Origin of the sequence: Citrobacter sp. 50677481 (assembly GCF_001463265.1) — a bacterium.
Classification (GTDB): Bacteria; Pseudomonadota; Gammaproteobacteria; order Enterobacterales; family Enterobacteriaceae; genus Citrobacter_A; species Citrobacter_A sedlakii.
In genome coordinates this window covers 286,414-398,448 of sequence record NZ_LNHZ01000027.1, presented here as the reverse complement: position 1 = coordinate 398,448, position 112,035 = coordinate 286,414, and the positions used below count along the sequence as shown (strand labels likewise).

The 112,035-nt window shown below is 54.4% G+C and carries 115 protein-coding genes, 2 tRNA genes, 1 other RNA gene, 1 pseudogene and 1 other annotated feature (1 of these 120 only partly in view); of the genes and pseudogenes, 48 read left to right on the top strand and 71 right to left on the bottom strand.

The window, feature by feature from the left end; translation table 11 throughout:
* From APU02_RS07670 to rnt, 3 genes are all read left to right on the top strand, one after another.
* A protein-coding gene (locus tag APU02_RS07670; RefSeq protein ID WP_042282773.1) for an alkene reductase crosses the window boundary here: on the top strand, positions 1 to 718 show its 3' portion. The gene continues 380 nt to the left of window position 1, outside the view; only the last 718 of its 1,098 coding nucleotides appear in the window; the start codon falls outside the window, past its left edge; it ends in the stop codon at positions 716 to 718.
* Between the two features lie 97 nt (positions 719 to 815).
* Positions 816 to 1,223 (top strand): lactoylglutathione lyase, encoded by a 408-nt coding sequence (gloA, locus tag APU02_RS07665; protein WP_042282771.1) that lies wholly within the window; start codon positions 816 to 818, stop codon positions 1,221 to 1,223.
* Between the two features lie 102 nt (positions 1,224 to 1,325).
* Complete coding sequence (gene rnt, locus APU02_RS07660; RefSeq protein ID WP_042282769.1) at positions 1,326 to 1,970, top strand: ribonuclease T; 645 nt, start codon at positions 1,326 to 1,328, stop codon at positions 1,968 to 1,970.
* A 106-nt stretch (positions 1,971 to 2,076) separates the two neighbouring features.
* Here the strand turns inward: rnt and grxD are convergent, their stop codons facing one another.
* Positions 2,077 to 2,424 carry a monothiol glutaredoxin 4 gene (gene grxD / locus APU02_RS07655; protein WP_042282768.1) on the bottom strand — a complete coding sequence of 116 codons (348 nt, stop codon included), beginning with the start codon at positions 2,422 to 2,424 and terminating at the stop codon, positions 2,077 to 2,079.
* Positions 2,425 to 2,758: 334 nt separating this feature from the next.
* On the opposite strand from grxD, the gene APU02_RS07650 reads away from it, so the two are divergent.
* A complete protein-coding gene (locus APU02_RS07650; RefSeq protein ID WP_060569698.1) occupies positions 2,759 to 3,589 on the top strand; it encodes a C40 family peptidase in 831 nt (276 codons plus the stop codon).
* Positions 3,590 to 3,714: 125 nt separating this feature from the next.
* Positions 3,715 to 4,296: a superoxide dismutase [Fe] gene (sodB, locus tag APU02_RS07645; protein WP_060569697.1), complete on the top strand. Its 582-nt coding sequence runs from the start codon at positions 3,715 to 3,717 to the stop codon at positions 4,294 to 4,296.
* 54 nt (positions 4,297 to 4,350) lie between these two features.
* Here the strand turns inward: sodB and APU02_RS07640 are convergent, their stop codons facing one another.
* Together APU02_RS07640 and APU02_RS26130 are read right to left on the bottom strand one after the other, a co-directional pair.
* Complete coding sequence (locus APU02_RS07640; RefSeq protein ID WP_042282763.1) at positions 4,351 to 5,517, bottom strand: MFS transporter; 1,167 nt, start codon at positions 5,515 to 5,517, stop codon at positions 4,351 to 4,353.
* Positions 5,518 to 5,685: 168 nt separating this feature from the next.
* Positions 5,686 to 5,775, bottom strand: a complete 90-nt coding sequence (locus APU02_RS26130) for a YnhF family membrane protein (protein ID WP_086512609.1) — start codon at positions 5,773 to 5,775, stop codon at positions 5,686 to 5,688.
* A gap of 294 nt (positions 5,776 to 6,069) precedes the next feature.
* Here APU02_RS26130 and purR point away from each other — a divergent pair, with 294 nt between their 5' ends.
* Positions 6,070 to 7,095, top strand: a complete 1,026-nt coding sequence (gene purR / locus APU02_RS07635; RefSeq protein WP_042282761.1) for an HTH-type transcriptional repressor PurR — start codon at positions 6,070 to 6,072, stop codon at positions 7,093 to 7,095.
* Here the strand turns inward: purR and punR are convergent.
* On the bottom strand, positions 7,092 to 8,024 hold the full coding sequence (punR, locus tag APU02_RS07630) for a DNA-binding transcriptional activator PunR (RefSeq protein WP_042282759.1): 933 nt from the start codon (positions 8,022 to 8,024) through the stop codon (positions 7,092 to 7,094). The two genes, purR and punR, sit on opposite strands and share 4 nt — an antisense overlap.
* Positions 8,025 to 8,147: 123 nt before the next feature.
* Here punR and punC point away from each other — a divergent pair, with 123 nt between their 5' ends.
* Together punC and cfa are read left to right on the top strand one after the other, a co-directional pair.
* Positions 8,148 to 9,353 carry a purine nucleoside transporter PunC gene (gene punC, locus APU02_RS07625; protein WP_060569803.1) on the top strand — a complete coding sequence of 402 codons (1,206 nt, stop codon included), beginning with the start codon at positions 8,148 to 8,150 and terminating at the stop codon, positions 9,351 to 9,353.
* A gap of 290 nt (positions 9,354 to 9,643) precedes the next feature.
* Positions 9,644 to 10,792: a cyclopropane fatty acyl phospholipid synthase gene (gene cfa, locus APU02_RS07620; RefSeq protein WP_060569696.1), complete on the top strand. Its 1,149-nt coding sequence runs from the start codon at positions 9,644 to 9,646 to the stop codon at positions 10,790 to 10,792.
* A 37-nt stretch (positions 10,793 to 10,829) separates the two neighbouring features.
* Here the strand turns inward: cfa and APU02_RS07615 are convergent, their stop codons facing one another.
* Positions 10,830 to 11,471: a riboflavin synthase gene (locus APU02_RS07615; RefSeq protein ID WP_042284678.1), complete on the bottom strand. Its 642-nt coding sequence runs from the start codon at positions 11,469 to 11,471 to the stop codon at positions 10,830 to 10,832.
* Between the two features lie 216 nt (positions 11,472 to 11,687).
* Between APU02_RS07615 and mdtK the strand changes: the two genes are divergently transcribed.
* From mdtK to APU02_RS07600, 3 genes are all read left to right on the top strand, one after another.
* A complete protein-coding gene (gene mdtK / locus APU02_RS07610; RefSeq protein WP_042282755.1) occupies positions 11,688 to 13,061 on the top strand; it encodes an MdtK family multidrug efflux MATE transporter in 1,374 nt (457 codons plus the stop codon).
* 151 nt (positions 13,062 to 13,212) lie between these two features.
* Positions 13,213 to 13,289: transfer RNA gene (locus tag APU02_RS07605), tRNA-Val, on the top strand.
* Positions 13,290 to 13,303: 14 nt separating this feature from the next.
* A tRNA-Val gene (locus tag APU02_RS07600) sits at positions 13,304 to 13,380 on the top strand.
* A 157-nt stretch (positions 13,381 to 13,537) separates the two neighbouring features.
* Here APU02_RS07600 and APU02_RS07595 read toward each other — a convergent pair.
* On the bottom strand, positions 13,538 to 14,008 hold the full coding sequence (locus APU02_RS07595; RefSeq protein WP_082636794.1) for an Hsp20 family protein: 471 nt from the start codon (positions 14,006 to 14,008) through the stop codon (positions 13,538 to 13,540).
* Between the two features lie 228 nt (positions 14,009 to 14,236).
* The gene (locus APU02_RS07590) at positions 14,237 to 14,980 is read right to left on the bottom strand and encodes a sulfite exporter TauE/SafE family protein (RefSeq protein ID WP_060569802.1); all 744 of its coding nucleotides are present in this window, start codon (positions 14,978 to 14,980) and stop codon (positions 14,237 to 14,239) included.
* A 107-nt stretch (positions 14,981 to 15,087) separates the two neighbouring features.
* Here APU02_RS07590 and APU02_RS07585 point away from each other — a divergent pair, with 107 nt between their 5' ends.
* The 4 genes from APU02_RS07585 (at position 15,088) to APU02_RS07570 (ending at position 18,745) form a co-directional block, all read left to right on the top strand.
* Positions 15,088 to 15,972 carry a LysR substrate-binding domain-containing protein gene (locus tag APU02_RS07585; RefSeq protein ID WP_060569694.1) on the top strand — a complete coding sequence of 295 codons (885 nt, stop codon included), beginning with the start codon at positions 15,088 to 15,090 and terminating at the stop codon, positions 15,970 to 15,972.
* A 166-nt stretch (positions 15,973 to 16,138) separates the two neighbouring features.
* Positions 16,139 to 17,257 carry a mechanosensitive ion channel family protein gene (locus APU02_RS07580; protein WP_060569693.1) on the top strand — a complete coding sequence of 373 codons (1,119 nt, stop codon included), beginning with the start codon at positions 16,139 to 16,141 and terminating at the stop codon, positions 17,255 to 17,257.
* 32 nt (positions 17,258 to 17,289) lie between these two features.
* Positions 17,290 to 17,595, top strand: a complete 306-nt coding sequence (locus APU02_RS07575) for a monooxygenase (protein ID WP_060569692.1) — start codon at positions 17,290 to 17,292, stop codon at positions 17,593 to 17,595.
* A gap of 160 nt (positions 17,596 to 17,755) precedes the next feature.
* Positions 17,756 to 18,745: an SDR family oxidoreductase gene (locus APU02_RS07570; RefSeq protein WP_042282747.1), complete on the top strand. Its 990-nt coding sequence runs from the start codon at positions 17,756 to 17,758 to the stop codon at positions 18,743 to 18,745.
* Here the strand turns inward: APU02_RS07570 and APU02_RS07565 are convergent.
* On the bottom strand, positions 18,742 to 20,370 hold the full coding sequence (locus APU02_RS07565; protein WP_060569691.1) for an alpha-amylase family protein: 1,629 nt from the start codon (positions 20,368 to 20,370) through the stop codon (positions 18,742 to 18,744). The genes APU02_RS07570 and APU02_RS07565 overlap by 4 nt on opposite strands.
* Positions 20,371 to 20,417: 47 nt before the next feature.
* The gene (locus tag APU02_RS07560; protein ID WP_042282742.1) at positions 20,418 to 21,209 is read right to left on the bottom strand and encodes an MBL fold metallo-hydrolase; all 792 of its coding nucleotides are present in this window, start codon (positions 21,207 to 21,209) and stop codon (positions 20,418 to 20,420) included.
* A 44-nt stretch (positions 21,210 to 21,253) separates the two neighbouring features.
* Here APU02_RS07560 and APU02_RS26565 point away from each other — a divergent pair, with 44 nt between their 5' ends.
* A complete protein-coding gene (locus APU02_RS26565) occupies positions 21,254 to 21,409 on the top strand; it encodes a hypothetical protein (RefSeq protein WP_157845135.1) in 156 nt (51 codons plus the stop codon).
* A gap of 83 nt (positions 21,410 to 21,492) precedes the next feature.
* Positions 21,493 to 21,633, top strand: a complete 141-nt coding sequence (locus APU02_RS26125; protein ID WP_120714875.1) for a hypothetical protein — start codon at positions 21,493 to 21,495, stop codon at positions 21,631 to 21,633.
* 123 nt (positions 21,634 to 21,756) lie between these two features.
* On the opposite strand, the gene ydhT is transcribed toward APU02_RS26125, so the two are convergent.
* The 11 genes from ydhT to APU02_RS07505 all read right to left on the bottom strand — a co-directional run bounded on the left by ydhT (position 21,757) and on the right by APU02_RS07505 (position 31,173).
* Positions 21,757 to 22,566 (bottom strand): protein YdhT, encoded by an 810-nt coding sequence (gene ydhT / locus APU02_RS07555; protein ID WP_060569690.1) that lies wholly within the window; start codon positions 22,564 to 22,566, stop codon positions 21,757 to 21,759.
* 3 nt (positions 22,567 to 22,569) lie between these two features.
* Positions 22,570 to 23,355 (bottom strand): thiosulfate reductase cytochrome B subunit, encoded by a 786-nt coding sequence (phsC, locus tag APU02_RS07550; protein ID WP_060569689.1) that lies wholly within the window; start codon positions 23,353 to 23,355, stop codon positions 22,570 to 22,572.
* Positions 23,352 to 24,020 (bottom strand): 4Fe-4S dicluster domain-containing protein, encoded by a 669-nt coding sequence (locus APU02_RS07545; RefSeq protein ID WP_072014927.1) that lies wholly within the window; start codon positions 24,018 to 24,020, stop codon positions 23,352 to 23,354. The genes phsC and APU02_RS07545 overlap by 4 nt, the downstream gene beginning before the upstream one ends.
* A 49-nt stretch (positions 24,021 to 24,069) precedes the next feature.
* A complete protein-coding gene (locus tag APU02_RS07540; protein ID WP_060569688.1) occupies positions 24,070 to 24,717 on the bottom strand; it encodes a YdhW family putative oxidoreductase system protein in 648 nt (215 codons plus the stop codon).
* 10 nt (positions 24,718 to 24,727) lie between these two features.
* Positions 24,728 to 26,830, bottom strand: coding sequence for an aldehyde ferredoxin oxidoreductase (locus APU02_RS07535; protein WP_042282735.1), 2,103 nt, complete (start codon positions 26,828 to 26,830; stop codon positions 24,728 to 24,730).
* 20 nt (positions 26,831 to 26,850) lie between these two features.
* A complete protein-coding gene (locus tag APU02_RS07530; RefSeq protein ID WP_060569687.1) occupies positions 26,851 to 27,477 on the bottom strand; it encodes a ferredoxin-like protein in 627 nt (208 codons plus the stop codon).
* 464 nt (positions 27,478 to 27,941) lie between these two features.
* Positions 27,942 to 28,151, bottom strand: a complete 210-nt coding sequence (gene fumD, locus APU02_RS07525) for a fumarate hydratase FumD (protein ID WP_042282732.1) — start codon at positions 28,149 to 28,151, stop codon at positions 27,942 to 27,944.
* A 158-nt stretch (positions 28,152 to 28,309) separates the two neighbouring features.
* On the bottom strand, positions 28,310 to 29,122 hold the full coding sequence (locus APU02_RS07520) for a MetQ/NlpA family ABC transporter substrate-binding protein (RefSeq protein WP_060569686.1): 813 nt from the start codon (positions 29,120 to 29,122) through the stop codon (positions 28,310 to 28,312).
* 19 nt (positions 29,123 to 29,141) lie between these two features.
* A complete protein-coding gene (locus tag APU02_RS07515; RefSeq protein ID WP_060569685.1) occupies positions 29,142 to 29,810 on the bottom strand; it encodes a methionine ABC transporter permease in 669 nt (222 codons plus the stop codon).
* Positions 29,803 to 30,825 carry an ATP-binding cassette domain-containing protein gene (locus APU02_RS07510; protein ID WP_060569684.1) on the bottom strand — a complete coding sequence of 341 codons (1,023 nt, stop codon included), beginning with the start codon at positions 30,823 to 30,825 and terminating at the stop codon, positions 29,803 to 29,805. Before APU02_RS07510 ends, APU02_RS07515 begins: the two co-directional genes overlap by 8 nt.
* Before the next feature lie 144 nt (positions 30,826 to 30,969).
* On the bottom strand, positions 30,970 to 31,173 hold the full coding sequence (locus tag APU02_RS07505) for a hypothetical protein (protein ID WP_131729035.1): 204 nt from the start codon (positions 31,171 to 31,173) through the stop codon (positions 30,970 to 30,972).
* Between APU02_RS07505 and APU02_RS27075 the strand changes: the two genes are divergently transcribed.
* The 3 genes from APU02_RS27075 (at position 31,147) to lpp (ending at position 33,307) form a co-directional block, all read left to right on the top strand.
* A complete protein-coding gene (locus APU02_RS27075; protein WP_248316086.1) occupies positions 31,147 to 31,341 on the top strand; it encodes a hypothetical protein in 195 nt (64 codons plus the stop codon). The genes APU02_RS07505 and APU02_RS27075 overlap by 27 nt on opposite strands.
* Positions 31,342 to 31,348: 7 nt before the next feature.
* The gene (pykF, locus tag APU02_RS07500; protein ID WP_042282731.1) at positions 31,349 to 32,761 is read left to right on the top strand and encodes a pyruvate kinase PykF; all 1,413 of its coding nucleotides are present in this window, start codon (positions 31,349 to 31,351) and stop codon (positions 32,759 to 32,761) included.
* A 309-nt stretch (positions 32,762 to 33,070) separates the two neighbouring features.
* Positions 33,071 to 33,307 (top strand): murein lipoprotein Lpp, encoded by a 237-nt coding sequence (lpp, locus tag APU02_RS07495; RefSeq protein ID WP_001082307.1) that lies wholly within the window; start codon positions 33,071 to 33,073, stop codon positions 33,305 to 33,307.
* 68 nt (positions 33,308 to 33,375) lie between these two features.
* Here lpp and APU02_RS07490 read toward each other — a convergent pair whose 3' ends face one another.
* The 8 genes and pseudogenes from APU02_RS07490 to APU02_RS07455 form a co-directional block, all read right to left on the bottom strand.
* Positions 33,376 to 34,371 carry a L,D-transpeptidase family protein gene (locus tag APU02_RS07490; RefSeq protein WP_060569683.1) on the bottom strand — a complete coding sequence of 332 codons (996 nt, stop codon included), beginning with the start codon at positions 34,369 to 34,371 and terminating at the stop codon, positions 33,376 to 33,378.
* A gap of 131 nt (positions 34,372 to 34,502) precedes the next feature.
* Positions 34,503 to 34,919, bottom strand: coding sequence for a cysteine desulfuration protein SufE (gene sufE, locus APU02_RS07485; protein ID WP_060569682.1), 417 nt, complete (start codon positions 34,917 to 34,919; stop codon positions 34,503 to 34,505).
* 12 nt (positions 34,920 to 34,931) lie between these two features.
* The gene (gene sufS, locus APU02_RS07480) at positions 34,932 to 36,152 is read right to left on the bottom strand and encodes a cysteine desulfurase SufS (RefSeq protein WP_060569681.1); all 1,221 of its coding nucleotides are present in this window, start codon (positions 36,150 to 36,152) and stop codon (positions 34,932 to 34,934) included.
* Positions 36,149 to 37,419 (bottom strand): annotated as a pseudogene (gene sufD / locus APU02_RS07475) (Fe-S cluster assembly protein SufD). The gene sufS and the pseudogene sufD overlap by 4 nt, the downstream one beginning before the upstream one ends.
* On the bottom strand, positions 37,394 to 38,140 hold the full coding sequence (gene sufC, locus APU02_RS07470; protein ID WP_060569680.1) for a Fe-S cluster assembly ATPase SufC: 747 nt from the start codon (positions 38,138 to 38,140) through the stop codon (positions 37,394 to 37,396). The pseudogene sufD and the gene sufC overlap by 26 nt, the downstream one beginning before the upstream one ends.
* 9 nt (positions 38,141 to 38,149) lie before the next feature.
* Positions 38,150 to 39,637, bottom strand: coding sequence for a Fe-S cluster assembly protein SufB (sufB, locus tag APU02_RS07465; protein WP_060569679.1), 1,488 nt, complete (start codon positions 39,635 to 39,637; stop codon positions 38,150 to 38,152).
* A gap of 8 nt (positions 39,638 to 39,645) precedes the next feature.
* Entirely contained in the window at positions 39,646 to 40,014 is a 369-nt protein-coding gene (gene sufA / locus APU02_RS07460) for a Fe-S cluster assembly scaffold SufA (RefSeq protein ID WP_042282717.1), read from the bottom strand.
* Between the two features lie 463 nt (positions 40,015 to 40,477).
* Positions 40,478 to 41,359 (bottom strand): LysR family transcriptional regulator, encoded by an 882-nt coding sequence (locus APU02_RS07455; RefSeq protein ID WP_060569678.1) that lies wholly within the window; start codon positions 41,357 to 41,359, stop codon positions 40,478 to 40,480.
* A 122-nt stretch (positions 41,360 to 41,481) separates the two neighbouring features.
* Between APU02_RS07455 and APU02_RS07450 the strand changes: the two genes are divergently transcribed.
* A complete protein-coding gene (locus tag APU02_RS07450; protein ID WP_060569677.1) occupies positions 41,482 to 42,330 on the top strand; it encodes a Vmh family MBL fold metallo-hydrolase in 849 nt (282 codons plus the stop codon).
* Between the two features lie 72 nt (positions 42,331 to 42,402).
* On the opposite strand, the gene APU02_RS07445 is transcribed toward APU02_RS07450, so the two are convergent.
* The 3 genes from APU02_RS07445 to APU02_RS07435 all read right to left on the bottom strand — a co-directional run bounded on the left by APU02_RS07445 (position 42,403) and on the right by APU02_RS07435 (position 46,154).
* Complete coding sequence (locus tag APU02_RS07445) at positions 42,403 to 42,591, bottom strand: YdiH family protein (RefSeq protein ID WP_042282711.1); 189 nt, start codon at positions 42,589 to 42,591, stop codon at positions 42,403 to 42,405.
* 99 nt (positions 42,592 to 42,690) lie between these two features.
* Positions 42,691 to 43,101: a 1,4-dihydroxy-2-naphthoyl-CoA hydrolase gene (gene menI / locus APU02_RS07440; protein ID WP_060569676.1), complete on the bottom strand. Its 411-nt coding sequence runs from the start codon at positions 43,099 to 43,101 to the stop codon at positions 42,691 to 42,693.
* Positions 43,098 to 46,154 (bottom strand): FAD-binding and (Fe-S)-binding domain-containing protein, encoded by a 3,057-nt coding sequence (locus APU02_RS07435; protein ID WP_060569675.1) that lies wholly within the window; start codon positions 46,152 to 46,154, stop codon positions 43,098 to 43,100. The genes menI and APU02_RS07435 overlap by 4 nt, the downstream gene beginning before the upstream one ends.
* 213 nt (positions 46,155 to 46,367) lie before the next feature.
* On the opposite strand from APU02_RS07435, the gene ydiK reads away from it, so the two are divergent.
* Together ydiK and rprA are read left to right on the top strand one after the other, a co-directional pair.
* Positions 46,368 to 47,480 (top strand): AI-2E family transporter YdiK, encoded by a 1,113-nt coding sequence (ydiK, locus tag APU02_RS07430; protein WP_042282704.1) that lies wholly within the window; start codon positions 46,368 to 46,370, stop codon positions 47,478 to 47,480.
* 186 nt (positions 47,481 to 47,666) lie between these two features.
* Positions 47,667 to 47,774, top strand: an RNA gene (gene rprA, locus APU02_RS07425) — antisense sRNA RprA.
* Here the strand turns inward: rprA and APU02_RS07420 are convergent.
* Positions 47,771 to 50,140 carry a glycoside hydrolase family 3 N-terminal domain-containing protein gene (locus APU02_RS07420; RefSeq protein ID WP_060569674.1) on the bottom strand — a complete coding sequence of 790 codons (2,370 nt, stop codon included), beginning with the start codon at positions 50,138 to 50,140 and terminating at the stop codon, positions 47,771 to 47,773. The genes rprA and APU02_RS07420 overlap by 4 nt on opposite strands.
* Before the next feature lie 6 nt (positions 50,141 to 50,146).
* Entirely contained in the window at positions 50,147 to 50,365 is a 219-nt protein-coding gene (locus APU02_RS07415; RefSeq protein ID WP_060569673.1) for a hypothetical protein, read from the bottom strand.
* 291 nt (positions 50,366 to 50,656) lie between these two features.
* Between APU02_RS07415 and aroD the strand changes: the two genes are divergently transcribed.
* Positions 50,657 to 51,415: a type I 3-dehydroquinate dehydratase gene (aroD, locus tag APU02_RS07410; protein WP_060569672.1), complete on the top strand. Its 759-nt coding sequence runs from the start codon at positions 50,657 to 50,659 to the stop codon at positions 51,413 to 51,415.
* Between the two features lie 51 nt (positions 51,416 to 51,466).
* Here aroD and ppsA read toward each other — a convergent pair whose 3' ends face one another.
* On the bottom strand, positions 51,467 to 53,845 hold the full coding sequence (gene ppsA, locus APU02_RS07405) for a phosphoenolpyruvate synthase (protein WP_060569671.1): 2,379 nt from the start codon (positions 53,843 to 53,845) through the stop codon (positions 51,467 to 51,469).
* Positions 53,846 to 54,180: 335 nt separating this feature from the next.
* On the opposite strand from ppsA, the gene ppsR reads away from it, so the two are divergent.
* The 3 genes from ppsR to hemP all read left to right on the top strand — a co-directional run bounded on the left by ppsR (position 54,181) and on the right by hemP (position 56,547).
* On the top strand, positions 54,181 to 55,014 hold the full coding sequence (gene ppsR, locus APU02_RS07400; protein ID WP_060569670.1) for a posphoenolpyruvate synthetase regulatory kinase/phosphorylase PpsR: 834 nt from the start codon (positions 54,181 to 54,183) through the stop codon (positions 55,012 to 55,014).
* A 155-nt stretch (positions 55,015 to 55,169) separates the two neighbouring features.
* Positions 55,170 to 56,216 (top strand): 3-deoxy-7-phosphoheptulonate synthase AroH, encoded by a 1,047-nt coding sequence (aroH, locus tag APU02_RS07395; protein WP_042287430.1) that lies wholly within the window; start codon positions 55,170 to 55,172, stop codon positions 56,214 to 56,216.
* A gap of 139 nt (positions 56,217 to 56,355) precedes the next feature.
* Positions 56,356 to 56,547 carry a hemin uptake protein HemP gene (gene hemP, locus APU02_RS07390; protein ID WP_042287433.1) on the top strand — a complete coding sequence of 64 codons (192 nt, stop codon included), beginning with the start codon at positions 56,356 to 56,358 and terminating at the stop codon, positions 56,545 to 56,547.
* A 44-nt stretch (positions 56,548 to 56,591) separates the two neighbouring features.
* Here hemP and selO read toward each other — a convergent pair whose 3' ends face one another.
* The 14 genes from selO to thrS form a co-directional block, all read right to left on the bottom strand.
* On the bottom strand, positions 56,592 to 58,034 hold the full coding sequence (gene selO, locus APU02_RS07385) for a protein adenylyltransferase SelO (protein ID WP_060569669.1): 1,443 nt from the start codon (positions 58,032 to 58,034) through the stop codon (positions 56,592 to 56,594).
* 61 nt (positions 58,035 to 58,095) lie between these two features.
* On the bottom strand, positions 58,096 to 58,809 hold the full coding sequence (locus tag APU02_RS07380; RefSeq protein WP_042287437.1) for an EAL domain-containing protein: 714 nt from the start codon (positions 58,807 to 58,809) through the stop codon (positions 58,096 to 58,098).
* Positions 58,810 to 59,032: 223 nt separating this feature from the next.
* Positions 59,033 to 59,497: an NlpC/P60 family protein gene (locus APU02_RS07375; protein ID WP_042287438.1), complete on the bottom strand. Its 465-nt coding sequence runs from the start codon at positions 59,495 to 59,497 to the stop codon at positions 59,033 to 59,035.
* A 78-nt stretch (positions 59,498 to 59,575) separates the two neighbouring features.
* The gene (gene btuD, locus APU02_RS07370; RefSeq protein ID WP_060569668.1) at positions 59,576 to 60,325 is read right to left on the bottom strand and encodes a vitamin B12 ABC transporter ATP-binding protein BtuD; all 750 of its coding nucleotides are present in this window, start codon (positions 60,323 to 60,325) and stop codon (positions 59,576 to 59,578) included.
* Entirely contained in the window at positions 60,325 to 60,876 is a 552-nt protein-coding gene (locus APU02_RS07365) for a glutathione peroxidase (RefSeq protein ID WP_042287441.1), read from the bottom strand. The genes btuD and APU02_RS07365 overlap by 1 nt, the downstream gene beginning before the upstream one ends.
* Before the next feature lie 62 nt (positions 60,877 to 60,938).
* Positions 60,939 to 61,919 (bottom strand): vitamin B12 ABC transporter permease BtuC, encoded by a 981-nt coding sequence (gene btuC / locus APU02_RS07360; RefSeq protein ID WP_042287445.1) that lies wholly within the window; start codon positions 61,917 to 61,919, stop codon positions 60,939 to 60,941.
* Between the two features lie 108 nt (positions 61,920 to 62,027).
* Positions 62,028 to 62,327, bottom strand: coding sequence for an integration host factor subunit alpha (ihfA, locus tag APU02_RS07355; protein WP_001229265.1), 300 nt, complete (start codon positions 62,325 to 62,327; stop codon positions 62,028 to 62,030).
* A gap of 4 nt (positions 62,328 to 62,331) precedes the next feature.
* A complete protein-coding gene (pheT, locus tag APU02_RS07350; protein WP_060569667.1) occupies positions 62,332 to 64,719 on the bottom strand; it encodes a phenylalanine--tRNA ligase subunit beta in 2,388 nt (795 codons plus the stop codon).
* Between the two features lie 15 nt (positions 64,720 to 64,734).
* On the bottom strand, positions 64,735 to 65,718 hold the full coding sequence (gene pheS, locus APU02_RS07345; RefSeq protein WP_060569666.1) for a phenylalanine--tRNA ligase subunit alpha: 984 nt from the start codon (positions 65,716 to 65,718) through the stop codon (positions 64,735 to 64,737).
* A 230-nt stretch (positions 65,719 to 65,948) separates the two neighbouring features.
* Positions 65,949 to 66,072: a sequence feature (Phe leader region), on the bottom strand.
* Positions 66,023 to 66,067 (bottom strand): pheST operon leader peptide PheM, encoded by a 45-nt coding sequence (gene pheM / locus APU02_RS26560; protein ID WP_001386830.1) that lies wholly within the window; start codon positions 66,065 to 66,067, stop codon positions 66,023 to 66,025. Its footprint overlaps the feature before it by 45 nt.
* A 120-nt stretch (positions 66,073 to 66,192) precedes the next feature.
* Positions 66,193 to 66,549 (bottom strand): 50S ribosomal protein L20, encoded by a 357-nt coding sequence (gene rplT / locus APU02_RS07340; RefSeq protein WP_000124849.1) that lies wholly within the window; start codon positions 66,547 to 66,549, stop codon positions 66,193 to 66,195.
* Between the two features lie 117 nt (positions 66,550 to 66,666).
* Complete coding sequence (gene rpmI / locus APU02_RS07335; protein ID WP_001124225.1) at positions 66,667 to 66,864, bottom strand: 50S ribosomal protein L35; 198 nt, start codon at positions 66,862 to 66,864, stop codon at positions 66,667 to 66,669.
* Between the two features lie 98 nt (positions 66,865 to 66,962).
* Positions 66,963 to 67,505 carry a translation initiation factor IF-3 gene (gene infC, locus APU02_RS07330; protein WP_042287453.1) on the bottom strand — a complete coding sequence of 181 codons (543 nt, stop codon included), beginning with the start codon at positions 67,503 to 67,505 and terminating at the stop codon, positions 66,963 to 66,965.
* A 3-nt stretch (positions 67,506 to 67,508) separates the two neighbouring features.
* On the bottom strand, positions 67,509 to 69,437 hold the full coding sequence (gene thrS / locus APU02_RS07325) for a threonine--tRNA ligase (RefSeq protein WP_042287456.1): 1,929 nt from the start codon (positions 69,435 to 69,437) through the stop codon (positions 67,509 to 67,511).
* A gap of 302 nt (positions 69,438 to 69,739) precedes the next feature.
* Here thrS and yniD point away from each other — a divergent pair, with 302 nt between their 5' ends.
* Positions 69,740 to 69,850 carry a small membrane protein YniD gene (gene yniD / locus APU02_RS26115; RefSeq protein ID WP_120714873.1) on the top strand — a complete coding sequence of 37 codons (111 nt, stop codon included), beginning with the start codon at positions 69,740 to 69,742 and terminating at the stop codon, positions 69,848 to 69,850.
* A gap of 144 nt (positions 69,851 to 69,994) precedes the next feature.
* Here yniD and APU02_RS07320 read toward each other — a convergent pair whose 3' ends face one another.
* Both APU02_RS07320 and APU02_RS07315 read right to left on the bottom strand, forming a co-directional pair.
* A complete protein-coding gene (locus APU02_RS07320) occupies positions 69,995 to 70,228 on the bottom strand; it encodes a hypothetical protein (protein ID WP_060569665.1) in 234 nt (77 codons plus the stop codon).
* Between the two features lie 264 nt (positions 70,229 to 70,492).
* On the bottom strand, positions 70,493 to 71,251 hold the full coding sequence (locus APU02_RS07315) for a YdiY family protein (RefSeq protein WP_042287461.1): 759 nt from the start codon (positions 71,249 to 71,251) through the stop codon (positions 70,493 to 70,495).
* Between the two features lie 287 nt (positions 71,252 to 71,538).
* On the opposite strand from APU02_RS07315, the gene pfkB reads away from it, so the two are divergent.
* The 3 genes from pfkB to APU02_RS07300 all read left to right on the top strand — a co-directional run bounded on the left by pfkB (position 71,539) and on the right by APU02_RS07300 (position 73,826).
* A complete protein-coding gene (pfkB, locus tag APU02_RS07310) occupies positions 71,539 to 72,471 on the top strand; it encodes a 6-phosphofructokinase II (protein WP_042287463.1) in 933 nt (310 codons plus the stop codon).
* Between the two features lie 97 nt (positions 72,472 to 72,568).
* Positions 72,569 to 72,877, top strand: a complete 309-nt coding sequence (ghoS, locus tag APU02_RS07305; RefSeq protein ID WP_060569664.1) for a type V toxin-antitoxin system endoribonuclease antitoxin GhoS — start codon at positions 72,569 to 72,571, stop codon at positions 72,875 to 72,877.
* 88 nt (positions 72,878 to 72,965) lie between these two features.
* A complete protein-coding gene (locus APU02_RS07300) occupies positions 72,966 to 73,826 on the top strand; it encodes a fructosamine kinase family protein (RefSeq protein WP_060569663.1) in 861 nt (286 codons plus the stop codon).
* 67 nt (positions 73,827 to 73,893) lie between these two features.
* On the opposite strand, the gene APU02_RS07295 is transcribed toward APU02_RS07300, so the two are convergent.
* Positions 73,894 to 74,430 (bottom strand): YniB family protein, encoded by a 537-nt coding sequence (locus APU02_RS07295; RefSeq protein ID WP_060569662.1) that lies wholly within the window; start codon positions 74,428 to 74,430, stop codon positions 73,894 to 73,896.
* Positions 74,431 to 74,556: 126 nt separating this feature from the next.
* Between APU02_RS07295 and hxpB the strand changes: the two genes are divergently transcribed.
* The 4 genes from hxpB to tcyP all read left to right on the top strand — a co-directional run bounded on the left by hxpB (position 74,557) and on the right by tcyP (position 78,346).
* On the top strand, positions 74,557 to 75,225 hold the full coding sequence (gene hxpB, locus APU02_RS07290; RefSeq protein ID WP_060569661.1) for a hexitol phosphatase HxpB: 669 nt from the start codon (positions 74,557 to 74,559) through the stop codon (positions 75,223 to 75,225).
* 150 nt (positions 75,226 to 75,375) lie between these two features.
* Positions 75,376 to 76,137 (top strand): 2-dehydro-3-deoxy-D-gluconate 5-dehydrogenase KduD, encoded by a 762-nt coding sequence (gene kduD / locus APU02_RS07285; RefSeq protein WP_060569660.1) that lies wholly within the window; start codon positions 75,376 to 75,378, stop codon positions 76,135 to 76,137.
* 95 nt (positions 76,138 to 76,232) lie between these two features.
* Complete coding sequence (locus APU02_RS07280) at positions 76,233 to 76,820, top strand: metal-dependent hydrolase (RefSeq protein WP_042287473.1); 588 nt, start codon at positions 76,233 to 76,235, stop codon at positions 76,818 to 76,820.
* Between the two features lie 134 nt (positions 76,821 to 76,954).
* Complete coding sequence (gene tcyP, locus APU02_RS07275) at positions 76,955 to 78,346, top strand: cystine/sulfocysteine:cation symporter (RefSeq protein ID WP_042287476.1); 1,392 nt, start codon at positions 76,955 to 76,957, stop codon at positions 78,344 to 78,346.
* Between the two features lie 62 nt (positions 78,347 to 78,408).
* Here tcyP and cedA read toward each other — a convergent pair whose 3' ends face one another.
* Positions 78,409 to 78,663 (bottom strand): cell division activator CedA, encoded by a 255-nt coding sequence (gene cedA, locus APU02_RS07270; protein ID WP_072014981.1) that lies wholly within the window; start codon positions 78,661 to 78,663, stop codon positions 78,409 to 78,411.
* A 201-nt stretch (positions 78,664 to 78,864) separates the two neighbouring features.
* On the opposite strand from cedA, the gene katE reads away from it, so the two are divergent.
* Positions 78,865 to 81,123 carry a catalase HPII gene (gene katE, locus APU02_RS07265; protein WP_060569659.1) on the top strand — a complete coding sequence of 753 codons (2,259 nt, stop codon included), beginning with the start codon at positions 78,865 to 78,867 and terminating at the stop codon, positions 81,121 to 81,123.
* 50 nt (positions 81,124 to 81,173) lie between these two features.
* Here the strand turns inward: katE and chbG are convergent, their stop codons facing one another.
* The 7 genes from chbG to osmE form a co-directional block, all read right to left on the bottom strand.
* Positions 81,174 to 81,932 carry a chitin disaccharide deacetylase gene (gene chbG / locus APU02_RS07260; RefSeq protein WP_060569658.1) on the bottom strand — a complete coding sequence of 253 codons (759 nt, stop codon included), beginning with the start codon at positions 81,930 to 81,932 and terminating at the stop codon, positions 81,174 to 81,176.
* An 11-nt stretch (positions 81,933 to 81,943) separates the two neighbouring features.
* Entirely contained in the window at positions 81,944 to 83,299 is a 1,356-nt protein-coding gene (locus APU02_RS07255; RefSeq protein WP_042287485.1) for a 6-phospho-beta-glucosidase, read from the bottom strand.
* A gap of 121 nt (positions 83,300 to 83,420) precedes the next feature.
* The gene (gene chbR / locus APU02_RS07250) at positions 83,421 to 84,269 is read right to left on the bottom strand and encodes a transcriptional regulator ChbR (RefSeq protein ID WP_082636792.1); all 849 of its coding nucleotides are present in this window, start codon (positions 84,267 to 84,269) and stop codon (positions 83,421 to 83,423) included.
* A gap of 7 nt (positions 84,270 to 84,276) precedes the next feature.
* A complete protein-coding gene (gene chbA / locus APU02_RS07245; protein WP_042287495.1) occupies positions 84,277 to 84,627 on the bottom strand; it encodes a PTS N,N'-diacetylchitobiose transporter subunit IIA in 351 nt (116 codons plus the stop codon).
* Between the two features lie 52 nt (positions 84,628 to 84,679).
* The gene (gene chbC, locus APU02_RS07240; RefSeq protein WP_060569656.1) at positions 84,680 to 86,038 is read right to left on the bottom strand and encodes a PTS N,N'-diacetylchitobiose transporter subunit IIC; all 1,359 of its coding nucleotides are present in this window, start codon (positions 86,036 to 86,038) and stop codon (positions 84,680 to 84,682) included.
* Between the two features lie 82 nt (positions 86,039 to 86,120).
* The gene (chbB, locus tag APU02_RS07235; RefSeq protein ID WP_042287501.1) at positions 86,121 to 86,441 is read right to left on the bottom strand and encodes a PTS N,N'-diacetylchitobiose transporter subunit IIB; all 321 of its coding nucleotides are present in this window, start codon (positions 86,439 to 86,441) and stop codon (positions 86,121 to 86,123) included.
* 298 nt (positions 86,442 to 86,739) lie between these two features.
* Entirely contained in the window at positions 86,740 to 87,081 is a 342-nt protein-coding gene (gene osmE, locus APU02_RS07230; protein ID WP_042287504.1) for an osmotically-inducible lipoprotein OsmE, read from the bottom strand.
* Positions 87,082 to 87,301: 220 nt separating this feature from the next.
* Between osmE and nadE the strand changes: the two genes are divergently transcribed.
* Positions 87,302 to 88,129: an ammonia-dependent NAD(+) synthetase gene (gene nadE, locus APU02_RS07225; protein ID WP_042287506.1), complete on the top strand. Its 828-nt coding sequence runs from the start codon at positions 87,302 to 87,304 to the stop codon at positions 88,127 to 88,129.
* A gap of 120 nt (positions 88,130 to 88,249) precedes the next feature.
* The gene (gene cho, locus APU02_RS07220; RefSeq protein ID WP_060569801.1) at positions 88,250 to 89,137 is read left to right on the top strand and encodes an excinuclease Cho; all 888 of its coding nucleotides are present in this window, start codon (positions 88,250 to 88,252) and stop codon (positions 89,135 to 89,137) included.
* 113 nt (positions 89,138 to 89,250) lie between these two features.
* Here cho and spy read toward each other — a convergent pair whose 3' ends face one another.
* From spy to APU02_RS07190, 6 genes are all read right to left on the bottom strand, one after another.
* On the bottom strand, positions 89,251 to 89,736 hold the full coding sequence (gene spy / locus APU02_RS07215; protein ID WP_042287508.1) for an ATP-independent periplasmic protein-refolding chaperone Spy: 486 nt from the start codon (positions 89,734 to 89,736) through the stop codon (positions 89,251 to 89,253).
* Between the two features lie 349 nt (positions 89,737 to 90,085).
* Entirely contained in the window at positions 90,086 to 91,054 is a 969-nt protein-coding gene (astE, locus tag APU02_RS07210; RefSeq protein WP_060569655.1) for a succinylglutamate desuccinylase, read from the bottom strand.
* Positions 91,047 to 92,390, bottom strand: coding sequence for an N-succinylarginine dihydrolase (gene astB, locus APU02_RS07205; RefSeq protein WP_060569654.1), 1,344 nt, complete (start codon positions 92,388 to 92,390; stop codon positions 91,047 to 91,049). Before astB ends, astE begins: the two co-directional genes overlap by 8 nt.
* A complete protein-coding gene (gene astD, locus APU02_RS07200; protein ID WP_060569653.1) occupies positions 92,387 to 93,865 on the bottom strand; it encodes a succinylglutamate-semialdehyde dehydrogenase in 1,479 nt (492 codons plus the stop codon). Before astD ends, astB begins: the two co-directional genes overlap by 4 nt.
* Complete coding sequence (gene astA / locus APU02_RS07195) at positions 93,862 to 94,896, bottom strand: arginine N-succinyltransferase (RefSeq protein ID WP_060569652.1); 1,035 nt, start codon at positions 94,894 to 94,896, stop codon at positions 93,862 to 93,864. Before astA ends, astD begins: the two co-directional genes overlap by 4 nt.
* Complete coding sequence (locus tag APU02_RS07190; RefSeq protein WP_060569651.1) at positions 94,893 to 96,113, bottom strand: aspartate aminotransferase family protein; 1,221 nt, start codon at positions 96,111 to 96,113, stop codon at positions 94,893 to 94,895. The genes astA and APU02_RS07190 overlap by 4 nt, the downstream gene beginning before the upstream one ends.
* Positions 96,114 to 96,315: 202 nt before the next feature.
* Here APU02_RS07190 and APU02_RS26555 point away from each other — a divergent pair, with 202 nt between their 5' ends.
* From APU02_RS26555 to APU02_RS07160, 7 genes are all read left to right on the top strand, one after another.
* Positions 96,316 to 96,453 (top strand): hypothetical protein, encoded by a 138-nt coding sequence (locus APU02_RS26555; RefSeq protein ID WP_157845134.1) that lies wholly within the window; start codon positions 96,316 to 96,318, stop codon positions 96,451 to 96,453.
* Between the two features lie 103 nt (positions 96,454 to 96,556).
* Positions 96,557 to 97,363, top strand: a complete 807-nt coding sequence (xthA, locus tag APU02_RS07185; RefSeq protein WP_042287522.1) for an exodeoxyribonuclease III — start codon at positions 96,557 to 96,559, stop codon at positions 97,361 to 97,363.
* Between the two features lie 9 nt (positions 97,364 to 97,372).
* On the top strand, positions 97,373 to 98,047 hold the full coding sequence (locus APU02_RS07180; protein ID WP_060569650.1) for a VTT domain-containing protein: 675 nt from the start codon (positions 97,373 to 97,375) through the stop codon (positions 98,045 to 98,047).
* Positions 98,048 to 98,049: 2 nt separating this feature from the next.
* The gene (locus APU02_RS07175) at positions 98,050 to 99,213 is read left to right on the top strand and encodes an ABC transporter substrate-binding protein (RefSeq protein WP_060569649.1); all 1,164 of its coding nucleotides are present in this window, start codon (positions 98,050 to 98,052) and stop codon (positions 99,211 to 99,213) included.
* Positions 99,186 to 100,721, top strand: a complete 1,536-nt coding sequence (locus tag APU02_RS07170; protein WP_060569648.1) for a hypothetical protein — start codon at positions 99,186 to 99,188, stop codon at positions 100,719 to 100,721. The genes APU02_RS07175 and APU02_RS07170 overlap by 28 nt, the downstream gene beginning before the upstream one ends.
* Complete coding sequence (locus tag APU02_RS07165) at positions 100,721 to 101,353, top strand: ATP-binding cassette domain-containing protein (RefSeq protein WP_060569647.1); 633 nt, start codon at positions 100,721 to 100,723, stop codon at positions 101,351 to 101,353. The genes APU02_RS07170 and APU02_RS07165 overlap by 1 nt, the downstream gene beginning before the upstream one ends.
* A gap of 87 nt (positions 101,354 to 101,440) precedes the next feature.
* Positions 101,441 to 102,748 carry a rhodanese-like domain-containing protein gene (locus APU02_RS07160; RefSeq protein WP_060569646.1) on the top strand — a complete coding sequence of 436 codons (1,308 nt, stop codon included), beginning with the start codon at positions 101,441 to 101,443 and terminating at the stop codon, positions 102,746 to 102,748.
* Between the two features lie 42 nt (positions 102,749 to 102,790).
* Here APU02_RS07160 and APU02_RS07155 read toward each other — a convergent pair whose 3' ends face one another.
* Entirely contained in the window at positions 102,791 to 103,414 is a 624-nt protein-coding gene (locus tag APU02_RS07155) for a CDP-alcohol phosphatidyltransferase family protein (protein WP_042287538.1), read from the bottom strand.
* Entirely contained in the window at positions 103,407 to 103,976 is a 570-nt protein-coding gene (locus APU02_RS07150; protein ID WP_060569645.1) for a carboxymuconolactone decarboxylase family protein, read from the bottom strand. The genes APU02_RS07155 and APU02_RS07150 overlap by 8 nt, the downstream gene beginning before the upstream one ends.
* Before the next feature lie 75 nt (positions 103,977 to 104,051).
* Between APU02_RS07150 and APU02_RS07145 the strand changes: the two genes are divergently transcribed.
* Positions 104,052 to 104,468 carry a pyrimidine (deoxy)nucleoside triphosphate diphosphatase gene (locus tag APU02_RS07145; RefSeq protein ID WP_042287735.1) on the top strand — a complete coding sequence of 139 codons (417 nt, stop codon included), beginning with the start codon at positions 104,052 to 104,054 and terminating at the stop codon, positions 104,466 to 104,468.
* On the opposite strand, the gene APU02_RS07140 is transcribed toward APU02_RS07145, so the two are convergent.
* A complete protein-coding gene (locus APU02_RS07140) occupies positions 104,428 to 104,673 on the bottom strand; it encodes a YnjH family protein (protein WP_120714880.1) in 246 nt (81 codons plus the stop codon). The genes APU02_RS07145 and APU02_RS07140 overlap by 41 nt on opposite strands.
* A gap of 259 nt (positions 104,674 to 104,932) precedes the next feature.
* Here APU02_RS07140 and gdhA point away from each other — a divergent pair, with 259 nt between their 5' ends.
* Entirely contained in the window at positions 104,933 to 106,276 is a 1,344-nt protein-coding gene (gene gdhA, locus APU02_RS07135) for an NADP-specific glutamate dehydrogenase (protein WP_060569643.1), read from the top strand.
* A gap of 15 nt (positions 106,277 to 106,291) precedes the next feature.
* Here gdhA and topB read toward each other — a convergent pair whose 3' ends face one another.
* The 3 genes from topB to APU02_RS07120 form a co-directional block, all read right to left on the bottom strand.
* Positions 106,292 to 108,244 carry a DNA topoisomerase III gene (topB, locus tag APU02_RS07130; RefSeq protein WP_060569642.1) on the bottom strand — a complete coding sequence of 651 codons (1,953 nt, stop codon included), beginning with the start codon at positions 108,242 to 108,244 and terminating at the stop codon, positions 106,292 to 106,294.
* 4 nt (positions 108,245 to 108,248) lie between these two features.
* Positions 108,249 to 109,292, bottom strand: a complete 1,044-nt coding sequence (gene selD / locus APU02_RS07125; RefSeq protein WP_042287550.1) for a selenide, water dikinase SelD — start codon at positions 109,290 to 109,292, stop codon at positions 108,249 to 108,251.
* Between the two features lie 116 nt (positions 109,293 to 109,408).
* A complete protein-coding gene (locus APU02_RS07120) occupies positions 109,409 to 109,960 on the bottom strand; it encodes an NAD(P)H nitroreductase (protein ID WP_042287553.1) in 552 nt (183 codons plus the stop codon).
* Positions 109,961 to 110,125: 165 nt separating this feature from the next.
* On the opposite strand from APU02_RS07120, the gene sppA reads away from it, so the two are divergent.
* Entirely contained in the window at positions 110,126 to 111,982 is a 1,857-nt protein-coding gene (sppA, locus tag APU02_RS07115; protein WP_042287555.1) for a signal peptide peptidase SppA, read from the top strand.
* Positions 111,983 to 112,035: the final 53 nt, after the last annotated feature.

Here is a 112,035-nt window from a genome sequence, read left to right as displayed (position 1 = left end):
CGCCGGGACGCGCACCTCTCTACGTGACGAAAACGGCAATGCGATCCGCGTTGACACCTCCATGCCGCGCGCGCTGGAAACCCATGAAATCCCGGGTATCGTGAATGATTTCCGCCAGGCCATCGCCAATGCCCGCGAAGCCGGTTTCGATCTCGTTGAGTTGCACTCCGCCCACGGATATCTGCTGCATCAGTTCCTTTCACCTTCGTCTAACCACCGTACCGACCAGTACGGCGGCAGCGTTGAAAATCGCGCGCGTCTGGTTCTTGAGGTAGTGGATGCGGGGATTCAGGAATGGGGCGCTGACCGTATTGGTATTCGCATTTCCCCTATCGGTACCTTCCAGAACGTGGACAATGGCCCCAACGAAGAAGCAGATGCGCTGTATCTGATCGAAGAACTGGGTAAACGTGGCATCGCTTATCTGCATATGTCCGAGCCGGACTGGGCAGGCGGCGCATCTTATACTGAAGCCTTCCGCGAAAAAGTACGCGCGCGTTTCCAGGGGCCCATCGTTGGCGCTGGCGCATACACCCGTGAAAAAGCGGAAACCCTCATTGAAAAAGGCCTGATCGACGCGGTTGCGTTCGGTCGCGATTACATTGCCAACCCGGATCTGGTCACACGACTGCAACGTAAAGCCGAGCTAAACCCGCAGCGCAGCGAGAGTTTCTACGGTGGCGGCGCGGAAGGTTATACCGATTACCCGACGCTGTGATCCCGCCTGCGGCATTCCTCCATTGATAGCGGCGCGAAAACGCCGCTATACTAAAACAACATTTTGAATGTATTGACCATTTTTAAGGGGATAAACAATGCGTTTACTTCATACCATGCTGCGCGTCGGCGATTTGCAGCGTTCTATCGACTTTTACACTAACGTTTTAGGCATGAAACTGCTGCGTACCAGCGAAAACCCGGAGTACAAATATTCTCTGGCATTTGTCGGCTACGGTGAAGAGAGTGACGAAGCGGTGATCGAACTGACGTATAACTGGGGTGTCGATCGCTATGAACTGGGGACCGCCTATGGTCACATTGCGCTGAGCGTTGATAACGCAGCGGAAGCCTGCGAGCGGATTCGCCAGAACGGCGGTAATGTCACGCGCGAAGCGGGTCCGGTAAAAGGCGGCACCACCGTGATTGCGTTTGTTGAAGATCCGGACGGTTACAAAATCGAATTGATCGAAGAAAAAGACGCCGGTCGCGGTCTGGGTAATTAATCCCTTCCGGGCGCGGCTTCTCTGCGCCCGCAGTTTTACTGCAATGAGCGCCTTTTTTTGGCATACTACGCGCTGCATTTTTTCTGTATTTAAGAGACCCCGATGTCCGATAACGCTCAACTTACCGGTCTGTGCGACCGTTTTCGCGGTTTTTACCCTGTCGTCATTGATGTTGAAACGGCCGGGTTTAATGCCAGAACCGATGCGCTGCTTGAAATTGCCGCCATCACGTTGAAAATGGATGAACAGGGCTGGCTGATGCCGGACACTACGCTGCATTTCCATGTCGAACCGTTCGAAGGCGCGAATTTGCAGCCCGAAGCGCTGGCGTTTAACGGCATCGACCCCAGCAACCCGCTGCGTGGCGCGGTGAGTGAATATGACGCCCTGCACGCCATTTTTAAAATGGTGCGGAAAGGAATTAAAGACAGCGGCTGTAACCGCGCGATCATGGTGGCACATAACGCTACGTTCGATCACAGCTTTATGATGGCGGCGGCCGAGCGCGCCTCGCTAAAGCGCAACCCTTTTCATCCGTTTGTCACTTTCGACACTGCCGCCCTCAGCGGACTGGCGCTAGGCCAAACGGTTCTGTCGAAAGCCTGTCTGGCGGCAGGTATGGAGTTTGACGGCACGCAGGCTCATTCGGCGCTTTACGACACGGAACGTACGGCAGTGCTGTTTTGTGAAATCGTCAACCGCTGGAAACGTCTGGGCGGCTGGCCGCTGGCCATGCCCGAGGCTTAACGCCGAACGTAAAAAAGCGACCTTTCGGTCGCTTTTTTAGTGAGTGCCGGATGACCGCGCGTTGGCGCCTTCTCCAGCCTGTCACCTCAATCCCGCAGGCGTCACCTTACTCGGTATCTGATTCTTCAGACTTGTACTTCGCCGCGGTCTCTTTGATCAGTTGCTGCAATTCGCCACGCTGATACATTTCGATCAGGATGTCGCAGCCGCCAACCAGTTCGCCATCAACCCACAACTGCGGGAAGGTTGGCCAGTTAGCATACTTCGGCAGTTCGGCGCGGATATCCGGGTTCTGCAAAATATCGACATAAGCAAAACGCTCACCACAGGCAGAAAGCGCCTGCACAGCCTGGGCAGAGAACCCGCAGCTTGGCAGTTTTGGCGAACCTTTCATATACAGCAGGATTGGGTTTTCAGCGATCTGGCGCTGAATTTTTTCGATAGTGGTGCTCATTGTCTTGCTTCCTTAACTTCTTTTACGGCAGTCGTCTGACATTGTAACGGCTCAGGCCGACATCGGAAAATAACATTTTCATTACGCTTTACTATTTTATCGTCTGAAGCCTTAAGTTGCATTGCAAATCACTGTTCAGGCCGCCCTTTTCACCCAATTGTCTATTGAATAAGCAAATTTACCTTTGGTTGCTGCTTTTTTTGGCACTTATGCGCGGAACACTTTTTTTAACAATAAAAGCTATTAACTTTCTTCAATTCTATAGATTAGAATCATCAGGTTTTGTAAATCACATGCAGGCATGATTGCGCCTGCCTTAACCGAGGAATGCTCAGTGGCGCGGATTAACCGACTCTCCATCACGCTCTGTGCTTTACTGTTTACAACGATTTCCTTTATGTCCGTGGCCCAGGCTTCCCGGCAGGCCAGGACAACGTCTGACATTTCTCACAGCAAGAAAACCGCAGACAAGAAAAAAAACACCGCAACAGCGAAAAAGACCACGAAAAATTCCCAACGCACCGCAAAAAAAACAACCGCTAAAAACGCAGTGAAAACGGCATCGGCCAGCAAAAAACGTGTAACCCCCTCCAGCAAAACCTCCCGAACGACCAGTCGCCGCACAAAATCTGGCGTTTCGAAGACAGCCGTCGTGAGCTGGACGGAAAAATGCACGCCACGAAAAGGCCGCAAGCCACACTGCGTGAAGGTGAAAAGCGCAGCGGCCAGCACCCTTGCGGACGCGCATAAGTTAAAAGTCCAAAAAGCCACCAGTACAGCAATGAATAAACTGATGAGCCAGATTGGTAAACCCTACCGCTGGGGCGGTACATCGCCGCGTACTGGCTTCGACTGTAGCGGTCTGGTCTATTACGCCTATAAGGATTTGGTTAAATTCCGCATACCCCGCACGGCAAACGAGATGTATCACCTGCGTGATGCGGCGCCGATCGAACGGGGTGAGCTGAAAAATGGCGATCTGGTGTTCTTCCGTACCCAGGGTCGCGGCACAGCCGATCACGTTGGCGTCTACGTCGGTAACGGCAAATTTATTCAGTCGCCACGCAGCGGTCAGGAAATCCAAATCACCTCTCTCAGCGAAGACTACTGGCAGCGCCATTATGTCGGCGCCCGCCGGGTGATGACGCCGAAAACCATTCGCTAAAACTTTACCCTGTTGTTACACAACAGGGTAAGTTCTTCTTTTGCCACACCTTTCAATTTGCTACCCTATCCTTACGTACAATAAGGTTATTGTGCGAATCAATATTAATAATAAGGAGAGAAGCAATGTCGTTCGAATTACCTGCATTACCGTATGCCAAAGATGCGCTTGCGCCGCATATTTCCGCTGAAACGCTGGAATACCACTATGGCAAACACCATCAGACCTATGTGACAAACCTGAATAACCTGATCAAAGGCACCGCATTTGAAGGCAAATCGCTGGAAGAGATTGTGCGGAGCTCTGAGGGGGGCGTGTTTAACAACGCCGCTCAGGTCTGGAACCACACCTTCTACTGGAATTGCCTGGCGCCGAATGCCGGTGGGGAACCCACGGGTGAACTGGCTGACGCTATCGCCGCCGCGTTTGGCAGCTTCGCCGACTTCAGGGCCCAGTTTACCGATGCCGCGATCAAGAACTTCGGCTCCGGCTGGACCTGGCTGGTTAAAGACAAAGACGGCAAGCTGGCTATCGTGTCCACGTCTAACGCGGGGACGCCGCTCACCACAGACGCCACGCCGTTAATGACCGTCGACGTATGGGAACACGCCTATTACATTGACTATCGTAACGCGCGTCCGGGTTATCTGGAAAACTTCTGGGCGCTGGTTAACTGGGCGTTTGTGGCGAAAAACTTTGCCGCATAACTGAAAAATGCCCGACAGCACATTCGTGCGTCGGGCATTAAAGAGTTTGCCGTCTTAGCTGGCGACGCACTCTGTCTGCGGCTGTTTTCTGGCGGAAATAAACACCAGCAGTAGCGCCAGCCCCGCCACGATCGCCCCCATAACCGGAACAAAAGCGTAGCCCAGACCGCCGGAAATGACCGCCCCGCCCGCGGCAGCGCCCAGCGCATTACCCAGGTTGAAAGCGCCAATATTCACTGACGAAGAAAGGCCCGGCGCCTCGTGCGCCACACGCATCACCCGCATTTGCAGTGGAGGCACCACCGCGAAGGTCGCCGCTCCCCAGACCACCATAGCGATCGCTGCCCCCAGCGCATTTTGCGCCAGAAAGGGGATCGCCAGCATAATCACCATCAGAAGCAACAGAAAACCTTTCAGGGTGCCATTCACCGAACGGTCAGCCAGTTTTCCGCCAAAATAATTACCGATGGAAAACCCAACGCCAATCAGCACCAGCATACCGGTGACAAACGCTGGCGAGGCATGCGTAATGCTGTGCAATACGGGCGCGATGTAGGTATACAGCGTAAACATCGCCCCAGCCCCCAGAACAGTGGTTAATAACGCCGTCAACACCTGCGGACGCATCAGCACCGCCAGCTCCTTTTTTACCTCCGGACGCGTTCCAGCGCTCCCCTTCGGCAAGGAGAAGAACAAGCTCGCCATCGCGATAACGCCCAGCCCGGCGGTCGCCATAAACGACATTCGCCAGCCGATAGTTTCACCGAGCCAGGTGGCAGCCGGAACACCGCCGATGTTGGCGATTGTCAGTCCCATAAACATTGTTGCCACCGCGCTGGCCTGCTTATGCTTTGGCACCACGCTTGCCGCCACGACGGAGCCCAGCCCAAAAAAGGCGCCGTGGTTCAGACTGGTCAGAACGCGAGAGAGCATCAGGGTGGTGTAATCAGGAGAGATAGCGGAAAGCACATTGCCCACGGTGAAAATGGCCATCAGAAAGATCAGCGCATTGCGACGTCCGCGATGTGAAAGCAGTAGCGTCATTAACGGCGCGCCGACCATCACCCCAATGGCATAAGCGCTGATCAGCATTCCTGCGGCGGGAATCGTCACATCAACGCCGCGAGCGATGACCGGCAATAATCCCATGGGAGAAAATTCAGTGGTGCCGATCCCGAACGCGCCTATGGCCAACGCCAGTAAAGGGTAATTTATTTTCATACGGTAATGACTCCGCCTGTTCGCGCTTAAACGCGGTGGACAAGAAAAGCCAAAAGCATGACATCAATCACAAAAAAAGAGAAGTTAACAAATTTACAAAAGACTTTTGCATTTTTGATAACAATTGGCGAAGGGAATGTGAGGGAGCGACACTCCCTCAGCGGTAAATCAGTGCAGTGCTGCGGTTAAACCACCTGCCACGATCAGAGCCAGAACAATAAACGTGGTCACTAATGAAAATTTCAGATCGGTGCTCATCAACTTTTCTCCTTTTTATTCCCACACAAAAAGTGATATAGCGCATTTTTACACACTTGAAAGCAAAAATCTCCCACGATTTAGGGTGATATCTGTTTTTAACACTTCCCCTTTTCGTTAAGATCAGCCAAAATTCGACGCTTACTTGTTTAGCGTACCGGCCATTGACCCCTTCCTGACGTTCCGTGTCGTTTTCCCGGCGTGCCGCAACCCTGATGTTGCGATCAGGGTGTGTAAAGGCAAACGTTTACTTAGCGTATTTTACTGTTCAGGTTGGGTCTGGAGTGAGATGTAATGGCAACAATTAAAGATGTAGCGAAACGAGCAAACGTTTCCACTACAACCGTATCACACGTTATTAACAAAACGCGTTTTGTTGCAGAAGAAACGCGTAACGCGGTGTGGGCGGCAATCAAAGAATTGCACTATTCCCCCAGCGCCGTCGCCCGAAGCCTGAAGGTCAACCATACCAAGTCCATCGGCCTGTTGGCGACCAGCAGCGAAGCCGCCTACTTTGCCGAAATTATAGAAGCCGTTGAAAAAAACTGTTTCCAGAAGGGTTATACCCTCATCCTCGGCAACGCGTGGAATAACCTGGAAAAACAGCGCGCCTATCTGTCAATGATGGCGCAAAAACGCGTGGATGGCCTGTTGGTCATGTGTTCTGAATATCCGGAACCTCTGCTTTCTATGCTCGAAGAATACCGTCATATTCCCATGGTAGTGATGGACTGGGGCGAAGCCAAAGCCGATTTCACGGACACGGTGATCGATAACGCCTTTGAAGGCGGCTATATGGCAGGCCGATACCTGGTGGAGCGCGGACATCGTGAAATCGGCGTGATTCCCGGTCCGTTGGAGCGGAACACCGGCGCAGGCCGTCTGGCTGGCTTTATGAAAGCGATGGAAGAAGCGCTGATCAACGTGCCGGAAAACTGGATTGTGCAGGGCGATTTTGAGCCGGAGTCCGGCTACCGCGCAATGCAGCAAATCCTGTCGCAGTCACACCGTCCGACAGCGGTATTCTGCGGCGGCGACATCATGGCGATGGGCGCGCTCTGTGCTGCCGATGAAATGGGTCTGCGCGTCCCGCAGGATGTCTCGCTGATCGGTTATGACAACGTGCGAAACGCGCGCTTCTTTACGCCAGCGTTAACCACTATTCATCAGCCGAAGGATTCTCTGGGTGAAACGGCGTTTAATATGCTGTTAGACCGTATCGTCAATAAGCGCGAGGAATCCCAGTCGATCGAAGTCCACCCGCGACTGATTGAACGTCGCTCTGTTGCGGACGGCCCGTTCCGCGACTACCGCCGTTAAGTCGCGCCTGCGGGAGTCTCATCAGGCTCCCGCAGCCACTCTCTGTTCAGTGTTTCACTGTCTCCCAGATACTCCAGCAGCCACGCCAGCGCCGGCGAGGTATCGTTTTGTTGCCAGGTAAGACAGCAGGCGGCATCCGGGAAAGGATTTTCCAGCTCCAGCGCAACCCACTGCCCCGTGTTAAGACGAGGTTTGGCAAAATGCGTCGGCACCATGCCAATACACAATCCAGCACTGATACAGGTTGCGGAAGAGTCCCAGTCCGGCACGACCATACGGCGTTGATTATCCAGTAACCATGTGACGCGTTTGGGCAGGTTTCGGGAGGTATCCTCCAGCACCAGCGACGGCCAGTTTCGCAGCGTGTCGTCGCTCAACGGCCCCATTATGCTCGCCAGCGGATGGGAACGCGCCACCACGCAACTCCAGCTCAACATTCCCATATCGCGAAAGGCATAGCGACCGCCCACCGGAATAGCGCGCGTCGCGCCAATGGCCAACTCCACCCGACCATCGGACAACGCGTCCCAGACGCCGTTGAAAACTTCCTGAAAAACCAGCAGCTCTACATCATCAAAATGACGGTAAAAGTCGACGACCATCTGGCGGGTCCGTTCCGGACGCACGATATTATCCACCGCAACAGGCAACTGCCCGCGCCAGCCATTGGCGATTTGCTGACACTGTTGCCGGGTGTCCTGCATTTTTTTGATAACAGAACGCCCTTCTTTTAAAAACCAGGCCCCGGCGGGCGTCAGCACCACGTCACGGTGGCGGCGTTCAAACAGTGGGACCGCCAACCACTCTTCCAGTTGCCGTACCGTGTAGCTGACCGCAGAAGGCACCCGGTGCAATTCCTGAGCCGCTGAACTGAAGCTGCCGTTACGCGCAACGGCGTCGACGACTTCCAGCGCATATTCTGACCACATAATCTGCCTGCAAAATTTTTGAATGCAATAACCAAATATTACCGTTTCACAAGGAGAAAGACACTCCCTACACTCTGCGCGAAGATTATTCATTAAAATAAGAGAACAACTATGCAAGCAGCGATGCAACCTGGAAAAGGGTTTTTAGTCTGGCTGGCGGGACTGAGCGTACTGGGCTTTCTGGCCACCGACATGTATCTCCCCGCTTTCGCCGCCATTCAATCCGGCCTGCAAACGCCCGCGTCGGCGGTCAGCGCCAGCCTCAGCCTGTTTTTAGCAGGTTTTGCCGTCGCGCAACTGCTGTGGGGACCGCTTTCAGACCGCTATGGACGCAAACCGATCCTGCTGTCAGGTTTAGCCATTTTTGCCCTCGGCAGCCTGGGGATGCTGTGGGTAGAAAGCGCCGCCGCACTGCTGGTTTTACGCTTTGTGCAGGCGGTAGGCGTCTGCGCCGCAACGGTGATCTGGCAGGCGCTGGTAACGGACTATTATCCTTCGCAGAAAATTAACCGCATTTTTGCGACCATAATGCCGTTAGTGGGCCTTTCCCCTGCGCTGGCGCCCTTGCTAGGTAGTTGGATCCTGACCCATTTTTCCTGGCAGGCGATTTTCGCCACCCTGTTCGCGATTACCCTGGTGTTGATGCTGCCCGCTCTGCGTCTGAAACCGACTCAAAACGCCCGTAAGGATGGCCAGGATAAGCTGACGTTCGCGACGCTGCTGCGTACCCGGGCTTATCGTGGCAATGTGCTGATCTACGCGGCCTGCTCTGCCAGCTTCTTTGCCTGGCTCACCGGTTCGCCGTTTATCCTGAGCGAAATGGGCTATAGTCCGGCGGTCATTGGCCTGAGCTATGTGCCGCAGACCATCGCCTTTCTGGTTGGCGGTTATGGGTGTCGCGCAGCGCTGCAAAAATGGCAGGGGCAGCAGCTTCTTCCCTGGCTGCTGGTCCTCTACGCGCTAAGCGTTGTCGCCACCTGGGGCGTGGGTTTTCTGAATCACGTCTCGCTGACGGAAGTGCTGATCCCATTCTGCGTCATGGCGATTGCGAACGGCGCGATCTACCCGATAGTCGTGGCCCAGGCGTTACGTCCGTTTCCCCAGGCGACGGGGCGCGCTGCGGCATTGCAGAATACGCTTCAGTTGGGATTATGCTTCCTGGCAAGTCTGGTGGTTTCGTGGTTAATCAGCACCCCACTTCTCACCACCACCAGCGTTATGCTGGCCACCGTTGTGCTGGCGGCATTGGGTTACAAAATGCAGGCGCAGGCGGGTATTGTGGAACGTCAGCAGGACAATACGGAGATGGCCCACGGCGAATCCCATTGATAACGCTAATATATTTGATTCGTTAGGAAGCTAACAATTTTTGGTTGTATCATCGGTTTTTGAGGCCTATACTAAATTTCGGTTGTTAAAAATACGATAATAATTATGTGTTAACGGGAACCGGAGCGTTCCCGCTTCACCATGGATGGCCTTTTCGGCAAGGGTTTCTCCCTTCCTCTGTTCTACGTCGGATTATAGACTCGCGGAATATTTCCGTGAGATTTCTCACAAAGCCAAAAAGCGTCTACGCTGTTTTAAGGTTCTGATCACCGACCAGTGATGGAGAAGCTATGAGTTCATCGTGTATAGAAGAAGTTAACGTACCGGATGACGACTGGTACCGTATCACCAACGAATTATTAAGCCGCGCAGGCATAGCCATCAACGGTCCAGCCCCCGCTGATATCCGCGTCAATAACCCCCGTTTTTTTAAACGCGTATTACAGCAGGGCTCGCTCGGTTTGGGCGAAAGCTATATGGATGGCTGGTGGGAATGCGATCGTCTGGACATGTTTTTTAGCAAAGTCCTTCGCGCCGGACTGGAAAATCAACTCCCCCATCATTTCAAAGATACTCTCCGCATCGCTGGCGCTCGCCTGTTTAATTTACAAAGCAAAAAACGCGCCTGGATTGTCGGCAAAGAGCACTACGATCTGGGTAATGATCTGTTTAGTCGAATGCTCGATCCGTATATGCAATATTCCTGCGGATACTGGAAAGAGGCCGGAACGCTTGAGGCGGCGCAACAAGCCAAACTCCAACTGATTTGTGAAAAGCTGCAATTACGTCCCGGCATGCGCGTGCTGGATATCGGCTGCGGTTGGGGCGGTCTGGCGCAATATATGGCGACCCACTTCGGCGTCAGCGTGGTCGGCGTGACGATTTCCGCTGAGCAGCAAAAAATGGCGCAGGCGCGCTGTACCGGACTCGATGTCACCATCCTGCTTGAGGACTATCGTGATTTACGCGATCAGTTTGACCGCATTGTCTCGGTTGGGATGTTTGAACACGTCGGCCCGAAAAATTACAACACCTATTTCGAGGTGGTGGATCGGAATTTAAAACCGGACGGCATTTTTCTGCTGCATACCATCGGTTCGAAAAAAACCGACAATAACGTCGACCCGTGGATCAATAAGTATATTTTCCCGAACGGTTGTCTGCCTTCGGTTCGCCAGATCGCGAACGCCAGTGAGTCGCGCTTTGTGATGGAAGACTGGCATAACTTTGGCGCGGACTATGACACAACCCTCATGGCATGGTATGAGCGATTCCTCGCGGCATGGCCTGATATTGCCGATAACTACAGCGAGCGCTTCAAACGGATGTTCAGCTATTATCTGAATGCCTGTGCGGGCGCGTTCCGCGCGCGGGATATTCAGCTGTGGCAGGTCGTGTTCTCACGCGGCGTAGAAAACGGTTTGCGGGTGGCCCGTTAAGTACCAAGCCCCTGTTCTGATACAGGGGCTTTACGGGTTACGCTTCGCTTGTCGACCGGACTGTCGCCGCTTCCCGCGCCGCCAGTACCCGTTCTACCGTATCAACCACCGCCTGGGTTTGCGGGTCAATTTCGATATTCACCCGCGCGCCCAACTTTTTCTTGCCAAGCGTTGTGCGCTCAATCGTTTCCGGAATCAGGTGAACGCAAAAGCGCGTCGCGGTCACTTCGCCTACCGTCAGACTGATCCCGTCAATGCCAATAAATCCTTTGTAGAGGATATATTTCATTAAGGTCGGATCCTGAACTTTAAACCAAATCTGGCGATTATTTTCTGAGGTCAAAATCTTAGAAACCTCTGCCGTGGTCATGATATGACCCGACATCAAATGACCGCCAATTTCATCGCTGAATTTCGCCGCACGTTCAACGTTTACCCGATCCCCCGCTTTCAGCTCGCCAAGATTGGTAATACGCAACGTCTCTTTCATCAGATCAAAACTGATGTGGCTGCCGTTAATGTCGGTCACGGTCAGACAACAGCCGTTATGCGCGACCGACGCGCCCGTCTCCAGCCCGTCCAGCATGTATTCAGGTAATTCCACGACATGGGTGCGAAAGTTTGGTTTTTCATCAACAGACACCACTCTGGCGGTGCCTTGCACAATACCCGTAAACATAACTGCAACTCCCAAATTCAGTTCAACCATTTCTGCCTGCCACAATAGCAGTTGGAAAATCAGGTTGCCAGCGAAGCGCCCCCCGCGCCTGTTTTTTCACTGGAGAAATATCCATTCCTCGCTACAATAGACTGAAATTTCCCCGCATCTTCTTCTTGCTGCCCTTGCTGGCGACTTTTTTAGTCTCTCTTATAACAACAAAATATAGGTGTTCACGTGCAGAAGTATATTAGCGAAGCGCGTCAGTTATTGGCTCTGGCAATACCGGTGATTCTTGCGCAAATCGCCCAAACCGCAATGGGTTTTGTGGATACCGTCATGGCGGGAGGCTACAGCGCTACCGACATGGCGGCAGTGGCGATTGGTACCTCCATCTGGTTGCCGGCCATTTTATTTGGCCATGGACTGCTGCTGGCGCTAACGCCGGTTATCGCGCAGCTTAACGGCTCAGGCCGACGCGAGCGCATCGCCCATCAGGTCCGTCAGGGTTTCTGGCTGGCAGGCTTTGTCTCGGTTGCCATTATGATTGTGCTGTGGAACGCCGGATACATTATCCGCGCCATGCATAACATCGATCCTGCGCTGGCGGATAAAGCCGTCGGCTATCTCCGCGCGCTGCTGTGGGGCGCACCGGGGTATCTGTTCTTTCAGGTGGCGCGTAACCAGTGCGAAGGTCTGGCAAAAACCAAACCGGGGATGGTGATGGGTTTTATCGGCCTGCTGGTCAACATTCCGGTGAACTATGTGTTTATTTATGGCCATTTCGGGATGCCCGAACTGGGCGGCGTCGGTTGTGGCGTGGCGACAGCGGCCGTTTATTGGGTGATGTTTGTCGCCATGATTTCGTGGGTTAAACACGCTCGCTCCATGCGTGACATTCGGAACGCCGAACGCTTCAGTAAACCCGATGGCGTAGTGATGAAACGCCTGGTACAACTGGGATTGCCCATCGCGTTGGCCTTATTTTTCGAAGTGACGTTGTTTGCGGTCGTGGCGCTGCTGGTGTCCCCCCTGGGCATTGTCGACGTGGCAGGCCATCAGATTGCGCTCAACTTCAGTTCGCTGATGTTCGTGCTACCGATGTCGCTTGCGGCAGCGGTTACCATTCGTGTGGGCTATCGTCTGGGGCAAGGTTCGACACTGGATGCGCAAACCGCAGCGCGTACCGGGATCGGTGTGGGCGTTTGCATGGCCTGCATCACCGCCATTTTCACCGTATCGCTGCGTGAGCAGATCGCCCTGCTGTATAACGATAATCCTGAGGTGGTGACACTGGCTGCCCAACTGATGCTGCTGGCGGCAATCTACCAGATTTCTGACTCTATTCAGGTGATCGGCAGCGGCATCCTGCGTGGTTACAAAGACACGCGTTCGATTTTTTATATCACGTTTGTCGCTTACTGGGTTCTGGGTCTACCCAGCGGTTACATCCTTGCGCTGACCGATCTGGTGGTGGACCGTATGGGTCCTGCGGGATTCTGGATGGGCTTTATTATCGGTCTGACGTCAGCCGCCATTATGATGATGTTGCGTATGCGCTTCCTGCAGCGTCAGCCCTCGACGGTTATTCTTCAGCGCGCTGCGCGTTAAATCTGCAATAGCCGCCTTCTGGCGGCTATTCTCTCGTCACTTTGCGCACTTCCTCCGCAATCGAGCGAAAACCGAAAGAAAATAACCCTTTCCCTCTTGCCTCATTCCATCTCTGCCGCTAATATTCGTCCCCGTTGTCACCTACAACGTTGCGTTCATAGCTCAGTTGGTTAGAGCACCACCTTGACATGGTGGGGGTCGTTGGTTCGAGTCCAATTGAACGCACCATCTTTCTGTACAGTGCGTCCGTAGCTCAGTTGGTTAGAGCACCACCTTGACATGGTGGGGGTCGGTGGTTCGAGTCCACTCGGACGCACCATTCAGCTATCTCTCTGTTATTCCCGTTACTTTCTCTCTTTTTCTTTCTTTACGCTCACTCTGTTTTTCTCCTCACGCTTCCGTGTCGCGTTAGCATCAGACCGCATTGATGAAAAACGCCCGACATGCGCCGGGCGTAAAACAACGTCAGTTAACGATTACGGCTTATGTTCAAGCACCGGGTTCGCGTTTATGGCAATACGCTGAGGTTTCTCCTCTTCCGGTATATCCTGTAGCAACGCGATTGTCAGCAAACCGTTTTCCAGCGACGCGCCGGTGACGTTGACATGCTCCGGCAGACTGTAGCTGGCGCGGAAGTCGCTGCGGCTGATCCCCCGGTGGATCCATCCTTCTTCGCCGCGTTCTGTTTTCTCCTCCTCACGTTTACCGCTGATATTCAGCTGACCGCCGACGGTTTCAATTTCCAGCTCGCTCTCTTTCCAGCCCGGCACGCTGAGGGTGAGCTCATAGCGGTTATCCTCCAGCCGCCGGATATTGTACGAAGGCGTGGAGGGCAACGGCGTGCTGCCGGTTAGTTGGCTGAAAAGGCGATCGATGCGGTTAAAGCGGTCCGCAAACAGAGAGTCGGAGAGATCGTGTAATACGGGAAACGTTCTGAGCGTCATCATGTACCTCCTGAACAGTAAAGAAAATATTCAAAAAGTTCATGTCTTACGGGCAGGTGTTGTTTACCCTCACCCGTTTTTCATATATGTCCGTAGCGTCGATTTTCAATACGTCAAAGCGGAATTTTGCGATCTCCATCACGCTACCGGTTTCTTACTCGCCACTTCGCTGAAAAGCAGACTCTCCGTCGAATAAACCGTCAGATTTACTGGAATATCCGTTTTGGCGGATCACGCAAGTAACGGACGTGAGATCATCTCCAGCCCCAGCACTGTCAGAAACAGCAAGAAACATAGCCTGAACAGCCGCAGGCCGATCCGTGCCCGAATTTTTTGTCCCAGCCACATCCCAAGGAGAGCGGGGATAATCGCCATCCCCGACAGGGACAGTTGCCTGACATGAAAAGCATCATGCAGATACAGTCCTGCAGCTAGCGCAATCGTCGAGACGGTAAACGAGAGGCCCAACGCCTGAACCAACTCATCACGCCCGAAACGCAGCGACTGAAGCCATGGCACGGCGGGCATGACAAAGACACCGGTGGCGCCGGTGACAAAGCCAGTGACCAGTCCCATGACAGGCGACAACCGACGTTCTAACCGCGCTGAGACATGCATTTCAGGACGGCATAGCGCATAGCTGGCGTAAATGATAAGCGCGACGCCCAGGCCAACGCCTGCCCACAGCGCCGGGATACTTACCAGCAGAAACGACCCCACAACCGTGCCGATGACGATAAACATCATCATCAGCCAGAGACGCCGGAATACCTCTTGTAAGGTAGGCCCCGAAAACAATTGCCAGAGATTCGTCACCAGCGAAGGGATAACCAGAAGCGCCGCCGCTTCAGCCAGCGGCATAACCGTACCTAGCAGACCCATCGCCACCGTCGGCAACCCCATGCCAGTCACACCTTTGACCCAGCCTGCGGCAATAAATATCAGGAAACAATACAAATAAAGGGGTTCATTCATCTTGCTGGCCCACATTGTTGAACAGAGCGGCATTGGAACATCTGGCCGGAGCCGCCACAATGCGGTATTTTCCTCGGCAACTACGGAAAAACCGAAGGCGGAAATAAATGCGTTTTGATCTGGCCGACCTGCAATTGTTTATCTGTATCGTGGATGCTGGCAGCATCACCGGCGGAGCCTCTGCAGCCAACCTGGCACTGGCGTCCGCCAGCGAACGACTCCGAAAAATGGAAGGAGACTCTGGAATGCCCTTGTTGCTGCGTCATCCGCGCGGGATCTCATTAACGACAGCAGGAGAGGCAGTGGAACGCCATGCCCGCATCATCCTTGAGCAACATCGGCGGTTGCGCGAGGAAATGGTCGCCCTTGCCGCGGGTCATCAGGAGACGCTTCGGCTTTATGCTAACAGCTCAGCGCTGACCACATTTCTGCCGGGTAAACTCGCCGCCTGGCTGGCCTCCCATCCGGGGATACATATCGAAACCGAAGAACGCGCCAGCACCGATATTGTCAGCAGCTTACTGTCAGGTGAGGCAGATGTCGGCATTGTTTCAGACGCCGTGGCCGCCGGCATGCTCAAACGGGAGCCCGTCGCGGAGGATCCGCTCGTGCTGATCGTCCCGCTAACGCATCCGCTTGCGGGTAAGGAGGCGCTTTTTTTCGTGGATATTATTGCGGCGCCAATGGTGGCGCTTTATTCCACTCGTGCCCTGCAACGCCATATTGAACAAAACGCAGCACATGCTGGCCTGGCGCTTAATATCCGCATTCGGTTGAATCACTATGAGGGATTATGCGAGATGGTGGCACACGGCACCGGCGTGGCGATTCTTCCCGCCGTCATCGCCGCGCGTTATCAGAGCCGCTATCCTTTTGCGATCGTTGCGCTACGTGATGGCTGGGCGTTGCGCAGGCTGTGTCTGTGCTACCGAAACGACGTCGTCTTTAGCCCCGCCATACGATCCTTATTCGACTGTCTGAGACAGCACTAACGGCAGTTTCATAACAGCCGCCGCGTCCTGCTTCCCCCGCGGGCGGTGTTCAGCAGGCTTACCATCTTTCAGTAAATTCTGTTAACAGGCGAATTGCCCGGGGATCCGTGCCACCCGGTCTATGCTGTCTATACTTTACCGTTAACGTTTTGTTATGGGAGGTAAGATGGAGTATCTGGCACGGCTTAACGTCGTTACTGTACTAATGTCAGCGACATTCTGGATCAATCTTGGCATCGTTTTCGTTGTCACCTTAATCACCTACTGGCTCATCAACTGGCTGCTGAATTTCATTTACAGAACCATTGAGCGTCGCGATCACAAGGAGATTAAGCATCCGGGATTACGGGTGATCGTGTTTGACATGTTAAAGCGAACCAGCAAATTGCTGATTTTCTTTGCCGCATTCCTGTTCAGTTTGCGCTTCGTCACCCTCCCCGATCGGCTGTTTGCAAGCCTGAGCCACGCATGGTTTCTCGTGATTGCCATTCAAATCGCCATCTGGCTGGATCAGGGGGTACAGTCGTGGATGCGCCATCTGCTACACGCGCCCGGTACGCATAAAAATCCGGTCACCCTGGTTATTCTTGGGATGATTCTGCGCGTGGTTGTCTGGTCCATGATGCTGCTGTCGATTCTGGCAAACGCTGGGGTGGATATTACCGCGCTGGTAGCAAGTCTCGGGGTTGGCGGTATCGCCATCGCGCTGGCGGTGCAGACCGTTCTCAGCGACGTCTTCGCCTCGCTATCGATTGGTTTTGATAAGCCTTTCGAGATTGGCGACTTCGTGGTGTTCAATGACGTCGCAGGGACAATTGAGCATATTGGTCTGAAAACAACGCGTATCCGCAGCCTCAGCGGCGAGCAGATTGTTTGCGCCAACGCGCAACTGCTGCAGCAAACCATTCATAACTACAAGCGCATGCAAACGCGCCGCATTGTTTTTACCTTTGGCGTCGCCACCTCCACGCCGCCTGAAAAGCTGCGCCTGATTGGCGATACGGTTAAAAAAATCATTGAAGATGTCGGCGAAACGAAATTCGACCGCGCGCATTTTCTCGCCTTTAATCAGGATCGCCTGACCTTTGAAGTCGTGCATATTGTAAACACAGCCGACTACAACAAATATATGGATATACAGCAGGAGATTAATATTCGTATTATTGAAGCGCTGAATGAGCTAGAGGTGGAGCTGGCGTTGCCAAGTCTGGTGGTACGATCGCCGGTACAGGTCGCAGGCTCGGACAATCCTCTTCACGTTGAGCATTTGCAGGCTGAGAAATAGCGTTATGATGGTCTTTTCAAAAGGAGAGTACGATGGCCAAATTATTACAGCTTCACTTTGCGTTTAACGGCCCGTTCGGGCAGGAAATGACGGAACAACTGCGCGGACTGGCCGAATCCATTAACCAGGAACCCGGCTTTATCTGGAAAGTATGGACTGAAAGTGAACAAAATAAAGAGGCTGGCGGCATCTACCTTTTTGAAAGCGAAGAGACCGCCCTCGCGTATCTGGAAAAGCATAGCGCGCGTTTAAAGAATCTTGGTGTCAATGAAGTCATCGCCAAAGTCTTTGATGTTAACGTGCCGCTAAGCCAGTTAAACCACAGCTACGTGGCGTAAATGACGCATCAAGAGGGGGCTATGCCCCCTTTCTTCTCTTTCCTGTGCATTTTCCTTTCCGTCCTTTAAACCTCGCATCAGATAGACAGACAGCCAACCAGGCACTACATGTTAAGTCATGTCTGTCGCCACTGGCGCGTTTTGCGGATGAGAGGTGTGTATGTCTGTTGTGGTTATTACCGGAGGTAGCGCCGGAGCAGGAAAAGCAATCTCTGTGCGTTTCGCACAGGCTGGATATGACGTTGCGGTGATAGCCAGAGATGACGAAGGTCTTCAGGAAACCTGTGAGGAGTGCGAAAAATATGGCGTGAAAACGCTGGGTATTAGCGTCGATGTCTCCAAAGCCAATGCCACTCACGACGCAGCGGAAATGATTGAAAGTCGGCTGGGCGCCATTGATGTGTGGGTTAACAGCGCCATGACAACGGTACTGTCACCGTTTCGGGAAATCACCCCCGCAGAGTTTCAGCGCGTCACCGAAGTGACCTATCTGGGCTTCGTTAATGGTACCCGCGCGGCGCTGGCGATGATGGCGCCGCGAGACAGAGGCATTATCATCCAGGTCGGTTCCGCGTTAGCCTACCGCTCGATTCCCCTTCAGTCTGCTTACTGTGGCGCCAAAGCGGCCATCCGCGGCTTTACTGACGCCGTACGCACCGAACTGATGCATGAGCACAGCAAGGTGCATATCACGATGGTACAAATGCCGGGAATGAATACCCCGCAGTTTGGCTGGTCGCGCAACAAAATGGACGCCGCGATGCAACCTGTGCCACCGGTGTACCAGCCCGAAGTCGCCGCAGAAGCGGTATTTAGCGTGGTGAAACGTCCGGTTCGCGAACTGTGGGTTGGGAAAAGTACCGTACAGTCAATCGTCGGCCAGTTTTTCTTTCCCCGCTGGCTCGACCGGCTGATGGTAAAGAAAGCCTGGGAAGGCCAGCTTACCGATGATCCCAGTCCCCATGACAGTGCGGACATTCTCTACACGCCCCGACGGGGTAATCATCCCACTCACGGTGAATTCAGCGAAGGCGCAAAAACACGCGCGTTCACCCTGTCATCTGACTTCCCCGGTAAGCTCGCCGCAGGCGCCGCGCTGACCACCCTTGCGCTGGTGATCGGGCTGATAGCGCGGCGTAAAAAACGCTAATCGCGCCGACGGGAAAACCAGCGGTAGCCGTAGCCGTTCAGGAGGAGCGGCACGGCCTTCCCGCCCCGAAGCGTATCGTCATACCCCTTGTCTGCCAGGCAGGCTTCCCAGTAGCCGTCCGCAATGTTTTTTAGCGCTGCCTTAACCGGCTTTTCACTGAAATTGGCCAGCGCCAGAACATCACGCTGCTCGCCATGGTAAAGAATGGCGAACACGGCCTCCTGTTTGAGCGGAATAATCTTCCACGGCGCCTGACAAATTTCATGCAGTTCCGCCCGAATATTCACCATATGACGCACCCGGTGCAACAAAGAATGGCGGCTTAGCTGCGACCGCTCTACGTTGACTTTTTTATAGCGCCACGGGCCGGACGAAATCGGTTGTCTGAATAAGCGCGACGTATCCGCAGTGGAAAATCCGCCATTTTTATCTGCCGACCACTGCATCGGCGTTCTGACCGAATAGCGCTCTTTCAGGCTAAGATCGTCACCCATTCCGATTTCATCACCGTAGCGAATCACCGGTACACCAGGCAGCGACAACAGCACCGCGTGACAAAACGCCAGCCGTTCGATATTCCCTGACAGCATCGGCGCCAGCCGTCTGCGTAACCCTCGCTGGTAAACATACATATCCTCGTCAGGGGCAAACGCGTCCAGCACCTTTTGCTTATTTACCTCGCCGATCCCCTCGAGATCCAGCTCATCGTGATTTCGCAGCCAGTTTGCAAAGCAGCAGCCATCCGGTGGCACAATCATCTTACTGAGCGCCCCGGCAAGCGGCAGTGCTTTTTTCTCCGCCAGGCTGACATAAAAATATTTATTCACCCAAAAGTTCAGCGCAATATGCAGCCGATCGTTTTTGCCGAAGTAGTTGCGATACTCCTGCGGGGCAACATCAACTTCGCCCAGCAGGATCGCTTCCGGATTCACGCTTTCTATCAGCCCGCGCAACTGCTCAAGGATCCAGTACCCCTTTTTGTCGTTACCGCCTCCGGCCTGTTTGGTTAAGTGAGAGGCCGCGTCGAGGCGAAAACCAGACACGCCAATCTTCAGCCAGAAGCGCACGATATTTTCGATTTCGTGGATAACCGCCTTTGAGGTGAGATTGAGATCGGGCTCATGACGATAGAACATATGCCGGTAGAATTGTTGAGCCTGTTCATCCCAGCGCCAGACGGATTCCTCCACCCCTGGAAACATGGGCGGATCGTCTTTTTCCGGGGGGGTATCGGCCCACAAGTAAAAGTCCCGATAGAACGAATCGGGACTGCGTCTGGCCTCCTGAAACCACATGTGTTCAGAAGAGGTATGCTGAATCACCAGTTCGATGATCACATGCAGGCCCAGCGCCCGGGCCTGTTCGATAAACTCAATCACATCAGCAATCACCCCAAAACGAGGATCCGGTTGCAGATGGTCTGCGATATCGTAGCCTTCATCGCGAAACGGCGTAAGGTAAAACGGCGTGATCCAGATGGCTGTCGCGCCAAGACTGCGGATGTAATGCAGCTTTTCAGCGATCCCGGCAATATCGCCGAAGCCATCGCCATTCGCATCATAAAAGAGTGAAGTATCGACTTGATAGATCACCGCCTGGCTGTACCACTTCTGTTTTTTCTTCATAAGCTCGCTCCCAACGCGTGCTGGCAATGTTGCAAAAACGTCTGGTGTTATTGCAGACAGGAGAGATATTTCTCCGCCGAGCGCAGCACAATCTCATGCGCATGAGCCGTAATGTCCTGACCTTCAAACGCGCCGTACAGCTGTTCAAATGAAACATCTTGCAGTCGCCGGGCAATCGCCGCGACACAAGCTGCGGACAGCGGCAGCATGTTGGGGTAGCTCCACATAAAGGAGACGGCGTTCGCGCCGGGTGTGACCTGAAGAATATCGCCTGCAAGGATCGTTCCGGCGCCCTCCCGCCAGTGCAGGACGGTGCCGCCTGCAAAATGGCCGCCGAGCCGCAGCAGCGTCACGGACGGCAGCACGTCGAGAGTGTCGCCTTCCCATCGCTGTATAAACGGGCTGTCGCGCATGATCCAACGCCGATCGTCGGCATGAAGATAAACCGGGGCGTTAAACTCTGCCGCCCAGTCCTGCATGGTGGTGTAGTAATGCGGATGCGAAATGGCGATGGCGCGCAGACCGCCCAGGGCGGCAATCAACGTCCGGGTCGCCGGATCGAGATTGGCGATACAATCCCAAAGGATATTCCCCGCGGGCGTTCTGAGCAGAAACGCCCGCTGGTTTATCGCAAATGAGGGAACCGTTTTGAGGGTAAAAAGCGACGGTGTGACCTGACGCCATTTGTTGGCGTGGCTGGACACCAGCGCGTCAAAATCCGTCCACTCCTGCCCTGATACCGGCACATACTGCCGTTCATCATCACAAACAGGACAGCGCGCTACGTTACGCTGGCTGTCGTCATACGATGTGCCGCAGGCTTTACACAGTATAATCATCTTCACTCCCGTTCCGGTTTGAACAAAAGTAAGTATGGCAGAGGATGCGCGAAGGAATAGCAATCGTCCGGTATCGTTACGTCTGCACTTTACACCGTGGCGGCATTACCGCTTACCCGGAAATCGGTGCGGCGATGGCGAAAACCGTCTCGTCCCCGGCAGGCCGCGTTCGCCGCCGTCTCTATTTCTTCGATCGATAACATCGCAGATTTTGCACATGCAACCCCCGGCATTCTTGTCCTATACTGGTCGCACCTCAAAAATGAAATCATGCAGGTGAGTAATGGAAATTGATCTCGACAATCTGGTGTTTGACGGACTGGATGAAGCACAAACGCGCAACGCGGAACGTCTGGAAGATGCGGACAAAAAAGCAGAATCGGTGATCGCCGATGATGACTGCGGCGATGCGTGCAAAATCTGACATAAAAAACGACGTAATATCAGGGTCGGAAAACGCCCGAAAGTAACACGGTTGCGTCGGATAGCAGCGTAACGTGCTATCCGACCAACATCCTGCTGCATCAGCATATCTGTGAGGAGTGACTCAGCACTCGACAAACTGATGCGTATCGTCGAGACGGTATTTCACCCCTGCCCGAATTCCTTTTTCACCTTCCACGGCCACCGCAAAACGCATTCGCTCACCGTCATGATAAGCCAACGCCGCACACCCGCCTGGCCCAAGCACGATGGCGTCGACCATGCCTGTACTGGCTATCACGGCGTTGTCGCCGTTGCAGATAATGTGTACATTGTCGCCGCTGTTGGCAATTCTGGCGCTGGCGCCGAAGCTGACGATCTGCGTGAGATCGCCATTGCTGGCAATATGGCTTCTCTCTCCCACCGCGCTAACCCGAACGCGCATCCCGCTACTGGCGATACGCGTGCCGTTACCTGCGCTGCTAATTCGCGTGGAGTTTCCCGCGGCTGCGATTCTGGCGCGATCGCCCGAACTGCTGATATGACTGTTATAGCCCATGCTGCCAAGCCGCACACAGTCGCCCGCACTGGCGATCTGCGCCGCGTAACCCACACTGGCGATTTTCATGTTATCGTCCGCGCATCCCAGACGGGCGTTATCCGCGGCGTTGGCAATCTGCCGACCACTCGTTACGATGTCAGGCAGCATCGGTGAGGACATGGCGAAAATATCCTGCCGGACAAAGTTTTCTTCGTCTATCCAGCGTGACCAGGCGTACTCCACCAGGCTGTTTGCCCAGTCGATATACCCGTCACGGCTTAACGCACGATGTACGTCAGCATAACTGCCGCCTTCCGGAAAACGCCGCAGGAACCAGCGGTACATCACTTTTCCAACCCGCCAGTTGCGTAAATCCTCTCGCGTCACAATCATCGGTTAATGCCGGTGATAGCCATCGACCATGCAACGGAATGTCTCCCCGGGCGTTCGTCCCGTGGTGCACAGATACAGATGTCCAAAGATAAAAAACAGGCTAACGATGGCCAGCGCGAAATGCGCCTGAAGCAGCCAATAGCGTACGCCGGGAAGGACATCCCCTGTGGCCTGTGGATACAGCGAAAGAAGACCGCTCAGTAACAGCAGCGGCAGCAAGCCGTACATCACCCCGACATAGGCAGCCTGCTGTAACGGGTTAAACTTCGACCGTGGCGTAGCCGGAAACGGGTGCGCATCTCCTTGTAAAATGCCGTACAGATAAAAACGGGTTTGTTTCTTCGCTCTCGCCAACCAGCCATGCGGCTGAATGAGATAATGATGACCATTGCCGCCCAGGGCGTTAATCAACACAAAGCCCACCCAGCATGCCAGTAGCATAAATCCACAGATTTCATGTACCGCCAACACGCTTTTAGTCACCAACGGACTGACCAGCGAAAAGTGGTTAATGAGCCCACTGGCAAGCAAAAGGATAAACAATAACGCGTTAGACCAGTGCCACAAGCGCACCGCTTTTGAATACAAATAAACTTTCTCGCCATGCGCGGCCGCGACCTTGCGAACGGCGCGAAAACGAAGCCAGGCGTGCAGCCCCAGCACCAGCCACATCACTACCAGCAACACGCCCGCTATAACCAGCCAGACTGGCCAGTACTCCGGGGAAAACAGCGGCACGTAGCTCGCCAGTTGGGCGTGAAATTGTTCGGCACTCTGCGACGCGTTCATACATTTTCCTTCTTAATCAAATGTTGACCGAACCGACGATAAAGATGAGGCTCGCCTGCGCCAGGAAGCTGATACTGATAATATTTATTGTCCTGCAGCCAGCGCTGGATTTCAGGGCTATCTTCGCGTCCAAAGAGCAGTGCATGTTCCGGACAAGACGAGACGCAGATGGGCGGGAACCCTTTCGCCAGTCGCGACTCTGCGCAAAAATCGCATTTATCCGCCACTTTGGTGTGAGGATTCAGATAGCGCACCTGGTAGGGACAGGCGCCAATACAATAGCTGCAACCAATACAGCGTGACGCATTTACGCGAACAATCCCCTGCTCATCACGCCAGGACGCGCCGGTTGGGCAGACGTCAATGCACGGCGCCTCGTCGCAGTGCTGACAAGACTGGCGGAAAAAATGATACAGGGTTTCGTTTTCATCCTCGGTGACAGGGATGTGCGCGATTGATAAGCGGCTTCCCTGCGCAGGAACATGATTGGTTTTGCGACAGGCGCGGGCGCAAATGTTACAACCGTTGCAGCGCGTTTCGTCGTGGATCATGACATAGCGCGCCGTTCCGCCTTGTGTCGTATTCGCCAGCAGCGACTGGCCCGGTCCGCTGAAAAAAATGACCGTCCCCATGCCAAGCACAAATTTTCGTCGAGTGAAGGACATCTTGTTATCCTCTAATGCGGTGGTCGCCCTCGCCACGCTATCCATGAATTCAGGGATTCTGAAACCGTTCAACTTCCAGCCATTCGCACAACCCATAGGCTTTGCCATAACGCATATAGCGCTCGCTAAAGAGATACGGAACGCCGTTGGATGACGTCACCGGGCGAATATCGGCATAGTCGGGATGTGTTTCGATCGCCGCCAGCGCGGCGGCGATCTGCGCAGACTCGAAGTGGTAAGGCGACTGTTCCAGCATAGCGACCTTGTACGGGCGCGGATACGTCTGACATTCAAAACGCACCGCCTGAGCGATTGCCCGACAAAGATCCTTTTCCAGCACCTGCACACACATGTCGGCATAGTTGGCGCTCATGCTGCCCGTTGAGTAGAAATAAACCTCCTGGGCGCCGTGCACACACGCGATATCCGCACCCACCTCCCCCTCAACGAGAGCGGCCAATAATGGCGCAAGCTCGGCTTCTTCCACCGAATACGGCGGCTGTAGAAACAGTGCGCGCGCCACAAGCTGTCCTGCCGCCGTATGCTGGCGAATAAAATCAGCCATTATCTCTGCGGGGCTTGCCGGTTCAACAGGCGCACTATCCGCGTCATGCAAACGTAGCGCCTGCAGCCACTGCCGTTTTTCGAGATCCACGTCCGTCGTCGCTTCCGCGCCGACTTCCTCCAGATGGCTCATAAGGCTTTCCTTACGCTGGCAGCAAATTCTGCGCGGCCAGGTCAGCCGCCACGTCATCCAGTCCAAGCCGAATCAACGTGTCACGCGTTGGGCAACCCAGCTCAGGATCCCAGCCCATTTCCTGATAAAACAGGGTCAGCGACTCGCGCATATCGTCTCGATCCATCTTATCGGTGCCTTCAGTAAAGACCGGAATAGCCGGGTCTTTGTCGAATACCCATGAACAAATAAGATCGTGTTCGTTGCGCATATCTTTGGTCTGCATCAGTTTCACCGTGTATGCCCGATGCAACGTAAAGATACGTTCAGCGGCCAGATCGAGGCTTGCCTGGGTGGTTTCGTCACCGGTTACCGCCTGAAAGAATTTCGCTTCCAGATCCAGATCGCCCCGGTAGTTACGGCTTTTCAGCGGCGATACCGTCATCGGCCAGACCCAGTTACAGAGCGTGACAGCGTTATGAAGACAGACTTTCAGCAGGGTCCATTTGGCGTAACGGATTTTAGCCGGGTTAATCGGCGTATAATTTTTGGTTTCGTCGTAAGCATCTTCAGAGCCAAACAGCTCTGCCGCCACCTCTCGCTGAAGTTTCAACGGCAAACCGGAGCCAATAAAATTAATGTGCGTATGGGTCATGCAGTCGCGGTTGAACATGCAATTAGTAATCGCCCCGACCTGCGCGGAGGCTTCGTTAGCGTGATGTACCGGATACCCAAACGGGGACCACAGTTTGTTTTTCGCATAGCCCCAATATTCCTCGCCCAGTTGCCAACGCTCTGCGATGGCATATGAACCATCCGCGAGATGACTGAGTTCACCGACACGGTGAGCCAGACGATAATAAAAATCCTTGATGAAATGAGGATCGCCCGCCTCCAGTTGATCCCACGGAATTGACGCATATTCTTCGGCGGGTAATACGCGTTTAAAGACCCCTTTGCTGTAGCAGTAGGTAAAATCACGGTGCAGCTGGCCGTAGTTGCACCAGATACCGTAGTCATCGAACAGGTTCAGGCCAATAAGATTACCGATGACGCGCCCATCGTCTTTGTCCTCAAAATCCTTCGGTCCGTTCGGAAAAATGGTGGTGTGCACAAAGTTTGCCACGCAGGTGTTGCCGCCGGTGCTCGGTACGCCGAAATCTTTCACCCGGGGAATATTCATCTGCGTCATGCAGCGGATTGGACAGGAGTGACAGCCGCTCATTTTGACGGTGTACTTTTCTGCGGCCGGACCCAGATCGAAGACGGATTTGTAGGTACGGAAACCGACGGTATTTTGATTCCCCGGGGGAATTTCGCCTGTCTCGATAGGCCCGCCTTCGGCGGCCCCCCAGTAAAGCCCCTTCCTCGCCGTCCAGCGCGAGGCTGGAGAAGAATATTCCGCCCACGCTTGCGGAGTGCTTGGTACAACGTGGTTGTTATTCGCGCCAATCAGTTCCGTCATCATATAATCGTTCAGACGTTTCATCTCTTTGCGATCGGCGATATTTACCCCTTTTGTGCCCTCAACCGCAATGGCTTTCAGGTTCTTCGATCCCATGATCGCCCCGGTTCCGGCGCCGCCGCTATGGTTGCGGCTGTTAAGCATGCAAGAGAGCGGAACGAGGTTTTCACCTGCCTGGCCAATTGCCGCCACGCAGGTTTCCGCGGAGGTCATGCGGCAAATTTCTTCGGTGGTCGCGCGAGTGCCTTTCCCCCATAAAAAATCGGCTTTCTCGATCGTCACCTTTTCGTCTTTGATATTAATCCACACAGGAGACGCCGCCTTGCCCTCGATAATAATGGCGTCATAACCGGCAAATTTCATTTGCGCCGCAAAAAAGCCCCCCATATGGGCATCAACAACCAAATTTCCCTTAGTGAATGTGGAAAGCGATGTAATATTCACGCGAGAGCTACAGGGCGCTCCGGAACCGGTTAACGGTCCCGTCGCAAATACCAGTTTATTACTTTCGTCAAAAGGCTTCGTACCCGGAGGCACTTCGTCATACATTATCTTATAGCCGAAGCCCATTCCGCCGATGAATTTTTTAAATTTACTGGAATCTTCAAGGGTAATATCGCCTGTAGTAAGATTGACCCGTAAAATATTACCTGTCCAACCGTTAGCCATAATGTTTTCCTTTGTAAGACTCAAACAGTAATATCTTTCCACTCAATGATTTTTAATGCCCCGGTCGGGCAGGCATTGGCGCATTCACCGCATAAAATGCATTTTGACGATTTTTTCGTTTCGCTATTGACGGTGGCCATCATCCAGGGACAAGCAGTGGTGCAAGCGCTACAGCCAATACAACGTCGATGATCAACAGCAATGCAGCCGTCTTTCTGCTGCCAGGTGATCGCCCCGACAGGACAAACATTCATGCATTGTGGATCTTTACATTGGCGACAGGTATCCGGTGTATAGTTCAGATCGCCATACAGGCCGCCGCCGGAACCGACACCCTCATCACCGAAGAAATAATTCCGGTGAATTTTGATGCGGGAAAAGAAGGTCCCCACCGCGCCATCGTTATAATTGGTGCAGGAAATTTCACAGCGGTGACAGCCGGTACAACGCGCACGCTGCGTCACCAGTACTCCTTTCGGCGTGTTAATCAACCCGACGGTGCCGCTGTCCACATCTTCCTGCTTACAGCCAAAAAGCGACAGCAGCGCTGGGGCAATGGTTAGCCCCGCCAGACCTTTTCCCGTCAAACGCAAGAATTCCAGCCGCGTTAAACCTGGATTTAATATTGGACGATCAACCTGGTTCATTAATTTCGCATCCTCTTCGTAAACGCAGTGTTGACAACCGTAACCAGGCCAATTTCTCATACGTCAAACAGCGCCCTGACGTTGTCTCCCACAGCTGAAGTTCCTGCCATAACCGAATCGAATAAATGACATGATTTAATGCAAACTTACTAATCCTTTAGGGTTAGGCGAAATAAATAATGGGTTTATTCCGTATGTATAACTTTGATCGTTATCAACTAAATTGGGGAAGGGAAATAATAAAAAAGAAGTGATATTTATTCTCATTTAGATGAGATGAAGCGGCATTTCATTATTTTCAAATTAATTGTGAAGCTGTTCCCAATATTAACCCTGACAGTCAAAAATAGCGTTATGCTCAGTTTAAACGTTGACGCATTATATTATTGACATTCGATACAGTATTGCAGCTTAAAATTTCCAGTAATTTTGATAAGGGATGCCGCCATCCCTTATTATATGGATTATCCTGCCAGCGCGTTGATCACCGTTTCCATAGCCCGTTTTTCCAGTTCAGAGCGTTGAATACGCTGATTAGCCAGTGAGGTACGTAAAACACCGGCGATGACAATATGCTTCGGTTCTTGACCCAGATCGCGCATTTCCAGCACCACTTTTCCCACGACTCTGCACATCTCCCGGTACAGTTCATCATCTTTTGTCAGGTTTCCCATTTTTGTCTCTCCGTTGCAGGCTACATGCTTACAGCATATAACACCTGACGAATGAAGACAAAAAGCTAAAGAAAATCAATTAACTAACCGGATCGCTATTCCGGCATCCGCCAGGGTCTGCACAGACCGTTAATGGCGGATGCCGATCGGAGACATTTTTACTGATTAACCGGAATCACCGCGCCTTTGTACTTCGTGCGGATCCAGTCCTGAATCTCTTTCGAATGAAGTACATTAACCAGCGCCACGATATCTTTTTTCTTCTCGTCGCCGCGATGTACAGTAATGATGTTGGCGTAGGGGTTATTTTCGCCGCTTTCCACGGCGATCGGATCGTGGACCGGATCCAGACCTGCATCAATAGCGTAATTTGCATTGATAACCACCGCGTCACCCTCATCATTGTTATACATCTGCGGCAGCAGCGCGGCTTCAACGTTAGGCAGGAATGTCAGCTTTTTGGGGTTCTCCACGATATCACTGATACGCGCGCTGACCTTATCCACACCCGGCTTCAACTTTATAACGCCTTCTTTTTCGAAGATTGACAGAATACGCCCTTCTTCCGATACCGCGTCACGCATAATGATTTTGCCGCCTTCCGGCAGTTCCTTCAGCGTTTTGACCTTTTTTGAATAAATCCCAATCGGCTCAATGTGAATAGCACCGGCGCTAACGAAGTCGTAGGTTTTATCATCCGCATGGTCCTTCAGGACGCTGTTAAGGTAAGGAACATGCTGGAAGTAATTGGCGTCAATTTCGCGCCCGGCCAGCGCGGTATTTGGCAGGATATAATCCTGAAACGGTTTGATCTCTAATTCGATGCCTTGTTTAGCCAGAATCGGCTTCGCCTGTTCGAGAATTTCAGCATGTGGCACGTTAGATGCCCCAACGGTCAGGGTTTCCGCCCAGGACGCAAAGCTCATAGCGCTCAGGGTGGCGGCAGCCAGTAATGTCAGCGATTTTTTCATGATGAGGGTTTCCGTATTTTTAGCGTTTATCTAACAGAGAAGTGATCACATCGCCGCAAAACTGAATTATGAAGACGATTGCCAGAATGGTAATCGTCGCCACCAGCGTGACGTCGTTGTGGTTGCGCTGGAATCCTTCCAGATAAGCGAGATTCCCTAAACCACCAGCCCCAATCACCCCAGCCATCGCGCTATAGCTAACCAGCGCGATCAGCGTCACGGTGATACCTGACACCAGAGCGGGTGATGATTCAGGCAGCAAAACCCGAAAAATGAGGGTACTCAAACGCGCTCCCATTGAACGCGTTGCTTCAATCACCCCTTTGTCCACTTCGCGCAGCGCAATTTCGACCAGGCGGGCATAAAACGGCGCGGCGCCGACGATCAGTGCAGGCAGCGCGGCGTTTGCGCCAAGAATAGTACCAATCAGTGCCTTCGTGACGGGGATCAGCAGGACGATCAGAATGATGAACGGGATTGAGCGAAAAATATTCACCGCCAGTGAAATGATGCTATACAGCGCGCGGTTTTGAAAAAGCCCGCCGCGAGCCGTTAAGAACAGCGCCAGACCCAACAGGAGTCCAAGCGCAAAGGTCGCAATGCCGGAAAGCGCGGTCATAAAGAGCGTCTCCAGGGTGGCGGCAAAAAGTTGCTCCCATTTCAGATGCGGAAACAGTGTCTCAGTCATGTTGAATGACCTCACCTTCAATGCCGCTGTTTTGCAGATCGGTCAGGATATTCGCCAGTTGCTCCCCGGAAGCCGCCACGTGCAGCCACAGTTGTCCAAATACGCCGTGCGCCGTCTGCGTCATCTTTCCGTGCAGGATATTAAACGGCAAACCATAACGCAGGGTCAGCTCGCCGACGATGGGTTGATGGGTGCTGTGCCCGGTAAACGTGAGTTTAATGACCGTACCGCCCAACCCACCTGCCAGTTGGGGATTAAAGGTTTCTTCATCAGCGTACTGCCCTACCTGACGGACAAACTGACGGGTAATGGGTCGCTGCGGGTGAGTAAATACGCTGAGTACGTCACCTTCCTCCACCACGTTGCCGTTCTCCATTACCGCGACGCGATCGCAGATTTTGCGCACCACATGCATTTCATGGGTAATAAGGACAATCGTTAGCCTGAAGCGACGGTTAATATCGAGTAACAGTTCCAGAATCTGGTCGGTGGTCTGCGGGTCGAGCGCGGAAGTCGCTTCATCGCACAGCAGAACGTCCGGATTGTTTGCTAACGCGCGTGCAATACCGACCCGCTGCTTTTGACCACCGCTGAGCTGTGACGGATAGGCATTTTCTCGCCCGGCCAGCCCTACCAGCGCAATCAGTTCAGCCACTCGCGCCTTGATTTTGGCTTTTGGCGCACCCGCAATTTGCATTGAAAATGCGATGTTTTCACTGACGGTGCGCGACCACAGCAGATTAAAATGCTGAAACACCATACTGATTTTAAGGCGTGCCTGGCGCAAGGCTTCACCGCTGGCGGCGGAAATATCATGACCGTTAATCGTCACGCTGCCGGTCGTGGGTTTTTCCAGCCCATTCAACAGGCGTATCAGCGTGCTTTTCCCGGCGCCGCTGTAACCAATAATGCCGTAAATTTGCCCCTGTTCGACCTTCAGATTAACGTTATCGACAGCGGTAATAGTTTGCCGGCCTGGCGTAAACACTTTTGAGATATTTTTCAGGACAATCATAAGGCTCCGGTATCCGCTGCGGAGAATGGTTTTCCCGACAACGTGTTCGCTATTTAGCAGTATGGATGTCCAAACGAGTGTAGTGAGGCCGCTAATAAATTGAAATGAATAAAAAAGAATTTGGTTATAACCAGGAGGAATATCTCATTGTTGCGCAACTGAACCATAAATTGCGCGAATGATTTTGGGCAATACGTTTCCTTTAAATACAGTTTGTTGTGAAACTGCCCAGATGTATTTTGAAACGCTGTTTTCATTTTCCTTTTTGGAAAAAAACAGCGTATAATGCGCGCCAACTGTCTCTTGAATGGTTTCAGCACATTGGCCTGTAAAACTCAGCGTACACAAAACGTCCCTTTCCGTTGGGCTGAAACACAAGCACACATTCCTCTGCACGCTTTTTCGATGTCACCTATCCTTAGAGCGAGGCATCACCACTTTCGTAATACCGGTTTCGCTTCCTGGCGGTGCGCGCCGGAAGCCAGCTTCCCATATCCTTCTCAACTTAAAGACTAAGACTGTCATGAAAAAGACGAAAATTGTTTGCACCATCGGCCCGAAAACCGAATCTGAAGAGATGTTAACCAAAATGCTGGACGCGGGCATGAACGTCATGCGTCTGAACTTCTCTCACGGTGATTATGCAGAACACGGTCAGCGTATCCAGAACCTGCGCAACGTCATGAGTAAAACCGGCAAGAAAGCCGCGATTTTGCTGGATACCAAAGGTCCGGAAATCCGTACCATCAAGCTGGAAGGCGGCAACGACGTGTCCCTGAAAGCAGGCCAGACCTTCACTTTTACCACTGACAAATCCGTTGTGGGTAACAGCGAAATCGTCGCTGTAACTTACGAAGGTTTCACCGCTGACCTCGCCGTCGGCAACACCGTACTGGTCGACGACGGTCTGATCGGCATGGAAGTGACCGCCATCGAAGGCAACAAAGTGATTTGTAAAGTGCTGAACAACGGCGACCTGGGCGAGAACAAAGGCGTAAACCTGCCGGGCGTCTCTATCGCCCTGCCAGCCCTGGCGGAAAAAGATAAACAGGATCTGATCTTCGGCTGCGAGCAAGGCGTTGACTTCGTTGCCGCATCCTTTATCCGTAAGCGCTCTGACGTGGTTGAGATTCGTGAGCACCTGAAAGCGCACGGCGGCGAAAACATCCAGATCATCTCCAAAATTGAAAACCAGGAAGGCCTGAACAACTTCGACGAAATCCTCGAAGCGTCCGATGGCATCATGGTTGCCCGTGGCGACCTTGGCGTAGAAATCCCGGTCGAAGAAGTGATCTTCGCGCAGAAGATGATGATCGAAAAATGTATCCGCGCGCGTAAAGTGGTGATCACCGCGACGCAAATGCTCGACTCCATGATCAAAAACCCACGCCCAACCCGCGCAGAAGCTGGCGACGTGGCGAACGCCATCCTCGACGGAACCGATGCCGTCATGCTGTCCGGCGAATCCGCGAAAGGCAAATACCCGCTGGAAGCGGTCTCTATCATGGCGACCATCTGCGAGCGTACCGACCGCGTGATGACCAGCCGTCTGGACTTCAACAACGACAGCCGTAAGCTGCGCATCACTGAAGCCGTGTGCCGTGGTGCTGTTGAAACCGCTGAAAAACTGGAAGCGCCGCTGATCGTGGTCGCGACCCAGGGCGGTAAATCTGCACGCGCCGTACGTAAGTACTTCCCGGATGCGACCATCCTGGCGCTGACCACCAATGAAGTGACCGCGCGTCAGTTAGTGCTCAGTAAAGGCGTTGTGCCGCAGCTGGTCAAAGAAATCAATTCTACGGATGATTTCTACCGCCTGGGTAAAGAAGTTGCCCAACAGAGCGGTCTGGCACAGAAAGGCGACGTGGTCGTGATGGTTTCTGGCGCGCTGGTTCCGAGCGGCACCACTAACACCGCCTCTGTTCACGTGCTGTAATAATTCCTGAGTGAATTAATTGGTTTAAAAAAGCGCCCTCGCGGCGCTTTTTTTATTTCATCAATAGCCGCTATTAATAAAAAAGCAAATCGGATTTCACTATCTAATTGCCGATTATCTAAGACGAATCCGATGGAAGCAGCCTGTTTTCCCTCAGTTTTTTAGATACATTCCGACATTTCGATGCTTCTTTGAGCGAACGATCAAAAATAAGCATCTTCTCATCAAAAAAATATTCTCAACCTAAAAAACTTTGTGTAATACTTGTAACGCTACATGGAGATTAACTCAATCTAGAGGGTATTAATAATGAATCGTACTAAACTGGTACTGGGCGCGGTAATCCTGGGTTCTACTCTGCTGGCTGGTTGCTCCAGCAACGCTAAAATCGATCAGCTGTCTTCTGACGTTCAGACTCTGAACGCTAAAGTTGACCAGCTGAGCAACGACGTGAACGCAATGCGTTCCGACGTTCAGGCTGCTAAAGACGACGCAGCTCGCGCTAACCAGCGTCTGGACAACCAGGCTACTAAATACCGTAAGTAATAGTACCTGCGTAATAAAAATGGCGCACATTGTGCGCCATTTTTTTTGCCCTTCGTTTGCCTTTCCTGCTACTGCGTTTGCGTTTCTTGCGTTAACCCACCATTCTGCGCTGACTGTACCACGGGGGTTGCCGCCACCGCTGGCGTCTGTCCGGAAGAAACGGCTACCGGATACCCGGCGCGCCGATACAATGCTTTGTCCACCAGCGTATTGTCGACCTCTTTCATCGCTTTGAACTGGGTGAAACCGGCAGGCAGAACATACGGCATGGTCTGCACATTCTGTTCCTCTTCCGGCGACAGCGGTCGGTGAACTTCAACATACCGCATACCGTTCGGCTCAACGGCGTATTTCACCGGCTCGTTGATGACCTTAACCGGCGTTCCGGTTCGTACGGAAGCGAACAGCGCTTTAATGTCTGGCGCATTCATACGAATACAGCCGGAGCTGACGCGCAGCCCGACGCTGTCCGGCTGGCTGGTGCCATGGATAAGGTATTCACCGTTTCCATGCGCCAGACGCAGCGCAAAGCGTCCAAGCGGGTTATTCGGCCCGGCAGGGACGACCGCAGGCAGGGTTATTCCCCGCTCAAGAGAGCGCTTGCGGATGCCCGCTGTCGGCGTCCACGTCGGGTTCGGTATTTTCTGCCCTAGCCGCGTTTCCATCACCGGCGTTTCCAGCCCCTCCAGACCAATACCGATAGGATAGACCTGCACGATATTTTCCCCCGGCGGGTAATAGTACAGACGTAGCTCTGCGAGATTCACGATGATCCCTTCACGCGGCGCGTCGGGCAGCAGCATTTGCGACGGGATAGTGATTAACGTACCGGGTTTCGGCACCGGAGCGATGGTATTGTTAGCCTCCAGAATGAGCATCGCGGCGGTATCAAAGCGACGGGCGATGGCCTGGAGATTTTTATCCCCCGCCTGCACCGTATACGTTTGATTCTGACCAATGAGACGACTTCCTGCCGGCGGCAGTGGATAATCCACCGCCCAGGCAGCCTGTAAAGCACTGTAAGCGCCGATAAGCATAAGTGTTAATAAAGACGCGCGTTTCATATGTCACCCCCCTGGCGTTGATGCCGGACGGCAGTGAATGCCGCATCCGGACTACGAGGCTCGCGAACCTGCAAGCCTGACAAGACGCACCTGCGTCCTGTCAGGTATTTTACAGCGTCCGTCTGTTAAGTTTAGCTAAGAGTTGCAGCTTTCGTGCGAATCGCGCGGATCATCGCTTCAAGCCCCTGGGAGCGGGACGGGGTGAGATGTTGGGTGAGCGCCATTTTTTCGAACCACGGGCGGACATCAAAATTAACAATATCCTGCGGCGTCATCTGGTGATACAAAATAAACACCACCGCAATCAGCCCCTTTACGATGGCCGCATCGCTGTCGCCCTCAAGCTCAATCACTCCCTGCCCGTTCTGGCGCATCACAATCCAGACCTGGCTCTGACAGCCCTCAATTTTATTATCAGCAACGCGATCGTTTTCAGACAGCATCGGTAGTCGCTGACCCAGCTCGATAATATACAGGTACTTTTCTTCCCAGTTCCCGCAACGTTGAAAATTACGTAATAGCTTCTCTTTATCCGGCAACGCGGCCATAGTGCCTCCCTGTTATCCCAGTAAGCGATGAATACGCTGCAGCCCAGTCACCAGACGATCCACTTCTTCATGGGTGTTATACATTGCCAGTGACGCGCGACACATCGCCGGAACCTGATAAAACGCCATCAGCGGCATAGCGCAATGGTGTCCGGTACGGACAGCAATACCGTAGTTATCAAGGAAACTACCGACATCATAGGCGTGATGGTGACCGAGATTAAACGCGATCACGCCAAGCCGGTTAAGCGGGCCGTACAGCGTGAGGTCAGGCACCGCCGCCAGTTGCGCCAGCGCGTAATGCATCAAATTCTGTTCATACTCGCCGATGTTTTCCAGCCCCAGCGCTGAGACATACTCCAGCGCGGCGCCCAGACCGATAATTCCTCCGGTATTCGGCGTACCCGCCTCAAAACGCCACGGCGCTTTCGTCCAGGTGGTGCCCTGGGTCAGGCTGACCGTAGCGATCATTGAGCCGCCCCCTTCCCACGGCGGCATCGCCTGCAGGATGACGTCTTTTACGTACAGCACGCCGATACCGGTCGGGCCGTACAGTTTATGCGCGGAAAAAACGTAGAAGTCGCAGTCCAGCGCCTGAACATCGACCGGGTGGTGCATGACCGCCTGCGCGCCGTCCACCAGGACTTTAGCCCCGTACTGATGGGCCAGCGCGGTGATTTCAGCGATCGGGTTCTCGGTGCCTAACACGTTCGAAACATGGGTAATGGCCAGCAGGCGGGTTTTCTCGTCCAGCAGCGATGGCAGACTTTCAAGCTGGAGCGTTCCGTCAGTATTGAGCGGGATTACCCGGAGTTCAGCCCCCACGCGTGCGCATAGCATCTGCCAGGGCACAATATTAGCGTGGTGCTCCATTTCGCTGATAATGATGTTATCGCCACGGTGAACGTTTTCCGGCCCCCAACTGTTGGCCACCAGATTGATGCCTTCCGTGGTGCCGCGAACGAACACCAGTTCCTCCGCTGAGCGGGCGTTAATAAACAGCGACGCCAGTTTGCGAACGTTCTCCATTCGTTCCGTCGCCTGGGCGCTCAGAGTATGAATACCGCGATGCACCGCCGCATAGCCATGGCGGTAGAATTCCGCCTCCGCGTCGATAACCTGACTGGGCTTCTGCGCGCTGGCGGCGCTATCAAGGTACGCCAGCGGCAGACCGTTGACTTCTCGCGTAAGCACGGGAAAATCCGCACGCACGTTGTCGATAGAAAATGTCATGCTCTGCCTCCCGGCAGGCGCTGGCCGATTCGCGCCAGAACCTGTTGCTTCAGCGCCTCGTCGCCGATGGCTTCCGTCAGTTCAGCGGCAAAGGCATAGAGAATCATCTGCTGGGCGTCCTGCTGGCCGATCCCGCGCGAGCGCAGATAGAACATCTGTTCATCGTCAATGCGCCCCACCGTCGCGCCATGGCTACACTTCACGTCGTCGGCGTAAATCTCAAGCTGCGGTTTGGTATCCACCTCGCGAGTTTACCCAGCAGCAGGTTATTGTTGGTCATCTGACCGTCGGTTTTGATCGCGTACGGGGCAACGTTAATCAGACCGTTGAAGACCGCGCGCCCTTTATCGCTGACAATGGTTTTATGCAGCTGACGGCTGTTGCAATAGCCTTTGTTGTGCTCAAGCCAGGTGCGGGTATCACAGACTTCATTTTTCACCGGCATCGCGAGGCTGTTGATTCGTAGCGTCGTGTTCTCACCGTTCAGCCGGGTGCTGGTGTTATGACGCAGTACCGCATCCCCCAGCAGAAAACTGTGGCTGTGCGCCGAGGCGTCCGCCGCCATTAAAATATCATTATGGGCGAAGTGATGGCTTAACGGATTTTCAAACGCCAGCTTCACGTGATGCAGATGCGCGTTGGCTGCCACATTCATTGTCAGACGCGCGCCGGTAAAGTGTCGCGCGTCATTGAGGCTCACGTAATGTTCAATGACCGTTGCTTCTGCGCCTTCCGCCAGTTCCAGATGATGACGATAATGAGCGGTGTTCACCTCATCGTCGCCCACCCCCTGCGTAATGTGCATCAATAGCAGCGGCTTGTCAGGACGCTGATTACGCTTAACGTGGATATGGGTTACGCTGTGCGCCAGGCTTTCGGTGAGATGCAGAAACACCTCCGGCTGCACCGCGTCAGGCAGCGTCTGGCGCTCATCGTTGATCGCAACGTCAAAGCCGCTATTTTCACAGCTGTCGCTCAGCGTCGGACTGAATTTCCCATCAACAAAAACCAGACGCAGCGCATCAATTTGTAGCGCCAACGCATCCCGCTGCGCCGTCCCTATGTCCGCGAAGCGGCTGACGAACTGGCTGTTGATTAATCCTTCCAGCGGCGTGTATTTCCAGTTTTCATGTTTCCGCGTCGGCAGGCCCAGTCGCAGTAATTGCTGTAAGTGCTGTTGCGCCTGGGTGGAACGCGACTCGCCCTCGGCTTCAAACAGATGATGCCACTGCTGCAACGCATTACTGCTGTTCGGTAAGCCAGCCATATCCCTGCTCCTCCAGTTGTTTGACCAGGGTGAAATCGCCAGACTTCACAATCCGCCCCTGATACAGGACGTGGACAAAATCAGGTTTGATATAGTCAAGGATGCGCTGATAGTGCGTAACGATGATGAATGCGCGCTTGCCGTCCCGCAGGGAATTCACGCCATCGGCGACGATTTTCAGGGCATCAATATCCAGCCCGGAATCCGACTCATCCAGAATGCACAGCTCCGGCTCCAGCACCGCCATTTGCAGAATGTCGTTGCGTTTTTTCTCGCCGCCGGAAAATCCCACGTTGACCGAGCGGGTCAACAGATCTTCCGGCATTTTCAGCAGCGCGATTTTCTCTTCCATCAGGTCCTGAAAATCAAAACGGTCCAGCGTCTCCTGGCCGCGATAGCTGCGCACCGCGTTTAGCGCCGTTTGCAGGAAAAACTGATTGCTGACGCCGGGAATTTCCACTGGGTACTGAAAGGCCATGAAAATGCCTTCACCGGCTCTCTCTTCCGGCGCCAGCGCCAGCAGATCTTTACCTTTAAACGCGACGGAACCGCCGATTACCTCATAATCTTCGCGTCCTGCCAGCGTCGCGGAAAGCGTGCTTTTACCGGAACCATTCGGTCCCATGATTGCGTGCACTTCGCCGGGACGAACCTCGAGGTTCAGCCCACGCAGGATCGCTTTGTCTTCGACACTGACCTGTAAATCTTTAATATTTAACATGATACTTCCTTAACCGACGCTGTGTTCAAGGCTAATAGCTAATAGTTTTTGTGCTTCGACGGCAAACTCCAGCGGCAATTCGGAGAACACGTCTTTACAGAAGCCGTTGACGATCATCGAGATCGCATCTTCTTCGCTGATACCGCGCTGCAGGCAATAGAACAGCTGATCTTCACCGATCCGCGATGTGGTCGCTTCGTGCTCGAGCTGGGCGCTGTTATTACGGCATTCGACGTACGGGAAAGTATGCGCCCCGCAGTCCGCGCCGATCAGCATTGAATCGCACTGGGTAAAGTTGCGGGCATTGGTCGCCGTCGGCATGATTTTCACCAGCCCACGATAGCTGTTCTGGCTGTGTCCGGCGGAGATCCCTTTCGAAATGATGGTCGAGCGGGTATTTTTGCCGATATGGATCATTTTGGTGCCGGTATCGGCCTGCTGGTGCCCGCTGGTCAACGCCACGGAATAAAACTCGCCAATCGAGTTGTCGCCACGCAGAATACAGCTCGGGTATTTCCAGGTGATCGCCGAGCCGGTTTCCGACTGGGTCCACGACATTTTGCTGTTTTCCCCTTCGCACAACGCGCGTTTGGTAACGAAGTTGAGGATCCCGCCGGTGTTGTTATCACCCGGGAACCAGTTCTGCACCGTGGAATACTTCACTTCGGCGTCTTTATGGATGATCACTTCCACGACTGCGGCGTGTAGCTGATAGCTGTCGCGCACCGGTGCTGAACATCCCTCGATATAGCTGACGTAGCTGCCCTCATCCGCCACAAGGATGGTGCGTTCAAATTGCCCGGTTTTTTCCGCGTTAATGCGAAAATAGGTAGAAAGCTCCATGGGGCAACGTACGCCCTTCGGCACATAAATGAAGGTACCGTCTGACGCCACGGCGGCGTTTAGCGCGGCAAAAAAGTTATCGTTCGCGGGGACTACCGTACCAAGGTATTTCTTCACCAGTTCCGGGTGATCATGGATCGCCTCGCCGAAAGAACAAAAAATAATGCCTTGTTCCGCCAGCTTTTCCCGGTAGGTGGTGGCGACTGAAACGGAGTCAAAAATAGCGTCGACCGCCACTTCCCGCCCTTCGCGCACAGGCACGCCAAGCTGCTCAAACGCGGCCTCAACCTCTTTACTGAGGAACGCGTTGGCGCCCGTTTGCTGAACCGCTCCCGGCTGTGATGCGCAGGTGTCGTCGCAGTGACCGCATGACGGCGCAGAGTAATAGCTGTAATCCTGATAATTCAGCTTATCGTAGTGGGCTTTCAGCCAGTGCGGTTCAGCCATTTCTACCCATGCCCGGTAGGCATTGAGGCGAAAGGTCAGCATCCACTCTGGTTCGTTACGTTTTGCAGAGATCGCGCGCACCACGTCTTCGTTAATTCCTTTCGCCAGCTCATCAGTTTGTAACTGGGTAAAGAAACCTTCTTTGTAGTTCAGCGGGCCGCCGGTCCAGGTTTTGACATCGTCAGTTGCTTCAGTATTACGAGACATAGTACCGCCTATACCCCAAAGCTTTCGCCACAGCCGCATTCGTTCTGGGCTTTCGGGTTATGAAATTTGAATAACTGGTTTAATCCTTCCCGGACATAATCGACTTCCGTCCCGTCGATAAACGGCATCGCCTGAAGCGGGACGTAAAGTTTCGCGCCCTCGTATTCGAACAGCAGATCGTCCTTTTCAGGCTCACTGACCGTATCCAGCACGTAACCAAAGCCAGCGCAGCCGGTCTGTTTAACGCCCAGGCGCACGCCCAGCATTCCCGGCTGTTTGGCCACCAGTTCGCGAATATGCGCGGCCGCCGAAGGGGTTAGCGTTAATCCGCGCCAGGCAAAATCGTCTGGGTTAAATGTTCCTGAATGCAATTCCATAGAATGACCTCGCGTAATGAGCCATCAGGCTATAACACCATGTTAGTGATAATGATTATCACTTCAACCCCTCAACAGCAGGGGCATTCCCCTTAATCACCCTTTTTAACGGCTTTTATTAAGCATAGACCTTGCTACGCGGGTTATAAGTCAGGGTGAGTTTTTTGCAATTCTTTGAAAAATAAAGCGTTCAGAAAAAATCATCGACCAGGGTGGTCAAAAAAGGAAAGATGTATAGAAAATGTCTATTTCACGGATAGGCAGTGGCGCGTGATTGTCGCAAAGAAAAAAACCCTTAAGGCTGTTCATCACAGCCTTAAGGGTTCCCGCCCCATCCGGCGCTTATCTCCGGCACTCGCAATGGCTTAGCTCTTGAAGGGGCTTTAAGAATATTCTCATATCGTCAGCGATCAGTTTTAACACTAATTGCGATCCGCGCATTTTGTATGGCGGATCAATTTCTTCAGTTTACTGAGAGTATGTCTTTCACCGCGTCCAGCAGCAGTCGTAGCCCCGCCGACTGGTGCGCGCGGGAAAGATACAAGCCGTACACCGGCAAAGGCCGGGGTTGATGCCCGGGCAGCAAAGGCACCAGCGCACCGCTTGTTAACCCTTCTCGCGCCTCTTTTTCCGGTATCAACGCCACGCCCATTCCTGCCAACGCCGCCTCGCCTAAAAGCGAGGAAATCCCGGCGCTGAGGTTACCTTTTATCGCGACAGAAACCGCCTCACCGCGGGCATCAAGAAAGCGCCAGGATTTCCCGGCAAACCCGCTGTAATAAAGGCAGTTATGACGGGTAAGGTCGTCCGGTGTTTGTGGCGTACCATGCTGTTTCAGATAAGCAGGCGATGCGCAAAGCACTGACTCACAGCTGCCAAGACGACGAGCGATAGTACCCGGCTCCGGCGCGTCGGTAATACGGATAGCGAGATCGATTCGTTCCCCAACCAGACTCACGGGCTGGTTATTAATCTCGACTTCAATCCGCAGATCCGGGTAGCGGGTTAAAAATGCTGGCAGTACCGGCGCAAGAATATGCATCGCCGTAAAATGGGCACAGGCGACACGCAAGGTTCCGCAAGGCATACCTCCCGCCGCAGCCGCGCCAATGCCCTGAGAAAGCTGCGCCAACGTGCGGGTCTTTAGCAGGACCTCTTCGCCAGCAGGCGTGATGGTGAGCCTGCGTGAAGAACGGTGGATCAGTCGTGCGCCAGCCCATTTTTCCATTTCCTCAAGATAGCGGCTGACCATCGGTCTGGAAAGTCCGAGCGCTCGCGCCGCGGCGCTCATACTGCCTAAATCACAGATGTGATTAAATACCGTCGCCGCCATCACTCTGTCCACTTTACCTCCATCCGATCGTTTTATGAAACTCAGCATGTCCTGTTTAAGGAATTCTAACAGATCGGGATTGACTTAAAATGCGTAGCCTTAAGACAACACTTCATCTGCAAAAGGTTACTGTCATGAAAATAAAAACCCTGACGGCACTGACGCTGCTCGCTTCACCGGTCTTTGCCGCCCCACTGCATCTTGAGGTGTATAACCCTCAGGAGAACGCCATTTTCCCGGTCTCTTCCACGCTGGTATCCGGACCAACGGAAGCCATTTTGTTTGATGCGCAGTTCAGCACTAAAGATGGCGAAAAATTACTTAAGATGATTCAGGCCAGCGGTAAGTCACTGAAAGCCGTGGTCATTACCTCGGGCGATCCGGACTTTTACTTCGGTCTTGAGCCGATTGTGAAAGCCTATCCTCAGGTAAAAGTGCTGGCGACGCCTGAAGTGGTCAAACATATTCAGGAAACGAAAGACGCAAAGCTGCAATACTGGGGACCGCAGATGAAGGACGGCGTGCCGAAAACCATCACCGTACCGCAGGCCACTACCGCGACGCGTTTTCACATTGACGGAGAAACACTGGAACTTCGCCACCCTGGCAACTATGCGGCTTATGTCTGGATCCCGGCAAATCGGGCGATTCTGGGCGGTACCGGCGTCGCGTCCGGGATCCACATCTGGACCGCTGACACTCAATCTGAAAAGCAACGTACGGCCTGGCGCGACGTGCTGAGCGAAATGCGCAGCCTGCAGCCGACTCAGGTGATCCCGGGTCATTACCTCGGCGCACGACCCGCCGGTGATACGGCGATCCGCTTTACCCAAAATTATCTGCAAACGTTTGAACACGCGCTGGAGGCGAAAAAAGGGTCAGCTTACGTTATCGCAACCGTAAAGGCCGGGTGGCCCGGACTGGCAGATGAAAGCTCGCTGGCATTGAGCGCAAAGGTGAACAGTGGTGAAATGACGTGGTAATGGCGTTTATTCGCCGACGAAAAATAACCCCGACCAGAGGCCGGGGCATTCGCTATGAGGTACATCGCTGAATCAATGAACGCCAAGGCGCCAGGCAAAATAGATCTCTTCCTTCAGTTCAGTCGAAGAAAGCGTCAGTAAATCGGCAAACTCCAGCTCAAGCTGTTTCAGTCTTTTAAGGTATTGGGCTGGTGAGAGCTCGGTTTTATCACGACGTAAAAATTCAATTGCCAGTTGGGCCGGGTCTAATTGGCTAGTCATATCATCCTCGCTTATGGTCAAAACATGCACATTGTATCACTTTCCGCTGCGCAAATAATGACCAAAAGCAATATAGATCACATTTTTTTGGTGACAACGTCACACAATAGCCGTCGTTAAGCGTGATGTGCAGCATAAACGCTGCTGCTCATCATAGATATCGATTTGCCAGACCTGGTGGCGTGAACCGGTGTGTATCGCCCTACAGACCCCTTTCACGCGTCCTTCCCGGGCAGAACGAACATGGTTGGCGTTTATTTCCAGTCCGACCACTTTTTGTTCGCCCTCAGTGCAGAGATACCCGGCGACGGAGCCGATGCTTTCGGCCAGCACGACAGACGCGCCGCCGTGCAGCAGACCAAACGGCTGCTTTGTTCGGCCGTCAACAGGCATAGAGGCTTCAAGCGTATCCGCGCCGATCTTTTCAAAGCGAATGTCCAGTAACCCAACCATGTTGCCCTCGCCCATTGCGTTGAGCGCGTCGAGTGTGACGTCACGTTTCCAGATCATCCCATTATCTCCAGTAGTGCCTGTACAGGATGGCGTACGCCCGTGCCTTCCACCCGCTTCACCTGGCTGCGGCAGGAATACCCCGTCGCCAGGCAGCGGTTACGGGGCAGTCGCTCCATCGCCTGATGCCAGGACAGTTCATAAATCCCCAGGGAACTGGCATGATTCTTTGCCTCATGCCCGTAAGTTCCGGCCATACCGCAGCAGCCGACGCTGACATTTTCCAGTTTCGCGCCAAAGCGAGCAAAAACTGACGCCCACTGCGCAGGCGCGCCGGGAAGCGCGGTGACCTCGGTACAGTGGCCAAAGAAGTACCACGGCTCGCCGCTGATTTCTCCCATAGCCTTCGGGGCCAGCGCTGTCGCCAGCCACTCGTTGGCCAGCTGTACGTGAAAATCACCGCGCTGCTCGCCGAGCGCGAGCCTATATTCATCGCGGTAGCAAAGCACCAGCGCCGGATCGACCCCCACCATCGGCATCCCCAGTTGCGCCACACGGTTTAAAAACTCAGAGGTCTTTTTAGCCGTTTTCGCAAAACGGGTCAGGAAGCCTTTAATATGTTGTGCCTTACCGTTTGGCGAAAACGGCAGCAGTACCGGCTGGAAACCTAACTTTTCGATCAGGCGTACAAAATCCGCCACAACCCGAGCGTCGTAGTAACTGGTGAACGGATCCTGCACCACCAGCACTGTATTCGCTTTTTGCGTATCGCTAAGCGCCTCAAGCTGCTCAAGCGTCATGTTGGCCGAACGGTGTCCGACCATTTGCTGCTGCAACGACGGCGTCGACAGTAGCGGCAGATCCACCATGCCGATGTGTTTTGCCGACAGCTTGCGCACCAGCGGCTGGTTAATAAAGAAGTTGAAGGTCTTTGGCGCGCGCGCCATCAGCGGCGCATAGGTTTCGACTGTCGCCACCAGATGATCGCGCAGCGGACGTAAGTAGCGCGTATGGTAAAGCTGCAGGAAACGCGAACGGAATTCCGGTACGTCAATTTTGATCGGACACTGGGTCGAACAGGCTTTACAGGCCAGACAGCCGGACATCGCCTCTTTGACTTCATGCGAGAAATCATATTCGCCCTTACCCGCGTGCCAGGTATTACGGGTCCGGGCGATCAGCGAGCGTAAGCTGGGACGTTTATTCGCCAGTGCAGTTTCGAGGCGCACCGGATCAACACCGCGATCCGCCAGCAAACGCAGCCATTCACGCACCAGGGTCGCTCGCCCTTTCGGTGAATGGATACGGTTGAGACTGATTTTCATCGACGGACACATCGGGCTTTTCGCATCGAAGTTAAAGCACAGTCCGTTTCCGTTGCACTCCATCGCCCCGCGCCAGGTTTGACGAACCGCCAGCGGGATCTGTCGGTCATACGTGCCGCGCTTGACGGCGTCCACTTTCATCATCGGCGCGTCCACGCCTTCCGGCGGACAGATTTTCCCCGGATTCAGGCGGTTCTGCGGATCAAATACCGCCTTCACTTTACGCAGTTCCGCATACAGCGCGTCGCCAAAAAACGCCGGGCTGTACTCGGCGCGAAACCCTTTGCCGTGCTCTCCCCAGAGCAGGCCGCCATACTTCGCCGTCAGCGCCACCACTTCATCGGAGATTTGCTTCATCAGCACTTCCTGCTGCGGATCGCACATGTCCAGCGCCGGACGCACATGCAGAACGCCCGCGTCTACGTGGCCAAACATGCCGTAGCTCAGACCGTGACCGTCGAGCAAGGCGCGAAACTCGGCAATGTAATCGGCAAGATGCTCCGGCGGTACGCAGGTATCTTCGGCAAATGGGATGGGTTTCGCCGCCCCTTTCGCGTTGCCCAGCAGACCCACCGCTTTTTTGCGCATCGCATAAATACGCTCTACGCCCGCCAGATCGGCGCAAAGCTGCCAGCCAATCACCCCGGCTTCTCCATGGGCGATTAATCCGTCCAGCCGCTCACACAGTGCCGCCACCAGGCCGTCAATTAGCGCTTCGTCGTCACCGGCGAATTCAACGATGTTCAGGCCAAGCATCTCTTTGTCCGGCACATCGGTGATTAATTCGCTTACCGAATGCCAGACGATATCTTCCCGTGCCAGGTTCAGCACTTTCGAGTCGACGGTTTCGACGGAAAGCGCTCTTGCCTCTACCATAAACGGCGCATTGCGCAGCGCGGAGTCAAAAGAGTCGTATTTGACGTTCACCAGTCGACGAACCTTCGGCAACGGCGTAATGTCCAGCCGGGCTTCGGTAATAAAGGCCAGCGTCCCTTCCGAACCGGTGAGAATTCGGGTCAGATCGAACTCGGTCATGTCGTCGTTAAAAACATGCCGTAAGTCGTAGCCGGTAAGAAAGCGGTTCAGTTTGGGGAAGTTATCCATGATAAGCTGGCGATTGTCGCGGCAGCGTTCAAGGACCGTGCGATAGATACGTCCAATGGTGGTATGACTTTCCCCCAACGTTTCCGCCAGCGCTACCGGCAGCGGCTGCGTGTCGAGAATATCGCCGCCCAGCAGCACAGCGCGTACGCCCAGAACGTGATCGGAGGTTTTTCCGTAGACCAGCGATCCTTGTCCGGAGGCATCGGTATTGATCATCCCGCCAAGGGTGGCCCGGTTGCTGGTTGAAAGCTCCGGAGCAAAGAAATAGCCGTACGGCTTGAGGACCTGGTTCAGTTGGTCTTTAATCACCCCCGCTTCGACCCGCACCCAACCTTCTTCCAGATTGATTTCAATGATCCGGCTCATGTAGCGGGACATGTCCACGATAATGCCCTGGTTCAACGCCTGTCCGTTGGTTCCGGTACCGCCGCCGCGCGGGGTAAACACCAGCGAGGTGAAACGCGGTTCGGCGGCCACTCGGGCTATCAGCGCCACATCCGCCGTTGAACGCGGGAAAACGACGGCATCGGGAAGAAGTTGATAAATACTGTTATCTGTCGACATCGTCAGACGATCGGCGTAGCTCGTTGCCGTATCGCCAGTAAACCCTTGTTGCTCCAGCTCTTGCAAAAAATTGAGCACCAGTTGAACGACGCCAGGTGCCTGAGAAATTTGTGGAATCATTATTCTGACCCTTTCCTGCGGTCTGTATTGTGAGGTTATCGTTTGCCTTGGTTGATTCATTTGTTGTATCACATTTTTTTCTTATACGCTCAACAGAAATACTGGCAGAATCCGCCTGTTAAAACGCGCTGAAACTGCGCATGATTATGTGATGCGTTTCGCGTGTTCACGTCGCGTCAACGTTCTGACGCACTACAAAGGTGAAAAGAGTTTATGGTCAATGTTCGTCAGCCCAGGGATATCGCGCAGGTGCTGCTGTCGGTGCTGTTCCTTGCCATCATGATTGTGGCGTGTCTCTGGATTGTTCAACCTTTTATTCTGGGCTTTGCCTGGGCCGGTACGATTGTTATCGCCACCTGGCCGGTTTTACTACGCTTGCAAAAATTACTCTGGGGCCGCCGTTCTCTGGCGGTGCTGGTCATGACGCTTTTACTGGTGTTGTTATTCGTCATTCCTGTCGCACTTCTGGTGAACAGTATCGTCGACGGTAGCGGCCCGCTGATCCACGCCATAACCGGTGGCGACATGACGTTGCCGGATCTTGCCTGGTTGAACAGCATTCCGCTGGTTGGCGCAAAACTGTATGCCGGGTGGCATAACCTGCTGGAGATGGGCGGCGCGGCGATCATGGCGAAGGTTCGTCCTTATATTGGCGCAACGACCACCTGGTTTGTCGGACAAGCGGCGCACATCGGCCGTTTTATGATGCATTGCGGACTGATGCTGTTGTTCAGCGCCCTGCTGTACTGGCGGGGTGAACAGGTGGCGTTGGGTATTCGTCATTTCGCCTGCCGTCTGGCAGCCAAACGCGGCGACGCGGCCGTGCTGCTCGCCGCACAAGCGATCCGCGCGGTGGCGCTGGGCGTGGTGGTTACCGCTCTGGTTCAGGCGGTGCTGGGCGGGATTGGCCTGGCGATTTCCGGCGTACCGTATGCGACGTTGCTGACGGTGGTGATGATCCTCTCCTGCCTCGTCCAGCTTGGCCCGCTTCCGGTATTGATTCCGGCCATTATCTGGCTTTACTGGAGCGGCGACACCACCTGGGGAACCGTATTGTTGGTATGGAGCTGCGTGGTAGGTACGCTTGATAACGTCATCCGCCCTGTGCTGATTCGTATGGGCGCGGATTTACCGCTTATTCTGATCCTTTCTGGCGTGATTGGCGGCCTGATCGCCTTCGGCATGATTGGCCTGTTTATCGGCCCGGTTCTGCTGGCGGTTACCTGGCGACTGTTCTCCGCGTGGGTACATGAAGCGCCACCGCCAACGGATGAGCCAGAAGAAATCCTCGAAGAACTGGCGGAGATCAACGATCTCAACAAGTAACTCTCTTTCGGGCGACAGATGTCGCCCGAATGTTTAGCATTGCTTATTAATAGGCTGCTGAATTTTTCACATCACCCCTATTACGGCTTCCACTCTCCGGGTTTCTGTCGCAAATTCTTTACAGTTTTTAAACTATTGAGACGAATCTGATCGACGCTAAAACGTCGCATGCCCTACTATTAGCTCACGGTTATAGATCAACATATTGATTTATAAGCATGGAAATCCCCTGAGTGAAACAACGAATTGCTGTGTGTAGTCTTTGCCCATCTCCCACGATGGGCTTTTTTTTAACCATGATTCACTTCACACCGGCTCAGCATCCGCCAGTTCTCTGGCATGACTCGCGTTTCGCCCGAGACGTTCACCGTCGCGCGTTCCCAGATCCTGGCGGAGGAATTGCCGATCATCAGCTCAAACTCGCCTGGCTCGACCACACGTTTGCCGTCCCTGCGGGTAAAATTGAGCATATCGACAGGCACATAAAAGGTTAGCGTCGCCCGTGCGCCAGCATCCAGCTCTACGCGCTGAAAGGCTTTCAGTTCTTTTATCGGCCTGACCATGGAAGCCACTTTGTCGCGAACGTAAAGTTGTACCACCTCGCTTCCCCTGTGTATCCCATCGTTGCTTACAGTGACCGCAATCGCGATTTCGCCATCCATCCCCACCGCCGGGGTCAACAGAGTGACGGCTTCACTGGAAAACTCGCTCCAGCCCTTACCATAGCCAAAGGGATAGCGGGAACCAAAATGAAAGGCAAACGGTGTTCCGCCACTTTTCAACTTGTGATTGTAATAATATGGCATAGCGCCCGCGCTTTTCGGCACGCTCACCACCAGTCTTCCCTGTGGTTCAGCGCGTCCGGTCAACACGTCAGCGATGGCCCATCCCCCTTCCTGACCCGGCGCCCAGGCCATTAGCAATGCAGCGATCTTATCCTCCAGCCCCTGCAGGTTGTAAGGTCTGCCACCGGTCATCACGACCACCACGGGTTTTCCGGTCGCCACCAGCGCCTCGAGCAACTGCTGCTGAACACCGGGCAGAGTAAGACTATCAGTATCGGACCCTTCACCTACCGTGCCGCTCTGAAACAGGCCAGCCAGATCGCCAACGCAGGCAATCACCACGTCACTCCGTTGTGCCGCGCTCACTGCGTCTGGAATAAGGGACGTGTCGAACGAAACGGGCGAGGCCTGCATTGGCTTACCGCTGCTGTCGCCCGGAAATACGGGGGCGCCTGCCAGCCGTTTTTCAATGATATGACACCCTTTGGCATACAGCACAGCGTCTTCACCGTAATAGCAACGCAGCGCGGCAAGGGGTGTGGTCACCTGCGCAGTCTTATCCATCTCATCGCTAATGATCAGATGCACCGGGAAGCTGTAGCCGCTGAGCAACGCCAGCGGGTCGTCTGCCGTTGGACCCACTACCGCAATTCGCGGCTGCCCCTGCAACGGCAGGATGCCGTTATTTTCCAGCAGGGTCAGCGAACGGGTTGCCACTTCCCGGGCAATCTGGCGCGTCCTGGCGGACTGTAACGCAAGCGCCGTTTCATCAGCATAAGGCTGTTCAAACAGGCCCAGGCGGAATTTTTCCGTCAGAATGCGCGAAACGATTTCATCAATTTTCGCCATACCGATCAGTCCCCGTTCAACCGCCTCCGCCAGATGGCGGGCGCAGTCGTCTTTTGGCAGCTCCACATCCAGTCCGGCATTAAAGGCCAGCGCCGCCGATTCCGCCGCATCGTGAGAAACGCCATGATGCTGATGCAATAAACTTACGCCGCCATAATCCGCCACGATAATGCCGTCAAATCCCCATTGCTCACGTAGCAGCGTGGTAAGCAAAAAAGCGTCGCTGTGACCGGGTTGATTATCAATGTCATGGTAGGCGGGCATCACAGAGCCTGCATTGGTCAGCTTCACGGCCATTTCGAAGGGAAGCAGGAACGTATCGTTCAGTTCACAGAAGCCCAAATGTACCGGCGCATGGTTACGGGCCCCTTCGCTGAAGGAGTGACCGACATAATGCTTCAGAGTGGCTAACAGATCGCGCTTTTCGCCCTGTAACCCTGCGACATACGCGCAGCCCATAACGCCAACCAGCCAGGGATCTTCGCCAAAAGTCTCTTCGGTTCTTCCCCACCGCACATCGCGTGAAACATCCAGAACCGGCGCCAGTCCTTGTCGGCAGCCGGTCGCGCGCGCTTCAAGGCCGATCTGCCGGGCCGCGCGCCTCACCAGTTCGGGATCCCACGTCGATCCGTAATTGAGCGACGAAGGAAACAGTGTGGCGCCCTTACACAGCAATCCAACCAGACACTCTTCATGAAACAACGCCGGAATACCCAGCCGCGTTTCTTCTACAAGCATTTTCTGTAAGCGGTTTGCGGCGCGTACCCCCGTTTTCGCGTCAACAATATGCGTACCCAGTGGACGCGTTATCTGCCCGACGCCGATCTTCAGTCGCTCATTCAACGCCGCCTGTTTACTCACGCCGGCAAACTCATCGCTCATATCGCTACGCTCCTGATGATGGCCCTCCTCCGACAGCACCAGCCAGTAAGCGTGCATCTGGGCAAATTTTTCTTCCGGCGTCATACGTCCCAGCAGGTCGGCGACACGCGCCTGTACCGGGCGATTTGCATCCTTATAGATCATCCTGGTTTACTCCTGTATCGCGTTATTCAGAGCGGGAGAGGACAGACTCTCCCCTGCGTTGTTGAGGTCGCGCTTCCGCGCCAGTTCGCGCGCAATGCGATCGGCGGTTTGGCTGTTGAGTTTGTAAAATATCAGTAACAGCGCCATTCCCAGGAGCGCACTGGCCATATCGCCAAGACCGTAACCGATTTTATCGCGGGCAGAGAGAACAGAGGTTATTGTCATTGTTGTGCCTTAATGTCAGAAAATACCCCATTAACCAGGAATATCATTAACACTGCCGAACACGTTGCAGAATTCAGTATTGGAGGGAGAAGAAAAGGTCACAATTGCGGAAATAAACAGCGTTATTACGTTATTTGGTTAATGTGAGCTGCCGCACTACAGCGCCGAAAGCGCGACGCTTTCTTCCTTTTTCCTTCGCGATAGCGAATAATCATTAGCGCCTTTATCGCACGACGGGCGAAGGGGCTGTGGCCTGGCGGATCGGGTTCCGTAATTGATAAAAGGTATTTAATGAAAACCGTAACCGTAAAAAACCTTGTGATTGGCGAAGGAATGCCGAAAATTATCGTGTCGCTGATGGGCAAAGATATCGACAGCGTGCGTTCCGAGGCGCAGGCCTATCGCGACGCGCAGTTTGATATCCTCGAGTGGCGCGCCGACCATTTTACAGCCATCACCGAAAAAAACGCGGTTCTTGACGCGCTCAGCGCTATCCGTGACGCGCTTCCTGACACACCGCTGCTGTGTACCTTCCGCAGCGCGCAAGAAGGCGGTGAGCAGGCGATCTCTACCGAAGCGTATGTCGCACTGAACCAGACTTTCATAGACAGTGGGCGCGTGGATATGATTGACGTGGAACTGTTCACTGGCGATGCCCAGGTACAACGCCTGGTCACCCATGCCCATGCGCGAGATATACGGGTGGTGATGTCTAATCATGATTTTAATAAGACGCCCGCCGCTGAAGAGATTATCCAGCGTTTACGCAAAATGCAGGCGCTGGACGCCGACATTGCCAAAATCGCCGTGATGCCCCAAAGCACGCGGGATGTATTGACACTGCTCAGTGCGACGCTGGAGATGCACGAACGCTATGCAGATCGGCCTATGATTACGATGTCGATGGCAAAAGACGGTGTGATTTCACGTCTGGCGGGAGAAACGTTTGGATCCGCCGCGACGTTTGGCGCGGTGAAAAAAGCCTCGGCGCCGGGGCAGATTTCGGTGCAAGACCTGCGCACCGCGTTAACCATTTTGCACAATGCCTGAGCAGACATTGCGCCTGTTACGGATGGCGGCGAACCGCCATCCGACTTCCGTTTACTTCTTCAGTTCGGCCAGACTCAGCCAGGTCTGAACGACGGTGTCCGGGTTCAGCGACAGGCTGTCGATCCCTTCTTCCATCAGCCAGGCGGCAAAGTCCTCATGGTCGGACGGTCCCTGACCGCAAATGCCGACGTATTTACCCTGCTTCTTCGCTGCGCGAATCGCCATCGACAGCAGTGCTTTCACCGCGTCGTTACGCTCATCAAACAGCTCAGACACCACCCCGGAGTCACGATCCAGACCCAGCGCCAGCTGCGTCATATCGTTTGAACCGATGGAGAAGCCGTCAAAGTATTGCAGGAACTGCTCTGCCAACAGGGCGTTGGAAGGGATCTCGCACATCATGATGATCTTAAGCCCGTTCTCGCCGCGCTTCAGTCCCTGACGTTCCAGCTCCTCCACTACCGCTTTCGCCTGTTCAACGGTCCGGACGAACGGAATCATGATCTCAACGTTGGTCAATCCCATGTCGTTACGTACGCGTTTCACCGCTTCACATTCCAGCGCGAAGCAGTCACGGAAACTATCCGACACGTAACGGCCTGCGCCGCGGAAGCCCAGCATCGGGTTCTCTTCATCCGGCTCATAGCGCTCGCCGCCGACCAGGTTCGCGTATTCGTTAGACTTAAAGTCCGACAGGCGCACGATGACGCGCTTCGGATAAAACGCCGCCCCCAGCGTGGCGATGCCTTCCGTCAGGCGGCCCACGTAGAATTCACGCGGGGAATCGAAGCCCTTCATCATCCCGCGGATTTCGTTCTGAAGCGCGGCGTCCTGATCGTCAAACTCCAGCAACGCGCGGGGATGTACGCCAATCATGCGGTTAATGATAAATTCCAGACGCGCAAGGCCAACGCCTTCGTTGGGCAGGCAGGCGAAGTCAAAGGCGCGATCCGGGTTACCCACGTTCATCATCACCTTCAGCGGCAGATCCGGCATCGTATCGACGCTGGAACTTTTCACGCTGAAGTCGAGCAAATCAGCATACACATAGCCGGTGTCGCCTTCAGCGCAGGAGACAGTCACCTTTTCGTCATCCTTCATGCGCTCGGTAGCATCACCGCAGCCAACGACCGCCGGGATCCCCAGTTCGCGGGCAATGATCGCCGCGTGACAGGTTCGACCGCCGCGGTTGGTAACAATAGCCGCGGCTTTTTTCATGATCGGTTCCCAGTCCGGGTCGGTCATGTCGGTGACCAGCACGTCGCCGGGCTGGATGCGGTTCATCTCACTGATGTCATGGATGACTTTCACTGAACCCGCACCGATGCGATGACCAATGGCGCGGCCTTCGGCGATGATTTTGCCCTGCGCGTGAAGCGTGTAGCGCTCCATCACCTGACCACGGGAGCGTACAGTTTCCGGGCGCGCCTGTACGATAAACAGCTTGCCGGTGTGACCGTCTTTCGCCCACTCGATGTCCATCGGACGACCATAGTGTTTCTCGATCTGCACCGCCTGCTTCGCCAGTTCCTGTACTTCCTCATTCGTCAGAGAGAAAACGTCACGCTGTTCCTGCGGCACATCCTCGATAGTGACCTGCTTGCCATGCTCCTGAGTCGGCGCATAGATCATGCGAATTTTTTTCGAGCCCATGGTACGACGCACAATCGCCGGGCGGTTTGCCGCCAGCGTCGGTTTATGCACGTAGAATTCATCCGGGTTCACCGCGCCCTGCACCACCATCTCGCCAAGGCCCCAGGCGGAAGTGATGAACACCACCTGATCGAATCCGGATTCAGTATCAATGGAGAACATTACCCCGGACGAAGCGAGATCGGAACGCACCATGCGCTGAACGCCCGCAGAGAGCGCCACGCCACGGTGGTCATACCCCTGATGGACGCGATATGAAATTGCGCGATCGTTAAACAGCGAAGCAAAGACGTGCTTCACCGCCACCAGTACTGCATCAAAGCCCTGGACGTTGAGGAAGGTTTCCTGCTGGCCGGCAAACGAGGCGTCCGGCATATCTTCCGCCGTCGCCGAGGAGCGCACGGCAAAAGAAGCCTGGTCGTCATCCGCAGAAAGCTGTGCGTAAGCATCGCGGATGGCGTTTTCTAGCTCTGGCTGGAAAGGAGTGTCGATAATCCACTGGCGGATCTGCGTACCTGCCTTCGCCAGCGCGGAGACATCATCAATATCCGTTTTATCCAGCAGTTCATAAATGCGCTGGTTTACACCGCTTTGGTCGAGAAACTGATTAAACGCATCGGCGGTTGTGGCAAAACCATTCGGCACGGAAACACCCATACCGGAAAGGTTAGTAATCATTTCACCCAGGGAGGCATTTTTGCCCCCAACTCTGTCTACATCATTCATGCCGAGTTGGTTATACCAAAGCACCAGCGGTGACGAGCCATTGTTGGACATCGAACAATCCTTTTGTGATAAATGAACGAGTATAGGAAACGCTTAACTGCATATTTATCTTTGCATACTTAACCGGATGAAAAAAACGGTGAATCGTTCAAGCAAATATATTTTTTATTTTTTCGGACAGTTTACCCGTTTGCGCAAACCCGCGTACGACATGGGATCTCCACAGAAATTGTCGGTATAAACATCCGTTCCATAAAATGAAATGCGCTTTTCATAAAATATAAAAATAGCATTTCATTTTATAATTAGGGCGCAATTTCCTACGCTTTAGGATAATTTTAATTTATGCTTTCAGAGAATTATCGCTGCTATTCAGGAAGGACAAAATGGATAATGCTGTAGATCGTCATGTCTTTTATATATCCGATGGAACGGCGATCACCGCCGAAGTGTTAGGCCATGCGGTGATGTCACAATTCCCGGTCACGATTAGCAGCATTACGCTGCCGTTTGTTGAAAATGAAAGCCGCGCTCGCGCGGTGAAAGATCAAATCGACGCGATTTTCCAGCAAACGGGCGTGCGGCCACTGGTGTTTTATTCCATCGTATTACCCGAAATTCGCGCCATCATTCTGCAAAGTGAAGGCTTTTGCCAGGACATTGTGCAGGCGCTGGTTGCACCGCTACAGCAGGAGATGAAGCTCGATCCCACGCCGATTGCCCATCGTACTCATGGGCTGAATCCTGGCAACCTGAACAAGTACGACGCGCGCATCGCGGCGATTGATTACACCCTCGCCCACGATGACGGTATTTCGTTGCGCAACCTCGATCAGGCACAGGTGATTCTGCTCGGCGTCTCCCGCTGCGGTAAAACGCCGACGAGTCTTTATCTGGCGATGCAGTTTGGTATCCGCGCGGCAAACTACCCCTTTATTGCTGACGATATGGATAATCTGGTGTTGCCCGCATCGCTGAAACCCCTTCAGCATAAGCTGTTCGGCCTGACTATTGAGCCTGAGCGTCTGGCGGCGATTCGCGAAGAGCGCCGTGAGAACAGCCGCTATGCCTCACTGCGCCAGTGCCGCATGGAGGTTGCCGAAGTGGAAGCCCTTTACCGTAAGAACCACATCCCCTGCCTGAACAGTACCAACTACTCGGTAGAAGAAATTGCCACCAAGATCCTTGATATTATGGGGCTGAATCGCCGTATGTACTAATAAACTAGTTCACTGGTTTTGTTTTTTTGCTATGATGCCGTTCTGCTTGCGGGGTGTGACACACCTCGCACTTGAATTCGGCAGAGATTGGTTTAAGGTTGTGCCCATCACTTCCCGGCCCCTGCCGTAGAAGCACTCCATTTCTGAGAAAAGTCATGAACAGAACCGATGAACTGCGTACCGCGCGGATAGACAGTCTGGTAACGCCCGCTGAACTTGCGCACCGGCATCCCGTTTCCGCCGCCGTCGCCCGTCACGTTACCGACGCCCGCCGCCGGATTGAAAAAATTTTGAATGGCGAAGATCGCCGCCTGCTGGCCATTGTCGGTCCCTGCTCGATCCACGATCTTGACGCCGCCATGGAATATGCCACCCGCTTGCAGACGTTGCGTGACAAGCATCAGGCGCGTCTGGAAATCGTCATGCGCACCTATTTTGAAAAACCACGCACCGTCGTGGGCTGGAAGGGCCTGATTTCCGATCCCGACCTCAACGGCAGCTACCGTGTGAATCACGGCCTTGAGCTGGCGCGCAAGCTGCTGCTCCAGGTGAATGAGCTGGGCGTCCCCACCGCCACGGAATTTCTGGATATGGTGACCGGACAATTTATTGCCGACCTGATTAGCTGGGGGGCGATCGGCGCGCGAACCACAGAAAGCCAGATCCACCGCGAGATGGCCTCGGCGCTCTCCTGCCCGGTGGGCTTTAAAAATGGCACTGACGGCAATACGCGGATCGCGGTGGACGCTATTCGCGCCTCCCGCGCCAGCCATATGTTCCTGTCACCGGATAAAACCGGTCAGATGACCATTTATCAGACCAGCGGCAACCCGTACGGCCATATCATCATGCGTGGCGGGAAGAAGCCGAACTATCACGCGGACGATATCGCCGCCGCCTGCGATACGCTACATGAATTCGACCTGCCCGAACATCTGGTCGTCGATTTCAGCCACGGTAACTGTCAGAAACAGCATCGTCGTCAATTGGACGTTTGCGATGATGTTTGCCAACAGATTCGTAATGGCTCTACGGCCATCGCCGGGATTATGGCGGAAAGTTTCTTGCGTGAAGGCACGCAAAAAATCGTCAGCGGACAGCCGCTGGTTTACGGTCAGTCAATTACCGATCCCTGCCTGAACTGGGAAGATACCGAACGGCTGCTCGATAAACTCGCCTCGGCGGTAGACAGCCGCTTCTGACCCCCTCTTGCCCATTCCCCCCGGAATGGGCGCTTGCTCGCATTTTTTCGCTCCTCCCCTGATTTATCACTTGTCGTCACCGGGTATATTATTGATAATAATAATCATTGTTACATTAATTATTATTAATTCACGCACAATGTCATCTATGGATACCTTTGACTCTTCTCACCCTAAGGAAAGAGAAAGCATCACCCCTTCTCACACGCCGCTTCGCAAAATCAGTAGCCAGAACCTGCTGGGAGAAGACGGTAAAGTTATCATTGATCATAATGGACAAGAGTACTTGCTGCGCAAAACGCAGGCGGGGAAATTATTACTGACCAAGTAATGGCAAACGCCCGACACGTTTTGCGTATACGGGCGATTTAACCGTTAGCTGGAACAACTGATCTCCAGTCGCCGTCCCCAGTCTGGCGGGCGGTGGGTATAGTCGTCGTTACGGTCGTTGAAAGGATGGCGCAGTACGTCATGTAAACGATGCAGTTCGTCCATTTCCCCCTTTTCTGCCGCGTCGATGGCCCGCTGCGCGAGCCAGTTACGCAACACGACAGCAGGATTCACGCTCTGCATCGACGCCTGGCGGGTGGCATCATCTACGCCGTCTAGTTGCAGACGTGTTCGGTAACGCGTGTACCAGGCGTCGAACGCGTCACGATCGATAAACTCATCGCGCAGCGGTGAAGCGGCACTCCGCTGTTCGGTGACGCTTAACATACGGAACGTTCGGCTGTAATCGCTTTTTTCACGCGCCATCAGTCCAAACAACGCATTCAACAGCTCGTTATCTTCTTTCTGTTCACTCAAAAAGCCGAGCTTCTGACGCATCCGCTGACCATAGCGCGTTAACAATGCCTGCTGATAGGTATCCAGCGCCTCATTCAGCGCATCAACGTGAATAAACGGCGACAGGCTCTGGGCGAGGCGCTGGAGGTTCCACAGACCCACCGCAGGCTGATTGTCAAAGCGGTAACGCCCCTGGTGATCGGAATGGTTACAGATAAACCCCGGGTCGTAATCATCCAGAAAACCGAACGGACCATAATCCATCGTCAGTCCCAGAATCGACATGTTATCGGTATTCATCACACCATGCGCAAAGCCTACTGTTTGCCAGTCGGCGATAAGCGTCGCGGTACGGCTCACCACATCCCGGAACCAAAGGACATATTTGTCGTTCTCGTCACGCAGATGCGGCCAATAATGGCGAATGGCGAAGTCGGCAAGTTGCTGAACCTTTTCTGGCTCACGGCGATAATAAAAATGTTCAAAATGGCCGAAGCGCATATGACTTTGCGCCACACGTACCAGCATTGCGCCAGCTTCCACCGTCTCTCGATAAACCGGTGTGTCGCTGGTGACGATGGTGAGCGCCCGGGTAGTTGGAATGCCCAAATAGTGCATCGCTTCGCTGGCGAGGCTTTCACGAATGGTTGAGCGCAGCACTGCACGCCCGTCGCCCATACGTGAATACGGCGTCAGGCCCGCCCCCTTAAGATGCCAGTCCACGGTGCTGCCATCGGCGAGTAACTGTTCGCCAAGCAGAATGCCACGCCCGTCGCCGAGCTGCCCGGCCCATACGCCGAACTGATGGCCACTGTACACTTGCGCCAGCGGCGACATACCGGGCAGCAACGTCTCGCCCCCCCATACGCCTGCGGGACGGTCGGTACTGAACAGCGCAGCAGGAATATTCAGCTGTTGGGCCAGGGCGTCGTTATGCCATATCAGCCGGGAATGGGTCAGCGGCGTCGGAGAAAGTGCGGTATACGTTGCCGGCAATTCATCATGCCAGCGGGCTGTAAAAGACAGGGTCATAGGGCCTCCTGTCTGTAGTGTAGTCGGTTAGCGCCATCCTAAACACCAGCAAACCGAGGGGTTATCCCTGAATTAAGCGGGTCACCTGATCCGCCGTGACGGCAGGCCACAGCGCGCCCTGCATCCCACCGAAACCAAAAGGCGTGATGCGTGTCAGCAGTTCCTCGCTATCGATCCCGGCTATCAACAAAGAGTCGCAATAAGGCGAAATTTGCGTCACGATTGCCCGCATAAAGGGGTCGAATGAAAGGCTCATTGCGCGTCGCTGCACAAAACCACGGTCGAGGGCGACACGTTTAAATAATCCCTCAAATATGGCTTTCGTCGAACTCTCCCCGGCGCCAAAGTTGGCAAGTACCAGGGGGAAACGTTCGGCCAGGGCGGCAAGCGCCGGATCCGCTTTCCCTGCCGCGAGTGCGGGAAAACTTTCATTAAGGGTGAGTTCAATAAATGAAAAACGTTTGATGGCCTGCAACCGTGACGTATTGATTAATAATAACGGTACGATTGCCGGGGTGATATTAATCCATGCGATCAGTTTATGCTGAATAAAAAAGTGTTGGCAGGTTTCCAGTAGCGCCAGTTTTTCTGCAAATAACTGGCACTGTTCGTCAGGCGAAAGTCGCGGTAATACCAGTTCTGTCGGAAAGCGCACCTTGCCGTCATCGCTGACAAAGTTCGCGGTCACTTCCAGACCGATAAGTTTTCGTTGTACATTTCGGGCGGGGAGAAAATAAAGTTCAGAATGATAAATATTATCCAGCGTGACGTCCATCAGGTCCGCCCCTCAGTCAGGGAGTGATACGGCAACCTGATACAAAGGACGTGAACGCACGTCTTTTCTGCTGCTAACGGGGAAACGTTCATCATGTCCTTTTTACCCGGAATCCGGTTCCTTTGTATTCGGCTAGCGATATTATATACGCTAATTCAGTTTTATTCTTTTTTCTGTAATAACCGGAGAGTATACCGTTAATGACAGCCAGGCATTAACGACGTCAGATTCGTCGCGCTTGCCAAAAGTTTTTTCGCCAATAGACATTATCCAACGATGATCGCATCACGCCACGGCTGGTGGAAGCATGAATAAACTGACCGTCGGTATCGTAAATACCCACATGCAACCCGCTGTCCCCTGAACCGGTTTTAAAAAAGACGAGGTCGCCTGGCAGCAGGTCGTCTTTATCAATTTTGGTGCCGATTTTGGCCTGTTGCCGCGTATCGCGCGGCAGCTGTAGCGCGAATTGATCGCGCATCGTCATGAGGACAAATCCGGAACAATCGACGCCGCGACGGCTCATCCCGCCATAACGATACGGCGTACCGCGCCACGTCCGAAGCTGATCGTTTAGCCCGGCTATCACGGTAATGGAGTCTGAAAGCCGTGCGTTTGGCGGCGGCGCCCGGTGGCTACTGCATCCTGCCAGAACCAGTGCTGTAAAAAGAAGAAACCAGAAACGCATTCAGGACGAATCCTCTGTTTTTTTATTCTTGTACCAATTTAGCGGGTATTTGCCCCGTTTTTCAAGACGCCGTGTCGTTTAGGTCGTGGAAATAAGCATTCGGTGGCCCTCAATGTCCAGACGGCGGAAATTCAGACCGTAAGCGCGCGCCAGATTCGCCGGGGTCATGACCTCATCGCGCGGTCCGCTGGCGAGCAGTTTCCCTCCCTTAAGCAACCAGGCTCGATGCGCATGACGCAGCGTATGATTGAGATCGTGGCTGCTCATCACAATGGCGATGCCCTGCTCGCACAGGGCGCTCAGAATACGATCCAGCGCATTCTGCTGCGCGACGTCAAGACTGTTCATGGGCTCGTCCAGCAGCAGCAATTGTCCTTGCGGATTGGTTTCCGGGGCAATTTGCAGGATAACCGCGGCCAGACGTACGCGCTGCCATTCCCCGCCCGAAAGCTGATTCGCATTTCGTCCGAGCTTATCTTCCAGCCCCAGCGACGCCGCCACCTGCTGAAGCTGATGAGTATGCGATTTGTCAGCCTGATGCAGCGTCAGAAAATGCCATACCGGCATTGCAAAAGGAGGATTCTGCTGCTGCGCCAGATATGCCCGATGGCGCGCCAGCCTGTTCGCGGGCCAGGATGCCAGCGCTTCGCCGCCAAATTTGATATGACCTGAGCCGGTGGTAAGTCCCGCCATACGCGCCAGCAACGTACTTTTTCCGGCGCCATTTGGCCCCACAAGGTGAAGGATCTCCCCGGCGCGAACTTCCGCACTCAGTGGGCCAAGCCGGGTGGTGTCGGCGACATCCTGTAGCTGCATCAGTGAAGACATTATTTTGCCAGTGCGATTTTGATACTTTCCATTACGATAGGATCTTCAGGCGTCATATCAGGTGAAAAACGCTGGACCACCTTTCCGTCCCTGCCCACGAGAAATTTTTCGAAATTCCATAAAATATCGTCCGGATAAAGCGGCGCGCGTCCTTTGCTTGCCATGCGCTCATAGAAGCCGCTGTTTTCCGGGGCCACTGCGGTTGGCGCAGCGGCAATCAGTTTCTGGTACAGGGGATGCCGCCCTTCTCCGTTAACCTCAATTTTACTGAACATCGGAAACGTCACGCCCCATGTCGCGGCACACCAGGTTTTGATCTCTTGTTCGCTGCCTGGCTCTTGGCCGAGAAACTGATTGCACGGGAATCCCAGCACCAGAAACCCCCGGTCAGCCCAGGCTTTCTGAATATTCTCCAGTTGCTCGTACTGCGGCGTCAGCCCGCATTTAGAGGCCACGTTGACCACCAGCAACACATTACCGGCATATTTCTCCAACGAGATAACGTCCCCATCAATCGTCGTGACTTCAGTATTCAGAATCGAGTCTTGCATAGCGTCTCCAGAAAGTGAGTGATTTCAATGCCAGCTTTTAAGCATAGTTCGTCATGCAAGGTCTATCGTCCAGCTTTCAACAGTAACCAGATAAAGACCGGCGCGCCAAGCGTGGCGGTGACGACGCCGATAGGCAGCTCGGCGGAAGCCAGCGCCAGACGCGCAACCACATCGGCCAGCAATAGCGCAATGGCGCCCGCCAGCGCGCAACCGGGCAGAAGCACGCGATGATCGGTTAATCCGCATAACCGTAAAATATGCGGGATCACCAGGCCAATAAAACCAATCGCCCCTGCCAGCGCGACGCTCACGCCAACCATCCAGCCTGTCGCCACCACCAGCAGATTACGCCAAAACCACAGCGGTAATCCCAATTGGCGGGCCGAGATTTCGCCCAGCGCCAGCATGTTCATAGGCTGGGACTGACAGCAGATCCAGAGCAGAACCGGCACCAGCGCCAGCATCAGCCATGACTGTCCCCAGTCCACGCCGCCAAATCCCCCCATCATCCAGTACATCAACTGGCGAAGATCAAAAGAGGTAGAAAAATAGATGGCCCAGGTCATCAGGGCGCTGCAGATAATTCCCAGCGCGACCCCGGCAAGCAGCAGGCGGCTGGTGGAGAGATGGCGGCGAGCAAAGCGCAGGAGAATCAGTGTGATGATCAGTGCCCCGGCAATGGCGCAAAGACCTAACGACCACTGCGGCAACGTTCCCTGACCCAACAGAACAGCTGCAATCAGTCCAACGCCAGCGCCATTCGACACGCCCAGCAATCCGGGCTCCGCAAGAGGGTTTTCGAATAAAGCCTGCATCACCGCGCCGGAGAGCGCCAGCGCAGCGCCCACCAACAGCACCGCCAGGGTACGCGGCAGACGGATCTGCCAGACAAACAGTTCACCACGCGGGGTCAGCCAGTCAGCAGGCCAAATCCACTGTTCTCCCGCACACAGGCTTAAAAGCAGCGCCAGTACCATCAGGACTGTAAGACTCAGGAGCCAGCGTACATTCTGTCGCTGTTGTTGACGGGCAAAAGTCAGCATGTTTTCCATTCAGCTGCAAAGGATGTGATTGATTCTACGGTGCCGCGCGAGGACAGAAAAGAAAAAAGGCCGCATTGCGGCCTTTTTTGTTATTTAAGACGGTTCTGATCACTCGTCTTTGGGCGAAGCGTTTTCAACCCGGCTCTTTAACTTCTGTCCGGGTCTGAAGGTCACCACGCGCCTTGCTGTAATGGGAATATCTTCACCCGTTTTCGGGTTACGTCCCGGACGTTGATTCTTATCACGCAGATCGAAATTACCAAAACCAGAGAGTTTTACCTGCTCACCGTTTTCCAGAGCACGACGGATCTCTTCGAAAAACAGTTCGACCAGTTCTTTGGCATCCCGCTTGCTAAGCCCAAGCTTATCAAACAGATATTCTGACATTTCAGCTTTTGTAAGCGCCATAGGTTCAATCCCTCAATGATGCCTGGAATCGCTCTTTTAATGCCTCTACACATTTGGCGACGGTAGCGGCAATCTCCTCTTCTTCGAGTGTACGGCTGGTATCCTGAAGGATCAGGCTAATGGCGAGGCTCTTATACCCCTCCGCAACACCCTTACCACGGTACACGTCAAATAAGTTTACGCCAACTACCTGATTTACGCCAACTTTCTTACATTCGGATAAAACATCTGCAGCGGGAACGTTTTCTGCGACCACCACGGCGATGTCGCGGCGGTTTGCCGGGAAGCGAGAAATCTCACGCGCCTGAGGCACCACGCGGTCTGCAAGCTTGTTCCACTCCAGTTCAAACACCAGCGTACGCCCGTTGAGATCGAGCTTACGTTCCAGCTCCGGATGAACAACGCCAATGAAACCAATGCGTTCACCTTTCAGATAAATCGCTGCAGACTGTCCCGGATGCAGCGCCGGATTCGCTTCGGCTTTGAACTGCACATCGCCGAGCTTACCGGTGAGATCCAGCACGGCTTCCAGATCGCCTTTCAAATCATAGAAATCAACGGTCTCTTTTGCCAGGTTCCAGTGTTCATCGTAACGGTTGCCGCAGATAACGCCAGCCAGCATCAGATCCTGTCGAATCCCAAGATTCGCCTGGGTGTCCGGCACGAAGCGCAGACCGCTTTCAAAGATGCGCACGCGGTTCTGCTGACGATTCTGGTTATACACTACCGTGGCTAACAGCCCGGTCCACAGCGACAGACGCATCGCGGACATGTCGACAGAAATGGGGCTTGGCAGCAGCAACGCTTCTTCAGCCGGGTGAATCAACTGTTGTACTTTTGGATCCACAAAGCTGTAGGTAATAACTTCCTGATAGCCTTTGTCGTTGAGCAACGTTTTCACGCGTTTAAGCGACAAATCCGCTTCACGGTGCGTTCCCATGATCAGACCAGCCTGAACCGGTTCGTCAGGAATATTGTTGTAGCCGTACACGCGTGCGACTTCTTCTACCAGATCTTCTTCGATCTCCATGTCGAAGCGCCAGCTCGGCGCAACGGCCTGCCACTCGCCCTCGCCTTCGGTTACTTCGCAACCGAGACGACGCAGAATATCGCTGACCTGTTCGTCAGCAATATGATGGCCAATCAGGCGATCCAGCTTGCTCCGGCGCAGAGTGATCGTGGCGCGCTTCGGCAGCGTCGCATCGTTCGTCACGTCAATAACCGGACCAGCCTCACCGCCGCAAATGTCGATCAGCAGGCGGGTCGCACGCTCCATCGCTTTATACTGCAAAGCCGGATCAACGCCGCGCTCATAGCGATGAGAGGCATCGGTGTGCAGGCCATGACGACGCGCGCGGCCAGTGATCGACAGCGGGCTGAAGAAAGCACATTCCAGCAGCACATTTTGCGTTTCATCGTTCACGCCGGAATGCTCGCCGCCGAAAATACCGCCCATAGCCAAGGCTTTATGGTGGTCGGCAATAACCAGCGTGTCCGCGCTCAGCGTCGCTTCGGTCCCGTCCAGCAGCACCAGGGTTTCGCCTTCTTTCGCCATCCGGACAACAATGCCGCCTTCAATGCGATCTTTGTCGAAAGCATGCATTGGCTGGCCCAGTTCGAGCAGCACATAGTTAGTGACGTCAACCACCGCGTCGATGGAGCGAATACCACAACGACGCAGTTTTTCCTTCATCCACAGCGGCGTAGGCGCTTTAACGTTGATGCCTTTCACCACTCGACCCAGATAGCGCGGGCATGCGTCGGCCGCTTCTACAGTAATCGGCAGCACATCGCTAACGGTCGCCGCCACCGGAGCAATTTCAGGCTCAACCAGCGGCGCTTTATTCAGTACCGCCACGTCGCGGGCGACGCCAATGATGCCTAGACAGTCGGCACGGTTGGGCGTTACGCTAATTTCGATGGTGTTATCATCGAGTTTCAGGTATTCGCGAATATCGGTTCCGATCGGCGCATCTGCGGGCAGTTCGATAATGCCGCTATGGTCGTCGGAAATGCCCAGTTCAGAGAATGAACACAGCATCCCTTCGGACGGTTCGCCACGCAGTTTTGCCGCTTTAATTTTGAAGTCGCCCGGCAGCACCGCGCCAATTGTCGCGACCGCCACTTTGAGCCCCTGACGGCAGTTTGGCGCCCCGCAAACAATATCCAGCAGACGTTCGCCGCCCACGTTCACTTTTGTTACGCGCAGTTTGTCTGCATTCGGGTGCTGGCCGCACTCAACCACTTCACCAACAACCACGCCGTTAAACGCGCCAGCCACCGCTTCAACACCGTCAACTTCCAGGCCGGCCATGGTGATTTGATTCGACAGCGCGTCGCTGTCGATTGCCGGGTTAACCCACTCGCGTAACCACAGTTCACTGAATTTCATTATGTTGTCCTGCCCTTATTTAAACTGTTTGAGGAAACGCAGATCGTTTTCGAAGAAGGCGCGTAAGTCGGTGACACCGTAACGCAGCATGGTCAGACGTTCCATCCCCATGCCAAACGCAAAACCGGAATAGATTTCCGGGTCGATACCGACATTGCGCAGCACGTTCGGATGCACCATGCCGCAGCCCAGGACTTCCAGCCATTTGCCGTTTTTGCCCATCACGTCAACTTCGGCGGAAGGCTCGGTGAACGGAAAATAGGACGGGCGGAAGCGAATTTGCAGATCTTCTTCAAAGAAGTTACGCAGGAAGTCGTGCAGCGTCCCTTTCAGGTTGGTAAAGCTGATGTTGGTATCCACAATCAGGCCTTCCATCTGATGGAACATCGGGGTGTGGGTCTGATCGTAGTCGTTACGATACACACGGCCCGGCGCGATAATACGGATCGGCGGCTGCAGCTCTTTCATGGTGCGAATCTGCACGCCGGAGGTCTGGGTGCGCAGTAAACGGGTGGCATCAAACCAGAACGTATCGTGGTCAGCACGCGCCGGGTGGTGGCCCGGAATATTCAGGGCGTCAAAGTTATGATAGTCATCTTCAATCTCGGGCCCCGTCGCCACCGTAAAACCCAGCTCGCCAAAGAAACTTTCGATACGGTCGATGGTACGGGTTACCGGATGCAGGCCGCCGTTTTCGATACGACGACCGGGCAGCGACACGTCAATCGTTTCTGCCGCCAGACGCGCATTCAGCGCCGCATTTTCCAGATCCGCCTTGCGCGCGTTCAGCGCCTGCTGCACCTGCTCTTTCGCTTCGTTAATAACCGCACCGGCTGCAGGACGCTCCTCAGGAGGCAGTTCACGCAGGGTCGTCATTTGAAGGGTCAGGTGCCCTTTTTTGCCCAAATATTCGACGCGTACATTGTCTAACGCGGCAACATCTGACGCCTGGTTAATGGCTGCCTTCGCACTGGCAACCAGCTCTGCGAGATGTGACATGGTTTTCCTCATTATGTGGCGATAATCATAAGTCGCTCGTCTATACGCAAAATCATTCAGGTTGTATCACAAAACACGTAAGTGTTTTAACAGCGCTTGCGCTGCCCCCACAGGGCGAGGCTGCAAGCCGAGTCACGCGGCAAGAGAGCGAATCCTCAGAAGCGTACATCAGTACGTGCCTGGGGTGAGCGAATGCAGCCAACACAACGACAACTTGAAGGATAAAGCGTATAAAAAAAGCCTCCACCAGGGAGGCTTTATGCGCTGTTTTTCGTTTCTTCTTTCACGCGCTAGCCTCCTGGAATCAGGTGCTAAAGTAAAAAAAGAAGCGGAAAATAGCAGCATTCATGCTTGCGTTACCTTGTAGGGTAAAAACCGGAGAACCTTTATTGAAAAGGGTTACGGATGAATTGTCAACTCATTGACGACATTACAAATAAAAGAGAGGGAGCCAGGCTCCCTCTTTTCACTGGCTTATGCCAGAGCTGCTTTCGCTTTTTCAACCAGCGCGCTGAACGCTACTTTGTCGAATACGGCGATGTCAGCCAGGATCTTACGGTCGATTTCAACAGAGGCTTTTTTCAGGCCGTTGATGAATTTGCTGTAAGAAATACCGTTCTGACGTGCTGCTGCGTTGATACGCGCAATCCACAGTTGACGGAACTGACGCTTACGCTGACGACGGTCACGGTAAGCGTACTGACCGGCTTTGATAACAGCCTGGAAGGCTACGCGGTATACGCGAGAACGCGCACCGTAGTAGCCTTTCGCTTGTTTCAAAATTTTCTTGTGACGTGCACGTGCAATTACACCACGTTTTACGCGAGCCATGTTGCTCTCCTGTATCTATTCTGATTTGCCCTTTACCGCTGTCAACCCAGGACCTGAATTGCCTGGCGTTGGAGCGCGTCAATTGGGCGTAAAAAAGTTAAAAAAATCGTTAACGGCTTATGCGTACGGCAGGCACGCGATAACCAGGCCCAGATCGCCTTTGGAAACCATGGCTTTCGGACGCAGGTGACGTTTACGTTTGGTCGCTTTTTTGGTCAGAATGTGACGCAGGTTAGCGTGCTTGTGCTTAAAGCCACCTTTACCGGTTTTTTTGAAGCGCTTAGCAGCACCGCGTACGGTCTTAATTTTTGGCATCTTAATAACTTCCACTTCGCATTGTTAATTAAACGAAACGTAGGGCGAACAAAATCTGTGAAGCCCGAAGGCTTCACAGAAATGGTTACTTGAAGGCCTTACTGTTTCTTCTTAGGAGCGAGCACCATAATCATCTGGCGGCCTTCGATCTTCGATGGGAAGGATTCGACCACTGCCAGTTCTTGCAAATCGTCTTTCACGCGATTAAGCACTTCCATACCGATTTGCTGGTGGGCCATCTCACGACCGCGGAAACGCAGCGTGATTTTGGCCTTATCGCCATCTTCGAGAAAGCGAATCAGGCTGCGGAGTTTTACCTGATAGTCACCTTCATCAGTACCAGGGCGGAATTTAATTTCCTTCACCTGGATAACTTTCTGCTTCTTCTTCTGTTCCTTAGAAGACTTACTCTTTTCATAAAGGAACTTGCCGTAGTCCATGATACGACAAACTGGCGGTTCGGCGTTAGGGCTGATTTCAACTAAATCTACTCCAGCCTCTTCAGCCTTTTCGATCGCTTCTCTCAGACTCACAATTCCCAGTTGCTCACCTTCCAGACCTGTTAAGCGAACTTCCTGGGCGCGAATCTCGCCATTGATACGATTCGGACGTGCCGTTTGAACTCGTTTTCCGCCTTTAATACCTTATTCCTCCAGTTGTTGAAGACTGCGGCTGCGAATCTCTTGTTGCAGCTTCTCGATCACTTCATTTACGTCCAGGCTGCCCAGGTCTTTACCACGGCGGGTGCGAACGGCCACTTTGCCAGCTTCCACCTCTTTGTCACCGCAGACCAACATATAAGGGACACGACGTAAAGTGTGCTCGCGGATTTTAAAGCCAATCTTCTCATTTCTCAAGTCTGCTTTTACACGAATGCCCGCATTTTGTAGTTTCTGCGTCAATTCGTTAACGTATTCAGACTGCGAATCGGTGATGTTCATCACCACGACCTGAACCGGCGCCAACCAGGTCGGGAAGAAGCCAGCGAACTCTTCGGTCAGGATACCGATGAAACGTTCCATTGACCCAAGAATGGCGCGGTGAATCATCACCGGCACTTTACGCTCGTTGTCTTCGCCGACATAGGACGCGCTCAGACGGGACGGCAGTGAGAAGTCCAGCTGTACAGTTCCGCACTGCCACGCACGATCGAGGCAGTCATACAAAGTAAACTCAATTTTCGGACCGTAGAAGGCGCCTTCACCCAGTTGATACTCAAACGGGATGTTGTTTTCTTCCAGCGCCACCGCCAGGTCCGCCTCAGCACGATCCCACATTTCGTCGCTGCCGATACGTTTTTCAGGACGAGTGGAAAGTTTGACAACGATCTTCTCGAAGCCAAACGTGCTGTACATATCGTAGACCATACGAATACAGGCGTTAACTTCATCGCGGATCTGCTCTTCGGTACAGAAGATGTGCGCATCATCCTGCGTAAAACCACGCACACGCATCAGACCATGCAGCGCGCCTGACGGTTCGTTACGATGGCAGCTACCGAATTCCGCCATACGCAGAGGCAGATCGCGGTAGGACTTCAGGCCCTGGTTAAAGATCTGCACGTGCCCAGGGCAGTTCATCGGCTTGATGCAGTATTCACGGTTCTCAGACGAGGTCGTGAACATCGCATCTTTATAGTTTTCCCAGTGCCCGGTTTTTTCCCACAGCACGCGGTCCATCATAAACGGACCTTTCACTTCCTGATACTGGTACTCTTTCAGCTTGGAGCGGACGAAAACTTCCAGTTCACGGAAGATGGTCCAGCCGTCGTTATGCCAGAACACCATGCCCGGCGCCTCTTCCTGCATATGGTAGAGGTCGAGCTGCTTACCGATTTTACGATGGTCGCGTTTCGCCGCTTCTTCCAGACGTTGCAGGTACGCATTAAGGGCTTTTTTATCTGCCCATGCGGTACCGTAAATACGCTGGAGCATCTTGTTGTCGCTGTCGCCACGCCAGTATGCGCCCGCGGTTTTCATCAGTTTAAAGTGATGGCAGAAACGCATATTCGGCACGTGCGGACCGCGGCACATATCAATATATTCTTCATGATGATACAGGCCAGGCTGATCGTCATGAGCAATGTTCTCATCAAGAATAGAGACTTTGTACGGCTCGCCGCGTTTCACAAAGGTTTCGCGCGCTTCGTGCCAGCTCACTTTTTTCTTGATGACGTCGTAGTTTTTCTCCGCAAGCTCGTGCATCCGCTTCTCGAGCGCGTCGACATCTTCCTGGGTCAGGGTGCGGTCAAGATCAACGTCATAGTAGAAACCATTGTCGACAACCGGGCCAATCGCCATTTTGGTATTTGGCCAGAGTTGTTTGATCGCATGGCCCAGCAGGTGCGCGCAGGAGTGACGAATGATCTCCAGCCCTTCTTCATCTTTCGCGGTGATGATAGACAGCGAAGCGTCATTTTCGATCAGATCGGAAGCATCCACCAGTTCACCGTTAACACGGCCAGCGATGGTAGCTTTTGCCAGACCCGGACCGATATCCAGGGCAACATCCATGGGGCTTACAGCGTGGTCGTAATGGCGTTGACTGCCATCAGGAAGAGTAATAACAGGCATGTTATGTCCTTATTTGCAGTGGTGACCCATACGCAAGATCACATACAAAGTTTCGATATTTAAAATTACCAAAAAGTAATGGGCTGATTCCCGCTTCACTCTGCGAAATATGTCACGGGTCACCGTAATGGCGACACTGGGCCTACACCCGCTTTTTGATAACACCGTCTGACAGTGTACACGGCATTGCCTGCCGTTCAAAGTCGCAATCACCCTGCCTGATATGACGTAAATCAATTCACTGAAGCGCAGCAAGTTTTGTTACACTGCCGCCACGAACAAAGACAGACAGGACATGAATGATGCCAACGCAACGCTTCGCAAAAAAACACTGGAAAATGGTGGTGGTGCTTATTGCCATTTGTGGCGCCATGCTTCTTCTGCGCTGGGCGGCAATGATTTGGGGTGAGTGACGGGCGACTTGTTTCAGACTGGCCACGCGGCGAGACGCTTAGAATAATTTACGTTTCATCACGAAAATAAAAAAACCGGTACATCAGGATCCGGTTTTTATAAAGAAAAATAACGAGTAGAACACACGTTGCGGTAATGAAATATTAAGACCATTCACCCGCAACCAACGTATGCACATTAAACGCATCATTCATGCTTTGCCCCGTAGACTGCGAACCCGGTGTGATATTCGAGCCGGCTTCTACGTCAGACGCCTGGGTAATGCCCACGCGCGAGGTGTTGTCTGCGTGCGTTGCTGTCACAGGTTCGGCAGCGAAAGCGCCGAAAGAGAGTGCGGAAAGCACGATCGCCGCACTGGCTGTTTTGATATTATTCATATTGTTTTATCTCTTACTTGAATTAAAACCTGGTATTAAAGGCAATAATCTGCCTGTATCGCTAAGTGTAGATCTGGATCACACTTTTGCCTAGTCAAAATAATTAACAATTCGTGTCAAATAAATTGTATAAAGCAAAGATGTGATAAAGATGGAGAAAATATGAAGAAATGAAAATTTCGAAAAAAATAAAACTCCGGTTGAAAAATAATAATACGGTAGCGCAATTTTAAACGCCAGACTGCATAACAGCCTGGCGGAGTATTACATCTTGTATCCGAGCGATACGGTCGTGCGGCGATCCGTATGCTCCGGTGCTGTTGCTGGCGGTTCGGAGTTCCAAGTAACGTTATACGCCACCTTCAGACCAAAGTGTTCGTTGATGGCGACGTTGAGCGCCGTTTCAGAGTTCAGCGTAGTGTCCTCCGCACCGAACACCGACACACCCTGAGTGAATTTGGTGGTATCGGTCATCTGCCATGCATAAGCGCCTGACGCGTAACCCAGCGGCTGTGTCTCGGTGGTGCCATCGGTGTGCTCGTCGTATCGAACGCCCGGACCGAATTCGAAACGGAAGCTGTGTACGGGGCCATTCAGGAACTGCCGTCCGTAACCGGCGGTGAGCACATCACGTTCGCGATAGCCGTTATAACGATCCGTCAGCCAACTGGCCTGACCAAAGAGATAATCGTAGTCGCTTAAGTTAAAACGGCTACGCCCGCCAACGGCATATTTTTCTGAAGAACGCTCATCGTTAGAAGAGGTATTGCTTGCGTTGCCCCATAGCGACCAGGCGGTGGTTTGCCCGTACCATGTCATCGTTGTGTCCGCCGTTAAGGACGAACTTTTGGTATTACCCGACTGCGCCAGATAGCCAGCGTTGAGGTTACCTTCGAAGGGTTTCTTCGCACTTGAGGGATCGTCCATGACAGTAAAAACGGAATCATCGGCAGCTGCGTACATTGACGCAAACACGCCACCCGCCAGCAGAAACGCAGCGGGAACTGTCTTTAAAAGCTTCATTTATAAAGAGTCCGTACAACAAAAAAAGAGACCGTTACGGTCCCGGAAACTTTCAGAGGGATCAATGACAAACGCCTCAGGAAAGGTAACAAATTATAAAAAGGCTCGAATAACATAGCAATGAATTCTTATTTCATTTTTTGAATAAGAGAGTTCCCAAAGCATTAAATTGTTTATATATCTTTAAGGCAAACAAATTTAATAAAGAGCCAATAAATCAGCTTGTTATTGACTTCACTTTATGCCTGTTCGGTGCCAGACTGAAATAAGCCTAACAGGAGGAAAAGATGGTACGTATCTACACGTTAACACTTGCGCCCTCTCTCGATAGCGCAACGATCACGCCGCAGATCTATCCCGAAGGGAAGCTTCGTTGTACGGCGCCCGTTTTTGAGCCTGGCGGCGGCGGCATTAACGTCGCCCGCGCCATTGCCCATCTGGGCGGCACCGCTACCGCCATTTTCCCGGCAGGCGGCGCAACTGGCGAACACCTGGTATCGCTGCTGGCTGACGAACAGGTTCCAGTGTCGACCGTCGACGCCAAAGACTGGACCCGGCAAAACCTTCATGTTCATGTTGAATCCAGCGGTGAACAGTATCGCTTTGTGATGCCCGGCGCGGCACTGAATGACGATGAGTTTCGCCAGCTTGAAGAGCAGGTTCTGGAGATAGAATCCGGCGCGATCCTCGTTATTAGCGGCAGTTTGCCGCCAGGGGTGAGCGTGGACAAGCTGACTCAGCTTATTACCGCAGCCCAAAAACAGGGCATTCGCTGCATTATTGATAGCTCCGGCGAGGCGCTGACCGCGGCGCTGGCGATCGGCAATATCGAGCTGGTAAAGCCCAATCAGAAGGAACTGAGCGCGCTGGTTAACCGTGAGCTGACCCAACCCGATGACGTGCGTAAAGCGGCGGAAGAGATCGTTCGTAACGGTAAAGCCCGTCGCGTCGTCGTTTCTCTTGGTCCTCAGGGGGCGCTGGGCGTGGACGGTAAAAGCTGCGTGCAGGTCGTTCCACCGCCGGTAAAAAGCCAGAGCACCGTTGGCGCAGGCGACAGCATGGTGGGCGCCATGACCCTAAAACTGGCGGAAGACGCTTCGCTGGAGGATATGGTGCGCTTTGGCGTCGCGGCAGGTAGCGCAGCGACAATCAATCAAGGAACGCGGTTGTGTTCTCATGAGGACACACAAAAAATCTACGCCTGGCTCTCACAAGCCTGATGCTCTCCCCCTCGTCCTGAGGGGGATGCGTTACACCTGTCGGCATCCGCATTCACCGACTATGCTAAAAAAGCATGTATTTACAAAGAGGTGTCAAATGGCCAGTGGGGATATCACCCGGTACATCGTTACCGTCAAGTTTCATGAAGATTCATTAACCGAAATCAACGAGCTTAACAACCATTTCACCCGCGCGGGTTTTCTGCTCACGCTAACCGACGAAGACGGCAATGTGCATGAACTGGGCACAAACACGTTTGGGGTGATCAGCGCGCAAAGCCCGGATGAGGTAAAAGCTCTCGCGACCGGACTGGCGGAAAGCGCGTTAAACAAAACGCCCGATATCACAATAATGACCTGGGACGAATGGCAGAACGGGGAAAAATCATCGCCATTAGCCCGTTAACGCGTCCACGTTGTGCGTTAGTTCGTGTTTTTTCACCGCATTATTGCGCTAACCTTATGATCTGGCAGACAACATGGGGAGAGACATCATGTGGCAGGCTATCAGTCGTCTTTTAAGCGAGCAACTCGGTGAAGGCGAAATCGAACTGCGTAACGAACTGCCTGGCGGAGAAATTCATGCCGCATGGCATGTGCGCTATGCCGGACGTGATTTCTTCGTTAAATGTGATGAACGGGAAGTGCTTCCTGACTTCACCGCCGAAGCCGATCAACTGGAACTGTTATCACGCAGCCATACTGTCACCGTACCAGAAGTCTGGGCGGTGGGAGCCGATCGGGATTACAGTTTCCTGGTGATGGATTATCTCCCTCCCCGTCCGCTGGACGCGCACAATGCGTTTATTCTGGGGCAGCAGTTGGCCCATCTTCATGAGTGGAGCGATCAGCCGCAGTTTGGTCTGGATTTTGACAACGCCCTTTCCACTACGCCGCAGCCCAACGCCTGGCAACGACGCTGGTCGACCTTTTTTGCCGAGCAGCGCATCGGCTGGCAACTGGAATTAGCCGCCGAGAAAGGCATTGCCTTCGGTAATATCGACGCCATCGTGGAACATATTCAGCAACGTTTGTCATCGCATCAGCCCCAGCCCTCTTTGCTGCATGGCGATTTGTGGTCCGGCAACTGCGCGCTGGGGCCGGACGGCCCGTACATTTTCGATCCTGCCTGCTACTGGGGAGACCGCGAGTGCGATCTGGCGATGCTGCCGCTACATACGGAACAACCGCCGCAAATTTATGATGGCTATCAGTCGGTCTCGCCGCTGCCGCTCGATTTTCTCGACAGGCAGCCGGTTTATCAACTGTACACGCTGCTTAACCGGGCCAGACTGTTTGGCGGTCAGCATCTGGTAACGGCACAAAAGGCGCTGGACCAGATTTTAGCGGCCTGACATTCATTCCTGGCGACACTGCGCAGCCCTGCCGGACAGGCGTAAACCGCCCTCCGGCAGGGTTGTTTTATAAAAAGCCGAGCAGAGAAAAAAAGACGTAGCCAAGCGCGATAATAATCACCGGCAGGATATAGAGCGGGAAAATCTGCAGAAAAATGGTGTGGTGCGGTACGACAATGCGCGACTCGATTTGTTCGCGGGTTAGACCTTCACTGCCCTTCGCTTTTTCCAGAATAAGTTGATCCTCAACGCCCTCCCGCAGAAAACGGGCCTGGCGGCTCATTCTGGCCCCCGAATCCTGCATTGCCAGCCCCACGAAAATCAGAATAAAAATCAACCAGAACATAATGTTCAGGCTATTCTGGAAATCAGGCGTCGGCGAGTTGTACCAGAACAGATTAAGAAACGGGGTGTTCACCCGCATCATGTCTATCATGACATGGGTAAAATCGAGCATGACGGCATTAATGCCTTCCTGCTTTTCGCTATGCGCATACATAAATTTCAGCGCGGAAATCAAAGTAGAAAGTAATGCTGGTATAAAAATCACCCATCCCAGGATCCGTTTTAGCACCGCTATGCGTCCCGCTTGTTGATACGTCATGAGCTCCCCTTGATAAAGACGCGTCGTTTTGGCTTAAGTCTACCCGCTGATGACTGTTTTCGCTCGATCTTTAAAGACACTATGATTATTCTCTGACCCCTGAACGCTCTATAAGGAGAGGTGGTAATGACAATTCCGCGTCAAATTCTTGCGGCAATATTCGATATGGATGGCTTGCTGATTAACTCCGAACCACTATGGGATCGGGCTGAACTGGACGTGCTGGCAAGTGTAGGCGTAGATATCACCCGCCGCCATGAACTTCCCGATACGCTTGGACTGCGCATCGACATGGTGGTTAATCTTTGGTTCGCCCAGCAACCCTGGAACGGCCCGAGCCGTCAGGAAGTGACTGAGCGCATTATTCGCCGCGCGATCACCCTGGTCGAAGAGACGCGCCCGCTGCTCCCCGGCGTAAAAGAAGCCGTGGCGCTGTGTAAAGAACAGGGGCTGCTCGTGGGTCTGGCATCGGCATCGCCGCTGCACATGCTGGAGAAAGTGCTGACCATGTTTGACTTGCGCGACAGTTTCGACGCCCTCGCCTCGGCGGAAAAACTGCCTTACAGTAAGCCACATCCGCAGGTCTATCTCGACTGTGCGGCAAAACTGGGGGTGGATCCGCTTACCTGTGTCGCGCTGGAAGACTCCGTCAACGGCATGGTGGCTTCTAAGGCGGCGCGAATGCGCTCCATTGTCGTGCCTGCAAAAGAGGACCAACACGACCCACGTTTCGCGCTTGCCAACGTTAAGCTGACCTCACTGACTGAACTTACCGCCGCCGATCTGCGCGGTTGATCACGCACGGGCAGTGTCAGGCATTGCCCGTTTTTCCCACCTCACCAACAAAAATAAAACATTGTTTCATTTTTTGTTGTGTTCTATGTCTTCCTCTTCTATCCTTTTTTGCGGGCAAATAACGAATAACAGCGGGTCGCCGAGGTCACTATGATTTTGAATGCGTTTTCTCTTACAGGTAAAGTCGCTCTTGTTACCGGTTGCGATACCGGACTTGGCCAGGGAATGACCGTCGCGCTTGCCGAAGCGGGCTGCGACATCATCGGGGTGAACCGTAAAATACCCCATGACACCGCCGCCAAAGTCGCGGCGACCGGTCGCCGTTTTTTCGCTATTCAGGCCGATCTCAGTCAGCAAGACCCTCTTGCGGATATCGTCGCGCAAGCCGTCGGGCAGTTTGGTCGTCTCGACATTCTGGTGAATAACGCCGGCACCATTCGCCGCGAAGACGCGCTCAGTTTCAGCGAAAAAGACTGGGATGACGTGGTGAATCTGAACCTGAAATCCGTCTTCTTTCTCTCGCAGGCCGTAGCCCGCCAGTTTATTGCCCAGGGTGATGGGGGAAAAATCATTAATATCGCGTCAATGCTGTCGTTCCAGGGCGGGATCCGCGTTCCCTCATACACCGCGTCAAAGAGCGGCATCCTCGGGATAACCCGGCTGCTGGCGAATGAATGGGCGCAGTATGGGATAAACGTCAATGCCATTGCTCCCGGCTATATGGCGACCAATAACACGCAGCAGCTGCGTGACGACGCAGAGCGCAACAAAGAGATTGTCGATCGCATCCCCGCCGGACGTTGGGGTACGCCGGAGGACCTGCAAGGCCCGGTGGTTTTCCTCGCGTCTCGAGCCTCGGATTACGTCAATGGCTACACACTGGCGGTGGATGGCGGTTGGTTAGCGCGTTAATCGCGCAATATTGACAAAGAGTTACAACGTCACCACTTCCGCCTACTGTATAAAAATCCTATACTGTACGAATTAACAGTTTATTGGGTTGTATCATGACGGCGGAAGGTCACCTTCTCTTTTCTATTGCCTGCGCGGTGTTCGCCAAGAACGCCGAGTTGACGCCCGTGCTTGCACAGGGCGACTGGTGGCATATCGTTCCTTCCGCCATCCTGACCTGTCTGCTGCCGGATATCGATCACCCGAAGTCGTTTCTCGGGCAACGGTTGAAGTGGATCTCAAAACCGATCGCCCGGGCGTTCGGGCATCGCGGATTCACGCACAGCCTGCTCGCCGTCTTTGCCTTGCTGGCGACGTTCTATCTGAAAGTGCCAGAGACCTGGATCATTCCGGCGGATGCCTTACAGGGTATGGTTCTCGGCTATCTGAGCCATATTCTCGCCGACATGCTCACCCCGGCAGGCGTTCCACTGCTCTGGCCGTGTCGCTGGCGTTTCCGGTTACCGATCCTCGTCCCGCAGAAAGGGAATCAACTGGAGCGTTTTCTCTGCATGGCACTGTTTGCCTGGGCGGTGTGGATGCCCCAGTCGTTGCCCCAGAACAGTGCGGTACGCTGGTCATCCGACATGATCAATACGCTGCAAATGCAGTTCAACCGCTTTATAAAACATCAGATCGATTAGTAAATCAGCGAAATTGTCATTTTTGGCATAAACAATTCCATTTGAATATAAGAGCCGGTTCACACTTCTGCTACTCTTGCGCCAACAGGCTCGCTCCAGATAGCGAGACGAATAATAAAATCAGGAGAACGGGGATGAATTTTCCATTAATCGCGAACATCGTGGTGTTCGTCATTCTGCTGTTTGCGCTGGCGCAAACCCGTCATAAACAGTGGAGTCTGGCAAAGAAAGTACTGGTTGGTCTGGTCATGGGCGTGGTCTTTGGCCTCGCCCTCCATACTGTTTATGGTTCTGACAGCCAGGTACTCAAAGATTCCGTACAGTGGTTCAACATTGTCGGTAATGGCTATGTACAACTGCTGCAAATGATCGTGATGCCGCTGGTGTTCGCCTCTATTTTGAGTGCGGTAGCCCGCCTGCACAACGCTTCACAGTTGGGAAAAATCAGCTTCCTGACCATCGGCACGCTGCTGTTTACTACGCTTATCGCCGCACTGGTGGGTGTGCTGGTGACCAACCTTTTCGGTCTCACCGCAGAAGGGCTGGTACAGGGCGGCGCCGAAACGGCGCGCCTTAACGCTATCGAAACCAACTACGCCGGAAAAGTCGCAGACCTCAGCGTCCCGCAGTTGGTGCTGTCGTTTGTACCGAAAAACCCGTTTGCCGATCTGACTGGCGCGAATCCGACCTCTATCATTAGCGTCGTGATCTTCGCTGCGTTCCTCGGCGTGGCTGCGCTTAAGCTGCTAAAAGATGACGCGCCTAAAGGCGAGCGCGTATTAACCGCTATCGACACCCTGCAAAGCTGGGTAATGAAGCTGGTCCGCCTGGTGATGCAGTTAACCCCTTACGGCGTACTGGCGTTGATGACCAAAGTCGTGGCGGGCTCCAACCTGCAGGACATCATTAAGTTGGGCAGCTTTGTGGTGGCCTCCTATCTGGGGCTGGCGATAATGTTTGTTGTCCACGGCGCGCTGCTGGGCGTTAATGGCGTCAGCCCGTTGAAATACTTCCGTAAGGTCTGGCCGGTGCTCACTTTCGCTTTCACCAGTCGCTCCAGCGCCGCGTCTATTCCGCTGAATGTTGAAGCGCAAACCCGTCGTCTCGGCGTGCCGGAATCCATCGCCAGCTTCGCAGCCTCGTTTGGCGCGACCATTGGTCAGAATGGCTGTGCCGGTCTGTATCCGGCTATGCTGGCGGTGATGGTCGCCCCGACGGTAGGAATTAACCCGCTCGATCCGGTATGGATTGCCACACTGGTTGGCATTGTCACCGTCAGCTCCGCTGGTGTGGCGGGAGTTGGTGGCGGCGCAACTTTCGCCGCACTGATTGTTCTGCCCGCAATGGGCCTGCCAGTCACGCTGGTGGCGCTGCTGATCTCCGTTGAGCCGCTGATCGACATGGGCCGTACCGCGCTGAACGTGAGCGGCTCCATGACCGCTGGTACGCTGACCAGCCAGTGGCTGAAACAAACCGATAAAACCATTCTGGACAGTGAAGAAGACGCCGAACTGGCGCATCGCTAAGGGAAAAAACGCCCTTCTTTAACGATAATAACCGCCTTTCGGGGCGGTTTTTTTATGGCGCATTAGTCAGCGATTTCATTTTCCTGCCGTACCTGGTTTGCCCAGCGTTGAGCGGACTCCGGTACGGTAAAGGCGGGCGATCGCTGGAACGACTCGCCGAGTAAGACAAACGCGACATATTTTCCACGCAAAATCCATACGTCACGAAACGCTTCCATTTTTATCGCATGTTCAGGCGGCGCGGGTTCCACTCGCGGGACATAGCTAATAACCGGGCGATTTTGTTGGCGTAGAGGTTTCATCATTAATTGCTTCACTAAGACCGATGCTAAAAATCAGAAAAGAACTATCTTAGCCGATTTTTCCCCTGCCCGTCCTGCTCTGCACGTGCGCTTTGCGCGCCGTCTCGCCGTAACCATGCCGTGGTCTTCCGATAGAATCTCCGTGGTGGTCTATAGTTAGTGGGGTTTTAACAAATAAAACGGTCTTTTCAGCCATGAAAAATGGAGACGAGTTCAATGTCGCATAATGAGAAAAATCCCCATCCTCATCAGTCCCCTGTCCACGACACCCGTGAATCGCAGCCGGGACTTGACTCTCTGGCGCCTGAGGACGGCTCGCATCGCCCGTCCCCGGAACCCACTCCGCCGGGCGCACAGCCAACGGCCCCCGGCAGCCTGAAAGCGCCGGATACCGGAAATGAAAAGCTGAACGATCTCGAAAGCGTGCGTAAAGGCAGCGAAAATTTCGCGCTCACCACCAATCAGGGCGTGCGTATCGCCGATGACCAGAACTCCTTACGCGCCGGTAGCCGCGGTCCTACGCTGCTCGAAGATTTTATCCTGCGCGAAAAAATTACCCACTTTGACCATGAACGTATTCCGGAACGTATTGTTCACGCGCGTGGGTCCGCTGCGCACGGCTACTTTCAGCCCTATAAAAACCTGAGCGATATCACCAAAGCCGCTTTCCTTTCCGATCCGGACAAAATCACGCCAGTATTTGTGCGCTTCTCCACGGTACAGGGTGGCGCTGGCTCAGCGGACACCGTACGTGACATCCGTGGATTCGCCACCAAGTTTTATACTGAAGAAGGCATTTTCGACCTGGTGGGCAATAACACCCCCATTTTCTTTATACAGGACGCGCATAAGTTCCCGGATTTCGTCCACGCCGTTAAGCCCGAACCGCACTGGGCGATTCCGCAAGGTCAAAGTGCCCATGACACGTTCTGGGACTATGTTTCGCTACAGCCTGAAACACTGCACAACGTCATGTGGGCGATGTCGGATCGCGGCATCCCGCGGAGCTATCGAACCATGGAAGGTTTCGGTATTCATACCTTCCGACTGATTAACGCCGAAGGGAAAGCGACGTTTGTACGCTTCCACTGGAAACCGCTGGCGGGCAAGGCTTCGCTGGTATGGGACGAAGCGCAGAAACTCACCGGTCGCGACCCGGACTTCCATCGCCGCGAACTGTGGGAAGCTATCGAAGCCGGTGATTTCCCGGAATATGAATTAGGATTCCAGCTAATTCCGGAAGAAGACGAATTCAAATTCGACTTCGACCTGCTGGACCCAACCAAGCTTATCCCGGAAGAGCTGGTACCGGTGCAGCGCGTAGGGAAAATGGTGCTGAACCGTAACCCGGACAACTTCTTTGCCGAAAACGAGCAGGCCGCGTTCCACCCGGGCCATATCGTTCCCGGTATTGATTTCACAAACGATCCGCTGCTGCAGGGCCGACTGTTCTCGTATACCGACACACAAATCAGCCGCCTCGGCGGGCCCAACTTCCATGAAATCCCTATCAACCGTCCAACCTGCCCGTATCACAACTTCCAGCGTGACGGTATGCACCGGATGGGCATCGATACTAACCCGGCTAACTATGAGCCCAATTCTATCAACGACAACTGGCCGCGTGAAACGCCGCCAGCGCCTAAGCGGGGAGGTTTCGAGTCTTATCAGGAGCGCGTTGAAGGCAACAAAGTACGCGAACGTAGCCCATCCTTTGGTGAATATTACGCTCACCCGCGCCTGTTCTGGTTGAGCCAGACGCCGGTTGAGCAGTTGCATATCGTCGATGCCTTCAGCTTTGAGCTCAGTAAAGTGGTTCGCGCTTATATACGCGAACGGGTTGTGGATCAACTGGCGCATATTGACATAACGCTGGCGCAAGCAGTGGCGAAGAATCTGGGCATTGAACTGACGCCGGAACAAACGCAAATCGCCCCGCCGCCGGACGTCAACGGACTGAAGAAAGATCCATCGCTAAGTCTTTATGCGATCCCCGACGGTGATATTAAAGGTCGCGTGGTGGGGATTTTACTGAACGGTAAGGTAAAATCCGCCGACCTGCTGGCTATCCTGCAAGCGCTGAAAGCAAAAGGCGTTCATGCGAAACTGCTTTACTCACGCATGGGTGAAGTGGTGGCCGACGACGGTTCTACCCTGACCATTGCCGCCACCTTCGCTGGCGCGCCATCCCTTACCGTCGATGCCGTCATTGTGCCGTGCGGCGATATCGCGGATATCGAAAACAGTGGCGACGCCCGTTACTATCTGCTCGAAGCCTATAAACACCTCAAGCCTATCGCTCTGGCGGGTGATGCACGACGCTTTAAAGCTGTGCTGAATGTCGACAGTCAGGGGGAAGAAGGTCTTGTCGAAGCAGACAACGTGGACTGTCAGTTTATGGACGCGTTGTTTACGCTGATGGCCGCGCACCGCGTGTGGTCACGAACCGGCAAAGTGCCGCTAATCCCGGCGTAATCAATAAGTAAAAAATGCGGCGCATTATGTATGCGCCGCAAACTCAGGCACTACACATCAAGAAAACTGCCCAGACGGTAGCCGCGTTCCACAACCGCCTTCCTCAGCGACGGGGCCGTCAGTACCTCCAGTTCAGTCAGGCGGGGATAACAGTAGGCGCTTTGACGAATCACATTGTCGATAAACGCCGGATGACACATCACTTCCAGTGAAGCCTCCCCACGCGCCGCAGAGGCGTCCAGAACGTGCAGAAACAACGCTTCGGATATCGCTTCACCGTAAAACTCGCTGCTAAACCCTTGCGAACTTCGCAACGTTGCCGGCAGGTCCGCGGCATTAAACACCGGCTGGCGGTCAATACGCAGCGCCACTCCCCGTTCGGCGGCAAAACGCGCGACGACAGGAAAAATTTGCGGGAACATATGCACGTGATGATGGCTGTCCAGATGCGTAGGCTCCCGCCCAAACAGATCGATAAAACGCTGATACTGACACTCCAGTTCGCGGGCGATTTCATCCAGCGGCAGCGTATCCTCTTCCGCCATCTGCCAGATCCATTTCCCCAGACGCCCTTCCCGGGTCAGCCCTGGCATCCGGGTTAACGGGGCGCCGAGCGTCAGAACAAAGTGCATCCCTACGGCCAGCGACGGATGTTCGCGGCTTAACTGCGCCGCATGCTCAATGGCCTCGCCGTTCACCAGCGCCGTGGTGGAAGTCACCACCCCATGGCGACAGGCCTCAATGATGCCGTAGTTTTGTCCTTTGCTCAGACCAAAATCGTCCGCATTGACAATCAGTACGCGTTCCATAGTCAACCTCTTTAGTGTTGTGCGCCTTTCAGTTTTTCAATACAGCCAGCAAAGTTAGGCAGCCACTTTTCATGCGCCAGGATCAGCTCACGCGCCAGGGTTTCCGCATCGCGATCCGAATGGACCAGCGGGCTGAGGTTAAGCGCCAGCAGCACGTCGTTAAACTCACCGCTCAATGCTGCCTTGCTGGCCGCCACTTCAAAGCCCTTGATGGTATAGATAAGCCCCAGCACTTTTTCGTCAAAATGGGTGATTCGCGGATGCGGCTTCGCGCCGTCGCGGCCCAATGTACAGGTCATTTCCACCGCCCAGTCCGCCGGAATGTTATCAACGTGCCCGTGATGCGGAACGTTGACATAATGCTCAGTCTGTTTGTCGTTGAAAATGGCGTTAATCACTTCGCACGCAGCATCAGAGTAGTAAGCGCCGCCGCGCTGCTCCAGCTCTTTCGGCTTCACGTTCAGCTCCGGATTTTTGTACAGATCAAACAGCTGTTTCTCAACTTTCTGCACTACCTGCGCGCGCGCGCCGCCCTTGTAGTATTCGCCCATTTCAATGGCCAGCATCTCTTTCTGCTTGAAGTAATACAGCAGATACGAGCACGGCAGCAGATTCAATGAGCGAATCAGACCTTCACTGAACGGCAGATCAAAAATGTTCTTCACGCCGGACGCTTTAAGCTGACCGGAAGCGACGCCATCCAGCAGTTCAGCAAAGCGCGACTCCCCGTTGACGAACACATCTTTGATGAACACCATGTGGTTCAGGCCAAACAGATCGATAGACAGCGCATCGCTCTCTTTCAGTCCCAGCACATCGCCGATGAACATTTTCATGCCGACAGGAATGTTGCACACCCCAATGAAGCGCTTAAAATTGGTGTGGCGATACACCGCTTCGGTCACCATACCCGCCGGGTTAGTGAAGTTAATGACCCACGCATTCGGGCAAAGTTCTTCCACATCCTTAATGATGTCAAAAATCACCGGAATGGTGCGCAGACCCTTAAACAGACCGCCTGCGCCATTGGTTTCTTGTCCCAGGTATCCCTGGCTCAGCGGAATGCGTTCATCCAGCTCGCGGGCTTTCAATTGTCCGACGCGCAGCTGGGTGGTTACAAAGTCTGCGTCTTTCAGCGCTTCGCGGCGATCGAGGGTTTTAAAGACCTTCATCGGCACCCCCGCTTTCTCAACCATTCGCTGACACAGGCGGTAGATGATATCCAGCTTCTCTTCGCCGCCTTCCACGTCAACCAGCCACAATTCAGAGACCGGCAGCTCATGATAGCGCTTAATAAAACCTTCGAGTAATTCTGGGGTGTAGCTGCTCCCGCCACCAATAGTGACAACTTTTAATTTCTGGCTCATAATTTCTCCCTTCAGTGTCAGACACTGGCGTGAATTATGCTCGGCCCTTTTTTCAGGTGTAACGCGGGGGTCCCGCGTTAATATTGGGCAAGCTTTAAAATCAGGTTATTGAATAAACTTTTTACTGATTATATTGCGTCAGTTTTTTTCGATAGCTGTTTGGCGTAAACGACGTCATTTTTTTAAACGTTTTAATAAACAAACTTGGGCTACTGTATCCGGCCTCGTAGGCGATATCCGTTACGGAGTAGTTCGTCATCTCCAGCTGTTTTTTGGCAAAGTTAATACGAATTTCGTTAATTAACTGCATCGGCGTTTTTCGATAATAACGCTGCGTCGCTCGCGTCAGGTATTCCTGGGATTTTGCGGACAGGGAAACCATATTTTCCAGCGCGTTTTCGCCAAACTGCTCTTTATTGTGCATGGTTTCGACAGTGGCTTTTAACCACTGCGGAATATCATCCAGCACCTGTTCCTCACGATAATGACGCAGGCGGTTGATAATGTAGAAGGTGACCACTTCCACAAATTCCTCCAGCCCGGTATCTCGAAAGTTGAGCGAGGCAATCACTGTTTCGACATAGGTTAAAAATGCGCTGTTGGTGCGATAGACCTGCGATGCCACAAAACAATACGGCATGAGCGGGCTATAGTGCTGTTCAAAAAAACGTTTGCTGATGCCGACGTTAAGAATACGCGTGGCGCCGAACTCGTAAAAACTCTGGTGATGAGAACCCAGCGGGACAAACACAAAGTCCCCCCGCTCCAGCAGCACACGCTTACCATTAATCTCCTGGTAATAGCGGCCGGTGAGCACCAGCGTAAACTCATAGTAGTCGTGCTGATGCAAGCCGCAGGCGCTCTCTGTCTTGTTATAGATAAAGACGTGGAAATTTTTGCCATTAAACAGTTGCTGTTCGCGGGCAACGGTGATTTCCGGTACGGTAGCGGTAGCCTGCAGTTGCATCATCAACTCCTTACTTGCTCAGCTTCTCGTGAAGCTCTATCAATTCTGACACCAGTTCGCGCGCCAGCATTGAGGTCATCAGGTGATCCTGCGCATGCACCAGAACCAGACTGACTTTCATTTTACCTTCACCCTGATCGCCTTCAATCAGTTTCGTTTGCACCAGATGGGCTTCATTCAGCGCCATGCGCGACTGTTCCATCATCGTCTTCGCCGCCGCAAAGTCGCCCTGCTTTGCCTGCTTCAACGCTGCGTAGGCCAGGCTGCGCGCCTGTCCGGAGTTGATGATGAGCCCCATCACCACTTCTTCAAGCTCTTCAGCCTCGGTTTGCGCATCGGTAATGCTATCAAGATCCATCATAAATCATTCCTCTTTGACGACCCGGCATGCGTAACCACATGCCGGTTAAAATTTAGAATTTCAGGGCGTTGGCGATGTCTTCTTCGCTTTCTTCTTCATCAATGACGTTCTGCGCTTTGTTAGCCACCACAACAAACGGCAGGTAAATCAACGTCGCCACACCCAGGTTGAACAAGGCCACCAGCAGCGCAGCGACGCTGCCGTTGGTGTTAAAGAAGGCGCCCAGGCCGGTGGGCATGGTCCACGGCGCGATGTTGGTAATCGGCGGGATAATGCCCAGGTAGTACGCCACCAGCGTAATCGCGGCAAGAATCGGTTGTACCAGAATGAACGGGATAAACATCACCGGGTTCATGATAATCGGCAGACCAAACAGAATCGGTTCGTTAATCTGGAAGATGCCTGACGGCAGCGCGAGTTTGGCGACCTGACGATAATCGGCGCGACGAGACGCAATGAAGATAGCAATGATCAGGCCAAGCGTTGCGCCACTGCCGCCGAGGAAAATATAGGAGTCCAGCATCGGTTTTGCCCAGATGTGGAAGGTCTTACCGGCGGCCAGCGCGGCGTCAACGGAACCGTACTGCTGGTAAATAGCGATGTTCTCTAGCGCCCACGGGGTCATAATGCCGCTGTCCAGCGCGGTCAACGCCAGGGAGCCGTGAATACCGAAGAACCACAGCAGCGGAACGAAGATAACATAAGCCCAACCCACCACGCTGCCTAGCGACGCCAGCGGCGTAGAAATGGTATCCATAATGATCTGGTGGAAGTTCGTTCCCCAGGTGGTCAGCGCCCAGGCGATGATCCCCATGATAGAGAGGATAATAAAACCTGGAATTAACGCGGAGAATGAGCGGGAGACAGATGCTGGTACGCTATCGGGTAATTTGATCACCCAGTTACGGCGGACAATGAATGTGAACATTTCCGCAACCACCAAACCGATAATAATACCGGAAATGATATTCGCGCCGCCCAGCCAGTTTGCGCCCACCGCATAGGCTTCACCGACGCTATAGGGCGTAACGGTCATAAATGCCGCGACAGATAATAAGCCGGCTGCCAGGGCGTCGACTTTACGTTCTTCTGCCAGCGCCATACCGATAAAGAACGGCGCCATCAGGGACATAATGCCTAACGTACCGTTGTAGACGTTCCCACCGATGCCTTTCAGACTATTGAGATTCTCAATGGTAGACGCATCCAGCCGAATGCCGAGGGAATAAAAAAACGCCCCCTCCCCAAAGCTCAGGAAAACGTTATTAATTAATACAAACATGGCCCCAGCGAGGGTCAACGGCATTAAACGAATAAAACCATTTTTGATTGCATTAACGTGTGGCTGCTTTCCTATTTTTACAGCAAAAGGAAGGAGTACCTTTTCAAGTGAAGCAATGACGTTACTCATAGAAAAATACCCTTAAAAACCGCAATGTGACATTGCGGTATATGTAAATGAAATAACTCTTTGACGGGAAAAAATTAAAATATTAATTCGCAGCGGCTTTTTTAATTGCTGCAACCGCAGCCTTAAGCACGCCTAAACCATCGACTTTGCCATACAGCAGCGAGTCAATCACTTCTACAGGTTTGTCAGGTAACAAACGCTGAATTTCGGGCAACATATAAGCAATTTGCGGTCCTAATAATACGACATCTGCCGCCGGGCCTTTTTCTCCGGCAAGGGTTTCCGGGAATGCTTCAATAATAACCGGTACTTCGTATTTCTCAGCCTGTGCGCGCATTTTCGACACCAGTAAAGAGGTAGACATGCCCGCAGAGCAAAACAGATAAATGTGTTTCTTTTCCATAAAACGTTCCTCAAGTGCGATTATCTGTTAACCAGACACGCCGCAAGTCTCAAACCTGCATCCATGCACTGGACAACTTGCGTAATCGAAAGACTTATTTCTGTGTCTGAAATGAGTATACGGTATCGGACCCGCGGATGGTATTTCCTTGACCAACTAAATTGTCTCTCATTGACCTGACGTTATGACCCCCTTCACATTTCAGGCAAATAATTCGCTTCAATAATTAAGATCATGCCGCTACAAAAAAACCGGCGCAATGGCCGGTTCTTCGTGCTGTTCAGGCTTTAGACAGTCATTACTGCTTCGGAGCCTGGGGGTCGGTGTCATACTCGGCGCAGGTTTGATAGCCAGAGTTAATGACATGCCCGGTATCGTCAAGGGCGACGAAATAGGTTTCAGCTTTACCATCACGTTGACCCAGAATATAGGTCTGGCAGGTACCGCGAGCATGGATCATGCTGACTTCAGAAGAAGGTTTACCGGCAATCTGTTCAACCTGTGAACGGCTCATGCCTTTTTTCACGTCTTTTACTACCGGCTGAACGAATTGGTCTTTTGTACGATCGTAAGCCGTACAGCCTGCCAGCATAGTCAATACCGCCGCTGCGCTCAGAATTCCTGCTACGTTCTTGTTCATTTTCCGTCCTCTTGTTTTTCAGCGTGTTAAGTAAGCCTGGAATACATCTCCACTTTTTTCAAGCGACCACTCCACACGAAGTTGGTTTCGGATGATTCTAATAAGTCACCAGGATGTCGTTTTAAACGCCACACGGCCCGCCCCGACTTGTCGTTTGCGCGACAAAGGGTTAGCTTTATTACAGACTGCTTTTTTTTATTTCATATTGGGGAGGAGTTACATGTCTCTGCAACAAGAGATCATCCAGGCGCTGGGCGCAAAGCCGCACATTAATCCAGAAGAAGAAATTCGCCGCAGCGTGGATTTTCTGAAAGCGTATCTGCAACGCTATTCCTTCCTGAAAAGCCTGGTGCTGGGAATCAGCGGCGGGCAAGACTCCACGCTGGCAGGAAAACTCTGTCAGATGGCGATCAGCGAACTGCGCGAAGAAACAGGTAATGACGCGCTGCAATTTATTGCAGTCCGCCTGCCTTTCGGGGTGCAGTTCGACGAGCAGGACTGCCAGGACGCGCTTGCTTTTATCCAGCCGGATCGTGTGTTGACGGTCAACATTAAGGGCGCGGTGCTGGCGAGTGAACAGGCGTTGCGCGACGCGGGGATTGAACTGAGCGATTTTGTGCGCGGTAACGAAAAAGCCCGCGAACGTATGAAGGCACAGTACAGTATCGCCGGAATGACCAGCGGAGTCGTGGTAGGTACCGACCATGCGGCGGAAGCTATTACTGGCTTCTTTACAAAATATGGCGACGGCGGCACCGACATTAATCCCCTGTTCCGCCTGAACAAACGTCAGGGCAAACAGTTGCTGGCCGCGTTAGGCTGCCCGGAACATCTTTACAAGAAAGCCCCGACCGCCGACCTGGAAGACGATCGCCCTTCTTTGCCGGATGAAACCGCGCTCGGCGTCAGCTACGACAATATTGATGACTATCTGGAAGGGAAAGCCGTCGATCCCGCCGTTGCCAATATCATCGAAGGTTGGTACCTGAAGACGGAACATAAACGCCGTCCGCCCATTACGGTGTTTGACGATTTCTGGAAACAGTGATTTTACCTGGCCGGATAATGTCGCCACGCGCGCTGTCCGGCCAGCCTCCACAAAATCGCCTCTTTTTTACTCTCCGCTGCGCTGCTATACTGGATGAATAACCAGCATCCGGAGTTAACCGTGGTACGGCGTCAATCAGCCCCTCGTCCAGAATTTGAAGCAGCAGCAATTTACAAATACCCCGAACATCTGCGCCCTTTCCTTGATGCGTTGCCCAGCGTACCCGGCGTGTATCTGTTCCATGGCGACAGCGACGCCATGCCTCTGTACATAGGCAAAAGCGTGAATATTCGCAGCCGGGTACTGTCACATCTGCGCACCGCCGATGAAGCCGCCATGCTGCGTCAGTCCCGACGCATTAGCTGGATCTGCACCGCGGGAGAAATCGGCGCGCTGCTGCTGGAAGCCCGGCTTATTAAAGAACAGCAGCCGTTGTTTAACAAACGACTCCGGCGCAACCGCCAACTCTGCGCCCTCCAGCTTCGCGGGCAAAACGTTGACGTCGTTTATGCACGCGACGTCGACTTTTCACACGCGGCCAACCTGTTTGGTCTTTTTGCCAATCGTCGCGCCGCGTTGCAGGCCTTACAGACCCTCGCTGATGAACAAAAGCTGTGTTATGGACTGCTCGGTCTTGAGCCGCTGAGTCGCGGTCGCGCCTGTTTTCGCTCAGCGCTAAAGCGCTGCGCGGGGGCCTGTTGCGGCAAAGAAAGTCCTGACCAGCATGCGACCCGCCTGCTGGATTCGTTGGAGAAACTGCGTGTTGTTTGCTGGCCGTGGAAAAACGCTATTGCGCTCAAAGAGAGCCGACCGGGGATGACGCAGTACCACATTATTAATAACTGGCTTTGGCTGGGCGCGGTTGACTCTCTGGATAACGTGTCGACGCTGGTACAAACGCCGGCAGGTTTTGATCATGATGGCTACAAAATCCTCTGCAAGCCCTTGATTTCCGGCACCTGCGAGATCATCGACCTCAGCCCGGATGCTTTAATGAACAGCAGATAACTGGCGTCAGGGTGGAATGGCCTACTGCGGTAAAAAAAACCGCCGGGCCTGTCCATCGCCTCATGGGAGAGGATGAACAAGACCGGCGGTTTTCGGATCCGTTTGCTCAGCGATTACTCAGCAGGTACGGGCATTTTACCGTCTCGCGCCGGACGTTCTGTCAGACGCTTCTCAAAATTGGCATTAAACTGCTTTTTCTGTTCCGGGGTCAGAATGTTGTAGATCTTATTCTGTGTTTCCATGTGCGCCAGCATGTTGGCTTTACGCTGCTCTTCCATTTTTGCGATCTGCGCTTCAGCTTTGGCTTTATCGAAGCTGTCGCTGGCAATGATCGCGTGCATTGCGCGGCGCTCATCTAAAGACGGGCGTTTCATGTCGGCGCGTTTCTCTTTCATGATGTCGCGAATCTGCTGCTTTTGCGCATCGGTCAGATTCAGGTCTTTGAACATCATGTCATGATGCGGACCAAATTTGCCTTTATGGTGCATCATGGGTTTTGCATCCGCTGGCGCGGCGGCGGTGGTTTCGGCTGCGTGAGCCAGGTTAGCAGCGCCCAGAGCCAGGGTAGAAGCAACAAACAGTGCAGTTAATTTACGCATATTCTTTATCCTTCCTTTCAGTTATTTTTTACGGCTTTCTTAACTCTTACCAACAAGAGCCGTGCCGTGTTGACGAGATTAACTTTAGCGGCTTTATCGTCAATTAGTCAGAGTATCGGTAAAACAATGAAAGTATAAAAAACAACTTTTCGCCAATTGTGGAGAAAAAAAGAAATTATGGCGAAGAATGGCAAGAAAAAATGACAAGCGGATGATTTTGCAGGAAATATGAAGAACTATAACTCAGCAATGATGAATAATAAAGCAATTTACCAGGAATAATCCGTAATATTTCACAGACGCACGATATAATAAGAACCGCAGGCAAAGAGAGCCTGCGGTAAATAGGTCAGTTGATTTTTTCCAGCATCAGTCCGGCGCGTAAACCGGGTGCGACGGCAGGGTTGGGAAAAAGAACGTACTCAACTTCGTGGCGTACAATAACGCGCTCGGCGCCGTCTTCGGCTAACAGAGTGCCTTTTTGAAACGGTGTAAAGTTCAGCGTCTGACGATCAATATGCAGCACAAATGCTTCGCTGCGTCGCGTAATTTGTGATACTACACGATAGCGAACCGGCTGCACGCCGCTGCGCTTTTCTCCCTTCCCGGCCAGCAGAGCGGACAACGCGTCTGCGGTAGGCGCAAACTGGCGTAGATCGTTTTGCCCGAACGGTAATGCCTTTCCCAGCTCCAGCGTGCAGGAAAGCGCGCCGAAATGCGCTGCGCTAAAATGCGTAAACGTACCGCCTGGTGTTTGATGAAAGACCAGCGCCTCAAGCCCGGCGGCGCCGAGCCAGTCGAGAAAACCGTCATCCCACGGAATCGGACGCTGCGGCAACACGCCAAACCGCAGATGATGAGAACCACGGATGGCGGTATGAAGATCGAGATGCCAGCGGGTCGGTGTTGCTTCCCGACACCAGAAATCCTCCAGGCATCGTTCCAGTTGCCGCGCGCGTAGCGTTTCACCACTTTCTTCAAACTGCTGCCAGCGCCCGCCGAACATCCGGTTCATATCACTGTGACAGTAGCGCTTGCCCTCTGCCAGCGCCTGCGGGTTGCCCAGAATCAGCAACAGCCGCCAGCGCAGAGAGATCTCACCCGCCATTAATCTCGTCAGCAGCGCGCTAAGCATTTCCACCGGCGCCGTTTCATTACCGTGAATACCGGCCGAAATCACTAACGCCCGATCGGTCGCCGCTTCCGGGATCAGTTCAAGGATGCCCGGCGCCGTCTGACGCCAGTGAAAGCCCGGGCCTTTCCCTTCAGAGACCTCCGATATCACGCCTGCCAGGGTAACAGCAAGGAAATCATCCATGTCGCTCTCCTGCCTGCTGAAACGGATAGACAGAACCAAGTTTCAGCAACTGCGTCAGGGTGTCCAGCGCTTCGCGACCTTCCCGCAGCAACTGCGGGTCCGCCAGGTCTGCGGCGGTCAGCCGATCGCGATAGTAACGATCCACCCAGTCGTTGAGGGCGGAAAACAGGGTGTCGTTCATCATCACCGCGGGATTCACCGCCCGCAACTCCGCATCGGTCAACACGACCCGCAGGCGCAGACACGCAGGACCGCCGCCGTTGGACATACTTTCACGCAGGTCAAACACGCGCATATCGCGGATCGGGTTGTCGCCTTCCAGCAGGTTTGTCAGATAACGCCATACCCCCGCATGTTCACGACACTCCTGCGGCAGCACCAGCATCATCGAGCCATCTTCACGGCTCAGCAGTTGGCTGTTAAACAAATAGGTGGCAACCGCATCGGAAACAGATACTTCTGACGCAGGCACCACGACAGGCGTAAAACCCGGCACCTGGGCGCGCAGTTGGTCCAGTACCTGATCCTGGCTGGCGAAAGCCTGCTCATGGCAAAACAGCACTTGCCGATTCGACACCGCAATAACGTCGTTATGGAAAACGCCGAGATCAATCACATCAGGATGCTGCTGGGCAAAAATGCACTGCCGCGGATTAACCTGATTCAGCCGCGCGACCGCCTCGCTGGCCTCACGGGTCTGGCGCGCCGGATAATGAGAAGGCCGGGTCTGATTGCCCTCTTCACGCCCGTACACAAACAGCTGGATGCCAGGATCGCCATAGTTAGCCCCCAGACGACTGTGATTCGCCGCGCCTTCATCGCCAAGCATCGCCACCTGCGGCAGCGCCGAGTGAAGCGAAAAATAACGATCGTCGTGAAAAATGGCTCGCAGCAGCGCTTCGGTCGTCGGAGCCTCCAGCGATCGGTGAAACTTATTGTTGAGGTTTGCCACCGTCAAATGAACTTTACCATCCAGAGTATCAGCAGACGGTGCGACCGTGGCCGCATTGGCGACCCACATCGGCGACGCTGAACTGACGCTGGAAAGCCACTGCGGCGCGTGCCGCGCCACCTTTGCGAGGATCTGCTCATCGCTACCGCTAAACCCGAGCTGGCGCAGCGCCGGAATAAATGGCCGTTCATGCGGCGGGATCACTGCCTGCGGATACCCGGCATCGGCCAGCGCCTTCATTTTCAGCAATCCTTGCTTTGCGGCCAGGCGCGGATTCGATACCTGAAAGCGGTGCTGCGTGGACGCCACGTTACCAAACGACAACCCGGCATAATGGTGCGTCAGCCCCACCAGCCCGTCAAAATTGACCTCGCGCGCGTTCATAATCCTTCCTCACGAGAGAAATCAAGCCCGGGACTCAGGACGCCCGGTAGCGTCAATGTCGGTGATTCGAGGCTCGCCATCGGCCAGGCGCAGTAATCCGCGGCGTACCACGCGCTGGCGCGATGGTTACCGGATGCCCCCACTCCGCCAAACGGCGCGGTGCTCGCGGCTCCGGTCAGTGGTTTATTCCAGTTGACGATCCCCGCGCGCGCTTCCAGAAGCAACTGGTCAAACTGTGCACGATCGGGCGAGATAAGTCCGCACGACAGGCCAAAGCGTGTCTGGTTCGCCAGCGCTATCGCGTCCTCAAAACGGTCATAACGCCAGACGCCCAACAGTGGGCCAAACACTTCGTCGTCAGGCACATTTGCCACATCGGTCAATTCCACGATCCCTGGCGACAGCAGCGACGTGCCGTCCTCAATCAGACGCGGCGTCAGCAACGTCTTACCGCCAAGCGCCGCCAGACGTTGCCAGGCCGTGTAGACGTGCTTCGCCGCCTGCGCTGAAATCAGCCCACCGAAAAAAGGCTGCGGCTCAGCGTCCCAGCGCCCCGGCTGTAACCGCTGACTCATCTCGACCAGCCGCGCAAGAAAGGCATCGCCCTGCGCCCCTTTTTTGACCAGTAAACGGCGCGCGCAGGTGCAGCGCTGTCCGGCAGTGATAAACGCCGACTGTAAAGTCAGGTGCACGGCGGCGTCGATATCTGCCGGGTTTTCGACGATCAACGGATTATTTCCCCCCATTTCCAGCGCGAGAATTTTTTCCGGCTGTCCGGCAAGCTGGCGGTGCAGTTGATAACCCGTATTCGCGCTACCGGTAAACAGCAGACCATCCAGATCGTCCTGCGCGCTCAGCGCTTGTCCCGTTTCGCGACCGCCCTGAAGCAGATTCACGACGCCGGGGGGCAATCCGGCCTGCTGCCAGAGTTTGATTACGGCTTCACCGGTCCACGGCGTGAGTTCACTGGGTTTAAAAAGCACCGTATTGCCAGCCAGCAGCGCCGGGACGATATGGCCATTCGGCAGATGCCCGGGGAAATTGTAGGGGCCAAACACCGCCAGCACGCCATGCGGACGATGGCGCAGCGTCGCTGCGCCGTCCGGCAACGCACTCTGCTGCTCTCCGGTACGAGCGTGGTACGCGTTGATCGAAATGGCGATTTTATTGATCATCGCCGTCACTTCCGTGGCCGCTTCCCACCGAGGCTTACCCGTTTCGCGGGCGATAATCGCGGTGAGCTGCGTTTTATTGTTTTCCAGCAGCCCGCCAAACGCCTCTACAATCGCCTGACGCTCGCTAAAAGGACGTTTTGCCCATGCCGGAAACGCCGCGCGGGCAGCGCGAACGGCCTGCAACACCTGATCGGCATCCGCATCGTGACCTTCCCAAAGCACGTCCCCCTTCACCGGATCGCGTTTTACCCGACGCTCCCCCTGACCGCTCAGCCAGTCACCATTAATCCATAACGTCATACCGTTTTCTCCTCAGCGCAAAGACGGACAAAGCGCACGCTTTCCCCCGCCTGACATTTCAGGGCATCCAGCTGTGCTGCCGTGAGCACCAACCGCTGCGTATCCGGGTCCGCGCGCACCAGCATGACGCGGAAGTTCTGGTAATTCTCATTAGCCACCAGGCAGGCCGGATAATCCCCAGGGGCAGGCTGCCCTTCGACAACCTCCACCAGCCGACTTTTACGAATGGCGCGTACCCGGTCGATATCACACTCGAGTGTCGGCCCGCCATCGAAAATATCGATGTAGTTACGATAGCGAAATCCCTCTTTTTCCAGCACCGCGCGGGCAGGCGCCGTCTGCGGATGGACCTGACCTATCACCGCCTGCGCCTCATGGCTGAGAAAATGGGTATAAATAGGATGTTTGGGCATAAGTTCCGCGATAAACGCTTTTTGCCCGGTACCGCACAGGAAATCCGCGCGGCTAAATTCCATTGAGAAAAAGCGCTTACCCAGGCTTTCCCAGAACGGAGAGTAGCCGTTCTCATCAATGAAGCCGCGCATTTCCGCAACCACCTTTTCATTAAACCTGTCGCGAAACGCCGCCATAAACATAAAGCGCGATTTTGACAGCAGATAACCGTTGCCTTCTTTGCGCCAGTCCGGATCGAGAAATAGCGTACACAACTCGCTGCTGCCGGTGTGGTCATTACTGAGAAACAGCGTCGGCAGCGCGTTATAGACGTTCAGCTCTTTCGAGGCATGCACCAGCGTCCCTACACGGTAGTTGTACCACGGATCATTCAGCCCGACCGCCACCTCGATGGCGCAAATCCCGCCCACCTCCCCGGTTTCGCTGTCTTCCAGTACAAACACGAACCCTTGTTCACTTTTCGGCAGTTCTCCCCGCCAGGTCTTAATTGAGCGATCGATGCGCGCTGCCAGCGTCCCTTCATTCGCCGGTAACGACGTCAGGCCGCCGCCGGTTTTACCGGCAAGCTGCATCAGCGCAGCGACATCACCCTGTTCAGCAGGACGGATTACTCTCATGAGGAACCTCCAGCCTTGATCTGTGCGCAGGCCTGCGCGAAGCGATCCAGCCCAGTGGTCATTTCTTCTTCGGTGACGTTCAGTGCAGGGGCGAAACGTACCACGTTAGCCCCGGCAATCAGCACCATCACGCCCGCTTTCGCCGCTTCCTGCGCTATCTGTTTGGCTTGACCGGCATACCCGGCGTTCAGCACGCAGCCAATCAGCAGACCCAGACCGCGAATTTCGCTAAACAGGCCGGTATGCTGGTTAATGGCGTTCAGGCGCTCAACAAACCCGTCGTGGCGCTGTTTGACGCCGTTCAGCATCGCCGGGGTATTCACAATGTCCAGCAGTTTCCCGGCGACTGCGGTCGCCAGCGGATTGCCGCCGTAAGTGGTTCCGTGCGTACCGACGGTCATCACGCTGGCGCAGGCCTCACGTGCCAGCAGCGCGCCGATGGGGAATCCGCCGCCGAGCGCTTTCGCCGTGGTCAGCAGATCGGGCGTAACGCCGTAATGCATATAGGCGTACAGCTCACCGGTGCGACCGACGCCGGTCTGGACTTCGTCAAAAATCAACAGCGCGTTGTGACGATCGCACAGCTCGCGCAAGCCCTGCAGGAACGCAGGCGTGGCGGGCAACACCCCGCCTTCGCCCTGCATCGGCTCAACGATCACCGCGCAGGTGGTGTCGTCGATCAGGGTGCTGGCGGAGTTAATGTCGTTATATACCGCGTGGCGGATATCCGGCGGCAGCGGCGCAAAGTCCTGAGAATAGGCCGGTTGCCCGCCAGCACTGACGGTAAACAACGTGCGGCCATGAAAAGCATTTTTGAACGCCACAATGCCGCTCTTCTCGCTGCCGTAGCGATCGTGGGCATATTTTCGCGCCAGCTTCAGCGCCGCTTCATTAGCTTCCGCCCCGGAGTTACAAAAGAAAACGCGATCGGCAAAGGTGGCGTCGATGAGTTTTTTCGCCAGCCGCAGCGCCGGTTCGTTAGTGTAACCATTACCGGTGTGCCAGAATTTGCCAGCTTGTTCATTTAGCGCTTCTCGCAGTTCCGGGTGCGCATGACCGAGGGCATTGACCGCAATCCCCCCGGCGAAATCGATATACTCTTTACCCTGCTGATCCCACAAGCGTGAACCTTCGCCACGTACCGGAATAAAAGGCGCCGGGGCATAAACGGGCATCATCCATTCATCAAAATTTTCACGCGTAATTGACTGAGACATAGCAACCTCAACGGTAAATAAAAAGTTATTTATATGTTAATAAATAGTGTGTTTGCGCTGTAAATGTAGATTGCAGGCTTCATGCCAGCCAGCGAAAAAATGCATAAACGGGATGGAGAAACACAAAATCAATGGGTTATATCCTGTCGATATTCACTTTTACTGCATAAAAAGTGAATATGTTTGCTGGAAAGGTGAATAAATGGATGAAAATCCGCAATATTATGCACATGCCAAATATAATTCTGGAAATGTGATCGTCTGCGAAATTTACCGGAAATTGCTGCGCCATTCTGGCGCAATGCGCCCTGAAAGCGGGCAAATGTTGCACCATCGTTAACACCATTCGCATTCATTGCAGGAATCTGGCGACAAGTGGCAGTCAGCCAACGTAAATTCTGCTACCATCCTTGCACTATTCACCCAGCAAAGTGGCAGCGACTATGAAATTTGTCTCTTTTAATATCAACGGCCTGCGCGCCAGACCTCATCAACTGGAAGCCATTGTCGAAAAACACCAACCTGACGTCATCGGCCTTCAGGAGACAAAAGTTCACGATGACATGTTTCCGCTTGAGGACGTGGCGAAACTCGGCTACAACGTGTTTTATCATGGTCAGAAAGGCCATTACGGCGTGGCGCTACTGACAAAAGAGACGCCTGTCGCCGTCCGTCGCGGATTCCCTGGCGACGGTGAAGAAGCGCAGCGCCGCATTATCATGGCGGAACTCCCCTCGCCTCTGGGCAACGTGACGGTGATTAACGGCTATTTTCCGCAGGGTGAAAGCCGCGACCACCCCGTCAAATTTCCGGCGAAAGAACGGTTCTATCAAAACCTGCAGCAGTATCTCGACACTGAACTGAAGCGCGATAATCCGGTATTGATCATGGGCGACATGAACATCAGCCCGACCGATCTGGACATCGGTATCGGCGAAGAAAACCGTAAGCGCTGGCTGCGCACCGGAAAATGTTCGTTCCTGCCGGAAGAACGTGAATGGATGGGACGTTTGCTGAACTGGGGACTGGTGGACACCTTCCGCCACGCGCACCCGGAAACGGTGGATCGGTTCTCGTGGTTTGATTACCGTTCAAAAGGCTTTGATGACAACCGCGGCCTGCGCATCGATCTGCTACTGGCAAGCCAGCCGCTGGCGGAACGTTGCGTCGAAACCGGCATCGACTACGATATCCGCAGTATGGAAAAACCCTCCGATCACGCGCCGGTATGGGCGAAGTTTCACGTTTGATAGAGACCGGTGAACAGCCGAAAATACCTGTTAGCGGGTATCCTTGTCCTTTTCATAGCCGGGTTGATGTGGCTCACGCCCCCCGGCTTTCTCACGCTTGATACGCTCAGGCGCAACCACGCTCTGCTGGTGGACTGGCAGCGCCAGTGGCCGTTGCTTTGCGCGACGCTCTATTTCCTGCTCTATACCGCCGTAGCAGCCCTGTCTGTACCCGGCGCGGCGCTGTTAACCCTGCTCGGCGGCGCGTTGTTTGGTCTGTGGCAAGGGACGCTGTTGGTCTCATTTGCCTCGACGCTGGGCGCCACGCTCGCTATGCTCACCAGCCGTTATCTGCTGCGTGACTGGGTATCGCACCGTTTTTCCCGCCAGATGAAGCCGGTGAATCGCGGGATCGCGCGCAACGGCGTCGGCTATCTCTTTGCGCTGCGCCTGATGCCGTTGTTCCCGTTCGTGGTGGTGAATCTGCTGGCGGGAGTCACATCCATTAGCGTGCGCCGCTACTGGTGGGTCAGCCAACTGGGAATGCTGCCCGCCACGTTGGTGTATCTCAATGCCGGCAGGCAACTGGGTCAACTGACATCCATGCGTGACATTATCTCACCCGCTATGCTGGCCGCGTTTGCGCTGCTCGGGCTTTTACCGCTGGCCTCGCGCTGGCTGGCAACACGTTTTTTTCAGGAGTAACTATGCGTTGGGGATGCGTTATTGCAGGCCTGCTGTTAAGCGCTCAGGTTCATGCCGCTGACAGCTGGCAGCAGGTTAAAGAAGAAGCCAAAGGCCAGACAGTCTGGTTTAACGCCTGGGGAGGCGATCCGGCGATCAACCGGTATCTGGACTGGGTCAGCGGTGAAATGAAAACCCATTACGCTATTGACCTGAAAATCGTCCGTCTGGCCGACGCTGCGGACGCGGTTAAACGTATTCAGACCGAAGCCGCCGCCGGGCGGAAAGACGGCGGTTCGGTAGATCTCTTGTGGGTAAACGGCGAAAATTTCCGCACGCTGAAAGAAGCGGGACTGCTGCAAACTCAGTGGGCGGAGACGCTGCCAAACTGGCGTTATGTCGATACGCAAAAGCCGGTGCGGGAAGATTTCTCCGTGCCTACCGACGGTGCGGAATCGCCCTGGGGCGGCGCACAGCTCACCTTTATTGCGGATCCAAACATCACGCCGCAGCCGCCGCAAAGTCCGCAGGCGCTACTGGCGTTCGCCAAAGCCCACCCGGGTACCGTAAGCTATCCGCGTCCGCCGGACTTCACCGGTACGGCATTTCTCGAACAGTTACTCATCTCGCTGACCCGCACGCCGGCAGCGCTAACCGTTGCGCCCGACACCGCCCGTTTTGCGGAGGTAACCGCGCCATTGTGGCGCTATCTCGAGGCGTTGCACCCGCATCTGTTGCGTCAGGGGAAAGACTTTCCCGCTTCTCCGGCGCGCATGGATGCGTTGCTGAACAGCGGTACGCTGCGCCTGTCGCTGACCTTTAACCCGGCCCACGCGCAGCAAAAAGTCGCCAATGGCGAACTGCCAGACAGCAGCTACAGCTTTGGCTTTTCTGATGGCATGATTGGCAACGTTCATTTTGTGACGATTCCCGCCAACGCCCGTGCCGAAGCAGGTGCGAAGGTGGTGGCAAACTTCCTGCTCTCGCCGCAGGCGCAACTGCGCAAAGCTGACCCGGCAGTCTGGGGCGATCCTTCGGTACTGGACCCGCAAACGCTGCCTGTTGCCGAACGAGAAGCGCTGGCTGCGCGCTCGCCGGGCGGCCTGCCTGCCGTGTTACCTGAACCTCACGCCGCCTGGATCAACGCCCTGGAGCAGGAATGGCTGCGCCGTTACGGTACGCGCTAACGCTGCTGGCCTGGCTGTGCATGCTGGTTGTCTACGCGCCATTAGTGCCCGCCAGCGTACTGCTGATCTCCCCGGCCCTGTCATTCGCGCACTGGCAGGCGCTGTTTGCCGATCCGCAGTTACCGCAAGCGCTGCTGGCCACCGTGGTTTCCACCATCGTCGCCGCCGTCGGCGCGCTGTTCATCGCGCTGGCGATCGTCGTGTCGCTCTGGCCAGGCGACCGATGGCGCAGCCTGGCCGGTCGACTGCCGTGGCTGCTGGCCATCCCTCACGTCGCCTTTGCCAGCGCAACGCTCCTGCTGTTTGCCGAAGGCGGCTTACTCTGGCGCGCACTGCCGGCGTTCACGCCGCCGATGGACAGCTATGGCATTGGACTGGGGGTCACGCTTGCAGTGAAAGAGAGCGCTTTTGTACTGTGGATTTTGACGGTCCTGTTGAGCGAAACACGTCTCAGCGGTCAGGTCATTATCCTCGACTCACTGGGCTACAACCGTTACCAGGCGATGCGCTGGTTGATCCTTCCCTCAATTGCCCCGGCACTGGGCGTGGTGATGCTGGCAGTGGTCGCGTGGACGCTTTCGGCAGTAGACGTCGCGATGATTCTCGGCCCTGGTAACCCGCCCACGCTGGCCGTACTAAGCTGGCAATGGCTAAGCCAGGGCGACAGCGACCAACAGAGTAAAGGGGCATTGGCCAGCCTGCTGTTGGTCATGTTACTCGCCCTCTTTGCGTTGGTTGGGTATCTGATCTGGCGTTTCTGGCGGCGAACATTGCCCTCCGTCCACGGTCTGCGTCAGCCTCACGTTCCGGCCCTGAGCGGAAAGGCGCTGTCGCGCGCACTGCCGCTGGCGGGACTCCTATGCGCGCTTTTGTTGGCTGTGCTCGCGCGAGATGCCACGCCCGACGTCGACGCGTTGATCAACAGCCTGCAAATAGGCGCGCTCGCCAGCGTACTGGCGCTGGTTATGTTACTGCTCTGGCTGGAATGGGGGCCACGGCACAGGCATCGTTGGGTCTGGTTACCGATCCTGCTGCCCGCACTACCGTTGGTGGTCGGTCAGTATGCTGTCGCACTGCGCACCGGGCAGGACGGACAGTTTTCCACCCTCATCTGGGGCCACCTGCTGTGGGTTGCGCCATGGATGCTTTTCATACTGCAACCGACCTGGCGGCGCATCGACCCGCGATTGATTCTGGTGGCGCAAACGCTGGGCTGGTCGCCAGTAAAAATTTTCTGCTACCTGAAATGCCCGCTGATGCTGCGCCCGGCGCTGATTGCGCTGGCGGTCGGTTTTTCTGTGAGCATTGCGCAATATATGCCGACGCTGTGGCTGGGCGCAGGGCGCTTTCCGACCCTGACGACAGAAGCCGTTGCCCTCAGTAGCGGCGGCAGCACCGGCATCCTGGCGGCGCAGGCGCTGTGGCAACTGTTGTTACCGTTGCTGGTGTTTATGCTGACTGCCGGCATCTCAACCTGGGTCGGTCGTGCCCGTCAAGGAATGCGATAATGCTAACTGTTCGTCATCTTTCTCTGTACCTGAAACAGACCCCGTTGTTCGGCCCATTAACGTTTGAGGCGGCAAAAGGTGACATTGTCACGTTAATGGGCCCTTCCGGTTGCGGAAAATCCTCGCTGTTGGCCTGGCTGGTTGGTGCGCTGTCACTGCCGCTGACGGCATCTGGCGAACTGTGGCTGGACGATCGGCGACTGGATCGGCTGCCCACCGCCGCGCGGCAGGTGGGTATATTATTTCAGGATGCCTTGCTGTTCGATCACTTCACTGTAGGACAGAACCTGCTGCTGGCGCTACCGGCCGCCGTGAAAGGCGCGGCGCGCGAACAGGCGGTACAACATGCGCTGGAACGCGCGGGAATGGCGGGGTTCGCGTCACGCGATCCGGCGACGCTCTCCGGTGGCCAGCGTGGCCGGGTGGCGCTGCTCCGCGCCCTGCTGGCACAGCCACGGGCGCTACTGTTAGATGAACCGTTCGCGCGTCTTGACGCCGACCGGCGCGCTGATTTTCGACAATGGGTCTTTGAAGAGGTCCGCCGCCTGAAGATTCCCGTGGTTCAGGTCACCCACGACCCGGAAGATGTGCCGGCCGGCGGACAGATTTTGCGGCTGACCAGCGCCGTATAAATATGCGCGCATCCTGTGTTAACGCAAAGTTTTTCGCCTCCAGGAAGCAGAAAATGTCGCCCTCTTATCTCAACGTCGGGCAATTCGATGAAACGTGTTTCTCAACTGACCGCGCTGGCAATGGCTTTAGGGCTGGCTTGCGCTTCCTCCTGGGCTGCTGATATGACGCAGGCGATCACTTTCCACCAGCTCATGCAGAAAAATGGCATCGCCATTGACACCCGCCCCAGCGCTTTTTATAACGGCTGGCCGCAGAGCGCTAACGGCCCTTCCGGCCATGAACCATCGGCACTGAATCTCTCCGCCAGCTGGCTCGACGCCATGAGCGATGAACAGATCGAGGCGTGGATCCAACAACATCACCTTAGCGCCAACACCCCGGTCGCGCTCTATGGCAGTGAAACGGCGATTCAGGCGGTGAAAAACCGACTGGAAAAAGCCGGTCTTAACCCGGTTTCTACGCTCACCGACGCGCTTCAGGATCCCGCTCGCCTCCAGCGGCTGGCGCATTTTGAACAACTGGTGTACCCGCAGTGGCTGCACGAACTGCAACAAGGCAACGCGGTCGCCGCTAAACCTGCCGGTGACTGGAAAGTGATCGAAGCCGCCTGGGGCGCGCCGAAGCGTTATCTTATCAGCCATATTCCGGGCGCGGGCTATATCGATACCAACGAAGTGGAAAGCGAGCCGCTGTGGAATAAAGTCCCCGATGCCGATCTTAAGGCGATGCTGGCCAGACACGGTCTTCGTCACGACACGACGGTGATTCTCTACGGGCGCGATGTCTATGCCGCCGCCCGCGTGGCGCAAATTCTGCTCTACGCCGGGGTGAAGGACGTTCGCCTGCTCGACGGCGGCTGGCAGAGCTGGTCTGACGCCGGGCTACCGGTGGAACGCGGGATGCCAGCGAAAGTCAAACCCGCGCCGGATTTCGGCGTGACTATTCCGGCGCAGCCACAGCTGATGATCGACACACAGCAGGCGCGCGGACTGCTGCACAGGCAGGACGCCTCGCTGGTCAGCATTCGCTCCTGGCCGGAATTTATCGGCGCCACCAGCGGGTATAGCTACATTAAGCCAAAAGGCGAAATTGCCGGCGCGCGCTGGGGTCATGCGGGCAGCGACTCCACGCATATGGAAGATTTCCATAACCCGGACGGCACCATGCGCAGCGCAGACGACATTGCCGCAATGTGGAAGCAGTGGAACATTCTGCCGGATCAACAGATCGCTTTTTATTGCGGCACCGGCTGGCGCGCTTCGGAAACGTTTATGTACGCCCGGGCGATGGGGTGGCAGAACGTGTCGGTGTACGATGGCGGCTGGTATGAATGGAGCAGCGATCCGAAAAACCCGGTTGCCCGTGGCGAACGGGGTCCGCAAAGCAGCCTGTAACCGCAAATGGCCGGATGCGCGCATGGCCCATCCGGCGCAACCTTATTTCTGACGCTGAATCGCTTTCAGGGTCTGGTATCCACTCCAGATTCTGGTGAACGTGGTCAACCAGCAGAGCGCGCCAAAGATCCACGCCAACGGCGCAAAACAGGCCGGAAACAGACAGCACAGCACAAAAAGCAACAGGGTTTCCGTCCCTTCCGTTAGCCCGCCCAGATAATAAAACGATTTATGCGCGTAACCGGGATTATCGATATTGTGTTTCGCCGCGAGGGCGGCAAAGGCAAGAAAACTGCTGCCGGTGCCAATAAAAGCAAACAGCAGCCAGCCGCCCGCCAGCGCGTTTTGCTCCGGCTGTGCGAGGATAAAACCAAACGGCACCAGCGCGTAAAACAGAAAATCGAGCGAAATATCGAGAAATCCCCCCGCGTCGGTCAGTCCCCTGCGCCGGGCCAGCGCGCCGTCCAGCCCATCCAGCAGTCTGTTCAGCACGATGGCGACCAGCGCCGCAAAATACCATCCCAGCGCGAGAAACGGCAGCGCCAGTACGCCGATGGCAAAGCCAAACAGCGTTACGCCGTCCGCTGATACCCCTGGTTTGTCGAGCAGCCCGGCGCAACGGTGCAAAAACGGTTTGCAGCGCGGATGCAGATGACGGTCAAGCACGCGGCGCTCCTTTCAGGCTGTCACACAAGCCCTGTGAGGGGATATCCAGCGCGGCGTTAAAGCGCGCCGAAAGATTCTGAAACGCCAGCAGCGCGGTCATTTCGCTAATCACCTCGTCTGTAAACTGCGCCGTCATTTGCGCCTTTAGCGCGTCATCAACCTTCGGCGGCGTCGCGGTGACGGCTTCAGCGTAGGCCAGCGCCACGCGCTCCTCCTCGCTAAACAGCGCGGACGTCTGCCAGTTTGCCACCGCCAGCACTTTATCCATCGCGCCACAGCGTTCCGCCAACCTCAGGCTGTTCGCATCAACGCAAAATGCGCAGTGACATATCTGAGAAACGCGGGTCATCAACAGCGCGCGCATGTCCGGCGTCAGCCGCGCCCGTTTGCGCTCCAGAAAACCGACAAACAGCGCCACCAGCCAGAACAGAAACGGCATCCGCCCCCACCAGCGCGTCGGGTGCAGTACCTCACCGTAATGTTTTTTCTGGGTTTGAACCAGCGGCTTAAGCGGTAAAGGTAAACGGGTCAGCGGCTTAACCCACGATTGCGGATCGTTCAAGGGAAACTCCTGGGACTTCAGGTCAAACAAAGATAACGATAGTATGTCACTTTATCCCGTTAGACATTGATGAATATGATGAAAACCCTCGACGTTGTCGCCGCCATTATCGAGCGTGATGGCAAAATATTGCTCGCCCAGCGCCCTGCCCATGCGGATCAACCTGGGTTATGGGAGTTTGCGGGTGGAAAAGTCGAACCTGGCGAAACACAGCCGCAGGCGCTTGCCCGTGAGTTACAGGAAGAACTGGGTATCTGCGCCACTGTCGGAGCCTATGTTGCCAGCCATCAGCGTGAAGTTTCGGGCCGCATCATTCACCTGCATGCCTGGCATGTTCCGGCATTCAGCGGCGCGTTAACCGCCCATGCGCATCAGCGGTTGGTATGGTGCGAGCCGCACGTCGCACAGGAATATCCGCTTGCTCCCGCCGATATCCCCCTGCTCAAGGCGTTTATGCTTTTACGCGACGCCAGACCAGCGGATTCGTGCTGATCGTTTTTTCATCGCGCTGACACTGCAACAGCACACCTTCCACTTTAATCACCGCGCCCTCCGAATAATACTGATCCTGATAAATGCAGCACTGTAGACAGGGCTGCACACGTTGGCCACCCGTACTGAACACCTCCGGCGGCACGTTGACCTCGACCTGCGGGTGAGAGATCGGGTTAGCTGTCGCGGAAAAAGCGAGGGTCATCACGGCGGCGGCGAGGGCGAAAGCGCGCATAGAAATTCCTTATTATTGCGGGACTGTTCTCACTATAACGGTCTTTCATGGCGAAAACTTTAATCCCGCCCTTCATCGCTTTTTGTTATGACCCACGCCCGGTTATTAATTTGCTTAGCGGCACCATTTTTTTCTTGCTTCCCGTCACATTCCTGGTGGTATAGTCAAAAACTGCAAATACATATTCATTAAAAACACAATTACAATCGTTTAAATATAAGGTTTATCTATGGATCAGACACGCTCTCTGGAATCATTCCTCAACCATGTACAAAAGCGCGACCCGAATCAAACCGAGTTCGCGCAGGCCGTTCGCGAAGTGATGACCACCCTGTGGCCTTTCCTTGAGCAAAATCCCCGTTACCGTGAAATGTCGTTGCTTGAACGTTTGGTTGAGCCAGAGCGTGTGATTCAGTTCCGCGTAGTGTGGCTCGACGATCGTAATCAGGTGCAGGTCAACCGTGCCTGGCGCGTCCAGTTTAACTCAGCGATCGGCCCCTATAAGGGCGGCATGCGTTTCCACCCGTCCGTTAACCTCTCGATCCTTAAATTCCTCGGCTTCGAGCAAACCTTTAAAAACGCGCTGACTACCCTGCCAATGGGCGGGGGTAAAGGCGGCAGCGACTTCGATCCAAAAGGCAAAAGCGAAGGCGAAGTGATGCGTTTCTGCCAGGCGCTAATGACCGAACTGTATCGCCATTTGGGTCCGGACACCGACGTGCCGGCGGGTGATATCGGCGTCGGGGGGCGTGAAGTGGGCTTTATGGCCGGGATGATGCGCAAGCTGTCCAATAACAGCGCCTGTGTGTTTACAGGTAAAGGTCTTTCGTTCGGCGGCAGTCTTATCCGCCCGGAAGCCACCGGTTACGGCCTGGTCTATTTCACTGAAGCGATGCTTAAACGTCATGGTCTGGGCTTTGAAGGTATGCGCGTGGCGGTGTCCGGTTCCGGCAACGTGGCGCAATATGCGATTGAAAAAGCGATGGAGTTTGGCGCCCGCGTGGTCACCGCCTCTGACTCCAGCGGTACTGTGGTTGACGAAAGCGGCTTTAGCAAAGAAAAGCTGGCGCGCCTGTGCGAAATCAAAGCAAATCGTGACAGCCGCCTGTCCGCGTATGCCAAAGAGTTTGGCCTGACCTGGCTGGAAGGTAAACAACCGTGGTCAGTCCCGGTGGATATCGCCCTGCCTTGCGCGACGCAGAACGAGCTGGATGTCGACGCCGCGCGCGTGCTGATCGCCAACGGCGTGAAGGCGGTCGCCGAAGGGGCCAACATGCCGACCACCATCGAAGCGACCGATCTGTTCCTGGATGCGGGCGTACTGTTTGCTCCGGGTAAGGCGGCAAACGCTGGCGGCGTGGCGACCTCCGGTCTGGAGATGGCGCAGAACGCCGCGCGCATGAGCTGGAAAGCGGAAAAAGTGGATGCGCGCCTGCACCACATTATGCTGGATATTCACCACGCCTGCGTGGAGTACGGCGGTGAAAGCAAGCAGACTAACTACGTGCGCGGCGCGAATATCGCGGGCTTCGTGAAAGTCGCCGACGCGATGTTTGGTCAGGGAGTGATTTAATTCTTCCCCAACGAACTAGATGCCTGCCTCTGCTGATGGCGGGCTTTTTTTCGCCGCTCGCTTACGCGGCGCACCCTTTTTCTTCTCGCTGCTACCGCCGCCGCTACCCGGCGCGACGATCCCGCGGAAGCGACGCACCGGCGTGGACTTCGCCTGGTCGATCAATTGGTACAACGTACCGATTAACGGCTGCATAAAATCCTGATAGCGGCACTGTTTTTCACTGATTTGCGTCAAAATAGACTCCCAGTGCGCCGTCATGTCCGGACGGGTCGCCATCTCCGGCAGCGAATGGAACAGCGCCTTTCCGGCGTCAGTGGAGTGAATATAGCGCCCTTTCTTGGTGAGGAAACCGCGCTTAAACAAAAGCTCAATGATCCCCGCGCGGGTCGCTTCCGTACCCAGCCCGTCGGTGGCGCGGAGGATCTTTTTCAGATCTTTGTCCTGCACAAAGCGGGCAATCCCCGTCATCGCCGACAGCAGCGTGGCATCGGTAAAGTGGCGCGGCGGCTGGGTCTGACGTTCAACCACTTCACCCTTCTCGCACAGCAGTTCGTCGTCTTTCGCCACGACCGGCAGCGGCGTCCCGTCGTTTTCTTCGTCTCGCTCTTTGTTACCGAGCAGCGTGCGCCAGCCCGCTTCCGCCAGAAACCGCGCTTTGGCGACAAATTTGCCTTTGGCGATGTCGAGTTCGATCACACACTTACGGAAAACGGCGTCCGGGCAGAACTGCATTAAGTACTGGCGCGCGATCAGGCTATACACTTTCGCTTCATTGTCGGTAAGGTTAATCGACGCACTGCGCGCGGTAGGAATAATGGCGTGATGCGCATCAACCTTTTTATCATCCCAGCAGCGGTTGCGGGTATCAGGGTCAATGACCGGCTGCGGTAACAGATCCGGCGCATGTACGCCGATGGCGTTCATCACCGCATGGCGTCCGGCAAAGTGTTCTTCCGGCAGATAACGGCAGTCAGAACGCGGATAGGTGATCAACTTGTGGGTTTCATACAGCTTCTGACAGATATCAAGCACGTTTTGCGCGCTCAGGCCAAAGCGCTTTGCCGCCTCAATCTGTAACGCAGAAAGCGAAAACGGCAGCGGCGCGGATTCCGATTCCCGTTTATCGTTATAGCTGGTGACAATGGCCGGTTGACCGTTTATCCGATTCACCACATGCTCCGCCAGCGGGCGATGCAGTAAGCGCCCTTCTTCATCCTGATATGGCTCGCAGGCGTCGCTCGGCTGCCAGATGGCGGTAAACCGTTCGTCGGCGGGGGTAACGATGTGCGCCTTCACCTCGAAGAAATCTTTTGGAATGAAATGCTCGATCTCTTCGTCACGACGCACCACCAGCCCGAGTACCGGCGTCTGCACGCGCCCAACCGACAGGACCCCCTGATACCCGGCGTTACGTCCAAGAATCGTGTAGGCGCGGGTCATGTTGATACCGTACAGCCAGTCGGCGCGCGCACGCGCCAACGCCGAGACGCACAGCGGCACGAACTCACTGTTCGACCGCAACCGGTCAATGGCGCGCTCCACCGCCTGCGGGTTGAGATCGTTGATCAGGCAGCGCTGCACCTGCTGGCGTTTTTCCGGCGCCAGTTGCAGGTAGTCAAGCACTTCATCCACCAGCAACTGACCTTCGCGATCGGGGTCTCCGGCATGAATGACCTCACTGGCCTCATGTAAAAAGCGCTTAATGACATTGAGCTGTTTGGTCACCGACGGACGCGGCTGCAATTGCCACTTTTCCGGCACAATGGGCAGATCAGAGAGGGTCCAGCGCGCATAGCGGCTGTCATACGCGTCGGGCTGCGCCTGTTCAAGCAGATGACCAATACACCAGGTCACCACCTGACCGTTCCCACACTCGATAAAGCCATCGCCTTTGCGGTGCGGCTTCGGCAGCACGTCCGCAATGGCGCGGGCCAGACTCGGCTTTTCGGCAATAAACAACCGCATTGAATTAACGGATCTCAACCATGGCACGACCGCCACGCGCGTCAACCAGTTCGCCAATCGCCGTCAGGTCGATGCCGAACTCTGCGGCGGCGAGTTTCACCTCGTCGACAGCATCCGGCGTCACCGCCAGCAGCAGACCGCCGGAGGTTTGCGGATCGCAAAGCAGATCGCGCACTTCACGCGGCATCTCGCCCATCAGATGCCCGTAGCTGGCAAAGTTTCGCTCGGTTCCGCCCGGTACGGCGCCAAGCCGGATATACTCCTCGACGCCCGGCAATTTCGGGATCGCGTCGTAGTGAATTTGTGCCTGAACGCCTGCGCCCTGACACATTTCGCTGAGGTGGCCCAGCAGGCCGAAACCGGTCACGTCAGTCATCGCCTTCACGCCGTCAATGTCCGCAAAGGCGGCTCCGGCAATGTTCATTCGACACATCACTTCCGTCGCCAGCCCCTGATGTTCGGGTTTAAGCAGTGATTTTTTCTCTGCGGTGGTCAATACGCCAATACCCAGCGGCTTCGTCAGGAAGAGTTTGCATCCCGCCCGCGCGGTACTGTTTTTCTTCACCCGTTCGGTCGGCACGATGCCGGTGACAGCCAGGCCAAAGATCGGCTCTGGCGCGTCGATGGAATGGCCGCCCGCCAGCGCAATCCCCGCCTCACGGCAGGCGAAACGTCCGCCTTCGGTAACTTCGCGGGCGATATCGGGCGACAGCGTGTTGATGGGCCAGCCGAGGATGGCAATCGCCATAATCGGTTTCCCGCCCATCGCAAAAATATCGCTAATGGCGTTGGTTGCCGCAATACGGCCAAAATCAAATGGGTTATCGACGATCGGCATAAAGAAGTCAGTGGTGCTGATCACACTGGTGCCGTTGCCGAGATCGTAGACTGCCGCGTCGTCGCGGGTCTCATTGCCCACAAGCAGGTTCGGGTCGACAAACTTCGCCTGCTCGCTGTGCAGAATGGTTTCCAACACTTTGGGGGAAATTTTACAACCGCAACCCGCTCCGTGGCTGTACTGCGTTAAACGAATAGCGTGCTCGCTCATGGACATCTCCTGTCATTGCAATCGGGCTATGGTAGCGCTCATTCCCTGATGTGGTAAGAGAGAGTGTCTGAATTCCGGCGTCTTTGCTCAGAATCCAGACAGTTTTGCGGATTATTTTAAAAAACGGTCACGAAAGGCGCGGTATCCGGCACGTTAATCGTCGTTGAGGCTTTCAGTTGCGGCGTGCCAAGATAAAGAAAACCGACGATCTTATCCTGCGGCCGGCAGTTAAACGCGTCACGAACCACCGGGCTTTCGGTGAGCGCGCCGCTGCGCCAGATACCGCCAAAACCCTGGGCCACCGCCGCCATCTGCATTGCCATCACCGCGCATCCGGCGGACATTTCCTGTTCCCAGACCGGTACTTTATGATTTTCCTGGCATTTGGCGACCACGGTAATAATCAGCGGCGCACGGAACGGCGCGCTGCGGGCTTTCTCGATCGCTTTTTCATCACCGTCAGCGGCGATGGCCCCTTTTTCCAGGACGGCGCTGAAGCGCTCGCGTCCTTCGCCCTCAATCACAAAGAAGTGCCAGGGTTGCAGGGTCTTATGATCCGGTGCGCGCATTCCTGCCCGCAGGATATTCTGAAGTTGCTCACCGGCAGGGGCAGGCTCTGCCAGACGAGAGGCGCTACGACGGTTAACAAGTAATTCAAGTGCATCCATTTGGTTAACTCCTGTCATGGTGAATATTCACAAAATTAACACGAGAGCAGAATTTGTTACAGCGCAGACGGTGATTCCTGCTGACAACTGCCTGTCGGGTCATTAGGATAGCCTCATCTCATACATCCTGACCGGATGTAGTATTGGTAATGATTGGGAGAAGACATGCGAACCCTGTGGCGATTTATTGCCGGTTTTTTTAAATGGACGTGGCGACTGCTCAATTTTGTCCGCGAAATGGTGCTTAACCTGTTCTTTATTTTCCTGATCCTTGTGGGTGTCGGGATCTGGATGCAGGTGAACAACGGGAATTCGGGGGAGAAAGTCAGTCGCGGCGCCCTGCTCCTGGATATTTCCGGGGTGATCGTCGATAAACCCTCCAGTACCCATCGTTTAGGCGTGCTTGGTCGTCAATTGTTTGGCGCAAGCTCCGATCGCCTGCAGGAAAACTCCCTGTTTGATATCGTCAATACGATCCGTCAGGCGAAAGAAGACAGCAATATCACCGGCATCGTCATGGATTTGAAAGATTTTGCCGGAGCCGATCAGCCGTCGATGCAGTATATCGGTAAAGCGCTGCGCGAATTCCGCGACAGCGGTAAGCCGGTTTATGCCGTTGGCGATAACTTCAGCCAGGGCCAGTATTATCTGGCAAGTTTTGCCAATAAAATCTGGCTTACGCCACAAGGGGCTGTCGATATTCACGGTTTTGCCACAAATGGCCTGTACTACAAATCGCTGCTGGATAAGCTGAAAGTGTCCACCCACGTTTTCCGCGTCGGCACCTATAAATCCGCTGTTGAGCCCTTTATTCGCGACGATATGTCTCCCGCCGCACGTGAAGCGGATAGCCGCTGGATTGGCGAGTTGTGGCAGAATTACCTGAATACCATCGCCGCCAACCGTCAAATTCCGGCTCAGCAGGTATTCCCTGGCGCGCAAGGTGTACTGGACGGGCTGACAAAGGCCGGCGGCGACACGGCGAAATATGCCCTCGACCATAAGCTGGTGGATGCGCTGCTCACCAGCACTGAGATGGAAAAAGCCCTGACCAAAGCATTTGGCTGGAGCAAGTCTGAAAATAACTATCGCGCAATCAGCTATTACGATTATTCCCTGAATCCCCCTGCGGACACCGGTAGCGCCATTGCCGTGGTGTTTGCCAACGGGGCGATTATGGACGGCGAAGAAACCCCGGGGAACGTTGGCGGCGACACGACGGCCTCACAAATTCGCGACGCCCGACTGGATCCGAAAGTGAAAGCCATCGTCCTGCGCGTCAACAGCCCGGGAGGCAGCGTGACGGCTTCCGAAGTGATTCGCTCTGAACTGGCTGCGGCAAAAGCTGCCGGAAAACCTGTCGTGGTATCGATGGGCGGCATGGCGGCATCCGGCGGCTACTGGATCTCCACACCCGCCAGCTACATTGTGGCGAACCCAAGCACCCTGACCGGCTCTATCGGGATCTTCGGGGTCATTAATACCGTTGAAAATAGCCTCAACGCTATCGGCGTACATACGGATGGCGTGGCCACCTCGCCGCTGGCGGATATTTCGATGACCAAAGCTCTGCCGCCGGAAGTGCAGCAGATGATGCAGCTAAGCATCGAGAATGGCTATCAACGTTTTATCACCCTGGTTGCCACTGCGCGCAAGTCAACGCCTGAGCAGATTGATAAAATCGCCCAGGGCCACGTCTGGACCGGGCAGGATGCGAAGGCCAACGGTCTGGTCGACAGTCTGGGCGACTTCGACGACGCGGTGGCGAAAGCCGCGGAGCTGGCGAAACTCAAACAGTGGCATATCGACTACTATCAGGATGAGCCGACTTTCTTCGACAGGGTGATGGACAGCATGTCCGGTTCGGTACGCGCAATGCTGCCGCAGGCTATTCAGGCGATGCTTCCCGCGCCGCTGGCCTCTGCCGCCAGCACGGTGAAAGCGGAAGGCGACAAACTGGCGGCGTTTAACGACCCGCAAAACCGTTATGCGTTTTGTCTGACCTGCGCTAACGTGCGTTAAACGGTGATGCCGGATACGTCGCGCAAGCGTCTCTATCCGGCACAAAAACACTC

What these genes read in the sequence shown, in the direction of transcription:
- gloA (WP_042282771.1), top strand. Translation starts at nt 816, where the DNA reads ATGCGTTTACTTCATACCATGCTGCGCGTCGGCGATTTGCAGCGTTCT.
- rnt (WP_042282769.1), top strand. Translation starts at nt 1,326, where the DNA reads ATGTCCGATAACGCTCAACTTACCGGTCTGTGCGACCGTTTTCGCGGT.
- grxD (WP_042282768.1), bottom strand. Translation starts at nt 2,424, where the DNA reads ATGAGCACCACTATCGAAAAAATTCAGCGCCAGATCGCTGAAAACCCA.
- sodB (WP_060569697.1), top strand. Translation starts at nt 3,715, where the DNA reads ATGTCGTTCGAATTACCTGCATTACCGTATGCCAAAGATGCGCTTGCG.
- APU02_RS07640 (WP_042282763.1), bottom strand. Translation starts at nt 5,517, where the DNA reads ATGAAAATAAATTACCCTTTACTGGCGTTGGCCATAGGCGCGTTCGGG.
- APU02_RS26130 (WP_086512609.1), bottom strand. Translation starts at nt 5,775, where the DNA reads ATGAGCACCGATCTGAAATTTTCATTAGTGACCACGTTTATTGTTCTG.
- purR (WP_042282761.1), top strand. Translation starts at nt 6,070, where the DNA reads ATGGCAACAATTAAAGATGTAGCGAAACGAGCAAACGTTTCCACTACA.
- punR (WP_042282759.1), bottom strand. Translation starts at nt 8,024, where the DNA reads ATGTGGTCAGAATATGCGCTGGAAGTCGTCGACGCCGTTGCGCGTAAC.
- punC (WP_060569803.1), top strand. Translation starts at nt 8,148, where the DNA reads ATGCAACCTGGAAAAGGGTTTTTAGTCTGGCTGGCGGGACTGAGCGTA.
- cfa (WP_060569696.1), top strand. Translation starts at nt 9,644, where the DNA reads ATGAGTTCATCGTGTATAGAAGAAGTTAACGTACCGGATGACGACTGG.
- APU02_RS07615 (WP_042284678.1), bottom strand. Translation starts at nt 11,471, where the DNA reads ATGTTTACGGGTATTGTGCAAGGCACCGCCAGAGTGGTGTCTGTTGAT.
- APU02_RS07595 (WP_082636794.1), bottom strand. Translation starts at nt 14,008, where the DNA reads ATGATGACGCTCAGAACGTTTCCCGTATTACACGATCTCTCCGACTCT.
- APU02_RS07590 (WP_060569802.1), bottom strand. Translation starts at nt 14,980, where the DNA reads ATGAATGAACCCCTTTATTTGTATTGTTTCCTGATATTTATTGCCGCA.
- APU02_RS07585 (WP_060569694.1), top strand. Translation starts at nt 15,088, where the DNA reads ATGCGTTTTGATCTGGCCGACCTGCAATTGTTTATCTGTATCGTGGAT.
- APU02_RS07580 (WP_060569693.1), top strand. Translation starts at nt 16,139, where the DNA reads ATGGAGTATCTGGCACGGCTTAACGTCGTTACTGTACTAATGTCAGCG.
- APU02_RS07575 (WP_060569692.1), top strand. Translation starts at nt 17,290, where the DNA reads ATGGCCAAATTATTACAGCTTCACTTTGCGTTTAACGGCCCGTTCGGG.
- APU02_RS07570 (WP_042282747.1), top strand. Translation starts at nt 17,756, where the DNA reads ATGTCTGTTGTGGTTATTACCGGAGGTAGCGCCGGAGCAGGAAAAGCA.
- APU02_RS07565 (WP_060569691.1), bottom strand. Translation starts at nt 20,370, where the DNA reads ATGAAGAAAAAACAGAAGTGGTACAGCCAGGCGGTGATCTATCAAGTC.
- APU02_RS07560 (WP_042282742.1), bottom strand. Translation starts at nt 21,209, where the DNA reads ATGATTATACTGTGTAAAGCCTGCGGCACATCGTATGACGACAGCCAG.
- APU02_RS26565 (WP_157845135.1), top strand. Translation starts at nt 21,254, where the DNA reads ATGCGCGAAGGAATAGCAATCGTCCGGTATCGTTACGTCTGCACTTTA.
- APU02_RS26125 (WP_120714875.1), top strand. Translation starts at nt 21,493, where the DNA reads ATGGAAATTGATCTCGACAATCTGGTGTTTGACGGACTGGATGAAGCA.
- ydhT (WP_060569690.1), bottom strand. Translation starts at nt 22,566, where the DNA reads ATGATTGTGACGCGAGAGGATTTACGCAACTGGCGGGTTGGAAAAGTG.
- phsC (WP_060569689.1), bottom strand. Translation starts at nt 23,355, where the DNA reads ATGAACGCGTCGCAGAGTGCCGAACAATTTCACGCCCAACTGGCGAGC.
- APU02_RS07545 (WP_072014927.1), bottom strand. Translation starts at nt 24,020, where the DNA reads ATGTCCTTCACTCGACGAAAATTTGTGCTTGGCATGGGGACGGTCATT.
- APU02_RS07540 (WP_060569688.1), bottom strand. Translation starts at nt 24,717, where the DNA reads ATGAGCCATCTGGAGGAAGTCGGCGCGGAAGCGACGACGGACGTGGAT.
- APU02_RS07535 (WP_042282735.1), bottom strand. Translation starts at nt 26,830, where the DNA reads ATGGCTAACGGTTGGACAGGTAATATTTTACGGGTCAATCTTACTACA.
- APU02_RS07530 (WP_060569687.1), bottom strand. Translation starts at nt 27,477, where the DNA reads ATGAACCAGGTTGATCGTCCAATATTAAATCCAGGTTTAACGCGGCTG.
- fumD (WP_042282732.1), bottom strand. Translation starts at nt 28,151, where the DNA reads ATGGGAAACCTGACAAAAGATGATGAACTGTACCGGGAGATGTGCAGA.
- APU02_RS07520 (WP_060569686.1), bottom strand. Translation starts at nt 29,122, where the DNA reads ATGAAAAAATCGCTGACATTACTGGCTGCCGCCACCCTGAGCGCTATG.
- APU02_RS07515 (WP_060569685.1), bottom strand. Translation starts at nt 29,810, where the DNA reads ATGACTGAGACACTGTTTCCGCATCTGAAATGGGAGCAACTTTTTGCC.
- APU02_RS07510 (WP_060569684.1), bottom strand. Translation starts at nt 30,825, where the DNA reads ATGATTGTCCTGAAAAATATCTCAAAAGTGTTTACGCCAGGCCGGCAA.
- pykF (WP_042282731.1), top strand. Translation starts at nt 31,349, where the DNA reads ATGAAAAAGACGAAAATTGTTTGCACCATCGGCCCGAAAACCGAATCT.
- lpp (WP_001082307.1), top strand. Translation starts at nt 33,071, where the DNA reads ATGAATCGTACTAAACTGGTACTGGGCGCGGTAATCCTGGGTTCTACT.
- APU02_RS07490 (WP_060569683.1), bottom strand. Translation starts at nt 34,371, where the DNA reads ATGAAACGCGCGTCTTTATTAACACTTATGCTTATCGGCGCTTACAGT.
- sufE (WP_060569682.1), bottom strand. Translation starts at nt 34,919, where the DNA reads ATGGCCGCGTTGCCGGATAAAGAGAAGCTATTACGTAATTTTCAACGT.
- sufS (WP_060569681.1), bottom strand. Translation starts at nt 36,152, where the DNA reads ATGACATTTTCTATCGACAACGTGCGTGCGGATTTTCCCGTGCTTACG.
- sufC (WP_060569680.1), bottom strand. Translation starts at nt 38,140, where the DNA reads ATGTTAAATATTAAAGATTTACAGGTCAGTGTCGAAGACAAAGCGATC.
- sufB (WP_060569679.1), bottom strand. Translation starts at nt 39,637, where the DNA reads ATGTCTCGTAATACTGAAGCAACTGACGATGTCAAAACCTGGACCGGC.
- sufA (WP_042282717.1), bottom strand. Translation starts at nt 40,014, where the DNA reads ATGGAATTGCATTCAGGAACATTTAACCCAGACGATTTTGCCTGGCGC.
- APU02_RS07450 (WP_060569677.1), top strand. Translation starts at nt 41,482, where the DNA reads ATGAAAATAAAAACCCTGACGGCACTGACGCTGCTCGCTTCACCGGTC.
- APU02_RS07445 (WP_042282711.1), bottom strand. Translation starts at nt 42,591, where the DNA reads ATGACTAGCCAATTAGACCCGGCCCAACTGGCAATTGAATTTTTACGT.
- menI (WP_060569676.1), bottom strand. Translation starts at nt 43,101, where the DNA reads ATGATCTGGAAACGTGACGTCACACTCGACGCGCTCAACGCAATGGGC.
- APU02_RS07435 (WP_060569675.1), bottom strand. Translation starts at nt 46,154, where the DNA reads ATGATTCCACAAATTTCTCAGGCACCTGGCGTCGTTCAACTGGTGCTC.
- ydiK (WP_042282704.1), top strand. Translation starts at nt 46,368, where the DNA reads ATGGTCAATGTTCGTCAGCCCAGGGATATCGCGCAGGTGCTGCTGTCG.
- APU02_RS07420 (WP_060569674.1), bottom strand. Translation starts at nt 50,140, where the DNA reads ATGATCTATAAGGATGCAAATCGCCCGGTACAGGCGCGTGTCGCCGAC.
- APU02_RS07415 (WP_060569673.1), bottom strand. Translation starts at nt 50,365, where the DNA reads ATGACAATAACCTCTGTTCTCTCTGCCCGCGATAAAATCGGTTACGGT.
- aroD (WP_060569672.1), top strand. Translation starts at nt 50,657, where the DNA reads ATGAAAACCGTAACCGTAAAAAACCTTGTGATTGGCGAAGGAATGCCG.
- ppsA (WP_060569671.1), bottom strand. Translation starts at nt 53,845, where the DNA reads ATGTCCAACAATGGCTCGTCACCGCTGGTGCTTTGGTATAACCAACTC.
- ppsR (WP_060569670.1), top strand. Translation starts at nt 54,181, where the DNA reads ATGGATAATGCTGTAGATCGTCATGTCTTTTATATATCCGATGGAACG.
- aroH (WP_042287430.1), top strand. Translation starts at nt 55,170, where the DNA reads ATGAACAGAACCGATGAACTGCGTACCGCGCGGATAGACAGTCTGGTA.
- hemP (WP_042287433.1), top strand. Translation starts at nt 56,356, where the DNA reads ATGTCATCTATGGATACCTTTGACTCTTCTCACCCTAAGGAAAGAGAA.
- selO (WP_060569669.1), bottom strand. Translation starts at nt 58,034, where the DNA reads ATGACCCTGTCTTTTACAGCCCGCTGGCATGATGAATTGCCGGCAACG.
- APU02_RS07380 (WP_042287437.1), bottom strand. Translation starts at nt 58,809, where the DNA reads ATGGACGTCACGCTGGATAATATTTATCATTCTGAACTTTATTTTCTC.
- APU02_RS07375 (WP_042287438.1), bottom strand. Translation starts at nt 59,497, where the DNA reads ATGCGTTTCTGGTTTCTTCTTTTTACAGCACTGGTTCTGGCAGGATGC.
- btuD (WP_060569668.1), bottom strand. Translation starts at nt 60,325, where the DNA reads ATGTCTTCACTGATGCAGCTACAGGATGTCGCCGACACCACCCGGCTT.
- APU02_RS07365 (WP_042287441.1), bottom strand. Translation starts at nt 60,876, where the DNA reads ATGCAAGACTCGATTCTGAATACTGAAGTCACGACGATTGATGGGGAC.
- btuC (WP_042287445.1), bottom strand. Translation starts at nt 61,919, where the DNA reads ATGCTGACTTTTGCCCGTCAACAACAGCGACAGAATGTACGCTGGCTC.
- ihfA (WP_001229265.1), bottom strand. Translation starts at nt 62,327, where the DNA reads ATGGCGCTTACAAAAGCTGAAATGTCAGAATATCTGTTTGATAAGCTT.
- pheT (WP_060569667.1), bottom strand. Translation starts at nt 64,719, where the DNA reads ATGAAATTCAGTGAACTGTGGTTACGCGAGTGGGTTAACCCGGCAATC.
- pheS (WP_060569666.1), bottom strand. Translation starts at nt 65,718, where the DNA reads ATGTCACATCTCGCAGAGCTGGTTGCCAGTGCGAAGGCAGCCATTAAC.
- rplT (WP_000124849.1), bottom strand. Translation starts at nt 66,549, where the DNA reads ATGGCTCGCGTAAAACGTGGTGTAATTGCACGTGCACGTCACAAGAAA.
- rpmI (WP_001124225.1), bottom strand. Translation starts at nt 66,864, where the DNA reads ATGCCAAAAATTAAGACCGTACGCGGTGCTGCTAAGCGCTTCAAAAAA.
- thrS (WP_042287456.1), bottom strand. Translation starts at nt 69,437, where the DNA reads ATGCCTGTTATTACTCTTCCTGATGGCAGTCAACGCCATTACGACCAC.
- yniD (WP_120714873.1), top strand. Translation starts at nt 69,740, where the DNA reads ATGCCAACGCAACGCTTCGCAAAAAAACACTGGAAAATGGTGGTGGTG.
- APU02_RS07320 (WP_060569665.1), bottom strand. Translation starts at nt 70,228, where the DNA reads ATGAATAATATCAAAACAGCCAGTGCGGCGATCGTGCTTTCCGCACTC.
- APU02_RS07315 (WP_042287461.1), bottom strand. Translation starts at nt 71,251, where the DNA reads ATGAAGCTTTTAAAGACAGTTCCCGCTGCGTTTCTGCTGGCGGGTGGC.
- pfkB (WP_042287463.1), top strand. Translation starts at nt 71,539, where the DNA reads ATGGTACGTATCTACACGTTAACACTTGCGCCCTCTCTCGATAGCGCA.
- ghoS (WP_060569664.1), top strand. Translation starts at nt 72,569, where the DNA reads ATGGCCAGTGGGGATATCACCCGGTACATCGTTACCGTCAAGTTTCAT.
- APU02_RS07300 (WP_060569663.1), top strand. Translation starts at nt 72,966, where the DNA reads ATGTGGCAGGCTATCAGTCGTCTTTTAAGCGAGCAACTCGGTGAAGGC.
- APU02_RS07295 (WP_060569662.1), bottom strand. Translation starts at nt 74,430, where the DNA reads ATGACGTATCAACAAGCGGGACGCATAGCGGTGCTAAAACGGATCCTG.
- hxpB (WP_060569661.1), top strand. Translation starts at nt 74,557, where the DNA reads ATGACAATTCCGCGTCAAATTCTTGCGGCAATATTCGATATGGATGGC.
- kduD (WP_060569660.1), top strand. Translation starts at nt 75,376, where the DNA reads ATGATTTTGAATGCGTTTTCTCTTACAGGTAAAGTCGCTCTTGTTACC.
- APU02_RS07280 (WP_042287473.1), top strand. Translation starts at nt 76,233, where the DNA reads ATGACGGCGGAAGGTCACCTTCTCTTTTCTATTGCCTGCGCGGTGTTC.
- tcyP (WP_042287476.1), top strand. Translation starts at nt 76,955, where the DNA reads ATGAATTTTCCATTAATCGCGAACATCGTGGTGTTCGTCATTCTGCTG.
- katE (WP_060569659.1), top strand. Translation starts at nt 78,865, where the DNA reads ATGTCGCATAATGAGAAAAATCCCCATCCTCATCAGTCCCCTGTCCAC.
- chbG (WP_060569658.1), bottom strand. Translation starts at nt 81,932, where the DNA reads ATGGAACGCGTACTGATTGTCAATGCGGACGATTTTGGTCTGAGCAAA.
- APU02_RS07255 (WP_042287485.1), bottom strand. Translation starts at nt 83,299, where the DNA reads ATGAGCCAGAAATTAAAAGTTGTCACTATTGGTGGCGGGAGCAGCTAC.
- chbR (WP_082636792.1), bottom strand. Translation starts at nt 84,269, where the DNA reads ATGATGCAACTGCAGGCTACCGCTACCGTACCGGAAATCACCGTTGCC.
- chbA (WP_042287495.1), bottom strand. Translation starts at nt 84,627, where the DNA reads ATGATGGATCTTGATAGCATTACCGATGCGCAAACCGAGGCTGAAGAG.
- chbC (WP_060569656.1), bottom strand. Translation starts at nt 86,038, where the DNA reads ATGAGTAACGTCATTGCTTCACTTGAAAAGGTACTCCTTCCTTTTGCT.
- chbB (WP_042287501.1), bottom strand. Translation starts at nt 86,441, where the DNA reads ATGGAAAAGAAACACATTTATCTGTTTTGCTCTGCGGGCATGTCTACC.
- osmE (WP_042287504.1), bottom strand. Translation starts at nt 87,081, where the DNA reads ATGAACAAGAACGTAGCAGGAATTCTGAGCGCAGCGGCGGTATTGACT.
- nadE (WP_042287506.1), top strand. Translation starts at nt 87,302, where the DNA reads ATGTCTCTGCAACAAGAGATCATCCAGGCGCTGGGCGCAAAGCCGCAC.
- spy (WP_042287508.1), bottom strand. Translation starts at nt 89,736, where the DNA reads ATGCGTAAATTAACTGCACTGTTTGTTGCTTCTACCCTGGCTCTGGGC.
- astE (WP_060569655.1), bottom strand. Translation starts at nt 91,054, where the DNA reads ATGGATGATTTCCTTGCTGTTACCCTGGCAGGCGTGATATCGGAGGTC.
- astB (WP_060569654.1), bottom strand. Translation starts at nt 92,390, where the DNA reads ATGAACGCGCGCGAGGTCAATTTTGACGGGCTGGTGGGGCTGACGCAC.
- astD (WP_060569653.1), bottom strand. Translation starts at nt 93,865, where the DNA reads ATGACGTTATGGATTAATGGTGACTGGCTGAGCGGTCAGGGGGAGCGT.
- astA (WP_060569652.1), bottom strand. Translation starts at nt 94,896, where the DNA reads ATGAGAGTAATCCGTCCTGCTGAACAGGGTGATGTCGCTGCGCTGATG.
- APU02_RS07190 (WP_060569651.1), bottom strand. Translation starts at nt 96,113, where the DNA reads ATGTCTCAGTCAATTACGCGTGAAAATTTTGATGAATGGATGATGCCC.
- APU02_RS26555 (WP_157845134.1), top strand. Translation starts at nt 96,316, where the DNA reads ATGGATGAAAATCCGCAATATTATGCACATGCCAAATATAATTCTGGA.
- xthA (WP_042287522.1), top strand. Translation starts at nt 96,557, where the DNA reads ATGAAATTTGTCTCTTTTAATATCAACGGCCTGCGCGCCAGACCTCAT.
- APU02_RS07175 (WP_060569649.1), top strand. Translation starts at nt 98,050, where the DNA reads ATGCGTTGGGGATGCGTTATTGCAGGCCTGCTGTTAAGCGCTCAGGTT.
- APU02_RS07170 (WP_060569648.1), top strand. Translation starts at nt 99,186, where the DNA reads ATGGCTGCGCCGTTACGGTACGCGCTAACGCTGCTGGCCTGGCTGTGC.
- APU02_RS07165 (WP_060569647.1), top strand. Translation starts at nt 100,721, where the DNA reads ATGCTAACTGTTCGTCATCTTTCTCTGTACCTGAAACAGACCCCGTTG.
- APU02_RS07160 (WP_060569646.1), top strand. Translation starts at nt 101,441, where the DNA reads ATGAAACGTGTTTCTCAACTGACCGCGCTGGCAATGGCTTTAGGGCTG.
- APU02_RS07145 (WP_042287735.1), top strand. Translation starts at nt 104,052, where the DNA reads ATGATGAAAACCCTCGACGTTGTCGCCGCCATTATCGAGCGTGATGGC.
- APU02_RS07140 (WP_120714880.1), bottom strand. Translation starts at nt 104,673, where the DNA reads ATGACCCTCGCTTTTTCCGCGACAGCTAACCCGATCTCTCACCCGCAG.
- gdhA (WP_060569643.1), top strand. Translation starts at nt 104,933, where the DNA reads ATGGATCAGACACGCTCTCTGGAATCATTCCTCAACCATGTACAAAAG.
- topB (WP_060569642.1), bottom strand. Translation starts at nt 108,244, where the DNA reads ATGCGGTTGTTTATTGCCGAAAAGCCGAGTCTGGCCCGCGCCATTGCG.
- selD (WP_042287550.1), bottom strand. Translation starts at nt 109,292, where the DNA reads ATGAGCGAGCACGCTATTCGTTTAACGCAGTACAGCCACGGAGCGGGT.
- APU02_RS07120 (WP_042287553.1), bottom strand. Translation starts at nt 109,960, where the DNA reads ATGGATGCACTTGAATTACTTGTTAACCGTCGTAGCGCCTCTCGTCTG.
- sppA (WP_042287555.1), top strand. Translation starts at nt 110,126, where the DNA reads ATGCGAACCCTGTGGCGATTTATTGCCGGTTTTTTTAAATGGACGTGG.